This is a genomic window from Candidatus Formimonas warabiya (assembly GCF_002777255.1).
In the GTDB taxonomy this organism is placed as follows: domain Bacteria; phylum Bacillota; class Dehalobacteriia; order Dehalobacteriales; family Dehalobacteriaceae; genus Formimonas; species Formimonas warabiya.
Window position 1 is genome coordinate 230,686 of sequence record NZ_CP017634.1, and the last position, 115,343, is coordinate 346,028.

Below are 115,343 nucleotides of genomic sequence, written 5' to 3' on the forward strand. Positions count from 1 at the left end.
GGCCATTGACGGCATTACATGGCGGGGAAATGATGTGATTCCTTCTGTACACCCAATGGAGCACGAACTTAGCGCCTATTATGATATTACCCATGGTGTGGGTCTTGCTATTTTGACACCCCACTGGATGAAGCACGTTTTAAATGATAAAACAGTAGACCGTTTTGTAGAATATGGGGTTAACGTATGGGGAATCGATCCTTCCCAGGATAAGTTTCAGATCGCTAATCAAGCGATTGAGATGACCGCGAATTTTTATAAAGTGCTGGAAATACCTGTTACGCTGAGAGAAGTCGGTATTGATGATACCCATCTGGAAATTATGGCAGAAAAGGCATCCAGAGGACTTGAGGATGCATTTTATCCGCTGACCGGCAAGGATGTTTTGGACATATTTAAGGCATCCTTATAAGGAAGGTTTTAATTTTTATCCTTTTACAATAGTTCTCCAGGATTGTTTTCAAGCAACAGATGCGTAAACATAAGTTTAAGATTACTCAGGCAGCAGAAAAGGATTTAGTTGTGATATAATAGCTCAATAGTTGTAAAACATATGAAATATTTTTGAGGTGAATAAGATGCTTTGGAATTTTCATGAAATGATGCGGTTATTTGCCAACAGTGACAAGAGCAAGCTGCTGAGAAAAGGAAATTTTGGGTTGGAACTGGAGTCGCAAAGGATTACGCCATCGGGAGACCTTGCTTTGACGCCGCATCCTTTAATATTTGGGGACAAATGTCAGAATCCGCGTATTACCACCGACTTTGCCGAGAGCCAGGTCGAAATGATTACTCCCACGTATGGCTCACTGAGCGAGGTTTATGCGTCTTTACAAGAGATACGTGCTGAAGTGGAATACGGTATTCAGGATGAACTGCTTTGGCCTCTCAGCATGCCGCCAAGGCTTCCCAGTGAAGAGCAAATTCCCATTGCGCGGTTTTCCGATTCCAAGATCGGGCGGCATAAAGAAATATACAGAAGAGGACTGGCGCTGCGTTACGGTAAAAAGATGCAGATGATCTCAGGAATCCATTATAATTTTTCTTTTAGTGACGAACTGCTGGATTATCTCTTCGTACAATATGGATCCGAAAATGAGAAACGTGAATTTATGGACCGGGTCTATTTGGCGCTGAGCAGAAATTTTCTGCGCAACCGCTGGCTGCTGATTTATCTTTTTGGCGCATCTCCTTTTTGTGATCCGACCTACTATTCAGTCATCGAGAAGGAATTAAAAGTGATCAGTCAGTACTGTACGTGCTGCTGTAATGCCAGTAAAGATTTATATCAATACACCACGTCTTTGCGTGTGAGCCGGTTTGGCTACTCTAATACTTCCCAAAACAGTTATAACGTATTTTTCAACAGCTTGGAGGAATACGCAGATAAATTGCGCCAGATGCTGAAAAGAGAGAACCCTCAATATACCAAGTTGGGTTTGTTTGAAAATGGCGTGCCGATTCAATTAAATGGCAATGTACTGCAAAATGAAAGTGAATTTTACTCATCGATTCGCTTAAAAAGGAAAACGGCCGAGGGAGAAACACAGCTGGATGCCCTTACGGAAAGAGGCGTGCAATACATCGAGGTCAGAATGCTGGATCTCAACCCCTTTGAACAGCTGGGGATAAGTCAGGGCCAATTGTATTTCCTGCAGGTATTTATGCTGTACTGTTTATTTGAGCAAAGTGAAAAAATGACTGCCGGTGAACTGGAGCAAATCAATGCCAACCACCATCTGGTCGCCCTGTATGGCAGGAAAAACAGTTTAATGCTCCGTAGTGAGAAAGAGGAAATGATTTCTTTACAGGACTTTGGCGAAATGATATTTCAGAAGCTAAAGCCTGTAGCCCGGTTGATGGATGAGCATACAGGAAATTGCCTTTACCAGCAAAGTGTACAGGCTGAATATAATAAGCTGATGGATATTTCTTTGTTGCCGTCGGCGCGGATGGAGCGGGAAAGGCAGGAGAACAAGGAGAGTTTTTTGGAATTCGGCATCCGGCAGGCTGTCAAGCACTCCCTGAAAGACTCCGCCCTAGCCTATGATCCGGTGATCCAGTTTTCCCGATCTCCCCATGAAGAAACGTGTGGAGGAAATATATGCTGAACATCAGCAACTTGTCGAAGACCTACCTGCCGGAAAAGAAAGAGGCCTTAAAGAATATCCATCTCCAGATCCAAAAAGGGGAATTTACCGCACTGTTAGGACAAAACGGGGCCGGGAAGACGACTTTGATCAATATCCTGGCAGGCAATGTCCTTAAGACAGCAGGTATGGTCACGATCGGCGGATACAATCTGGACACCCACGCCCTGGAGACGAAAAGAATCATCGGCATCGTGCCCCAAGAGACGGGCTATGATTCTACCTTCCCGGTATATGAAACTTTAAAAAAGCAATCCGGTTATTTTGGGATGCGCCATAACGGGGCCACGATCGATGAATTGTTGGAAGCCCTGTATTTAACAGAAAAAAGAAATTCTAATATCCGGGAACTTTCCGGAGGGATGAAAAAAAGATTTTTAATCGCCAAGGCCCTGGTGCACCGGCCTAAAATACTTGTTCTGGATGAACCGACGGCCGGAGTCGACATTGAAATGCGGCACACCTTGTATGACTTTTTACTCAGGCTGCACCAAGAGGGAACGACGATCATCCTCACGACCCATTATATTGAGGAAGCAGAAAAGCTCTGCGACCGGGTCGTGATTATCGACAGCGGCAGGATCATTGCGGACGAACCGAAGACGCAGCTGATGGAGAACTTCTCCCGGGAAGTTACGGTAGAATTTCAATTTGATTTCGAATTGGAACTTGCCGATATGGCGTTTTTAAACATGTACCACCCTCAAATAGAGGAAAAGACAAGGCTTCAGCTTAGAGTACCGAAAAAGGATCTGCCCAAGGTCGTGCACATGATCGCACAGAAAAATATGGCTTTCGTTGATCTCGGTATAGAGAAACCAAAGCTGGAAGATATCTATTTAAGTCTGATTCACCGTTAGGAGACAGAAATGGAAAAATTTTTTTATAACAGAGTTGGTTTTGTCACGCTTTTGAGCAGAGAAATACAGCGCTTTATGAAGGTGCCTGTCCAAACGATTCTTGCGCCGCTGATTTCCAATATCCTGTATCTGGGGATTTTCGGCGGCATGTTAAAAACACAGCAGGCGGGTATTGACGGGGTCAACTATCTGCAGTTCCTGGTGCCGGGCCTGGCTTCCATGGGTGCCATTTTTGCCGCCTTTCAGAATCCGTCCTTCTCCCTCATCTCCCAGAAGTTTCAAAATACCATCCAGGATATCAACAGCTATCCCATGTCCAATATGGAAAAATCGCTGGCCTTTATTCTCGGGGGTACGTTCAGAGGGGTTTTGGTAGGCGTTTTGACCTATGCTTCAACCATTGTCTTTATTGGTTTCCATCTTGAGCACCCTTTCCTTTTCCTGGGCGCGCTAGGAGCAACCTCTTTTCTTTTCGCTTCCTTGGGTTTGATTGCCGGCCTTGTCCTGGACAATTTTGAGAAGATGAATTTTTTGCTGACAATTATTATTACACCGCTTGCCTATTTGGGCGGCGTATTTTTCGAGATCGCCAGACTACCCGGTTTGCTTTCAGCCATCCGTTTCATCAATCCCATTTATCCCCTTGTGACGATCACACGGGCATTTTATTTGGATATTTTTTCAGGAAGTATTTATTGGCTTATGGGCATTGGGGCTGTAATGATTATTGCCTCATTCCTGGTTGCCGTTTTGGTTTTTAAGAACGGTATCGGCATCAAAATCAGATAACGATATCAAAGGGATTTTACCACAAAATTAGGGACGGTAAAGCATTCAACAATACTGCCGATGATGTTTTTTGTTCCTGACCGGGTATATATGCCCTGGAACCTTCCATCATACATATATAAGCCGATAATGTAATTACTATTGATAAATTCTACTTTCTCCTCACTAAAAAACGCCATCGGTATTTGAGGAACCCTGCAGAATTCCTGCATGAGATATTCTTCTTTTGCTTCCCCTAACATAATGTTACGCCATTCCTCCGGGGTATAGTCCCGGCCGACCCGGACACCCCGGGAAGCATATTTATCCATCGGCTTTAGCACCAATTGATCTTTATTTTCCATGGTATAATTCAGCAGATCCGCATGATTAACATCAAAGATGGTCGTAAAGGGGATGTGTTCTTTGACAAACTGTCTTTCTTCCTCCGTCAGAAAAGGGGTTTTTTCCTGATCATGGAGCAGGGCAAAAATGATTTTATTATGGGCGATTTGCGAGCGGAAGGGTCCGATGGTACAAACATCACCATTTAAATACGCATCGATAAAATTCTTAATCGAAGCGGCGTTTTCGATGGCTTCCCAGGTTACGACCCGGCGGTAAATACAATCTATTCTGAAGTCCTGAAGATACAATTTGCCCTCGCGGTATTCCAGTGATCTGGGATCGGCAATCACAGTTTTGCACCCGGCTCTCTCAAAGGCCTTCTGAAATTCTACAAATTCACTGGGAATCTTCCCTTCGATCCAGTCAACAATGGCTACCTGGGGAATTTCCTCGCTGCCGCTAAATTCTGCGTATTTGTTTTGCACGATTTTTACCCAAGAATCAAACAACTCGAAATCATGGAGGTCATAATCTTTCGCCAATTCCTCCATCGCCAAAGAATGTTTAAAAATCCGGGCTAATTCCTGTTGTTCGATCATTCCGGAGGACCCATCCGTATTTAATTCACAAAATTGAAATTTTCCCCTGTCAAAATCATAAAAGATATCAAATCGGCCGATGGGGATATCTGTTTGATAGCCTGGATCCTTGAGAATCAATTCTTCCAAGAGCGGAGAAAATCCAAAATGAGCGCGAAAACTTTTATTTTCCAGATAGTGCTGAATAACTTTCTCCAGAATGCGATACAATTGTTGGGTCAGGTGATCAAAGCGTTGGATGTCGGCCTCCGTTAAGAACATAGGTTGATAAAGAAACTCTACAGGTTTATCCTTATACTGGGCTACAGAATGCTGGACCTCTTGAAATACCTGCTTGTAAGAATCTATATAGCTGCCAGGGTTTGCCAGTACCTGTTCCTGGTACTGATCAAATAATATTTTTGTCAGCATGAAAAATTACCTCCCGTATCCGATGGTTTAAAGTCCTTGAAATTATACTTCATTCTTTACCCTGATTATTTCCAATTTTATACTGATAATGGTATTTGTGCAAGTTTGATCAAATAAGCTTTTTAATGAAGCACCATCTTTCCTGTTACTGATTCTGTTTCTCCTCCTAATTCCGTATGAACCTGTTTGAGCAATTCGGGAATTTTCAGCTCCTGTGGGCAGTGCTGCATGCAAAGCCCGCAGGATACGCACTGATCCGCCCCGAAACCTGAGGGAACAAAAGTTCTCTGGTAGACAACCGGGTCGATCGGATTGTCCTTTGCAAGCTGATAGCTGTTATAAAGCTTGAAAACTTCCGGAATCCTTACACCGCGGGGACATGGCATGCAATACCTGCACCCTGTACAGCCAATGCTTTTTTTCGCTTCAAAGGCTTCCCTAATTTTTACAATCAGGTTTTGCTCTTCCTCTGTCATGACACCAGGCTCAGCATGGTCAAAGATTCTCAGATTATCCTTCAACTGTTCAAGGGTGCTTGTCCCGCTCAAGATGACCGATACTTCCGGCATATTGTAGAGCCAGCGGAAGTACCATTCAGCGAGGGAACGTTTTTCGGGATAGGCGTTGACGAGGTCATAAACTTCTGCTGGAGCATTAGTAATGAGAGACCCTCCGCGCAGGGGCTCCATGATGTTTATCGCCAGGCCCTTCTTGGCTGCGTATTTTAGCCCTTCCACGCCGACCTGCTGGTGTTCGTCCAGAATATTAAGCTGGAGTTGGGCCATCTCCCAGTCAAAGGAATCTACAATTTTCTTGAAGGCCGCAAGCGTGCTGTGGATCGAGAACGCCTTATGCAGGATTTTCCCTTTTTCGATCATTTTGTCGAGGAAGGTCAGCCCGTTATATTTCCGGACCCTCTCCCAGTTGCCGGGGTAAAGATTGTGCAGAAGATAGACATCAATGTGATCGGTTCCAAGACGTATTAATTCCTCATCAAGATATTTTTCAAAATCCTCATGTTTCGTGATATTCCAGATTGGGCTTTTGGTGGCCAAATAGGTTTTATTTCGATAGCCGTCTTTCAGCGCTTTTCCGGTGATAACCTCGCTGTCTTTATAGAGATAGGCGGTATCAAGATAATTGACGCCGTTGTCAATCGCATACCGCACCATCGCCATCGCTTCTTTTTCGTCTGTGGGAAACCTCATGCAGCCAAGTCCGAATTTTGACACTTTTAACCCTGTTTTCCCATATTGTGTATATTCCATGAATCTCACTCCGTTTCTTCACCAAATATAGTATATAAGTTAAAGTTCACTCTAAGTCAAGCAAAAAAAGGATTCTTTAAATGCAAAATGGGAAATATAGACTTATTAATTTTTTACTCTACCGTTAAAATATAATCATCATCATCTGTTGTTATTCTTTGAACGCTCGATTGATATCATCAAATTTATGGGAGGAATACTTGTGGAACCTAAAGAATGCTATCATGCCTTATTAGCGCAGAAGCTAATCGAAGAATTAAAAAAACGGAATATGGAAGGATTTTATTGTGAGACAAAAGAAGATGCCCTAAAAAAAGTTCTTGAGCTGATCCCCAAAGACAGTACGGTTTCTTGCGGAGGTTCTGCAACTCTTCATGAAATTGGCTTGCGGGCCGCGTTAAAAAAGGGAGGGTACAATTTTCTGGATCCGAATGGCGTACAGGGAGGGATCGCAAAGGATAAAGTTGCCCACCAGGCATTAAGCGCAGATTACTATTTAATGAGCTCGAATGCTATATCTGCAACAGGTGAGCTGGTGAATATCGATGGATACGGCAACAGGGTCGCCGCACTGATCTTTGGTCCGAAAAATGTAATAGTAATAGCAGGTCTCAATAAAGTAGCGCCAAATTTAGATGCGGCTATCCTGCGGGCAAAAAACTATGCGGCACCGATTACCATGCTGATATTTAAGCGGGACTACGCTTCTTTTGATGAACTTTCTCAAGCAGCCGAAGGTGCATGCAGCCAGCTTGTCATTACCGGTATGTCCATGACGAAAGGCCGAATTAAAGTAATACTTGTGGGAGAAAGTTTAGGTTTTTAAACTATGCACAGGCGGGTAGACAGAAAGAAGGGTACTTACGCTCTGTCTTGGTTATTCTAGAAATCCATTGACAGGGAAATATCGTCATGGTACAATATGAATGAATAAAAAATGATTCATTCACCATGACGGAGGTAAGTGAATTGAACGATAAAAAAGCAGATATCTTTAATTGTGGGAAAGTGTTATTCAGCTCCAAAGGCTTTAAAGACACCAATGTTTCTGACATTACCAAAATGGCTGGAATTGGGGTAGGTACGTTTTATAACTATTATTCCTCGAAAGAGAAGCTTTTTATGGAGATTTTTTTAGAAGAAAACGTAAAACTTAAAAAAAGCATTATGGAATCTCTCGACCTGAATGAGGAACCATTAAAGACCGTTAAAGAATTAATGCTGCTGAACGTCAATGGCATGAATTCAAATCCCATCCTGAGGGAATGGTATAACAGGGATGTCTTCAGCAAGCTGGAACAGCATTACCGTGAGGAGAACGGCATCAAACATGTTGACTTCTTATATCATAGTTTTCTAGAGTTAATCAAAAAATGGCAGATGGAAGGGAAAATGAGGGACGATATTGATTGTGAGCTGATAATGGCTATTTTTACTGCGCTTATCAATATCGACACTCATAAGGAAGAAATTGGCATTCAATATTTCCCCCAGATTTTAGATTACTTGGCTGAATTTGTCATGAAAGGCCTCACTGATGATCAAAAATAGCATGAACGAGTTCATGTCAAAGGGGATGGGGCAAGTGAAAAAAATAATCATCATCGGTTCAGGAATCGGCGGGCTGATTTTAGGGAACCTTCTGGCAAAGAAGGGGCACCAAGTAACCCTATTTGAAGCCCACAGTATGCCCGGCGGCTATACCGCCGGGTTTTACAGGAAGGGTTACTATTTTGAAAGCGGCACGGTTGCCTTTGAAGCTTCCGCATCGGTATTTCAGGCCATGCAGGACATCGGCGTATTTGAAAAGATAGACTTCATAAAACAGAGATTTCGTTTTGTCTCGGCGGATTTTGACGGCATTCCGGAAAATTACCACGATTATAAAAACATGATTTACCGTGCTTTTCCAGCCGAACAAGAAAAGCTGGATCGGGTTTTTTCAGATTTGGACAAAATAGTTAGCCTGATGGGCCCCATGAATGGACCGATGCCCTTTCTTTACAGCGGGCGTGCCATGTTAACATCAATGCTCCCTTACATCGTTAACGGCCCAAAGCTGATAAAATTATCAAAGCAATATGGCAACATCACATCATCCGAGTTTGCCGCACGATATTTTGAAAAAGACTCCAAACTGTTCCGGCTGTTCAGTGGATTTGGCTATCCGGATATGTCCGCTATGTTGGTTGGGAGCGCTTTGGGGGGGGTATTTACAGAATTATGGACTGTGAAGGATGGGATGCAGTCCTGGGCAGACATTCTGGCAGAAAACTTCAGAAAACTGGGCGGGGACTTGAAGCTGAACTCCTATGTGGACAAGATCATCACAAAAGACGGGGCGGCAGTTGGGGTCTCATGCAAAAATACCGTTTATCACGCAGATGCTGTGATTTCTGCCGGGGATTATAAGAAAACCCTCTTGCGGCTTTTAGACGATAAGAGCCTGATCCCGCAGACGCTCCGGAACCGTATCGACAAGGCTTCCGTTTCGGAGGGTTACTGCACCGTATACCTGGGCCTGAATATGCCCAACGAAGAACTTGGCAAATATATGAAGGTTCCGCATGTATTTTTTCTTAACAGTACACCTGGCTGCGACATTTACAATGCTGAAGACAGAGAGTTTTTCACTAAAACATCTGCAGAACTGTATGCCCCATCAATGGTAAACCCCAAACTGGCTCCTGAAGGGAAATCCTCCTTGATGCTTCAGATCAAGGCGCCTTACCGTTGGATGCACAACTGGGGCGGCGACGATAAGAAGGTGTATGGACAATTGAAGGAAAAAGCGATGGATGCAATGATCGACAATGCATCCAGGCTGATTCCCGGATTGAAGGAATCTATCGCATATCAGGATGCCGCAACGCCACGCACCTATGAAAGATTTACCCATAATACCGATGGAGCAAGCTCTGCATGGAGTTGGAACCCGAAGAAGGGGTTCTATAAAAATACGATGGGTGTGCATATAAAAACACCGGTAAAAAACCTTTACATCGGCTCCTGCTGGGCGATGCAGATCGGCGGTGTGCCCGGTGCCCTTGCCGCAGCTTACCAGTGTGCCAAAAATATAAAGTGAATGACTCATGCGGCAAAAGGATGTTTTGACGATATGAGCGTATAATTGGATGATCATTTTTGGGGAGAATGAACATATGACTGTGTTTAAGAATAAGATTGCCTTGGTGAAAGCACTATTGTCCAACATGCAGATCATCAGGGCCAAACCGGCGCTCAATTGGTTCCTGACGAAATATATGGGAAAGTTCCATTTATTGAATATAGACGGACAGCTGATTATTCATTCCCATCTGCCGGCGATAAACAGCAAAGCCTTTACCCGCTTTATCAATGAGCATCTGCTGGCAAGGAGTTCGGGACCCTCCCACGCGCAAATCAGCTTGACCAATGCCTGTCCCCAGAATTGCCGGTATTGTTACAACAAGAATAGAAGGGGAGAGCTTTTAAATACGGCTGAAATCAAGGCGCTGATCCAGGAATTGAAGAAAATGGGCGTTTTCTGGCTGGGTTTCACCGGGGGGGAGCCCCTTTTAAATAAAGATATTGTTGAGATTATAAAAAGTGTGGGGGATGATTGTGCCATAAAGCTGTTTACCACAGGCGCCAACCTCACGGAACAACTGGCCGCGGATCTAAAGAAAGCCGGTCTTTTGTATGTCTCAATCAGCCTGGACCATTGGGAAGAAGAAAAACATGATAGGATCAGAGGGTGCGTGGGGGCCTTCCGGACCGCGCTTAGGGCGATAGAGATATTTAAAAGCGCAGGCGTCCATGTAGGCGTATCAGCGGTCCTATCCAGAGAGATGCTTCAAGAAAATCAGGTAGAGGAATTTCTAAAGTTCCTGATCAGCCTTAATATCCATGAAGCCTGGTTGAGTGAAACCAAGCCGTCGGTCGAAGCCTTCTGGAACAAGGGTGCCGTCATTACCGAAGAAGAAAGGCTAAGCCTGGTCAGCTTACAGGATCAATACAATAAAGAGGGAAAAATCACGGTCAACTATCTGGGCCATTTTGAGGGAGGAGAGCACTTCGGCTGTAATGCCGGCAATAAAATGATCTATATCGATGCATTTGGAGAGGTAAGCCCCTGTGTATTTGCGCCCATCACCTTTGGAAATGTACGGGATAAGTCGGTGCACGCCGTTTTTTCAGAGATGAAAGCGCATTTTCCCTCGGAAAGCTGCTGCTTTATTAACAAAAACTATGAATTGTTGAAAAAATATTATCAGGGACAGTCTCCCATCAGTAAAGAAGATACCCTGGAGCTGATGAAGGAAGTCCGGTTTAGCCCGCTGTCCCAATTTTCCCGATTGTATCATGAACGATAAAGGTATGGGGGTATCTGTGTGAGATTATATAAACTGTTCAGTCTTAGCGCCGCAGCATTATTTGCCCTTGTCGGCCTGGTTTTTCTGTTTTTCCCTGATGCCGCCCTGATTTTTTTCAACCGCTTTTCGGTTTATTTCGGATTGCCCCGAGCGCCCCTGCCAGGCACCGGCTTTTATCTGATCCTGGCTTCGGCTTATATGTATCTGGTTGCTTTGCTGGCAATCCTGATGTACCGCTACCCGGAGCAGAATATTTATCCGTTTTTATTGGCCCAGGGCAAACTGGCCTCTTCTGTCATTTCGATTTATCTATTCTTGATGCACCAGCCTTACCTGATCTATTTTGTCAACTTTGTTGTGGACGGTCTCATAGGCATTGCCGCACTATATCTGATGAAAATGAAAAAAACAGAGGTTTGAGTATGCTTCTGAAAATCATCCAGTTTTACATGCCTGAATTTATAAAGAAGAAAAAGCTGAATGAATTGTTCCGCTTGACCGCCGATGCCTTTCAAAGTGAGCTGCCGGAGCTCCAGGGGTTTTCTTTTGCCGCGTGCTTGACGAAATACGCTTTATTTACAAAGGAACAGGCTGAGCGTTATGTGCAGAGCGGATGCCCCCTTGAAGAAGTAAAACACCGGTTGTATCAAAATTCTTGGATTTTTGGCCAAAAGCTGAGAAAAAGCCTTCAGATCGGAACCTGGGAAGAGGCTGTTACGGCACTTAAGGCTATCTATAAGGTTATCGGCATCGATTTTCAATATGACAGGCAGGGTGAAATCATCATCAAACAGTGCTTTTTCAGTAAATATTATTCCGGAGAAGTGTGCAGTCTTGTTTCTTCCCTGGATGAAGGACTGGCAGCGGGACTTTCCGGGGGCGGAAGGCTCTGCTTTTATCAAAGGATCACGGAAGGCGGCAGCTGCTGTAAAGGATATTTTAGCGGGGGGCTTTGAGATGAAAAGAGTGATTGTGGTGGGCAGCGGTGCGGGCGGAGCAGCCGCTGCCGAGAAGCTGCAAGGGAAATTTCAAGTGACTGTCCTGGAAGCAGGCCGAGAGTTCAAGCCCTTTTCCTTTAGCTTGTCTGTCTTGGAAAAGCTAAAAAAGACCGGACTGTTCTTTGATGAAAGAGAAATACAACTAATCTTTCCGTCCATGAGGGTGCAGAAAACGGAAAATAAGATGGTGATGGTCAGTGGGACCGGTCTGGGTGGGACTACTACACTTTCCGCAGGGAATGCCCTGCGCATGGACAGTGGGCTGAAGGAACTGGGAATTGATCTGGACGATGAATTCGATGAGCTTTATCGGCAAATTCCCATTACCAATGATCATCAAAATAAATGGAGCGATGCTACAAAGAGATTGTTTGAAATCTGCAGGGAAATGGACCTAAATCCCCAGCCTATTCCCAAGCTGGGAGATTATGAGCGCTGTACTAACTGCGGCAGGTGCGTACTGGGCTGTCCATCCGGTGTGAAATGGGACAGCCGTCAATTTCTTAAGGCTGCCTTTGATAAGGGAGCAAAGCTGGTTACCAAGTGCAAGGTTTTGAAGGTAATTATAGAAAATGGGTCGGTCAAAGGAGTACAGGCGCAAAAAGGATCCAATGTCATCTTCTATCCGGCTGAGCTTGTCATTCTGGCGGCAGGCGGCTTTTCAACCCCTGTCATCCTTCAGAATTCGGATATTGAATGTGAAAGCAGACTGTTTGTTGATCCGGTCCTCTGCGTAGCTGCGAAGCAGAAGGGAAGCCTTCAGAACAAAGAGTTTTCCATGCCCTTCGCCGTACAGAGGGAGCATTATATCTTATCCCCCTATTTTGATTATCTAAGCTTCTTTTTTAATAAAAGCTGGCGGTATCCTGCCCCGGATACCCTGACACTGATGATCAAACTGGCAGATTCCAGTACCGGAAGTGTTGATCACAAAAGTATCAAAAAAACACTTACCGGAATTGATAAAGAAAGACTGCAGGAGGGCGTCGAGCTCTGCAAAGAGATACTGAGCAGGTATGGGATCAGAAAGGACTGTTTTTTTCTGGGCACGATCAATGCCGGTCATCCCGGCGGCATGCTGCCCCTGACAAGAGAGGAAGCGAAAACCCTTCATAATTCTAGGCTCCCTGGAAACTTGTATGTTGCCGATGCAACGCTGTTTCCCAAGTCTTTGGGAAATCCGCCCATCCTCACTATCATGGCTCTGGCCAAGAAAATCAGCAAAATTATCATGGCGTGATGATGAAAGATTATTGGAGATGGTATCGCATGACGATTTATATCGCCCTATTACGAGGCATTAATGTAGGTGGAAAAAACAAGGTTAAGATGCCAGATTTAAAACGCATATTTGAAGCAATGGGTTTTAGTCGGGTGGAAACCTATATTCAAAGCGGCAATGTTCTCTTTGAATCAAATGAAAAAGAAGATACCCTGGGTAAGAAAATTGAAGATGAGATTAAAAAAAATTTTGGATTTTCCGTCGCTGTCGTTTTGAGAACAGCCGCCGAGTTAGAATGGATGATCCGCGCTTGTCCATTTTCGGAAGAAGAAATCAGGGAAGCAGAGTCGTCAAATTCAGAAGGAGAAAGCCTGTATGTCTCCTTGTTGACCCAAGCCCCGACACAAGAAAAAATTGAGTACTTGGATACTTTCAAAAGTGAAAGCGATGAGTACCGGATCATAAATCGGGATATGTATCTTTTATTTCGTCATAGTATTCGAAATTCGAAGCTTGCCAATCATCTTCAGAAGCTGGACGTACCGGCAACTGTGCGTAACTGGAAAACAATTAACAAACTTTATACATTCGTGAAAGATAGGGCAGATAGCTGATTTAGATATTTTGATTCCTAAAAGGCAGATGAAATTTTGCCTCTTGGTGATTTTTAAGAAAAAGTGGAACTTTGATCAGCTGGATAGCCGTAATGACAAGCAAAAGCATAACGGCAACATAGTAAGTACGCATGGCATCCACACTGCTCTTTGCAATAAAGACGGCACTGCCGCCGGCAATAAGGGCGAATGAAAAAAGTTGCATATGTCCATAAAAGCAAAATGCTTTCGTTTTGACAACCCATATGAAAAGAAAAAGAATCGCAAGAACCGCAAGGACACCCAGCATCATTTGGCAGTCCCCAAGCAGCCTGTCCAAAGGTAGTTCCGCCTCCCAGGTACGGTTTTTGAATAAGGCAATTCTCATCATAGTCATATACTTATGGGATAATCTTTCTACAACAAAAATGCATATAAAAAGCAGGATTTGGATCACAGTAAAAAAAGCAAATACGGATTTCTTCATAAAGCACCTCAATCATAAGATAAGTACAGCTTTCATTTATCAATATATCTTAATTATAGCTTTGAATCAAACAGAATCGATGGGATGGGATCATAAATAAACAGGTCTTTTACGAATATAAAATAATTTTTTGAATGATAAGTTTATCATTTAAATTATTGATTGGACAAGATTTATGTTTGGTCGTAAAGTGGAAACGTTATTGGTTTTTACAATTATAAAAAAGAAAGAGGTAAGATGATGTTTAAGAAAAAAGAGATACTATTATTGCTCATTCTGATAGTAGCGGTATTCGTTCTGTCTGGGTGCGGCGAAAAAGCAGAGACTTCAGCCGATCAAACTACTGACCAAACTCAGGATCAAACCGCGGCTCCGGTCCCTGTCAATACCAGCGACTGGGCAAGCGCGCCGAACGGTCGGATCTTGGTTTCCCCTCAATGGCTGAATGCAGTAATAAAAGGTGAACCGGCTGATACTTACCAAAACAACAAATACATGATTTTGGAAGCCTCCTGGGGACCCACTTCGGATGATTATAAAGCAGGTCATATACCTGGTGCTTATCATTTTAATACCGACAACATTGAAACGGAAGAGAATTTCTGGAACATTGGGCCTATTGATCATGTGAAAGCCAGCTTAACCGCTGCGGGTATTACAAGTGATACCACGGTGATTGTTTATGGGAATAATCCTACAGATCTTGCCGGTGCTGCCCGGGTGGTATTTGCTTTGATGTGGGCCGGTGTTCAGGATGTACGTTTATTAGACGGCGGATTAACTACTTGGAAATCTGCAGGTTATCCAACCGAAACGAAGGATAATCAGCCTACCCCGGTAGCTGATTTTGGTGTAGAAATACCGCAACATCCGGAATATATTATTGCCACTCCTAAAGAAGTATTAGAAGCGCAAAAAGATAAGAATTTCCGTTTAATCAGTATTAGAACCTGGGAAGAGTTTATCGGAGAAACCAGTGGTTATGATTACATAAAAGGGGCAGGCGAACCGAAAGGTGCGGTATGGGGCCATTGTGGCAAAGATACTTTTGGCGTGATGACAGATTATGTTCATGACGATGGAACTTTCAAATCCTTTAGCGAAATCGAGCCGATGTGGGCAGACTGGGATATATCTAAGGATACTATCAACAGTTTTTACTGCGGGACAGGTTGGAGGGCTTGTGTACCTTGGTTAATGGCGTATATGCAAGGTTGGGATAATATCACGCTATATGACGGCGGTTGGTATATGTGGGAAATGGATAAGAGCCTGCCCGTACAAAAAGGAGATCCCAGAACAGAATAATTTTTACGCTTATCAAAAGCAGATGCGTTGGACCAGATTCTACGCCTCTGCTTTTTTTAAATTCCATGAAATGCTGCCGGAAGAAGAGGAGTTTTATGCTTTGTGTAGAAATATTGTGGAAATATATTGAAGTTTATCAAGCGCTGAGCAGCTTTAAACGTTTCCTGAATGGGCTTGTGGCAGAGGAGATTGTGGCAGGTTTAGATAAATCGGCACAGGGTAGTCATCTCTAATGGGCACCTTTTGGTCCAGCCTTCAGATCAGGTAGCTGAGGTTTTTGAAAAAATACCAATAATCAGATTTTTTTATTGACCTTGAGTGTATTTTGATAGTAGTATATAAGTAAGAATTATCAATAACTGGAATAAAAATGAGTATGTGAGTATGATGGATGCGGGAGAGTTTTTCGAGACACCGAAGGAGCAAACTGCTGAACAGCCAAATCAGCGGTGAAACTTTCAGGTTTCAGGACCGTATCCGGACTCGACTCTGGAAAGTCGGAAGACACCGAAGGAGCAAACCGGAAACGGTTAATCTCTCAGGTCAGAAGACAGAGGCACGGCGGCGAGTGTATGCTGCTGTGCCTTTTTATTTTATAAATCCAAATATAAAATCAAAAATGTCTGGATGAAGGATTTCGGGAGATACCCTTTGGGGAGCCGAAGAAGCAAGTTGTGAAACCGTCTTTTCACAATGAACCTTTCAGGCAAAAAGACCGGATCTAGACAGGTCTCTGAAAAGCCGGACCACCGGCACCGAAGGAGCAACACTTCACCAGATGGGGTGGAATCTCTCAGGTTAGAAAACAGAGAAATGACGAAATAATGTCATTCTCTGTTTTTTTATTTCAAGAAAACATGGAGATTAGCTGGGGGAAGGGGGAGGATCGGGACCGACAATTGTTTTATTTTTTAAAAATTTTTAAACAGTAGAGCGTTTTTAATGGTAAAATTGGGAGGGAGATTAATGAAAAGAATCCTTATTACAGACGGTTTGGAACAAGACGCAGTGGCACAATTAAGAGACAACGGTTTTGAGGTAGTGGAACAATTTTATCCGGAAGAGGAGTTAAAGGAAGAGATTAAGAAATATGATGCCGTGGTGGTACGATCGGCAACCAAAATTAGAAAACCTGTGATTGACGCTGCCCTGGAAACCGGCCGGCTTCAGTTGATTATTCGAGGCGGCGTAGGGACGGATAATATCGATGTGGCGTACGCCAATGAAAAGGGAATTGCCGTAAAAAACACGCCGAATGCCAGCAGTGCCTCTGTAGCAGAACTTGTGATCGGCCATATGTTTAATATTGCCCGGTTTATCCATGCGTCAAATTATTCCATGAGACTGGGGCAGTGGAATAAAAAGGCTTACGAAGGAATTGAACTGGCCGGCAAGACTCTGGGACTGATCGGCTTTGGACGCATCGCCAAGGAAACGGCAAAAAAAGCGGATGCCCTGGGGATGAAAGTGGTTTATACCGACTTATTGGGGCCTGATCCCAATTATCCCCAGTATCAATATCTGCCCATGGAAGAGCTGATGCAGGTTGCAGACTTTATTTCGGTGCATGTTCCGGGCTCAAAGGATAAAACCCCTCTGATTGGTGAAAAGGAATTTAATAAGATGAAAGACGGGGTTTATGTGATTAATGCGGCTAGAGGCGGGGTCGTATGCGAGGAGGCGCTGCTTTCCGCCTTGGATTCCGGAAAGGTTGCTGCCGCCGCCCTTGATGTCTATCAAGAAGAGCCCACAAAAAATGAGAAGATCTGTACACATGAAAGGATTTCCCTGACCCCTCATTTGGGCGCATCGACCAATGAGGCCCAGCAGAGAGTGGGCAAAGAAGTAGTCCAGATCATCACAAACCATTTTAGCTGCAAATGATGATGTGATCAAAAAAGAAAAGGAGTGACAAAATGGCAGTTCTCAAACCCTTTAGAGCGCTTAGGCCGATCCCTTCCCTGGCAAGCAAGGTGGCCGCTTTACCATATGATGTCATGGACAGCGCCGAGGCTCGTCTGATGGTAAAAGGAAATCCCTATTCCTTTCTTCATGTGGATAAAGCGGAAATAGACCTGGATCCGGCTGTTGACCTGTATGATGGTCAAGTATATGAAAAAGCAAAAAAAAATCTGCACAAGATGGTTGACGCAGGAACCCTGGTTCAGGATGACCAGAGATGTTTCTATATCTATCAGCAAACAATGGATGGCCGGGCGCAAACCGGTTTGGTGGGCTGTACTTCCATTGATGATTATCTGAATAATATCATTAAAAAGCATGAACTTACCCGGGCAGAAAAGGAGCAGGACCGGATCCGTCACGTGGATTGCTGCAACGCCAATACGGGGCCCATCTTTTTGACCTACCGGGCCCAAGGGGAAATCAATCAAATCATCGAAGATTGGATGGGCGGGCACAGCCCGGTTTGCGATTTTGTTTCGGAAGACGAAATTGGTCACCGGGTCTGGGTGATCGACCATGCTTCCACCATTACCCAGCTGATCAGGGCCTTTGAGCAAATAGAAACTTTGTATATTGCGGATGGGCATCACCGGGCTGCTTCCGCTGTGAAAGTGGGTTTGAAAAGAAGAACACAATTTCCGCAATTCCGGGGCGATGAGGAGTTCAACTTTTTCCTGGCAGTGCTCTTTCCCGATGAACAGCTACATATTATGGACTACAACAGGGTGGTCAAAGATCTAAACGGCCATACACCGGATCAGTTTCTGGAAAAGGTAAAGGAGAAGTTCACTGTTTTGGCTTACCAGGGAACCGGGCCATGCCGACCTCCGGAAAAGCATTCCTTTGGCATGTATCTTGGGGGTCAGTGGTATTTATTAAAGGCAAATGAGGGAACATACCAAGAAAATGATCCTATGGACAGGTTGGATGTCTCTATTTTGCAAAACAATATCTTGACTCCCATCTTAGGAATAGAGGATCCCCGGACCGATAAAAGGATCGATTTCGTGGGCGGCATAAGAGGACTGGAGGAATTGGAACGGCGGGTCCAGGCAGGGATGCAGGTGGCTTTCTCCATGTTTCCCACGACCATTGACGATTTAATGGCCATTGCCGATGCCGGGGCAGTAATGCCGCCAAAATCTACCTGGTTTGAGCCCAAATTGAGAAGTGGTTTGTTTATCCATGAATTATCATAAAAAATTTAAAAAAGGAGAATGATCATGAGTAGAGTTTATAATTTTTCCGCAGGTCCCGCCATGCTTCCGGAACCCGTGTTGATGAAAGCGGCGGAAGAGATGCTGGACTACAATGGATCCGGGATGTCCGTAATGGAAATGAGCCACCGGTCAAAAGTTTATCTCTCCATTATTGAAAACGCTGAAGCACTGCTCAGAAAACTGATGCATATTTCGGACGACTATACGGTATTGTTCCTTCAGGGCGGAGCTTCCCAGCAATTTGCCATGATTCCCATGAACCTGCTGGGCGGGAACCGAAAAGTTGATTTTATCCATACCGGGACCTGGACGAAAAAAGCGATGACGGAAGCGAAGCTTGTTGCTAACGTCCATGTGGCGGCTTCCTCAGAAGATAAGAATTTTTCTTATATCCCGGAAAATTATACCTTTTCCCCCGATGCCGATTATGTCCATATCTGTACCAATAATACGATTGAGGGCACGGTATTCACCCACATTCCCGACACGGGAAATATTCCTTTAGTCGCCGACATGTCCAGCAACATAATGTCGGAGGAAATCGACGTAACAAAATTTGGCCTGATCTTCGCCGGCGCTCAGAAAAATTTGGGACCTTCCGGACTGACGGTGGTGATTGTCCGGAATGATCTGGTGGGCAAGCACGGGGAGAATACGCCGGTGTTTTTCCGCTATGAAACCCATGCCAAAGAAAAGTCCATGTACAATACACCCCCCTGCTATAGTATTTATATTGCCGGTTTGGTGTTTGAGTGGATGGATCAATTGGGTGGGGTAAAAGCGATGGAAGAGATAAACAGGGAGAAAGCCCAAATCTTATATGATTTTATTGATGAATCCGAAATGTTCACCTCTCCCGTAGACCCACGCTATCGTTCCCTGATGAATATACCTTTTGCTGCTCCTAATGATGAATTGAATAAAAAGTTTATCTCGGAAGCGGGCAAAGCGGGATTGTTAACTCTGGCCGGACACAGGTCGGTAGGGGGAATGCGGGCCAGCATTTATAATGCCATGCCGGTAGAAGGTGTCCGGAAACTGGTTGCGTTCATGAAAAAATTTGAAATGGAAAATAAATAAAAAGGCTTTATGCGTTGGAACCTTGGTGAAGAGCCAGGGTTCTTTTGCTACCCGAAGATAAAATTTGAACGGACCGGCTGAAATGTGGAACATTTTGATTTTTCAGGGCGTCTAATTTGCAATATAATGCATCATGAGGAGATGGCTTTTTATGAAAAAACGGTTTTGCTTACCCGGCATTTTCATCTTGTTGTTTGCTTTAAGTGTGCAGTGTGCCTTTGCTGATGATACCGGAACGCTTGCCCTAAAATTAAATGCACGCCCCCTTGAGACGAAGGCTGTGATCCATGAAGGCAGTCTTTATCTTCCCCTTCGCCCTGTTAGTGAGTCCTTGGGTTATGAGGTAAAATGGACACAAGGGGATCAGACAGTCATGATCAGTGCAAAAGACAAAGTCATCTTGCTGAATTTCAAAGATGGGAAGATGGCGGTGGATGATCATGATTCTTACATCACAGAGGGTCCCCTTTTTATTAAAGGCAAGACCTATATGCGGGCTGATTTTTTTTCCGATCACCTTTCTTTGCAGGTACAATGGGATCAAACGAAGGGTGAAGTGGCGCTGAATAGCATCAAGGAAAATGCCGTCTCTATTCGAACCGTAAAAGAGTATTCGGAAACCGAAGGGCTGAAATCGACGGTGCAATATCCTGTGCTTGATGGCCTTGAGAATAAATCAGTGCAGGATGAAATGAATGCGCATTTTAAGCAGTTGGCTGATCAGGCGTATCAAGAAGGGGTCGGAAATGCAGCAGAGCTGGCCCCCTATGTCCGCGAATATCCGGATATGCCCGGCCAATGCGAGACATATTTTAATTATCAGATCAAATACAACCGGAATGATGTCATCGGCCTGGTCTTTCAAAATTACCAATATTCTGGCGGTGCCCATGGCGGTACTCTTCAGACCTCCTATACCATCAATTTAAAAACAGGGATTCAGTATGCTTTAAAAGATCTCTTCCAGGAAAATACAGATTATGTTTCCCTCATCAGCGATCAGGTTAAGAAACAGCTGGAGGAAAGAGATCTAGCCGAAGCTTTGTTTGAACCCTTTGATAAAATTGGCGAGAATCAGTCTTATTATCTTTCCAATAACGGAGTCGTGGTCTATTTCCAGCAATATGAGATTTTGCCCTATGCCGCAGGTATTCAGGAATTTACGGTGGATGCTTCTTCGCTGAACTCTTTGTTCCAATAGCCGGATCTGTGCCGTAACGCTTTTTACCCGATAGCATGGACTGGGCAAAAGGGGGAAAGTATGTATCCAATGAATACACCATAAAAAATTTGAAAGGGGAACCATAGTTTGTCTAAGAAAAATTTATCGGGTAAAATTGAGCTCAGTAAAGAAGCAAGAGAGGATATGATACTGGAAATCAAAACATATTTTCTCAAGGAGAAAGACGAAGATTTAGGGGATTTAGCAGCCGGTCTGATCCTGGACTTTTTCCTGGAGAAACTAGCACCCCACGCTTACAATCAAGGCGTTTATGATTCGTACAAATATATGAGTGAGAGAACGGAAGATTTATTAGGGATTCTAAAGTAACGATCAATCTTGACATAGGGCGCAAAGACCAATCAAAAAATGGCCGCCCGGATCCCGGATGCGTGGACCACCCCAAACAAGAGGCGGGAGATAGTTGTAAAGAAGGTCGAGATTACAATGAATCAGCACAAATCACAGGGTGTGATTGAGCTTGATATCCATGGTATGACCAAATATCAGGCAAAGGTTTACATCGATAGTCAATTAAAGCAGGCTAAGTCAGATATCTATATCATTCGTGTTGTCCATGGCTATCATGGGGGAACACAGCTGCGAGAAATGGTCCGCACAGAATATAAAGGCAATCCCAAAGTTAAGAGGGTGGAGCATGGCTTGAATCCGGGGATTACAGAGCTGATCTTGCGGGAGTTATACTAGGCTGGAGGTCAAAACCTGATGCAATTGTATCAGGTTTTATTTTATCATCATTGAGGGACATGCTACCTATGCCTGTGCCAGAAGAGATGAAACGGCGCCGGGAATAAATCGGCTATTGGAGCAATGACAAAGGAACAAAATTTGCCTTTTCCTCGTCTGTTAATCTAAACATAGGATGTTAAACGGACATACGGATTTCTAAAAAAGGAGGTAACCAACATGAAAATAGCATGGAAAACCGGAGTGCTTGCAATGTTGATCCTGCTTACCCTGTCATGGACAGCTCTCGCCAAAGGAAATGATATCCAAGTAAAAATAAATTCCTTTGGTGAGTGGGGTGAGATTGTCCAAAACAGCCTGGAGTTCGGGGATCAGGAAAAACCAAGAATAGAGCAGGGAAGAATATTCATTCCCTTGCGAAAAATTGCGGAGAACTCTGGATATACCGTCTTATTTGATGGAGAAGCCAAGAGAGTTGATCTGCTTGACCGCTATGGGAAGAAGATTGAATTGACTTTGTTCAGTAAAAAAGCGACAGTGAACAACAAAACGGTAGATTTGGATGTGCCTGCTAAAATGATTAACCGGGTAACCTTTGTTCCCCTTCGATTTATCAGTGAGAGTTTTGATCAGGTAGTGAAGTGGGATCCTGCAACGCGTACGGTATTTATTGACAATTTCATCATTTCTACACCGGATTATCTCTTTAATCAAAAAACATTGGAATTAAGCAAGCGGGATGAATCGGGTAAAGGACAGCATCTGGTGCTGGGGAAGATCCCCATGAGTGTGGATTGGGTCAGTATGTACGTAACAAAGACCAAAAACGGAAATGATGTCATTGTCATCAATAATAATTCCGGGGCACCTCATTTGTACTATGATATCCATACCATCTACGTTTCAGGAAACGAGATCATCGATCAAAGTGTGGTAAATGCTTTATTTCCCGGGAAGGCAGTCATTAGTTCAGATGGAGAAAAGGTTGCGATGGGGGATGGAAAAATAGTCCGGGTTTATGACGACAAAACGAAAAAGGTGCAATATGAATATGATCTGCTAGCCCTTTTTGAAGCAGAAAAAGATCCCAATCAGGGTGGCTCCTGGGAAACAACCTATGCGATTTTAGGTTTCGGAGATCATTATATTTTGGTGAAAGATACATATAAAATGCTGACCAAAATGATTTACTTAGATACTAACAAAATTGTAAATGTTTATGAAGCGGTTCTGTCAAAAGAGGAGCAGGAAGAGGCGTTGAAAAATGCAGGCCCCTTCGGAAGTGGAGATCGTTTAGAATTTATTGAAGAAGAGAACGGGAAGTTAATTTTTAGTAAATCCTACTATGAGGCACCTTATATAAAAACAAAAAAAGTAGAGTATAGTCTGGAAAGTTTATAAAAAAGCAGGTCTGGCAATGTCCGAACAGCCTTTAGAGCATGTTTACTATTTTCAAAAGGAGTTGTGGAAAGAATGAAAAAGCTTTTCTCGGGAATTTTTCTTACCGGGATGCTCCTATGTGCAGCGTTGCCTGCCTATGGAGCAAACATTCAAATCAACGTGGACAGTGTTGCTATTACCTCCGATGTGGCGCCTGAAACCGTGAACAATCATACCATGGTGCCTTTACGGGTGATCAGCGAAAATCTGGGTGCTAAGGTTACTTGGGCGAATTCCGAAGTGACTCTCTCTAAAAGCGGCCTGCAGGTGATGTTAAAATTGAGCGACGGCGCGGCGGTGCGAAACGGCGAAACGGTACTGCTTGATGCCAAACCATATTTAAAGAATAGTCGTGTCATGGTTCCCCTGCGCTTTCTGGCAGAAACATTCGGCTGCGCTGTCAATTACAAAGACCGCGTCGTCACCGTGGATACGGAGCCATTGATCATAGATGGGGTACAAGTGAAAGCATTGCAACAAGAATACCACATGACCATGGGCGGCGTAGTGCAGCAGATCAAAGGAAATGCGTATAACAAAGCCATTTATGATCTGGTTTTAGAAAACAAAGGCAGCCAGGCAGAAGCTCCGGCCAAGTATTCCTGGATGGTCGATATCGACACACCTGGCGCTTATTATAAAATTGGCCAATATGATTTTTTGGATCTAAATGGGAACAGCATCCAACGCTTTGATATTTATGGTTTGATTGAAGCGCTTCCCGCGGAAATTTTGGCCGGATATCCCAAGGCTTTGATTTATGACGCTACCGGGAACCAATGGTATTTGTTTAGCGATACGGCCATTCAATCCATCAATCAGTTAATTGATACGGCCACAAAGAACGGCTTCCTAACAGTAATCAGCAATACGGTGGTGTGAGAGAACTCTGTCATGTGAAATAGGGGATAGGGATAATTAATCTTGCAATGAAAAGGAGGCCTTTTAGCAGTGAATAAAAAGTGGCTTGTCGAGATGATGACAGTTGTGCTGATTGTAGCAATTCTCGCAAGTGTAGCTTTTGCAGATCGTGCGCTCAGTCTGGGAAAGACGGCAGAACAGGAAAAGATGCCGGATTCTCTGCCCCAGGTCCTCCCAGACCTTTTCCGGAATCTGGCCGGTAAGTTTGAAGGTATCGATATCCCTATTTACCTGCCTGCTTACCTTCCCGGTACTGGTCCTTACGGTGTAGCCAACTTTATAGCAACAAAGAATAGCTACAGCTTTGAAGTTATAAAAGTAGATAATTCTAACTTATCGGAAACCGCTAAACCTATTTCTATGGCCGATAGCGTAGTTTTCATATCAGCTTCGGGAACTCCTTTTGCTCCCTACCCTACCGAGGAGCAGCTTTTTGCCAAACCTTCCGGAACCGTGCAACTAGACGGGACAGCGGTCAACTCTTATGAAAATGGCATGGAGGTTACCTGGTCTAAGGGGAACTGGGAGTTTTTTGCCGTGGGTCAAGCAGAGCAAGAAGGCTTTCGTGTCGCCAGGGAAATGATGCAGGCTCTCCCCGCTGACGAGGATTTAGTGCCGGGTGGGATTCGGGGTAAGTTACGGGTCAGCCAGTTAGGCAATTCCATCTATGTCACAGCCAGTTGGACTTATGACGGCAAAATCTGGTATATCCTGGATGGAAGGAGTTCTCCCGGTGAGAGGATGAAGATGCTGCAATCCGTAACCAGATTGGCGGAGCAACAAGAAGCAAGGGAGGGGTATTACCCCCGGGTGCCTGAAAAAATTACCACTCCGGAAATGGCTGTGCAGGCCTATTTCGATGCCTTGTATTTTGCCAATAACCTTACCCTTGATCAAATGGCTGCCGTAGGGGGGACTCTGGGAATGGAAAAAGAGCCGTATCCGGCGGCTTACAGCTATTGGAGCAAAGAATGGCAAGGGAAAAACAGTTATGAACAGTTTCTCGCGTCCTGGGCAGGGACTGCCCATGTTGAGCTGTTAAAACTCCTTCCGGCGGGTGAAGAAAAGGCGGAAAAACGTTTTTTTGTGGAATCCAAACACCTTGAGGTGGTGGGTGAAAAGTTGCGCCCGGGTATTTTCTATTATACAGGTTTCTTTACTGTGCGAGAGACACCTGATGGCTGGCGGATCACCGGCGGTGAACTGGAACCGGAAAATCTCGGATGGCAGCTGGGGGGGCATCAACCATGGCGGGGCGATGCCGAGCAGGTAGCCCGTGTTTTAGGATTGGGGGCGAGTATCGATACGCCCCTGGGAGAGGCTGTCACCATAGAGAATCCGGACGGTACGGTAACGGTGAGATTTGTGGATGCCCAAGGAAAAGAAACAGGTGCCGTTACTTTATACAAACCGGAAGATGGTATCTGGCAAGTGATAGATCAATAATGGACACCTCATTGGTTAAATATACCGCAGAAGGAAGCTGACACCTTTGGTATAAAAGCGTAATCAGAGTGGTTTTGAAGAGCCGTGGAGTAAAATCTGCGGTTCTTCTTTATCGTAAGATTATAATATAATTAGTTTAAAAAACTACAGCTTGTTGTGGAATATTTTATGAAGAGTGTATACTAAGCTTATAACGAGACAGAAAGTGGATCAGCTCTAAAGTCATTCTATGAGGTGAAAAATATGCTGATAAAATATCTTGATGCTATTTCCAAAATATTTGATCATGTAGATGCCTTAATTATTATTAATAAGCAGGGGATAGTGGAGTATTCCATTATCTATAATCCGGAAATCCATAGTTTTGTGAATGACGGGTTTGTGGGAAAACATGTTTTTGAAGTTTATCCCTCATTAACTGAAGAGACCAGCAATCACTTTCGGGTGATGAAAAGTGGTCAGCCCATTATCAATGAAACAGAAACCATCACCGATATGAACGGGAAACAAATTACCTTTGTTAATTCTACTTTTCCCATTGAATATAATTCGGAAATTATTGGCACCATCGAAGCATCTGTAATCGCATCGATGGGTGAAAAAATTCCTCATCAGTCTGCGCAGGCAATAAGGGGAGATAAACCATCCCATTCCTTATATACTTTAGACGATATCATTACCATAAATCCGGGTTTGCTGGAAATAAAAGAAAAGATCAGGAGAGTTGCCCATACAGAATCTTCCGTTGTGATATCCGGAGATACAGGGACCGGAAAAGAACTTGTCGCCCAGGCTATCCATAGCCATAGCCAGAGGAGAAGCGAACCTTTTATATCTCTTAATTGTTCAGCTATCCCGGTAACGATTTTGGAAAGTATCTTGTTTGGAACAGTTAAAGGTAGTTTTACCGGGGCAGAAAACAAGAAAGGTTTATTTGAACTGGCGAATAAAGGTACTTTGTTTCTGGATGAACTGAATTCCATGGATATGGCCATCCAATCTAAATTATTAAAAGCGATTGAAGAGAAAAAAATTCGGCGGGTGGGCGGTGAAGAAGAGATTGATATCAATATTCGGTTTATTGGGGCAATGAATGTAAATCCATTTAAAGCCATTGAAAGCGGGTTATTGAGAAAGGACTTGTTTTATCGCCTGAGTGTGATCCAGATCAATATGCCATCCCTTGTAGAAAGGCGGGAGGACATCAATATCTTAGTTGATTTTTTTATGAAAAAATACAATCTGGCCATGAAAAAAAATATTAACCAAATCAGCGATATCGTAAAAGAAACATTTAACAATTATGCTTGGCCAGGAAATGTGAGGGAGTTGAGAAACGCCGTGGAATACGCTTTTAATATGGCCTCCAATAATTTCATTACTTTGAAAGAAATTCCGGAACATATTGTCTATCATAATTATAATAAAATCAAAGATTATCATGTGGGTGCCGGTCAAGAGAAACCTCTCAAGGAAATGGTGGAGTTTTATGAAAAAGAATTGATTACGAATACCTTATCCATAACGAAAAATATCACCCAGGCGGCGAAAAAACTGAAAATAACAAGACAGGCCCTGCAATATAAAATAGAAAAGTATGGGTTATAAAAAATTACTCGCGGAATAAGAAAAACGATGATGTTATTTATCATAAAAGGGAAAAGACAGAAGGCAATAAAACTTGCGAAAATAGGGTAAGTTTTTTTGCCTTTATTTTTGTTGATATCAGTGCTAAGAAGCGGGAAAGGGTAATTTACCGCACTCTTCCTGGGAAATCAACCTTTGAGTTTGCTTTGGCACAATAGTTGCATTAAGATACCGCAATCAGCTGATTTATTATTTAAGTTTTGGAGGTAATTACTCATGCGAGCGTTCAAAGAAATCTCCCTTTGGAAGGATGTATCAGAGGAAAAATGGCATGATTGGCATTGGCAGATCGCTAATCGCATTACAAATCTAACACAATTAAAACAAGTTATCAATCTGACTAAGGAAGAGGAACGGGGTATTCATGATTGTTTAAAAAGTTTACGGATGGCGATCACGCCCTATTATGCAACACTGATGAGTCCTAGTGATCCCAAATGCCCTGTCCGCTTGCAGGCAGTTCCCACAGAACCGGAGCTCGTGCGCAATTCTGACGATTTAGATGATCCGACTTTTGAAGATATTGATTCCCCGGCACCCCATTTAACGCATCGATATCCGGATAGAGTGCTTTTTTTGGCTACCGATCAATGTTCCATGTATTGCAGGCATTGTACACGCAGGCGCCTTGTCGGATCACAGGATGGAGCATATGGACCGGAAGAATTGGAAGCTGCATTTCAATATCTTCAAAAGACACCCCAAGTCAGAGACGTGGTTGTCTCTGGGGGAGACCCATTAACACTCAGTACGGAAAGGCTGGAACAGATTATTAAAAGGCTGCGGGCAATTCCACACATGGAAATAATTCGCATCGGAACCAGGGCCCCGGTTGTTATGCCTCAGAGAATCACGGATGAATTGTGTGACATGCTTCATCAATATCATCCGATCTGGCTGAATACGCATTTTAACAACCCCAAAGAAATAACGGCAGAATCTGAGCAGGCGTTAGCGAAGCTTGCTGATGCAGGAATTCCCCTGGGAAATCAGTCGGTGCTGCTCAAAGGGGTTAATGATTGCCCGAATATAATGAAAAAATTAGTTCAAACACTAGTCAAGAATCGTGTTCGCCCCTATTATTTATACCAGTGTGACCGGTCGGTAGGCATCCAACACTTCTGTACCTCGGTGGGAAAAGGGATAGAAATAATGGAAAGCTTGAGAGGTCATACATCCGGATTAAGCATACCAACTTATGTGATCGAGGCGGTGGGAGGTGGGGGCAAATGTCCGGTTTTGCCTCAGTATCTAATTTCCCGAAATGACCGAAAAGTAATTTTAAGAAATTTCGAGGGTGTGATATCGACCTATACCGAACCCGAGGATAATCGAAGTGTCTGTGATTGCGAAGACTGTCAGGCTGAAAGGGCAAAAAAGGAGTTAAACGGCCTGAGGAACTTTTATACAGATCGAAAAATAATGATGGAGCCAGGTGAGCTGCCAAGAGCAAAGAGAAGAAAAAATGCGGGTCCTGTAGCATAGGGACCCTTTTTTATACTCGGATAGTATTAAACGTCTCGATAATTTCAGGATTATTGGTTACGAGGTCAAAAACCTGTTCTACAGTGAGGGTGGTCACAATACACAGGGCCAGAGCTATATAGTTACGAACATTTCTATTTTTCACTTTCGTCTCCTCCGATGCTAGATACTGTCTGTAATTAATAGTGCCCTGACTAGCCAAAATTAAACTATTAACTTTATGTCACTTTATCCATTTTTTGAGCCGGCGCACGGCCCAATTGATTAGTAAGGCCTGAACATGTCCGAAAGCAGCCAGTATTTTTTCTCTATGAATGTTATACTAAAAGCGAGGTGAAATAGATGGCCAAAAAAGAAATACAACCGATCCTTTTAGACGACAAAGCGTGCTATGCTGCTTTAAGTGCGCATGATACGCGCTTTGACGGCCGTTTTTTTGTTGGTGTTTCTTCTACCGGCATCTATTGTCGTCCGGTCTGCCCGGTAAAGCTGCCTAAGGAAGAAAATTGTTCCTATTTTGTCAGTGCGGCTGCAGCTGAAGCGGCGGGATACAGGCCATGCCTCAGATGCCGTCCGGAATTGGCGCCGGGCCTGGCTCCGGCGGGTGCTGTAGCCCGGATTGCCCGTAAGGCCGCATTCATCATGGAAGAGGATTGTTTGACTGACCATAAGATCTCTGACCTGGCCCATATGCTGGGGATTACGGATCGGCATTTGCGCCGGGCTTTTTCTGCTGAATACGGGGTGTCTCCCGTGCAATATCTGCAGACTTGGAAATTGCTTTTGGCAAAAAATTTGCTTACCGATACCCAACTTTCCGTAACGGAAGTAGCATTGATCGCAGGTTTTGGCAGTATCCGCAGATTTAATGATCTGTTCAAAAAGCATTACCGGTTTACGCCGAGCCAGCTCAGGGGTATAGGCAAAAATGTTCCGGAAAATCAGGAGGGAATTACCCTGCCCCTGGGCTACCGGCCTCCCTATGCATGGGATCAGCTGATTTCCTTTCTTGCCGCTCGTGCCGTGCCGGGTGTGGAAAGTGTGAGAGACGGTGTTTACCGCCGCACAGTAACGATCCAGAACGGGGAAGCCAGTTATCAGGGCTGGGTCTCCGTTGCCAATATGCCGAAGAAAAATTCTCTTTCCGTTACCCTGGCTCCGGTACTTTTACCCGTTTTATCCCGGGTGCTGGCACGGATAAGAGGTCTTTTTGATGTAAATAGCAGTCCCCTGGAAATATCTGAAAAGCTCACAATTATGAATGCGCTTGTGCCGGATATCTGCATGCCGGGGATCCGCTTACCGGGGTGTTTTGATCCCTTTGAAATGTCAGTGCGCGCCGTTTTGGGGCAGCAGGTGACGGTTCAGGCTGCACGTACGCTGGCCATGCGTTTCGCCGCTGCCTTTGGTAAGAAAATCCTGACTCCCTTTGAAGAGCTGAACGTGACCTTTCCCGGTCCGGATCTTATTTATGGCCTTGAAGCTCCCATCGAAAACCATTTGGGTCCTCTAGGCATAACAGGCGCGCGCGCACGTTCCATTTTTGCTTTGGCCGAAGCTTTAGTGACCGGCTCGATTTCATTTTCCCAGCGTGCCGACCCGGAGCAGGAGATGGAAAAGCTGCTCAAACTTCCCGGATTTGGTTTGTGGACCGTCCAATATATTGGCATGCGTGCCCTTAACTGGCCGGATGCTTTTCCTCATACCGATTATGGAGTAAAGAAGGCACTTTTCGGCATGACACCCAAGGAGATTTTGGATGTATCGCAGGCATGGAGACCGTGGCGCTCCTATGCAACCATTACCTTATGGAGTTCACTGGAGAAAAAGATAAAAATTAAGAAGGGGTTGGGAAAATTATGATCTATACTTGTACCGTCGATACGCCTTTAGGGGCGATGACGGCTTCCGCGGAAAAAGGAGCGCTCACCGGATTATGGTTTCTGGGAGAAAAATACTATCCGCCTAAAACAGACACATGGGTGAGTGCGCCTGATGATACTGTTTTTCAGGCATTGCAAGTTTGGTTGTCGGATTATTTTTCCGGTAAGAATTCCAAACCTAACCTGCGGCTTGATCCCCAAGGAACGCCTTTTCAGAAAACTGTTTGGGAGATCCTTTTAAAAATCCCTTATGGGCAAGTTACTACTTACGGCGAGATTGCAAAGAAGATTGCCCTGCTGCGGGGAGTGCCCTCTATGTCTGCCCAAGCTGTAGGCGGTGCCGTGGGGCATAACCCTATTTCTATCCTGATTCCATGCCACAGGGTCATTGGCTCCAATGGAAGCCTCACGGGTTATGCAGGAGGTATTGACAAAAAGAAGGCCTTACTTGAGCTGGAATATGTAGATCTGGACCGTCATTTTGATACGAAAAACCGTGGATAAAATAAGTCCACGGTTCTTTTTCTGATGATTTTCGGGTCAGATACTACTACTTCTTTACCAGTTGATCGATAGCTTTCTGGATGTCTGCCGCCAAGGGAACCTCTAGAATGATTTCTTTTCCACTGCGCGGGTGGATGAAGCATAGCCTGTCGGCGTGCAGCGCCTGCCGGTCTATCCATGGTGAAGGAAACCCGTATAGGAGGTCGCCGCATACCGGGTGGCCGAGAAAGCTCAAATGCACCCGGATCTGATGGGTGCGGCCGGTCTCCAGTTTTAGGGAGAGCAAGGTGTGTCCCGGATATCGATCAAGGACTTTGTAATGGGTGACCGCCGGACTTCCCTCTTGATGGACTACTCTCCGGCGCCTTTCCTCATCGGGCCGGGCAATGGGCTGGTCGACACGACCACAGTCTTTGGCCAGCTCGCCTTCGACCAAGGCGATATATCTTCGCTCAAGGATGCGGCCCTTTCTCTTATTAAATATACTCTGGTGGGCAAACTGGCTTTTCCCGATGAGGACCAATCCAGAAGTGTCCCTATCCAGGCGGTTTATGGGGCGAAAAAGGGTGTTCCGGCCCAATCCCTGCCAGTAATAGGTGACCGCATTAGCTAAGGTACCGGTACCTCCCATTTTGGAGGGGTGCGTGGACATCCCCGGAGGCTTGTTCACCACCAGAAAGTCCTCATCTTCGTAAACGATGTTCAGGGGAATAGGCTCCGGAATGATTCTGTTCTCCTCGGGAAAGTCCATATCAATGATAACCAAATCTCCGGAATGGATGCGGCAGTTCGTGCGGGCCGTGTACCCATTTACCTTTATTTTACTCTGCTGTTTGAGCTTTACCACCAGAGCATGGGATAATGAAAGTTTCCCGTACAGGATATCACGCAGAAAAGTATCCTCATCGAGAGCATCTGCGGTGTATGTTAGCTGTGTATGATTCAATTTTTCCTCACTTTTTACAATTTGTCCTTCTTATTTCCGATTTTAACATAAATACGGGTGACATGAAAGTTTGGAGAAGGGGAAGTTACGATTGACACTGAAGTCATTTTCGTCTATTATATATGGGATTATTTGCAAAAATACATAATGAGAAGAGGTAATTTATGCTCTTACCGCTTAGTCAAATACCTGAACTTAGTCCAAATCTTCAGGCTTTTTCACTGGTTCATGAATTCATGTCCCGATGCGAACAACTGCGCGTCAAAGTTTTCGAGCAGCGTGGTGCTACGGTGATCGACTGCGGCGTTCATGTCGAAGGAGGCCTGGAAGCAGGAATTCTATTTTCTAAAATTTGCCTGGGCGGATTAGCCGACGTTAAATTGAACTGGGCAGATATCAACGGACTGCGCTTCCCCGCGGTGGAAGTATTTACCGATCATCCCATCCGTGCTTGCATGGCTTCCCAATATGCCGGCTGGCCCATTAAAAGTGGGAATCAATTATTCATGGGTTCCGGACCGGCCTGTGCCATTGTTCATCGGGGCAGTCTATTTCGCATGCTGGGCTATGAAGACCGCTCCGAGATTGCCATCCTCTGTTTAGAATCTCATAAACTGCCTACGCATGATGTGATTGAGCACATTATTGAGGCATGCTGCTGCAAGCCGAAGAATCTTTATGTTTTGGTGGCTCCTACCACCTCCCTGGTGGGAACAGTTCAGGTGGCGGCACGGGCCTTGGAAACGGGATTATTTAAACTGAGAAGAATCGGTTATGATTTGGGAAAGATCCTCTCCGGTGGCGGCGTTTGTCCCGTTTCCCCCGTAGCGCACAATACGCTTAGTGGGTTAGGACGAACCAATGATGCCATCTCTTATGGGTCAACGGTACTTTGTAACCTTCGCGATGAGGATGAAACATTAAAGCAGGTAGTGAAGCAAGTTCCGTCCTGTGCTTCGGCAGAATATGGGCGGGCTTACATGGAAATCAGCACAGGCCACGATAATTTTTTTAATCTAAGCCCGGATCAGTTTAATCCTGCTGTCGTGTGGTTATGTAATCTGAACAGCGGGAACTCATTTCATGCCGGAGTTTTACGGCCGGATGTTTTGTCCCGGTCATTTGGTTTAGAATATGCGGATCCGGAGGGGGAGAGAAGTTAAATTAGAAGCTATTGATTAACGGATGGTACCACTTTATAATAATATAGTATAGTGTTTTGTTATTTTATGTAGTACGGATTATTTTTAAATATAAAATACTTCATGTTTGTAGAACGGGAGGATAGATCAATCATGCCTATTACGGAAATATTATCACATAATGCCGAGGCGTATGGACAGGAGATATGCCTGACAGAGATTAATTTGGATCTCCAGGACAGTCACCATGTGATCTGGCGGGAGTATGAACTGATTGAAAACAACCCGGCCGGTGAATACCGGCGGGAAATGACCTGGCGTGTTTTTGACGAGAAGGCAAACCGCATGGCCAACTTATTGCTGAAAAGAGGCATCAAAAAAGGGGACAAGGTAGCGATTCTTTTAATGAATTGCCTGGAGTGGCTGCCCATTTATTTTGGAATCTTAAAATCCGGTGCCATAGCAGTTCCCTTGAATTTTCGTTACACGGCAGAAGAAATAAAATATTGTTTGGATTTATCCGAAACCATTGCCCTGATTTTCGGGCCTGAGTTTATTGGCCGGATCGAAACCATTTATGATCAGATCCCTAAAGTGAAGACACTTTTATTTGCCGGGGAAAACCGTCCTACTTTTGCGGAAAACTATGACCGCCTTACGGCCAATTGTTCCTCCGAAGCCCCCTATATTGAACTGAGAGACGAAGATGATGCAGCCATTTATTTCTCCTCAGGGACGACGGGATTTCCCAAGGCAATTTTGCATACGCACCAAAGCCTGATGTCGGCATGTATGACGGAAAATAAACATCACGGTCAAACCCGGGAAGATAATTTTTTATGCATTCCGCCCCTTTATCATACCGGCGCCAAGATGCATTGGTTCGGTAGTTTGCTCTCCGGGAGCAAAGCCGTATTGCTGCGCGGAATTAAGCCGGAATGGATCCTAAAAACAGTCTCAGAAGAAAAGATTACTATTGTTTGGCTTTTAGTTCCTTGGGCCCAGGACATTCTGGACGCCATTGAAAGAGGAGATGTCAGGCTGGAAGATTATGACCTTTCCCAGTGGAGACTGATGCATATCGGTGCCCAACCGGTTCCCCCCAGCTTAATTCATCGTTGGAAAAAGTATTTTCCCCATCATCTTTATGATACGAACTATGGCCTGAGTGAATCCATCGGTCCCGGGTGTGTCCATTTAGGGATTGAGAATATTCATAAAGTCGGTGCCATCGGCATACCGGGTTACAATTGGGAAGTCAAGGTTGCCGACGAGGACGGATGCCCTGTACCCCAGGGACAGGTGGGAGAATTGGTGGTCAAGGGCCCGGGCGTAATGAAATGTTACTTTAATGATCCGGAAGCGACTGTGGCTGTGCTGAAGGACGGCTGGCTTTTTACCGGGGATATGGCACGTATCGATGAAGATGGTTTTATTTATTTGGTTGACCGCAAAAAAGATGTCATTATCAGCGGGGGCGAAAATATCTACCCGGTGCAAATCGAAGATTTTCTTCATGGGCATGGGGCGATTAAGGATGTAGCAGTGATTGGCCTGCCCGACCCGCGTATTGGTGAAATCGCGGCGGCGATCATTGAACTTAAGCCGGGCTGCCAGTGCACGGAAAAAGAAATCATGGCCTTCTGTTCTTCCCTGCCCAGATATAAACGCCCGCGCCAGATCATATTTGATCGTATTCCGCGCAACCCTACCGGTAAAATTGAAAAGCCGAAGCTTCGGGAAAAATATTGCGGGGGAAGCTTAGTGGCAGCCCAAACCCAGAATTGAAAAGGTAGAAAAGAAGAATTGATGCTATCAGCAAGGAATCCTCAATAATAGCATTGGATATGTTCCCGAATACAGTACACGTTGAGACTGTAGTAAAGTTAGAGAAGTTGTAGAATTGAATAATGACAATAGATTACAGCCCTTGAGTGTCAAAATGATGCTCAGGGGTTTTTGCTTGGGATTTGGCAAGAATTTCAGTAGTTATTTTTTGTTGACATATAGTCTAATTGGACTATAAAATATGGTAGTCTAATTAGACTATACATCAATTTCAAGTCCGTTCGGGGGCTCCAAGTTGATTCTATCTATGGTGAAATGAGGAAAAGAGTGTTTATATATCTGTCAGCAGACTTGAAATACAGTCTGCTTTTAATATCTTGACAATAACGATATTCGATGTTATCATGCAAACAAATTATATCGATATTCGATATTTATAAAGGAATGATTACATGGCCAGAGAAAAATATCAAACATTAACAGAGCAAATGTTTTATATCCTTATTTGCCTAAAAAATGAGGCCTGTGGTGTTGATATTATGAAAATGGTAGCAGAGCTTACAGATGGCAGAGTGCTCATTGGCCCTGGAACCTTATACAGCTTATTGGATAACTTTGTCAAGGAAAAAATGATTATCGAGACTAAGACGGAAAATCGAAAAAAAAGCTATATTATTACAAATCTTGGTAATGAAATGCTTGAAAAGGAATATCGCCGACTAACAAAGCGGAAAAACGATTACGAAGCACTCGTAAAAGGTGGTGGGCAGTGATGAAAAATAAAGTTAAAAAGGTGATAAATTTTAGATTTGACCGTTATAAGGGCACAGAAATCAAATTGGAGAAACTGGCTGCAAAGGGATTATTTCTGGAGGAGTGCGGTGCCTTTTTATGGACATTTCGAAAAGGAGAGCCGAAGAATTTAAAATACACAGTTACATATTTTTCTGAGGGGTCAGTATTTAATCCCGATATTACTGATAATCAGCAAACGTATTTCGATTATGCCAAGGCTGCCGGTTGGAATTTTGTAACCCAATTCAACCAAATGCAAATCTTTTGCAGCGAAGCTGACAACCCCATACCATTTGAGACGGATGAAAAAGAGAAATTTGACAATATCAAAAGATGTATGAAAAAGAGCTTCCTTCCATCGATAATAGTTATGATTCTGGTTTTTATGTTTAATTTGGTTGTGCAGTTCAATTCATTTCAATTGAATCCAATAGATTTTTTGTCAGATCCCAGTCGATTGTTTTCTGTTGCCATGATTTTGGCGGTTGTTATTTATGAAGTGTATTTCTTGCTGGATTACTTCATTTGGTGTAAACGCTCAGAGCGCTCGATTGCCAGTGGTGGAGAATGTGCTGAAAATATCAGCATGGTGCGCAGAATTGTCCATCTCATCTTTATGAGTTTTAGCTTTGTTAGCTTTGGTTACTTTTTGTATTACCTCGTTTTTAAAATTAGCTGGTTCGGGGTATTCCTATGCATCATACAAATGCCCATTCTGCTGATAGTATTTTGGTTGTCAATCAAATATTTGAAAAAGAAAAAAGCATCGGCTACGATAAATAAAGTGATATCCTTTACTGTGCTGATCATTGCTGATTTTGCATATCTCGCATTCATTGTATTGTTCACGATTAAATTTGGCTTTAATGTAGGTGCTGGCTCGGATTATCGCACCGTTGTTTAGCCGATTACCGCAACAACCAGTCATGAGTACAGGCTGTATAGGGATGATATCCCCCTTACCTGTGAAGCTTTATACGGTGATATTGATTATGACTATTATTCGTATGAAAAAGAGATAGATAGCACATTGTTCCTTACCAAACGCAATTATCGGCAAGATTCATTGCCCGCAAAAGACGCACCTCCGCGGCTCGAATACGATATCTTAGAACCGCAATTTAAGTTTGTTTATCATCTCGCCAAGAAGCATCTGCTTGAGATACCCCAGTGGCGAGAGGATATAAGCTTTGAGTCTATCGACAACGAAATTTTCGGCACGGTAGAAGCTTATCAGCAGCATTATGATGATACGCCAACAGGTGAATACATTTTGCTTTTTGAAAATAAAATTATTGCCCTAAATATGGAAGAATCGCCAACCACAAAACAAATTTCCATCATTAAAGAAAAGTTACGAATTTAACTTTAGAAAGCGAGTGAGCCTGAAAGCGCGGTATAATGATTACAGCAGCAGAAAAACAGGAATTTGGCGGGCAGTTTTGAACTGCGGATTATTTATAGTTTAGGGAGAATGTAATATGAGCAATCAAAATATTTATGATAACCAGGATTTTTTTAACGGCTATCATTCATTACGGAGCAGTAAGGATAATAACTACAACGATTTATTGGAACAGCCTGCAATGGCAGATATGTTGCCGGATTTGACAGGTAAAAAAGTTTTAGATTTAGGTTGCGGCTATGGTCATAATTGTCTTGATTTTATACGAAATGGTGCTGACCGAGTTGTGGGGCTGGATATATCAGAAAAAATGCTTGAAGTCGCCAGGAACGAGTCCAATGATGTAAAGATTGAATATATCAATATGAGCATGACTGAAATATCATCTATCACTGAACGATTTGATTTTGTTTACAGTTCCCTTGCGTTTCATTATATAGAGGATTTTTCAAAGCTTATAAAAGATAGTTATCGCTTGTTAAATTCTGGCGGTTATTTGCTGTATTCACAGGAGCATCCTATTATCACAGCTACGATTGATGATAAAGGACATTTCAATCAAGATGAAACCGGGAACTGCGTATCCTATACTTTCTCAAATTACAATCAAGCCGGGAGACGTGAAATCCATTGGTATGTTGACGGAGTTATAAAATATCATCGTCCTATGGGAGAATTGTTGACTACCATTGCAAAAGCGGGCTTTATTCTGGAAGAAGTTTGTGAACCGACGCCAAAAGATTGGGCGGTCCGCAAACTACCAAGTATAAAAAAAGAATTTTTGAAACCTTGTTTTTTGATTGTGAAAGCAAAAAGGCAATAGAAGATTATCAGCTAATGTGACCAATTTAGCAAGGAGGCTTTTCTATGATAGATTATGGATTAAAAAATAAGGTTGTGTTAATTACTGGTGCAAATAACCCACAAGGTATTGGAGCAGCAACAGCGTATGCTTTCGCGGCAGAAGGAGCAAAAATCATACTTGTATATAAAAAGAATTTCACCCAGGCTATCCCAAAAAATGGTGAGAGAATGAGAATTAAGAACGACGGCATTTCAGGTCAATCTATAACACTGCACCCCCCACGCAGGAGGATGTCGATTATCTGGTAAACCTGCCGAGTCAAGCAAACGTCTACATCGAAACGGACCAGAAGGTTATTTCGACTGTGAAGGAGGAAACCGCGGCCTTCCTTACAGGACAGAAGATAGCGGAAACGACTACCCAATTGATTCAGGACAGGGTGAGCAAATACTTAAATGAATAATACAAAAAACAAGGTGTGGCTTTCCGCCAAGGGGATATCAGAGGGGTATGACATCTTTTTTGCCCACTCAAGGCATGTGGAGAGTATAGTTCTGATGACGAATAGTAGTTTCAAGGGCAAATAAGGCGGGCAAACCACTATATGTAGTGGTTTTGGAGCAAAAAACGATTAAAACGGGCTGAAGAAGTGCATTTTCTGGCCCTTTTTATACATGAATCGGTGATTTTTGGTGATGGCACCCTAGAAGCACACTTTTTATAAATCCAATGGCATCGGGTGAGGAATCGTGATGCCGTTGCCTTAAACTCATGAATCAACCTAATTTTAATGTGATTATTTTAACAGCAAAGTACCAGAAATCAACGCTAAACGCGTAATTTCTGGTACTTTTTTGATAATCTATATAGGATTTAGTAATTTGCCAGTGTTCGTTATTCCCTAATAAAATCTTCCTGGATGAAAAATCTGTTCTGAGAATACATATCAAATAAAATTTTTAACATACTATTGACCGAATCGGTTTTTAGTAATACTATATCATCATAAACCGATTCGGTTGACGTTGCGTGAGGTGAGATAATCTTGGAGAAATTTTTCAGTCTACCTGTAGTGAAACAAAATAAAATCATTGATGCGGCGCTTAAAGTCTTCGGCACCAACGGCTATAAAAAGGCCTCCGTGAGCGATATAGCCAATGCCGCGGGGATTTCCAAGGCTATGGTTTTTCATTATTTCGGATCAAAAAAGGCATTATATCTTTATTTGATTGAGTTCTGCGGCAATCTTTTTATGAAAGAAGTCGATGAAAAGCTTGATAATACAGTTACCGACTTCTTTGACAGAATTAAAATGATAACCGGCATTGAGATTTCGCTTATGAAGAGGCACCCTGCAATCTTATCCTTTTTAACAAGTATTTATTTTGAAAACCATGAAGAAGTTCAAGCTGACATCAAAGCTATTTTGGCAAAGGGCGAAGATTTTAGAAATAAAATTGCTTTTGAAGGCATGGATACTTCTAAATTCAGGGCCAATATTGATGTAAAACTGGTTATGAAAATCCTTTCCTGGATTGCTGACGGGTATGCTGCTCAAGCATCAAAAAATCCAGAAGCCGATTATGACGCCTTATTCCAAGAATTAAACAATTGCTTGGTTTTGCTGAAAAACAACTTTTATAAAGATGAATATCTATAATTGTCATTCACGAAATGGAAAGGAAAATATGTATGAATGCTTATGTACTCAGCTTTCAGGAAATCGACAAAACAAAGCTGGCTGTTGTCGGGGGTAAAGGCGCGAACCTCGGTGAATTATCCAGAATTGAAGGGATAACTGTGCCGGAGGGCTTCTGCGTCACTACAGAAGCATATAAAAGAACCATCGAACAAGCACCGGAATTTAATGCTTTGCTGGAGCAGCTATCTCTTCTAAATCCGGAGGACAGAGAAAGAGTTAGTGAAATCAGCGGTAAGATCCGCAGCGCTATCGAAGAGACGCCAATTGCAAAAGAAATTGAAGAGGCGGTAACCCGTCATCTGACGGCGCTGGGAGATCAAAACGCCTATGCCGTACGGTCCAGCGCCACGGCGGAGGATCTGCCGACGGCATCTTTTGCCGGCCAGCAGGATACGTATTTAAACATTATCGGCAGGGAAGCGATCCTGAAGCACATCAGCAAGTGCTGGGCGTCGCTTTTCACGGACCGGGCGGTGATCTATCGCCTGCAGAACAATTTTGACCACAACAAGGTCCATCTAGCAGTTGTCATCCAGAAGATGGTTTTCCCGGACGCGGCGGGGATCATGTTTACGGCCGACCCAGTCACGTCCAACAGGGAGGTTGTGTCCATCGACGCCAGCTTCGGGCTCGGCGAGGCGCTTGTATCCGGTCTGGTGGATGCCGATATTTATAAGGTGCGGGAGGGCAATATCGTCAGCAAAAAGATATCGGCGAAAAAACTGGCGATCTATGGACTCAAAGAAGGCGGCACGAAGGAAGTGCAGCTGGGGCCCGACAAACAGAATGCACAGACGCTGACGGATGCGCAGATTTTGGAGATGGAGAAAACAGGCCGAAAGATCGAGGCGTATTTCGGCCGCCCCCAGGACATCGAATGGTGCATGAGTTGGGGACATTCCTCCGACCCCAGAGATTGGCCCCAAAGAGAGGTGCATCCCCTTTCCTCTAAGGGGAAATTCTATATCGTCCAGAGCCGCCCCATCACCACCTTATATCCTGTGCCGGAGGTGAAGGACGGGAAAAATCACGTCTATATGTCGTTAGGTCACCAGCAGATGATGACAGATGTCGTGAAGCCGTTAGGCCTGTCCTTCTTCCCGATTTGGCTTAAGAAGATTACCAGCGATCCCATGGTCGAGGCCGGCGGGCGGATGTATATGGACGTATCTTATGAGCTTGCTTCTCCGATAGCATCAAAGATTTTTGTCAAAAGCGGTCTCGGTTCGGTAGACACGTTGATACAGAAAGCCCTCACCAATATCCTGAAAAGAAAGGATTATATCAAAACATTGCCCCGCGGGAAGACGACGATGGGCTTGAGCGGTGGCTCGATGGGGCAGTTGATTTCCGGCTTCATGCAAGCGAGAAAAATCGAACGGGAGAATGACGCCCATCTTCTTCACAAAATTATTAACAAGCATGATGCGCATGTTCGTGATCTGGAGCAAAGGATAGACGGCAAAACGGGAGCAGGCCTGTTCGACTTTATTCTGCGGGATATGGATGAGGCCTTTAAGACGATCGTTGTGGACAACTCCGCCGCGGCCATTGCCGGTGTCTTAGCTCCCGGCTGGCTTAAAAAGCACATGGAGAAATGGCTGAATGAAAAGGATGTCGTCGATGTCCTTACCCAATCACTGTCCAATAATGTCACCGCGGAAATGGGGCTTGAGTTACTGGATGTGGCGGATGTGGTCAGGCAATATCCGGCGGTGCTTGAATATTTCCAGTATGCATCCGATGCAACCTTTTTCGAGGAACTGGAAAAGCTTGACGGCGGTAAAACGGTCAGCGATTCCATGCGGGACTACCTGAGTAAATTCGGTGTGCGCTGCCCCGGTGAAATCGATATTACCAGAACCAGATGGGCTGAGAAGCCGACGATGCTGATTCCCCTGATTATAAATAATATCAAGAATTTCGAACCGGGTTCCCATCAAATTATATTTGAACAAAAACGGTTGGAGGCAGAACGGAAGGAACAAGAGCTGGTCGAAAAATTGCAGAAGCTGCCCGGCGGCAAGCAGAAGGCGGAAAAGACAAAAAAGAAGATCAGCGTTATGCGCAATTTTGTCGGCTTCCGGGAGTACCCCAAGTATGCGATGATGCAGCATTTTTATGTGTATAAACAAGCTATAAAGAAAGAGGCCGCCTTGCTGGTTCAAACAGGAGTGATTCAGGAGCCGGAGGATATCTATTATCTGACCTTTGAGGAACTGCGGGAAGTTATCCGCACAAACCAACTGGATTACAGCATCATCACGAAGCGAAAGGCTGATTACGAGGTCTATGAGAAATTGACACCGCCCCGGGTGATGACATCTGACGGTGAAATCATTACCGGCGAGTATGACACCGGCGATATCCCTAAGAGCGCTTTGATTGGAGTCGCTGTTTCATCAGGTGTCATTGAAGGCCAGGCGCGTATCGTTTTAAACCTGGAGGATGCCCACATTGAGGAGGGCGATATACTGGTAACAGCTTTTACTGATCCCAGCTGGACGCCGCTGTTTGTATCGATAAAAGGTCTGGTTACCGAAGTAGGCGGGATGATGACCCATGGCGCTGTTGTTGCCAGGGAGTACGGTATTCCCGCAGTAGTAAGCGTAGAAAACGCTACCAAGCTGATTAAAGATGGGCAAAAGATTCGTGTAAACGGAACGAAAGGATATGTGGAGATCCTTGAGTAGGTGAATCGTTAGGTTAGGCTAAATTCGTTTCTAATGTAATCAATTGTGTAAGAAGATTTATGTAAAAGATATGTAAATTATTACCAATAATAAAAATTAATGGAATGAATTGACTGACCAGTCAAGGTATGATATATTTAAATTGACTGGCTAGTCAATTTAAAATTTCAGGAGGAATCACTCATGAAGGCTATCGAGGTCAAACATTTGACCTTTTCCTATGACGGTAGGGTCAATGCGGTTGACGACATTTCATTTACTGTTGAACAGGGCGAAGTATTCGGTTTTTTGGGCCCTAGCGGCGCAGGGAAATCGACGACCATCAAACTCCTGACGCGCCTTCTTGTGCCGAAGGCAAACAGGGTTTTTGTTCTGGGGCAGGATATGGCGAAGGCTGATTATAGGTTTATGCGCAGGATCGGGATTGCATTTGAGAACGATGTGCTCTACCCTGAATTGACCGGCTTTGAAAATTTATATTATCACGCAAAGTTGTACGGGATCGGGAAACAGGAAATTGAAGAGGTAATGAAAATGCTGGATATCCTCGACGCCCGGGATAAGCCTGCATCGCAGTATTCAAAAGGCATGAAAACCCGTCTTGTGCTGGCAAGGGCGCTGGTTACAAAGCCGCAGATCCTGTTTCTCGACGAGCCCACAAGCGGCATGGACCCGGATATCGCTTCCTATGTGCGCAAGGTGTTAAAAGAGTTAAATAAAAATGGTACGACACTGTTTGTAACTACTCATGACATGCATGAAGCGGAACAGCTTTGCGATAGGATCGCATTTTTCAGCAGTGGAAAGATCGTAGCAGTCGACACCCCTGAATCTTATAAAAAACGCTACGGGGAAAGCCGGATTCTGTTTCAAGTTGGTAGTGATAGCCTACAGATCGACAGAAAAGACAAAGAGGAATTATTAAAGCTGATTAAGCAGGATCAGTGGGACAGCATCCACAGTCAAGAAGCAACCCTTGAGGATATCTTCATTAAGGTTGTGGGCCGCGGACTGAAGGAGGGTGATGAATTATGAGGGAAGAGTTTGTTAAGCTTATGCGTGGCAGCTTGACCAAGCCAATTTTCGGCCAACTGATCCTCTATGTACTCTTGTATAACACAGCCAGTCTGCTAGTCCCCGGCTTCATGCTGAAATGGGGTGGGCTGATCGCGGTTTTTATCGTAACGCTGATGTTGGACATGACATTCTGGATTACCGCTCTGCCGATTGCGAAGGACAAGGAGACGAACATGATTCAGGTCATGCGGACAAGCAGAGGCATATTCGCTTACTTTCGTGGAAAACACCTACTTGTCCTCTCTTCAATGGGTATTATGGCGCTTCTGCTGCGTGCGACAAACCTTCTGAATGTGCAGACGGCCGTATTTATATACCTGACGCTGCTTGTCGTTCTGGTAATGATGGGGCTGGCGCTCATCACTGTGATATTCATAAAGAATCAGTTTTATATCCTTGGCATCGGCAGTTTTTTCAATGTGTTATCCATTATTGTATTATGCCGAATGGCGCTGCCGATGTGGAATATCCCGAAAATTCCTTTTAATCCGTTTAATGAGCTGATACGGGGATACTACGACCTGTTTTATCCGCTTGCCGGAGGGGCTGTGCAGTTTAATCTGATCGCGCTTACCATCATTGCGGTCGGCTTTTACCTTGTATGCACTGCATTGTTTTATGAGTTTACGTATAAAAACGGTTTTTTGCTATAGAAGGGGGCGACGTTTATGTTTTGGTTTTACTGCTTAAAAGAGCTTAAGCTTGCAAAGAGAAACATGTTTTTTCTTCTGCTGATCATCCTGCCTGTTTTAACCTCTCTGGCCGGGGTGGCGCTTACGAACGTCTATTCAGAAACGCCCAAGATCGTATTGCTCGAAGAGGACCAAAGGTCAGTGCCCGAAGGGGTGACGGTAATTCGTGTGTCCGATGACGCGAATATGATAAAAAGAGTGAATGATATCGACTTTGCTATCGGAATCATTGATGATAAAACAATCACGGACGGACGCGAATCGGAAGCCGTGATCTCGTCGGCTGAAAAGATCGCCATGGGAAGCGCCCCTGAAAACATGGGAAAAATGCCGGAGGATACAAAACGCAAAATTTTGAGCTTTGCGCTTTTTTCAGCATTCACGGGAGCTACCGCACTGATTCTGAAGCTTGTGGAGGAGCGGGAACATCATACGGTGGATCTCTATAAAACGGAACCCTCCCCCGACATTTATCCGGTCGGTGCCAAACTGCTTGTGTCTGCAGTGCTCGGCGCTGTCGCGTATGCCATCAGCGTTTGGATCTTGAAAACGCCGGCAAACTTTTTAACGCTGGTCGTACTCTATATTTTGGGGATGGGCCTTGGCTCGGTTCTGACGATATTCATTGCCTATGTTTCCGAGAATCAATCCCAGGCGATCGCCGTATTAAAACCGGTTGCCGTGTTTGTCATGATATTGCCGCCCATCTTAGGTCTTATCTTCGGCGGCGTCCTGCACAAGATCGCACTGATTACCCCCTTCTACTGGCTTTTGCAGTTTATATACAGTATCTATAACGGCGTGGTTTCGTGGCAATATTTGAGTGCACTTGCTGCCGCAGTCATTGTCGGTTTCCTAACCATACTATTTACATGGCACCGGTCGCCGTACGGTAGAAAAAGGAGTAATGCGTAATGTACAACAGTTTTGAAAAACTGCCTGAGGAAAAAAGGAATCTGATCTTAAGAATAAGCATAGAGGAGTTTGTCCAAAATGGGTACTACAAAGCCTCGACCGATACGATAACGAGCCGGGCCGGAATATCCAAAGGAATCCTTTTTCACTATTTCAAGAATAAAAAAGGGCTGTTTCTATATCTCACCGAGCACACAAGAGACATGTTGGAGCAAAAGACACGGCTAGAAATGGAAAAGCTCCGTGAGGACGACTATTTCGAGCGGATCAAAAAGATGATGATAATCAAATACCGGATTGCGATAGATTATCCGCTTGAAACGGAGTTTGCGACGAAAGCACTTCTGATGCCTCCAGTGGAGGCATCAGAAGAAATTGCGGCGCTGAATTCGAAGTATATGGCAAAGTACAGAGAAAAATCGATGCAGGATTTCGTGTACGATAAAAAACTTCTTGAAAAGCTCCCGTTGCGCATGGCTCCGGAGAAGGTGATTGAGGTAAGTGCTTTTATTTTAGAGCAGCTTGGAGCGAAATATTTTGAAAAATATAAATCGCAGGGCGAAAATAAAAACTTTGAGGGATTTATTGAAGAGCTTGACTTTTTAAATAATATTATCAAATATGGTGTGATTGAGAAGAACAGGCCTACTCAATAGCGTTCTTCTTAAAAATAAATTATTCAGGATTGTTTGAGTATTAAGTATAATGAAAGTGGCTGGTTTTCAGCAAAGGCGCGAACACCCGACGGCATCGACTCGGTCGGTACAAACGCCGAGCTGATAAACGGCAGGAAGAGTAACGGATAGGAAAAGGCGCTTGCACCGTCCACCGATTTTGCGGACAGACCGGTAGTTATAGACGACAAAAACAGAAGATAGATAAAAAATGAGGAGCAGATAATTTCTGCTTCTCATTTTCATAAACTATTAATCACTTATTTATGATCTGCGTAACGCCACCATAAAAGGGTTCCCGACATGCCGGCGGCAGAGGCCAGGAGCAAAACCGCATAGCTCGCAAATCCGAGGTTTATTACGCCCGCCGCGCCGGTATACAGTGCCGGAACAGCCCAAGGAAAATAAGCTCCCCATCCCAATGCGCCGGCAACCTGGGCAAGAACGATTGTCAAAACCACAAAGGCCATCGGTGCCATATATCCGCCGCCCGCGGATGCGAAAAACGCCACCGGAAAGCTGACAAGTATCGTCAGGATTCCCGATACCAGCAGGATCAGCAGACCTTGTGCCGCGATCCCGGGCGACCACCCCGGAATGACAATGCAAAAGCCTATCAACAGGCCAAACACGATAATGAGCAGTGTCAGCAGGATACACCACAGAGCTGTTGCGGCAAATTTGGACCACACGACGGTGGGCCGGGGCGCCGGCAGGGCAATGAGATCCTTGAACGTCCGGTCGGAATATTCTCGCCCAAAAATCCAGCTCACGACAAAACCGAAAAGGAACATGCCGCCGATCGAAACGGCCTGCGAAAGAAAATTTAAATAAGTCCGCCAGTCCACCCTGCCGACCAGCTGTGCTTTTGTGCCGATCAACCCCATTTTACGAGCATAGTCTGGGCTTTTGGAGACATACATGAGAAGTCCCATCATCAGAGGAACAAACACGGCGGCAAGCAATGTGATCCAAAAAGTTTTTGAACGTCTCATCTTCAATAATTCAGCCTTGCAGGATGCTGTAAACCACGTCATAGCGCTTTCTCCTCCTTTGCGCCGATCATTCTTAAAAAGTAGGATTCCAGATCCTCCACCTCGGTGTAGAGGCTTTTGGGATAACAATGATGCTCCGCGAGTAGCCGGGCGATCATTTCCGGCTTTTCAACCGCACGTGCATCGCTTGTTTGAAGGCCGCCGTCTTCCGCTGCGGTCACAGCGAAGCCTGCCTCCGCCAGGATCTGATTCATCAGCCCGTTATCTCCGCCCTTTAGCAAAAGGCGCTTGCGGCGGGATTTTTCCATTGTTGCACTGTCAAGCTCCTGCAGGAGCCTGCCGGAATGGATGATCCCGATCCGGGAAGCCAGGCGGGAGATCTCGCTTAAAATATGGCTGGAGATAAAAATGGTGACGCCGTGGTTTTGGGCAAGGTCAAGAAGAAAATCCCGGATTTCCACAATACCTGCCGGGTCAAGGCCGTTTGATGGTTCGTCGAGCAGAAGCACCCTGGGGTTGTGTATGAGAGCTTTTGCAAGCCCCAGCCTTTGCGCATTGCCAAGCGACAGATGCTTTACCTGCCTGTCGGCGTATTCCTGAAGCTTCAGTTTTTCCATGATTCGATCAATAAAGTCCGGTTCCTTCAGTCCCCGCAAACCAAAGACAATTTCGAGATTCTCGCGCACGGAAAGCTCCGGATAGGAATAGGGCATCTCGACAAGATAACCGACATCCCTCCACAGGTCATATGCCCCGGCGTGAATCCTTTTACCAAACAAAAAGGCGTTGCCGGAAGATGGCCGGATCATCCCGAGAAGCATCCGGATGGTAGTCGTCTTGCCTGCTCCGTTGAGCCCTAAAAAACCGTAAATTTCCCCTTCTCCGACATTCAGCGAGAGATCGCTTACGGCAGTAACCTTCCCGTATCGTTTGGTCAGATGCTTCGTGTTGAGTATTTCAGTCATGGGGAGCCTCCTCTCTGCAAAGTCCGTCAACAACGAGATTGACAAGCAGTTCAATCATTTTGGGGTATATGGCTTCTCCAATTTCCTTTTTATGAAAGGCCATAAAAAATATAGACCGAAAAAGTGCGGCGACCATCTCAGGATCTTCGTTAAAACGGATGCCGTTCTCGTGCCATCTTTGAATGAGCGGCAGCAGGGAGTCTGTATCCCGGTTTAGATGGGCCTTCAGTTCCTGTTCCGGCAGCTTGCGAAGCAGTTCCTGCATATTATCATCAAAGGTAACTTGCCGGATAAATGGGTTGGTATCGACCACCTCGTATGCACGCAGAAGGAATTTCTTAACAGAGTCTTTGTCATTTGAAATAGTTTCACTCAGCTTAAGTTTAATCTTAGCCTCTTCCAGTTCCAGAATTTTAAAGTAAAGAGCCTCCTTGGAGGGGTAAAAAATATAGAACGAACCCTGGGAGATGTGAACGGCTTTCGTAATCTCTTCGATACTGGTCTTTTTCAAACCATAAGTGCTAAAGAGGCGCCGTCCCTGCTCGATGATCTCACTGTTGATCCGCTCTTTTTCATGATCCGTAAAACCTTTTGGCATAGTATTCAACCCCTTGCGATTATATGAATGTATAATATTTTTATTCATATAAAATATATACCCCTTTTATGGTACTGTCAAGCGGTGGGTTTACTGGAAAAGAGTCAGGAGATTTCTATAATTCGGGGGTCAACCATGGAAGTATATCCGATTTTAATAAAACACGCCTTATAATGTTTAGCTAACAAGGGCGATACCCGGGCGTGGCTCTCGGCGGTGTTCATTCCAGGATGAAGGATCAGATTTGCACGAACACTGGTGCCATCCGCCGCCGTGGTGAAAACTAAGCCTTGAGACTTTAAAATAGCAGGCGCTTTAGACACGATAAAGTGAGATGATTCTCATATGAGATACTTCTCATATCGAATGATGTATGTTATGATGCTATCAGGAGGTGATCGTGTGCCAAAAGACACTTTTTATAATTTAAGTGACGAGAAGAAAAAGAGAATATTTGACGCTGCCATGCAGGAGTTCTCAAACCGGCGCTTCAGTGACGCATCCCTCAACCAGATTGTGAAGGCTGCCAAAATACCCTGGGGAAGCTTTTATCAGTATTTTAATGATAAAGAGGACATCTATCTTTATATGTTGGAAGAAATTGCAAAGGAAAAGCAGGAGATTCTCAGATGCGCAGAAGACTTAGACCAGGATGCGGACGTTTTTGAAACGATGATTCATAAAGCTAAAGCAGCCCTTGAACTGAGCAAAGTAAAACCGGAATATTCCCGGATCGGGATGCAGATGGAGTTGGATAACAGTGAATTTATTATGAAAATCCGTAGAATATCCGCCGAAAAATATATAAGAATGATTGAGCGTGATAAAAAGCGCGGTCTCATCAAACCGGAAACTGATTCCGAACTTGTGTTAAATATGATTTTCACATTCGGTTTAAATGAGTATTACAGGAACGGATTAGACGAGGAAAGGTATTTAAAGATGCTTAACGATGTTATCAAAATAATCAAGGAAGGAATTGCAGTATTTAAGGAATGATAGATACGATTATCTGATCGGTTTGGCCATCAAAACAATGGAAAGGAGACTAGGCATGAATTCATATGTACTCCGGTTTGAAAAAATCGATAAACAAAAGCTCATGGTGGTTGGCGGTAAAGGGGCCAACCTGGGGGAACTATCCAGGATTGAAGGGATACGGGTACCGGAGGGTTTTTGTGTTACCACCGAAGCGTACAAAAGAATAATCGGGGAAATGTCAGAATTAAACTCATTACTGGATCAATTGTCCCTGCTAAAGGTGGAAGACAGAGAAAGAATCAAGGAAATTAGCAAAAAAGTTCGCCAAGTCATCGAAGGAATAGCCATTGCCAGGGATATCGAGGAAGAGATCGTTCGTGATCTCGCTAAGCTTGGTGAGGATAATGCCTATGCCGTGCGTTCCAGCGCCACGGCAGAGGACTTGCCGAATGCCTCCTTTGCAGGCCAGCAGGATACGTATTTGAACATTAAAGGAAAAGATTCCATTCTGCAGCATATCAGCAAGTGCTGGGCGTCGCTGTTTACCGATCGTGCCGTGACCTACCGCATCCAAAACGGCTTCGACCACCGCAAAGTCTATTTATCTGTTGTCATCCAGCGGATGGTTTTTCCCCAGGCTGCCGGGATTATGTTCACGGCTGATCCCGTCACCTCCAACCGGAAGGTACTGTCCATCGATGCCAGCTTCGGGCTTGGCGAGGCGCTGGTCTCCGGCCTGGTGAATGCTGATATTTACAAAGTACGGGAGGGCAGAATCGTCAATAAGAAAATATCCACCAAGAAACTGGCCATCTACGCTTTAGAAAAAGGTGGTACGCAGGAGCGGGAGATCGAGCCCGGACGTCAGAACATGCAGACGCTGACGGATGAGCAGATTTTACAGCTTGAGAGCATGGGCAGAAAGATCGAGGCTTATTTCAACTGCCCGCAGGATATTGAATGGTGTCTTGTTGATCATGCTTTTTATATTGTCCAGAGTCGCCCCATCACAACGCTATACCCGATTCCCGAAGTGACCGATGGGAAAAATCATGTATTTGTATCGGTGGGACATCAACAGAATATGACGGATGCCATCAGACCACTGGGGATGTCTATGCTCCAACTATTAGGTACTCGCTTTTCCACATTATCAATGCCGCAAGCCGGGGGAAGGTGGTTCCTCGATGTAGCCCATGATCTCACCTCACCCATCGGGCGAAGCATGGTACTGGCTATGGGTAAAAGCGACCCGCTCATAGGGAATGCGATCCGGAGTCTAATAAAGCGAAAAGACTTTATGAAATCATTATCGCATGGAAAGAAAACCATTGGTTTGGGCAGCAGCGGGCTATCCTGGGCGTTTCTCGTTCAGACTATCAAGATCTATCGCAAACCAGATGAAGCGGTTATTCAAAGTCTTATGTCGCGTAACGAAGCGTCTGTCAGAGACCTGCAGAAAAGGATTGCAGGCTTATCGGGAGAGGAACTGTTTACCTTTATACCGGAGGACTTTAAGGAATTGCAAGACATCATGTACAATCCGGGCAGCATGGGAGCGATCTCAGTTTTGTTACTGGCGACGAACTGGCTCAATAAGAACTTGGGAAAATGGTTGGGCGAGAAAAATGTGGCCGACATACTCTCAAAATCGGTAGAAAATAACCCTGCCTCTGAGATGGGGCTTGCGTTGTTGGATGTAGCAGACGTCGTCCGGCAATATCCGGAGGTAATTGAATATTTTCATCATCCCAGTGATGAGGCCTTTTTTGAAGGCCTGACCAAGCTGGAAGGCGGCGAGGCGGTTAGCCGCTCTCTACGGGCGTATCTTGATAAAAACGGCATGCGTTGTTCCGGCGAGCTGGATATAACCAGACCGCGCTGGAGCGAACAGCCGACCACGCTCGCCTCAATGATTCTCGGCAATATCAAGAATTTCGCGCCCCATGCGCACAAAACCATATTTGAGCAGGGCCGTCTGGAGGCTGAACAAAAAGCGCAGGATCTTCTGAGCCGGCTCGAGAAGCTGCCCGGGGGCAAGAAAAAGGCCCAAAAAACAAAGAAGATGATCAATACTCTACGAACCTTAGCTGGCTATCGGGAATATCCCAAATATGCCCTCACACAACGTTTCTTTATCTGTAAACAGGCGTTGCTGAAGGAAGCTGACAACCTTGTACGAAAAGGTATCATCCGTGATAAGGAAGATATCTATTATCTGTATTTTGAGGAGCTGAGAGAGGCGGTTAAAACACACCGGCTGGATTATAGCATTATAACCAAGCGAAAAGCGGAATACGAGGTCTTTGACAAGCTGACGCCGCCTCGGGTGATGACGTCTGAGGGAGAGATTATATCCGGCGAATACAATATGGAAAACATCCCCCAAGGGGCCTTGGCCGGTATAGCCGTTTCATCCGGCGTCGTCGAGGGCCGGGCGCGGGTTGTTTTAAAGATGGAAGACGTCGACATAGAGGAAGATGACATTTTGGTAACCGCATTCACTGACCCCAGCTGGTCTCCTCTGTTCGTATCCATTAAGGGCTTAGTGACGGAAGTAGGCGGAGTGATGACGCATGGCGCAGTTGTCGCGCGGGAATACGGACTTCCGGCAGTCGCAGGCGTGGAGAATGCTACCAAGCTGATCAAAGAGGGGCAGAGGATCCTAGTCAACGGAACGGAAGGATATGTCCAAATCTTGTAACAGGATGACGGTATTTTTTTGCTTTAGAAGGGATAAATGATGTGAACCTATAAAAAGCGACCCAGTCAGGGTCGTTTTTATAGGTGGAAAGAGATTTGAGGTGATTATGCCTCGGTGTATCAAACCAAACGAAAAAAAGTTTCTTGAATATTTTAGACTAATAATATAATATAATTATATAAGAATATTATTATATGATAATAAATATTAGATACATGGGAGGAAGATGGCTTGGAGAAGGTTAATCCATTGAAGACCCAAATAGCTATTTTAGGTGGCGGTCCTGCAGGCTATGTAGCGGCAATGAGAGCAGCTCAACTGGGAGCAGAAGTAGTTTTGGTAGAAGAAAGAGAATTAGGCGGAGTTTGTTTAAATCGTGGATGCATACCGACCAAGGCCTTATTAAAAAATTCTGAGGTAGCGTATTTATGTCATGGTGCAAAGGAATACGGTATCGATGCCCTGGTATCCGATATGGATTGGCAGTCAGCTTGGTTACGTAAAGAACGTGTGGTAAAGAACCTGCGTTTGGGTCTGGAACATTTGATAACCGAACAAAAAATCGTGTTATTAAGAGGACGGGGAGAAATACTGAATCCTCGAGAATTAACTGTATATATGGAAGATGGAAGGGTTAAAGTTTCCTTTAGTAAACTAATTATTACCGTAGGTTCAGATCCGTCTCTTCCTAATATTCCTGGTATTCATTGTCTTGGGGTGATCACCAGTAATGAGGCATTGGAACTGCAGGAGGTTCCAAAATCATTGGTTATTGTGGGAGCCGGTGCCGTAGGATTAGAATTTGCCCATATCTTTAACAATGTGGGCTCTAAAGTAACTGTGATAGAAGCAGAAGATAGCATTTTACCCCAAGAAGATGAGGAAATTACAAAAGAACTGCTGAAAATTCTAAAAAGGCGTGGGATCGGATTTAAGCTTGCGTCTACTGTCAAAGAAATACATGAGAAACACGGTTTATTGGAAATATCAATGACCGATAAAAACAAAGAAATGGTTATAAATACTGACAAAGTGTTAATGGCGGTGGGGAGAAAACTTAGGACAGCTACTCCTGATATAATCAATCTAGGCATTAAAACTGACAGCAAAGGCGCTATTTTGGTAAATGAGAGGATGGAAACAAGTATAGAGGGTATTTATGCTGCCGGAGATGCCATCGGGGGGAAGCTTCTGGCCCATTTAGCCTATTCGGAGGGGTTTGCGGCAGTAGAGAACGCATTGGGTTTCGGAACCAGGGTTCATTATGATGCTGTTCCTTCCTGTGTTTATACTCAACCGGAGGTTGCTGCCGTGGGTATTCATGAAAGGGAAGCCCGGAAGCGCGGTATTCCTGTGAAAGTTGGACGATCCGATTTCCGCCATAATGGCCGTGCTTTGACATTGAATACAAGAGAGGGCTTTGTGAAAGTTGTAATTAGAGCTGATGATCATGTAATCATTGGCGGGCAAATTTTAGGCCCGGAAGCATCGGAAATGATCTCTGAATTAACATTAGCGATTACCTTAGGTGTTAAAGCTGAAGTATTAGCGAGGATGATTCATCCCCATCCTACCTTAAGCGAAGCGATTATGGAGGCATGTGGAGATGCAATTGGCATGGCTATTCATCAGGTAAAATGATTTTTTGTGAACACAATTTTAATAAATAGGAGGGGAAGAAACATGGAAGAGAATGAAAAACAACTACCCGGCTTTATTATGTGTGTGTGTACCGGGAAATGCCCCGGCTTTTCCAAAATGGATATCTGGGATTTTATCAATCAGGTAAGGGTGGAACTTCCGGTGGAGTATGGTTTTATTCATCCCCAGCTTTGTGAAGAGGATGGAGACAGATTTTTGGCGGACTTTTTAAAAGCGCACCGAAAGGTGATAATTGGGGGCTGTGCTCCCAACATGCAGAAAAAGCTGTTCCGGGATGCCTTTTCTCATGCCGGGCTCGATATTCATAGAGATCTGATTCCCCTTGATGTGCGGGATATGACAACAGAAGAAGCAGTGGCCAAGGTCCAACAGGCTTTGGATGAACTGGAGGGTTGAAGATGGGTGAAAATACCTTTATGGGCGTGCCCCGGGATAAGATTGATTGGGCACCGGCCATTGATTATGTCAAGTGCGATTACTGTATGGAATGTGTGAAGTTCTGTCCTCACCAGGTTTTTGAAGTAAGGGAAAACGAAGAGAAACGGCTTATTGTAAAAAATCCGCACAATTGTGTGGTATTCTGCCGGGCCTGCGGAAAAACCTGTGGCCCCGATGCCCTCGCTTTTCCTAATAAAAATGAGACGACAAAAAGAATCAAAGAAATCAGGAAGGAGTTGGGGGGAAGTGAGTAAAACCTATGCCATCCTTCCCTGCAATGGATTAGACAAACCGGCGGGATCTTTAACCAGAGAAATTGCTCTGCGGCTGACGGAGCAGACCGGGAGTGAAATACTTTGTCCGGTCCTGTACCGGGTATCGGATAGCCGGTACAACCAGATAGCGGCAGAAAAACCTCTTGCGGTGATTGACGGATGCGGTACCCGCTGTGCCTCGAAGCTTGCTGCGGAAAAGGGATTGAAAATTGCTGAAAAGATTAATATTACCGAGGAGAGCAAGAAGTACAATATTAAAATTGGCCCTTCTTCAAGAATGGGACCAAACGAGTTGCTCCTATGTGATTTAATCGTAAAGAGCCTATTTGAAGAAAAACCGAAAGAAGAGCAGAAAGCGAAAGAAGCAGTTGTTTTCCCGACGGAATTTGAGTATGAACGATATCAAAAAGACAAATTTATTTTCCGGGTTCCCCAACAAGGTTTCTACTTTAACGAAAATGATTGCTGGGCCTATGTAGTCGGCAATAAAGCCCGGATTGGTGTTACCGACTTTGTGCAAAAGAGCCTCTCGGATATTATGTTTTTTACTCCTCCATCCATTGGCAGTGAAATAGAGCAGTTTGGTGAAGCAGGTTCTATTGAGTCAGGGAAAGCGGTCTTTGAAATTATTTGCCCGGTTTCCGGGATCGTTACCGCAATCAATGATCAACTGTTGGATTATCCTGAATACATTAATGACAACCCCTATGAAAAAGGGTGGATCGTGGAGTTAAAATTAATAGACTTTGAAAGTGACAAAGAGCTTTTATTGGACACCGAAAGTTATTTCAAGATCATGAAAAGGAAGGTCGATGAGTTTCATGTCTAAGAAGGTAAAAGTAATCCCGTGCAGTGGCATCGGTAAGGTCCATGGCCTGTTAGCCCGGGAAATGGCCTTAAAGATTGCTCAGGAGATTTGTATTGAAGAAGCTGAAACAGACTGCCTGGCCCATATTGTCACCGGAGATCAGGAGATTTCAGACCGGATCAAAGATGGGAAATGTATGACCATAGACGGCTGTCCCAAAATGTGTGCTGCCAAAAGTGTAGCCTACATTGGCGGAAATATTGCAGAAAAATTCCGGGTAGTAGACGCTTTGAAAGAATACCGGGGAGCGGCGCCGGGTAGTGCTACTGCTCTTAATGAAGAAGGTTGGAAGATTGTTGATGAGACATCGGAAAAATTAGCAGCCCGAGTGAGGGAAATTTACAGGGAGGAATAGAAATGGAACTGGTTAAAATTGGAGTCATTTCGTGCAGTGGGGAAGACTGTTTTGGAGGAACCGTCTCACGTTTAGCGACAAGAAAAATTCTTGAGAGAATTCGTTTAGGAGAAGCGGTCACCATTTGTTTACCACTATTTATTGCCGGAGGGGAAGAAGAACGGGGATTTGCTCAAGCACACCCTACAATTACCGTTGACGGCTGCGGAAAATGGTGTGCCAAGAGGGCTACGGAAAAACTAAGCGGAAAGGTCAGTGATGTTGTCCAGGTAGCGGATATCATTGGGCAAAAGACTGCCGAAGGTCCGGCGCTTTCTACCCGAAACGTAACCAAGGAACACATGGAAATGGTTGATCAAGTAGTGGAAGACATCCGGATCAAATTTGACCGTATCGCTGACGGCTATTACAAAAAATAGGTTAAGCCGGGGGAAAAACATGATTTATGAGAAACCGAAAACATGCATATACAAATCTGTGTCATCTGATCCGTGGGTAAATCAGGCTTTGGAAGAATACCTTTTGAAACAGTGTTCCCCGGAGAGGATCATACTTTATTTATGGCAAAATGACAAAACGGTGGTCATCGGCAGAAACCAAAATGCCTGGAAAGAGTGCCGCCATCTTGAACTGGAAAAGGACGGGGGAAAACTTGCCCGCCGGTTATCAGGTGGGGGAGCTGTGTATCACGACTTAGGCAACTTAAACTTTACTTTTGCGATGAACAAAAGGCATTATGATTTGTCAAAACAGTTAGGGGTAGTTTTACGGGCCTTAAACAGGCTTGGGTTGAAGGGGGAATTTTGGGGGAGAAACGATCTGGTCATTGAAGGTAAAAAGTTTTCCGGCAACGCATATTATTTTCATCGGGAGAATGCTTTGCATCATGGGACGATCCTGGTTCATTGCGATTTAATGAAACTTAGTCGTTACTTGCAGGTATCCCAGGAAAAAATTATTTCGAAAGGGGTTGATTCTGTCCGGTCAAGAGTAGTTAACCTATCGGAGATTTCTGAATCGATCACCTTAAGTGATGTGGCAAAAAGTATGGAGGAGAGCTTTCATGATATCTACGAGGGGGATGCCCAACCAATAGCAGTTGACCAAGATAGTTTTAATATCGGGCCATTGGTGGAAAAGTATTCCTCTTGGGAATGGCGCTTTGGTAACACTCCTCAATTTGATATTTCCTTAAGCCAACGTTTCAGTTGGGGAGAGATAGAAATCGGATTTTGCCTAAAAAGCGGTTACATTGATGCCGTGAAAGTTTTTTCTGACGCTCTGGAAGAAAGATTAATCAGAGACATCAGGAAAAGTTTAGAAGGCTGTTTATTTAAAAAGGACAGCATGCTTGACCGGATTAAAAATGTGAGGGCTCAATCTGACAAGCAACAAATGGTCCATGATGTTACCCGATGGCTTGAGGCAAAAGAATTATAAGGGATCATAGCTGCCGTTCACTTACTCTCTGATTTGCAGAGGTTGAGATTAAGTTGTAGAATATTCTGGTAATAAGTAAATTAGTATATGATGAAAGAGAGTGAGTCAATTTTGGACAAAAGAATATATAAAGCATTTAAAGCCCTCGGTGAACCTACCCGGTTGAAAATTATTAAGATGCTTTCTGTTCAGGGTATGTGTGTTTGTGAATTAAGCGAAGTACTGGATATGCTTCAGCCCAGGGTTTCTCAACACCTAAAGATTTTGAAAGACGCGGAACTGGTCGTTGAAAACAAGGAAGGGTATTTTATCTGTTATACCTTAAATACTGCGGAATTAGCTAGTTTATGGAAGGAATTTTTTACATTCCTGGGAGCAGATCTGACAGATTTGCCTGGCTATGAGAAAGAAATTGCCCGCATGGGTACCTTGGCATGCAATGAAAAAATCAAGGAAATAAAAGAAAAATTGAAAAAAGAATGCTGACGTTGTGTATATCTTCGTAACAATTAAACGTTCGGAGGTGATGGCAAGAGTCAGAGCATCGGGACTATTCTTTAGAAGTAAAGCGATTAAAAAAGGGAGAGGTGTATGATCAATGAGGATGCTGGCGGAATTGTTTCCGGAATTTGCCCAAAAGTTGGATGAAATTGACGAGTTATACAAAGAGAAACGGCTGATTGATGAAAAAACCTATCAGTTTATTTGTTTTGCCGTATCCATTAAGGCAAGATCCAAACCTTGTGTGATTAAACATTTTAAAGGTGCGCTAGATGCAGGTGCTACTCCCAGGGAATTAGCTTACATATTTGCTCTTGTCATGCGGGAGGCTGCTGGTGCAGATGATTGCTGGACCCATGATGTACTAGGAGATTGGACCGAAATTGTTGCGGGCAACGTGGATTGTGGTTGTCAAAAATAAATTGTTTTTCGCATGCGCAGTGAACGCAAATTCTAATAGGGAAGAACTTTACTCCGGTATAGTTCTTACATAGGCAGGCTCTTTTCCTTTCATGATTTTAGTGTACCAGTACTTGTTTAGGTAGGGGGTATTCTCATGGGAAGATGTATAGATTGTGGAATTTTAATCCGAACGGAGCCGCATAAATGTTATCGATACAATACGGAGCTTTCCGAACAGGAGATTTTAAGAGAAAGAGACTGCCTATTCTTTACCGAACCAGAGTATGATGACGGAGAGCCTGTACCACCCAGTCAGTTGGTCCTATTAAAAGAGTTGGATATCAAAAGCAGAAAAATGCAAGGGCCGGTTTAAGATAGAAGACTTAAAGGAAGTATCGCTCGAGCACCCCTTTTGGGGTGTTTTTAAAATTCGCACAAAGTGAATGACTAAATTTTGTGGCCCCTGGGCCCATTTTTTATAAAACATATTGATATTTTTCTATATGGGGCATAGAATAATGATATAGATATATTTCTATATCATAGAACATTATCTATATCAGTTCACGAGGATGGGGTGAATAATGGTTATTTATCGTGAATACGTTCCCGTTTTTAAAGCTCTTGCCGATGAAACAAGATTGAAAATTATCGACATGCTTTCCTGCGGAGAACTTTGTGCCTGCAAGATATTGGAGAGTTTTCATATTACCCAGCCTACCTTGTCTTATCATATGAAAATCTTGACCGAGAGCGGTATCGTGATAGGACGCAGAGAGGGAGCCTGGATGCATTATTCTTTGGATCAAAAGAGAATGGAAGAAATAAAAACGTTTTTGAGTGATTTAAGTCAAGATGACGAAAACTGTATTTGTAAAAGTATCAATTGGGATGGTGAAAAGTGTAAATAACTTTTACGAGAACAAAAGGAATGGTAGCATCGTATTTTACCACACGATCATCGATAAGATTATTTTTTAAGGAGGAAAAATCGATGGGTGAGCATGTTTCCGCAAAATTAGGTTTTCTGGACCGATTTTTAACATTATGGATTTTTCTTGCCATGGCAATAGGGGTGGGAATTGGCTATGTATTTCCCGGAGTCGCTGATTTACTAAATAAGTTTTCCGTAGGAACGACATCCATTCCCATCGCCGTAGGATTAATCGTGATGATGTATCCCCCTCTGGCCAAGGTAAGATATGAGGAACTGGGAAAAGTATTTAAAAACAGGAAGGTAGTAACCCTTTCGTTGGTTCAAAACTGGATCATTGGTCCGGTGTTCATGTTTATTTTAGCGATCATCTTCCTGCATAATTATCCGGAATATATGGCAGGTTTAATTCTAATTGGCCTGGCGCGCTGCATTGCCATGGTTATTGTTTGGAACAGTCTTGCGAGAGGTGATTCAGAATACGCTGCTGCATTGGTAGCATTAAATTCTATTTTTCAAGTGATTTTCTTTTCCTTTTATGCCTATATTTTTATTACACTGTTGCCTCAATGGATCGGCATGAAGGGAATGGTCGTGCATATTTCCATGGGTGAAGTGGCAAAAAGCGTAGCTGTTTATCTGGGAATTCCCTTCGTTGCAGGTTTCTTAACACGCTATTTTCTTGTGCCGGCCAAAGGAAAAGAATGGTATGAAAAAACATTTGTACCGAAAATCAGCCCGATAGCCCTGATTGCTTTGCTTTTTACGATTGTTGTCATGTTTTCATTAAAAGGAAACTACATTATTAAGTTGCCCATGGATGTAGTAAGAATTGCTATACCTCTGGTGATCTACTTCTTAGTGATGTTTTTAGTCTCCTTTTATATTAGCCATCGGATGGGTGTTAATTATGAGCAGACAACAACTTTATCTTTTACTGCGGCAAGTAATAACTTTGAGTTAGCCATCGCAGTTGCTGTAGCGGTATTTGGCATTGAATCAGGCCAGGCTTTTGCGGCTGTAATAGGTCCCTTAATCGAGGTCCCGGTAATGATTTGGCTTGTCAATGTGGCTCTTGGTTTTAAGAAAAAATATTTTTCGAAAGCATCCATGTAACCTTTTTCAGATGGAAACCAGGATTAAAAAATGGCAAAAATTTTTTATAAGGATATTTGCACAATACTTGCACAATACAAGTAAATGTTCTATACTGTATCTAGAGGTGAAAAAATTGGAAGATGTCAATGAGTTGATTCATCTTTTCGTACGCCGATATGGATTACTCAATGCAAATTGTTGTGAGTCTTGTTGCGGGCAGGATGTATCGCTGGTCCAAAGCCATATATTGTACGAAATAAAAAGAAAGAAGAACCCATCCATGCAAAGTGTGGCCGATGAACTTGGCATCGACATCACTACTTTCAGTCGGCAAATCAAATCATTGGTGACGAAAGGACTGATCGAAAAAGCTTTGGATGAAGAGGATAAAAGAGTAAATGTATTAAGTCTAACTAGTGAAGGAGAAAGGGTATCTCTACTATTGCGTCAATATATGGAGAAACACATAGAACGTGTTTTTTCCTTCATGACGGAATTTGAGAAAGAATCGGTAATCCATTCTTTAAAATTACTGACTTGGGCGTTGACAAAAGCCGGGCCTTGTTGTACAGACTAAATTTTTTAAGAATATACTTGCAAAATGCAAGTAAAGATAAAGAAAAGGGGCGCTGATAATGGATTTTAATGTGAAGGAAACGGTGAAAGAGAAATATGGTAATATTGCCAAAAATGTTACCGGAGTGAAAAAGAGCAGTTGTTGCAGCAGTCCGTGTTGCGGAGAAGATATCTCCGCAGGATTATATGATATGGAAACCATCAAGAATTTGCCTCAAGAAGCTGTTAATGCCTCACTTGGTTGTGCCAATCCATTACTCTTTGCCGGTCTAAAAGAAGGGGAAATAGTTCTTGATTTAGGAAGCGGAGGAGGAATCGATGTATTTCTTGCCTCAAAATATGTAGGAGATGCCGGAAAAGTCTACGGGCTTGACATGACAGATGAAATGTTGGAGCTGGCGAATAGAAATAAAGAAACGGCAGGTATCACCAATGTATCCTTTTTAAAAGGGTACATAGAAGAGATTCCTTTGCCGGATGAGTCGGTTGATGTGATTATGTCAAACTGTGTGATTAATCTGTCCGAAAATAAGGAAAAGGCACTTTCCGAAGCTTACCGGGTACTTAAAAAAGGCGGGAGACTGGCTATTGCAGATATTGTTACTTTGAAAGATATTCCCAGTGAAGCGAAAAAAAATGCTGAAATGTGGGTTGGGTGCCTGGCTGGTGCGTTGAATGCAAATGAGTATAAAAAATTATTAAGTACTGTTGGGTTTGAAGAAATTAAAGTTGACCCTATTCATGTTTATACCAAAGAAATAATTTTAGACTTGGCTAAACCGTTCGGTTTTGATACAAAAAGCATTGGTTTAGACGCCATTGATGGGGCATTTGCCGGGGCAGCGATTAAAGCAAGGAAATAATTGAAAGCTTACCCTTTCGGTTAAATAAGAAGGGTCCCAACAATTGCCGTGGGGCCCTTTTTCCTTTTAAATCGGACTTTACCAAATTTTATTAAATTTCCTTCCTCAGTGTGAAATATTCAGCAATGAAAAGATTAAGTACATTGCCTAGGTCTTGCAATATTTTACAGCTTCCTCATAAATTCTGCGGTACTTTATCCTTTTTGGCACGGCCCAGAGCGCCTCAAAGCCGGAGAGATATTCCCCTTTGTAAAGAGAGAGGATTTTTTGAGCGGTATCGATACAGGGCTGCTGTTCAAAAGCGCTGCAGGCCGCTTCAAACAAATCGATATCGGACGTGATTTCGTCCCGACAGAGGATGTAATGCTTTTGATGGTTCACCACAGAAAGGGAAATGCCAAGGCCGGCAAGGTCTGTTCTGATGTGGGTAATATTGACATCGATCAATTTTTTGATATTCCGGGATTCGGAGTCAAACCAGATGGCTTCATAGATCTGCTCCTTCGTGGCCCCATCGTCGCCCGCGTCAATAAGAAATGCCAGAAGCTCGCGCTCTTTTTTGGAGCGCATTTTTACCGGCCTCTTTCTGTTTTTACAGGCAAAAACGGAGAAACCGCCAAAGGTTTCAATATAGATTTTCTTTTCCCCAAAGCCTGCCAGATCCATCATCTGCCTTGCAAAATCAGGTTCGATGTCATTGGCGAGGGCGTACTGAAGAATAATCCCGTACCGGTCTCGCATTTTAAAATAACTGTATATTCCGTTTCGGGAGCATAGCTGAAGGCAGCGGCTTGCTGGTGAAAAGCGCGTGGTACCGGAACACGGTGCCGCTGGTCCTGATCGTAAAAATATTGCGCGCGGCCAGGCTGTCCAGAATAAGCCTGGCGTTTTGGATGCCCAATACAGCATTCAGCATCGGCGCATCCAGTTCCTCAAAGCAGGCGGTGGTGTGCAGAAAATCCACCACCTCCGGCGCGAGGCGCAGGATGCATTCATGAAGGAGGTATTCATACAGCGTATCATGACCGTGGGATGGGGTCGCCCCAGGTGAAATGCCGTTTTGAAAAAGCACCTTAAAGGAACCGAAGGCCAGAGGCCATCCTTCTGCCAGCGCGTAAAGATGGTCGTCATCAAAGCCAATAAAACGCGCTGCCTCATCCTTGGTAAATTGCATTTCCTTTTGCGTAAGTTCCAGAATTTTCCCTCGCGCCCGCAGGGCCGCCAGTCCCGGCCAGGGAATCTCGCGGCTGCCCAGGCAAAGCCGCACGTTTTCCGGCAGGTATTTCATGATGTAAGCAATAAGCTCTCTTAACCCGGGATCGTTAATGGTATGGAGGTCATCCAGAAGGATGGCAAAGCTGCCGAAAGCTTTTCCAGGCTGTTTAAAAACGCATTGGCAAGGAGCGTGATGAAATTCTCTCTGCCCTCAAAGGGCATAAATTCCGAGGTGGAAAAGCGGTAACCCTGAAACACCCGGCCCACAGCCTCGCTTAATAAGCCGACAAAAGTGAAAATCTCATTTTTCCCGTCAAGCGAAATCCAAACAGCAATCTTATAGGAGCCCGCTATTTGTGCAAGCAGCGTAGTCTTTCCGTAGCCCGCTCCGGCATGAATATAGATAAGTCTTTTGGGACTTTGAAGAATGGTGTCCAAAAGCTCCTGGCGGACAAGTCCCCCCGGAGTCGCTTTCGGGCACGTCAGCCTCACGCCTGCAATGCCGCTCATTTCAGATACCCCCATAAAATTGTTTTGACTCTCTTGCTATATCATAGGTCTGTTAATTAAAAAGGAAATGTTAGAAAAAAGTCGAATTTAATATTTTTGTTAACTATTTTGTTAACCGTTGGTTTTATATAATATATATGGTAATCCCGTGAAATGGAGGTAGTACTGAATAACTGACAGAAACTTTTCCAGTGGAGCCGGAGAGGCGTGCAGATTCACCGTACCAGAGACCCGATTTCCCCGCAGAGGAAAATGCTATGTAAAAAGTAAAGCCCTGTCAGGGGAGGAATGTCATCCGGTCTGTAACTTCTGCACCATATGGACCTCGCTCCCCGACAGTGAAAGTCTTGCGGTGACACATATTTTCAAATGTTCCTTGTGCGGATACGACAAACGGGCAAAGAAAGAGGTCGGGAATAAATGAAGAAACCAATAAAGTTGTCATAAAGGAGAGGGTCGCTTGTGAACATGAAAGAGGTAAAAATGGAAAAAGCAGAGGAAGCCATTAAGAATTTCTAGCTTAAATTTTCGTAAAGGGGAAAAATAATGGGGAATAAAATACTGAGAATAGTGCTTGTCCTTATTCTTGTTTTCTCATTGGCTGGCTGCAGAAACGAGAGCGGACAGACAACCGGAGCCGACGATAACAGCGGCAAGCTAAATACCGTTGATGACCTCAAAGATAAACGGATTGGGGTTTTGTTAGGCGGTATTCACGACGATTACGCAAATAAGACTTATCCTGATGCCACCGTCTTGCAGTATAAAAGCCAATCCGACCTGATTCTTGCCGTAAAGACAGGAAAGGTCGACGCGGCTTTCTATACCCACGAATCACTGCTGACGATGATGCGGGAGGACGATAAGCTGGCTTTTTTAGGGCAGAATCTGTTTAGAGTGCCCATGGGCATGGGCTTTAACCAGAACAATGATGCCTTGCGGGAAGAGTTCAACACATTTTTAGCTGAAATCAAAAATAACGGCGTTTATGACGACATGGTCAAGAGATGGATCACCGACGGAACCACAGAAATGCCGGTGCTAGAAAACCCCAAAAACAACGGCCGTCTCGTCGTGGGTGTCGTCAGCGACAAAGGGATGCCTTTTGCCATTGTGAAAAACAACAAAATAGTTGGTTTTGATATTGAAATGGCAGAAAGATTTGCCGCTTATTTGGGAAAAGAACTTGTTCTGGAGGACATGGAATTCAGCAGCCTGATTTCCGCTGCTGCCGGCAATAAGATTGATATGATCGACAGCACCCTGGTGATCACGGAAGAAAGAAAGAAGCAGATTGATTTTTCCGACCCCTATTATGAATTAGGGGCAAGCGTCTTTGCCCTGAAAAAAAATATCGCCCGCTATGACGACAGTAGTCAAGAAAATGGGGCGATGACGCTGGATGATTTAAAAGATAAGCGGATCGGAGTTTTGACCGGCTCGGCAGGCGACAATGCCGCCCGGCAGAGATTTCCCCAGGCCCAAATATTTGATATGAACAATATTATTGATGCCGCTGGGGCACTGAGTAGCAACAAGATCGATGCAGTTGTCTTTGAGCGCACCACCCTCCAAGATATTGCCAAACAGAATCCGGATTTAGAACTGATCAAGGAGCCGGTACAATTAGTTGATGTGGCTATTGCCCTAAAGAAAGACAATCCCCTTTTATTAAATTCGGTAAACCAGGCCATCACAGATCTGGAGAATCAAGGAACTCTGGATGAGATGAAAAAGCGCTGGTTTACCGAAGGTAATTTGCCGGCCATGCCCCAGTTTGATCCTCCTGCTGCCCAGGAAACCTTGCGCGTGGGCACCGAGGCACTGATGCCTCCCTTTGAATTTGTCACCGGCACCAATGAAGTGAGCGGTTTTGATATCGAGCTGGCAGAGCGTATCGGCCAGGCCCTGGGCAAAAAGGTAGTCGTTGAGAATATGAACTTTTCCGCCCTGATACCGGCCCTGCAATCCGGCAAAATTGATCTGGCTATTTCCTGCTTTAATGTAACCGAGGAACGCAAACAAAAGGTTGATTTCTCCAGGCCCTATCATACCAGTGATACGGCGGCGATGGTAAAAAAAGCGGTAAACGTTTCCCAGTTCCGTAAAATCTTCGGCAATATCAAAACCAGTTTCTACAGCAATATCATCATGGAGCAGCGTTACCTGCTGATCGTTGACGGCTTGAAAATAACTGTCCTCATCTCGTTGCTTTCCGTAATTTTTGGTACGCTGCTGGGGGCCCTCATCTGTTTCATGCGCATGGCGAAAAACCAGGTCCTGAGCAGGATGGCCCGGGTTTACATCTCCATCTTGCGGGGAACTCCGGTGCTGGTCCTGTTGATGCTCGTTTTCTATGTGGTGTTTGCCTCGGTAGATATTAACCCGGTACTGGTGGCGGTGATCGCCTTTGGTATGAACTTTGGCGCCTATGTTTCCGAAATGTTCCGCACCGCCATCGAAAGTGTTGACAAAGGACAAAGGGAGGCCGGGATTGCCGGTGGTTTTACCGCCCTGCAAACCTTCCTCTATATTATCATGCCCCAGGCGGTGAGACAGGTGCTGCCGGTCTATAAGGGGGAGTTTATCTCCCTGGTCAAAATGACTTCTGTTGTTGGGTATATCGCCGTCCAGGACCTGACCAAGGCCAGCGACATCATCAGAAGCCGCACCTTTGACGCCTTCTTCCCCCTGGTAATGGTGGCGGTGCTCTATTTTATCATCTCCGGGCTGTTGGCCCTGGCCCTGGACTATATCGGCCTGAAAACAGACCCGAAAAGAAATCGTAAACAGGTGGTGTAAGCCTATGATTTATGTCTAAAGAAAATGTAAGGTTGTTTGATGAAGAAGGCACTGAGGAAAGCAAGGTTCCCGAATATAAATAAAAATGCCAAGAAGGCATGTCTGATGCCAGAAAGGCTCTGTGTAACGGACACAGATCATCTAAAATAAACATAAATGAGGGAGATGTCAATATGAATATCAATAAGACACTGGATGGAAGTAAATTAACCTTATCTCTTGCAGGCAGGCTGGACAGCAATACCGCCCCCCTGCTGGAGACGGAACTGAAAGCAAGCCTGGAAGACATAACGGAACTGGTAATGGATTTTGCCGAACTGGTCTACCTGTCCAGTGCGGGGCTTCGCGTCATTCTCACCGGACAGAAGCAGATGAATAAGCAGGGCAAAATGGTGCTTGTCAATGTCAATGAAACAGTGATGGAGATTTTTCAGGTAACCGGTTTTGCAGAAATTCTCACCATCGAGTAAGAATGAAAGGGCATGATGAAGGATAATTACTACTTAATCAGTAAAAGTTTTCAAAGATACCTGGTCCCGTCCATATTGGCTATTCTGGGCGGGAATATCAGCTTCATGGCTGACCATATCATCGCCGGAAAAGTACTGGGAAGTAATGCCCTCGCTGCCATGAGTATGGTAAATCCTTTATTTTTCCTGTTCACAACGCTGGGGACCCTGATTTGTGTCGGCTCTTCCACCATGGCATCTATTTGTTTAGGCAAAGAGGATAGGCATACGGCAAATAAACTTTTCACCCTTACTGCGCTGCTGGTTTTGATTTTGGGCGGATTAATCAGCATTACAGGATACCTATTTCTGAATCCTCTCGTAAACCTCATCAGTGATGGAAAAGAACTTCATGCCATGGTTTATGAGTATTGCCGGGGACTGATACCGGGTTCAATCTGCATTATGGCTGTCTACCTTCCCTTGAACTTTTTCCGGATTGAAGGGAGAGGCCATCTGGGCATGATGATGTTTCTCATCATGGCCGTGCTGGACATTGGGCTGGACCTGTATTTTACCCTTGTGCTGGGGATGGGGATGTTTGGCCTGGCCATTGCAACGGTCTTCAGTTCTCTGATTGCAGTGATCGTGATGTTTCCTTTCCTTTTCACCAAGGGAGGATACCGCTTCGTATCCATTGGTAAATCCATACGGCTGGTAAACGGTATCCTCATTGTCGGAAGTCCCCCGGCCCTAAACAACTTTTATTCCGTGATCAGGACATTTATCTTAAATATGCTGATCTTAGCCTTTGGAGGACCCGTTGCGGTAGCCGGCTTTGCCTTTGTCAACAGCGTCAATACGCTGGCCCAGGCAATTGTTTCCGGGATTGCCCAAACAGTATCCCCTTTGGTTGGCGTGTTTTACGGTGAACATGATGTCATCAGCATCCGGAAAGTATTTACCCTTGCCATCAAATTTGGCCTTGCCTCCATGGTGGTATTTAGTATTCTTATCTCCGTATTTGCCCGACAAATCTGTCTCTTGTTCGGACTGACTTCCACCGGGCAGCAGCAGATCGCGATTCCTGCCCTCGTCATATGTTCCCTTAGTCTGACTGGGGTTATGGTGAACCAGATATTAGGCTACTATTACATGACCATAGGCAGAACAAAAATAGCCAACCTGCTTACGCTGTGCAGAGGGCTTTTATTCATCGTCTTGGCGGCTTTGATGCTGTCGCAAGTATGGGGACTTTACGGGATTTGGATTAGTTTTTCCGTGAGCGAGCTTTTAACCCTTGCCATCGTTATGATCACTGCCAGGCAAACGCTCCGCAGGGAGAGGGAGTTGAGCGGAGTGCTTCTGCTGAACCACCGTGACGTCGATGAAGGAAGATTTATTTCTTTTTCCGTGGATACCAATGTGGAGGCGGTCATGGAAAGCTCAGATAAAATAAGCGATTTCTGTGAAAACTGCCGCCTGAATCCCAAACAATCAATGGTGATCAGCTTAGCCATTGAAGAAATACTCCTATTAATGCTGAAACAGGTATTTGAAGGCAAAGATCATGATTCCATTGATGTGAAGATCTTTGTCCGGGATGACAGGGTTATCATGCGGTTCCGGTGCGGGGGCAGAAAATTCAACCCTCTTGAATACTATAAGACAGCCATGGAAAAATCCCATGGGCCTGAGGACCTTGATACGGATGAAAGCATGGGTCTTAAGCTCATTTCTAAGATGGCAAAGAAGGTAGATTATTCCACGAATCTCGGTCTGAACAACATTATTATCAGGCTTTAATAACTACAATTTAGGTACAAGTAAGGAGGTTAATCATGCGCATCGGCAAAAAAATCTTATTATCTCTCTTGGGATTAGCCTTATTGGTCACCATCCTGTTGGGGGCAGTGTCATTTTATGGATTTTCTGATATTAAAGCAACGTTTCAGGAAGAAAACAAGACCGCCATTGATGAACTCTACAAGAAAAATGTGGCGGAAATAACCCAGAGCAGCTCCAAACTGGCTATTTCTCTGGCAAACTACAATGCTCAGACCATTAACATAGATTTTGAGAGAATTATGGGCGAACTCAAAACCATGAAAGGTGATATTGAGACCCTCTATAAAAATGGCGGGACCACCGATTATACCTCCCTCAGCAGATATGAGGAGTATATTATCTCCCAGGCGGCAAACCCCAGCAAGAAGGAAATAGATCAGACACTGAAAACCTTGAGTGCGGCTACACCTATGTTTGACAATATCTTACGCATTGAGCCGAAGATTTCCTTAGCCTACCTGGTACTGGAAAACGGCATGGTTATTTCCAGCTCCGATACCTTTTACGAGGCGGTAGAAAAAGCGGATATGCGCACAAGAGCCTGGTATAAGGATGCCGTAGCGGCAGGTACTGTCCACTGGTCCGATCTTTACTCAGGTACGGATTCCAGAAGTTATGTCACGTGCGCTACTCCGGTTTATGATCAAAAGGGCACCCTCATCGGGGTACTGGCCTTTGATCTTCGCGTCAGTGAAATCTCGGAAAAGGTGCTAAACGTAGAAAACAGTTCTTATATCGCTTCATTTATTATGAACAGGAACGGAACCGTGCTGCTCAGTTCACTGGACCTGGAAGAGACGGCAAACAAACCGTATTTTCAAAAATTGATCAGCAGCATGGATTTAAAAACAGCCAAATCCGATTATTATGCCGACGACAGTTCCATCATCGGTTATGCCCCCATCAAATCCACGGATTGGCTTTTGGTTACGGTGCTGGATTTTAACTTAATGATGGCGCCGGTACAATCTGTGGCCAAGTCCGTATCCGCTACGGGAGCGAAAATGGCACAGGTGATCACAGAAGAGACAACGAAGGTGCTGGTCGTTTTCCTGATGATCATTCTGGCCCTCGTACTCCTGGTATTTATCACCGCCACTCGCCTGAGCAAGTCGATCACCAAGCCCGTGGAAATCTTAGCCAACGGAGCGAAAGTAATTGGAGAAGGCAACCTGGATTATGAATTTGCCGACCTGGGCCGTGATGAGATGGGCATGCTGGCGGCAACCATTAATGGGATGACTGTTCGCCTCAAAGAGTATATGGGACAGGTGGCAAAAGCTGCCGCGGAAAAGCAGCGATTGGAATCCGAGCTTGACGTCGCCAGGAGCATCCAGCTGGGCATGCTGCCCAAAAGGATTGACTGCCCGGGTTATGACGTCTCCGGCATGATGCTTCCGGCCAAAGAGGTAGGAGGAGACTTCTATGATTTCTTCCTGGTCGGTGAGGATAAGCTCTGTTTTGTGGTGGCAGACGTTTCGGGAAAGGGAGTCGGCGCGGCCCTGTTTATGACCATTGCCAAGATGGTCATTAAAACGGCGGCACAGGCAAATAATGTCACGGTAAATGAGCTTTTAGGCATCGCCAATAACCTGCTCTGCCAGGAAAATCCTGCTGAGCTTTTCGTGACGGCTTATGTGGGCATCATGGATATTGATACCGGAGAGGCTTCTTATGCCTGTGCCGGGCATAATCCCCCTGTGATCAGTCACAGAGACGGCACAGTTGAATTTATTCCTGTTAAAAACAAACTTCCTCTTGCGGCAATGGAAGAAACAAAATACCCCATCATGCACATGCGGCTTTTGGAAGGGGAGACCTTAATCTTATATACGGACGGCGTTACAGAGGCAACCAATAGGGAAAATGAACTGTATGGGGATGCCCGTTTGCTGAGTATTGTGAAAGAGCTGCATGGGGCGACCATACATGAAGTGATTCATGGCGTCAAAGCAAATGTGGATCTATTTGTTGCCGAAGCCCCCCAATTTGACGATATTACCATCGTGGCCATTCGAAGAATAGGGAAAGAGGAAGAGAGAATCTCAAGATGAACAACAGAGCTGAAGAATTGATCTATGATCATTTTATAGATAAATTTCTTGGGAAAACAGAACAGTGTGTGGGTGTGGAAATTGAACTGCCTGTGCTGAATCTGGCCAGGCAGCCGGTGGAACCGGAATTTTCCCAAGCCATGGTTGATCTATTGGTACACCGGTTTCAATTCAGGCCGACCGGATTCACTCTGGAGGGTTTTCCTAGCGAAGCAGTCAATGACAAGGGAGATGTCTTTTCCTTTGAAACCAGCTTTAACACCATTGAATTCTCCATGGGAAAAGAAAGAAGTGTTATCGAAATAGCCGATCGTTTCTATCCGTATTTAAGGGCTTTAAAAGAGCTTGAGAAATCACACCATCATCTCATATGCGGAATGGGTACAAATCCTTATGCGGAATATGCGGACAGCAAACCACTGCATACGCCGGCTCTGACGGCCAAATCCCAGTTCTTAAAAAAATTCACCACCCATCATGACGGCGAAATCTTTCATGCATTTTCTGCCGCAACACAGACACATCTTGACGTCAGGCTTCCGGACCTTCCAAACCGGCTGAACCTGCTGGGAAAGTTAGCCTTTGCGGATGGCATACTTTTTGCCAATTCCCTTCCCTTTCCCTATGGACAAACCGGTGCTTGGAAAGCTAAGCTTCCCTTAAGCCTGGTCCAGGAAATGGGAGACCATACCTTGTGTTTCCGGGATACCCTCTGGCGGTTATGTGAAGCACCCAATACCGCTGCTTATGATCAGGACTACCGTTCTATTGAAGATGTGGCAGGTCACTTGATGGATCTGAAGATCTTTTTAGTAAGTGATGGTAACGATGGATTTAGGCCGATCCGGCCCGTTAAATTCTCCGATTATTTCCAGGATCAGGACAAGCCGGAGCAGGACGTCTTATGCTTTCGCTCCCTTGAGCCCATTGCGGTCAGCAAACATGGAACCATTGAAATAAGGCATACTTGCACCCAACCCCTGTCGGAGATTTTTATCCCCACTGCTTTTTACACGGGCATTTCAGAAAATTATGGAGAAGCCGCGGAACTCGTCCAGGAATTTTGGCGGGAAAACAAGATTGCCATGACCAACTCGGAACTACGCTGCCAGGCAGTGCACCAGGGAAGGATTGCCCCCCCGGAAAACATGCATTATTTTATGAAAAACCTGGTCACTATTTCCTGGGAAGGGTTAAAGAAAAGAAATTTTGGCGAAGAAAAATATCTGGCCCACCTGATCCAGGCAGATGATCTCATGGAATGTCCTGCTAAAAGGCAGCTGCGTTTACTGCAAGAGGGCTTAACCTATCAAGAAATTATTTTGGCATACAGCGCAGTAGATACCTGCAAAAATTAAGGGCATCGGAAAACGACGAAAAAAGCGAGGGAAGAATCAAATGGACTATCAATATAAAAAAACCATTGCTGATTTTGATTTAGAGATGCTGAACAGGGAAATTGAAGCACTTTGTGCGGAAAACGAACTATTATCGGCCAAGCTGTGTACCCTTCAATTGATCATCGAAGAGCTTGCTACCAATATTATCAAATACGGCGGCAAAACCGGAAAAGATCACAGCTTAGAAATCAACATCTACACCGAGAAGGAGAAGATCGTGCTCATCATATCCGACAATACCGCTGCCTTTAACCCTCTTGAAGCGGAAGATCCTGATATCACCCAATCTTCAGAAGAGAGGAAGATTGGCGGCCTGGGTCTTTTCCTTGTGCGAAAAAAAGTTCAATCCCTCACCTATGAGAACAAGAATGGCCTGAACATTGTGAAGGCCGTGATCTGATCAGCACCCGGGTAAGAAAACTTGAGCAGATGTTGAGAATATGGCCTAATTCCCCACCAGAGCAGGGGTAGAAAAAGTCCTCTCCAGGATGAAACACATCCTTGGAGAAAAATATCCGGTTAGCAAAAAAGAGGAGGGAAACTTTTTTTGCTCCAGGTCGTCTAAAAGGTATAACTTAAAAAATAGTGAAGGTGAATGGAAATGAATCTTAAATCGAAATTGGTTCCCTTTTCAACTGCTGCGATCCTGACGATAGCATTAGCGGGAAATAGTTTTGCAGCTACCACTCCTTTTAGAGACCTCTCCAATGTAAATGCCCAAGAAAAAATTATTGCCCTGCAAGAAAACGGATATGTCAAGGGTATTTCTGACGGCGTGTTTGCCCCTGATCATACGATTACAGCGGCGGAAGGCATTCAATTTATTGTCAATGCCTTAAAACTGAATATTGATTCGGTAAGATTCCTAAAAGAGCCGAAAGCCACAGATTATTATCCCAATGCGAACAACGACGCCTGGTATGCCAATACGCTGATTGTTGCTGCAGTGAACGGACTGGACCTTCCGGCTGATCTTGATCCGAGTCAGGAATGGACACGTGAAGAGTTTACGTACCATCTGATTCAAGCACTGGAACAAAAGGAAAATCTGCCCATGATCAATCTCGTTCCGGTTGAGATCGCCGATCAGGATCAAATCACAGTTGATTATCAAGGGGCCATTCAACGCGCCCTTGCTTATCATGTTGTTGAACTGGATGCAGGAGGAAACTTTTATCCCAAAGATAAAATCTCCCGTGCCGAAACCGCTGAACAAATCTATCAGGCCCTTGAATATGTCAAGGCCCATCCGGCACCGGCTCCAGATTCGACCGGGACGGAGACAGGTGAAACTTCTCTTGAATAGGTGTCCGGCACCAAAGATTTTCTTAAGGAACTATGGTAAAGACCATGGTTCTTTTTGCAAAAAGGTCTGCCCGTGGGCAGACCTTTCCAAATTCTATGATGGGAAGTTTAAATCTACAACTCCAATATGGTAGAGGATCCTCAGTTAGATAAGCTTTTCTCTTTTGGCACTGTGAAATCAAACCCATCGTATTTTTTGAATCTGAGTAGTCCTTCTAATCCAATCATCTCCGCATATTTGGCGAATTTCATCAGTGCCAAGTTTGTCCAAATATAACCGAAGTTGTTAAAGGACCCGCCGGCGATGAACTGCATATTCATGAACGTGCCGATTAAAGCAGCCCAGAATACTCGAACGCCCAGAATCAGGCATAGACCAACGCCGATTTCAAAAACAACGACCAGGACATCGGTCAATGCCGGCATCCCCAAAAAGACATGCTGGGCGATCCAGGCAAAACCTTGATTAATGGAAAAGGGATCAAAACGAGTCACATCGGGACCGGCAATATTGTTAACAAGGGTGTGAATTTTTTCTGCTGAATTGAGCGTGCCATCGCTGAACCATGCTAATTTGCCCCATCCGGATTTCAGCCAGGACCATCCATAAATGATTCTTCCCACTGTCAAAATGAGTACCAGTACGGAAACTTTCCAATCCTTTAATTCTGTTTTTACGGCCTGAACATAGGCAGCCATTTTGAAAACCTCCTTTGTAGTTTTGTCTTAATGAAAAATAAGAGCGGTAAAACTTCCCGGCGTCATGTTTATCACCCATAATGTCCTGCAAATATCATGCCAAGTCTGAAAGCCCGTTTTGACGGGGTTCTGCGCAGAAGGTGTTAACTAATTTTTCAATAAAGTTTACACGAAGGTGGAGGAGCATAAGTAAATAATATCATATATATTAACTTCGTAGGAATAGTTGACCTGGGAAACCCTCTTTTTGTATGATAGGGGTAAGAATAATCCTTATTTGAGAGGATACCTTTGATATTCTTATTTTATCACAAGGAAAAACGGGGAACAATAGACTGTTAACTGAACTGTTAACTCGGGAATCCAGGTTAACAGGAGAGGAAGGAGCGATGGGATGAGGCCTGAACTACTCAAAGCGTTTCCCAGATTTACCCGGTTAAATGCCCAAAATAAAATAGAGTTTGCCTGGAGAATGGAAGAGAGCATGCGGAACAGGATTGAAAAAGGCCTGCAGAATTTGCCGCAATGTCACGGGGATCCTGTTAAAGACTTTGGGAAGCTTGCCGGGCAGAAAAACATTCTGTCTGAGAAGGGCACCCTGGAACTCTATCAGGTTAACGGGAGTCTCAAGCATTTGGCCCTCCTTAATGAAGTACCGGCAGGAGAGGCCAGTCAAGGTTTTTTGGATGGGCTCTTTCCCGTGGACAATTTGATCGATTATGCAACGGCCCCCCAAACGATTATTAATATCATTGCGGACCGTGTGAAAGAATCTGTCCAGTTTGAGCGATTTGATCTTGTTCGGGTTAATCGTTCCTTACGCCGGTTCAATTACGAATATTCCATCGGGGTTGATATTGAAGGACGGGTTCAGACGGCTTATAAAGAGATTTCAAACTCAGGCCTGGCCTGGGTACTTTATCATGAAAAACCCTATCTTGTAGAGAATTTTCTTCCTGAAACCCACCATTTTAGCGAGGATCCTTGGCTCTATCAGACCGGCTTTCGTTCCATACTCCGGGTACCCATTATCTTTAATCGCGGGGTGATCGGGGCAATTTTGCTGGCCAGTGTGGAACCTGAACGTTTTCAGGTAGAAGATGCTCTGCTCCTTGAGAAGCTTGCCCAAGGGGTCGCTCCGGCTTTTTTTCATGCCGGGGTACAGGAGGAACAGGAATACCATACCTTGGCTGCCGCGACCTTGCTTCAGACCATCGCCGGGATGGGAAAGCTGGGGAGAACGACAGAGTTTTTCGATGCCTATTGCCAGGTATTAAGGCAGTTGGCTAAAACAGACCGGGTGGGCCTGTTTCTGATTGACGAGGAGGCGGACAAATACTGTTGTCTGGCAGAAGCCGGGAAGAAACTGGCGGTTTCCGGGGAGTGGCTTCCCATACGTAAGCTGCCCTTTCGGGAGATGCTTCAGTCCAAAAGCATTGTGGCCTTTAACCTTGCCGACCAGCGGCACATGTCTGTGGGTGAATTGCTTGGCCGGGGATTTACCGCTGTTCTCTATGCCCCCATTACAGACGCCAAAGGAAAGATTAGAGCCTGTCTGGGGACGGCTACCTCTGATGAAAGTGCCACCTCAAAGGAGATGGCGGGTTTGTTCAAAGTGGCCTGTGAACAATTGGCTTTCATTATGGCTCAGAGTATCTTGAATTTAGGAAATGACTCCAAAATGACCCGGGATGTTGCCGTCAAACCGCCCGGGTTTGAAGAAGTTATCGGCTCTTCGCAAACCATTCAGGAGACCATTCAAAAAGCGGCGGCAGTTTCTCAGTATGAATTCCCGATTCTTCTTTTAGGAGAGACGGGAACCGGGAAAGAGCTGTTTGCCAAAGCCATCCATCGTTCCAGTCCCCGGGCTAAGGGTCCTTTTATTGTGGTAAACTCTGCCGCGATTCCTGATAACTTGCTGGAATCGGAACTTTTCGGCTACAAAGAGGGCGCTTTCACAGGCGGGCTGAAAGGAGGAAAAAAAGGAAAAATCCTGCTCGCCCATGGGGGAACTCTCTTTCTCGATGAGATCGGGGAACTGTCCCTGGAATTACAGGCGAAGCTTCTGCGCGTGATTCAGGAAAAAGAGGTCGAACCGCTAGGTGCGGAAAAACCTGTCTCTATCGAGGTAAGGGTGATTTCGGCCACCCACAGAAATCTCAAGGAAATGGTAAAAAGGCAGGAATTTAGAGAGGACCTGTATTACCGGTTGAATAGCATTGAAATAAAAATTCCCCCGCTGCGGGAGCGGGGAGAAGATATTATTGAACTTGCGGAAAGCATGTTAGAAGAGCTGGCCAGGCGGAATAGCAAGCGCATGAAAAAGTTATCCCATGAAGCAGTCCAGGCGCTGCTGGAATATGATTTTCCAGGAAACATTCGGCAGTTGCAAAATGTTATGAACTGGGCCTTTGTGTTTGCCGATGATGATCTGATCAAAATGGAAGATCTGCCCGCTGAGATTAAAAAGAATATCAGAGAAAATGTAGCGGTGTCGGAGAAAGAAGAACTGGCCAGACTTTTAAAAGCCTTTCATGGGAACAAAACAGAACTGGCCAACTATCTGGGCATCACACGGACCGGTTTGTGGAAGAAACTGAAGCGTTTAGGCCTGCAAAAATAATAAAGTTGTTACGGACTGGGGATTTATAGCCCTTAAAATAATGCTTGACAAATAGCCTAAGATTTGATAGCATATCAAAAAATCGATTAAATGCGATGACAGGGATAACACTTTGCGGTATGTCGCTACAGAGAGCTGTTAGATGCTGAGAAACAGTGCGCAGAGTAATAGTGGACTCACCCTTGAGCAGTTAGGTGAAAGCTGCGGAATCTATGATGACGACTGCAGCAAGTAAGTGGGAACGGGTTTCTCGCCGTTATCACGAGAGAGCATTCGTCATTCTGACTGATGCTTAGAGGGGGTATGTTTCATACCAAAAGGAGTGGTACCGCGGGAGCGTAAGGCTTTCGTCTCTGGCAGAAATGCTGAGGGACGAAGGCCTTTTTTATACTTTCAGGAATTTATCCGTTTCAAAGGGCTGAAAGTATAAGTATCACCAAAGCTTCCGAGGGACATGGAGGACTAGGGGCACTGAAGCATCCATTTTTCTTTATCTCTAGTTAAAGAATCACAAGCGGCCGGACTAAACGGACCCAGAAACGTTAGGAGGAATTATAATGAAACTTGCGTTTTCCACACTTGGTTGTCCCGACTTCAGCTGGATCGACATCTATTCTATGGCCAAGGATCTTGGCTTTAACGGCATCGAAATCCGTGGACTGGGCAATGAAATATTTGCCGTCCAGGCCCAGCCTTTCACCGAATCCCAACTTCCCCAAACTGTAAAAAAGCTTTCTGAGTTGCGCCTCGAAATCCCTTGCCTCTCTTCCGGCTGCTGCTTGAAGTTTGCTGAAAACGCGGAAAAAAACCATGCTGAAATTATAGAATATATCCAGTTGGCCTCCAAGCTTGGCACCCCATACATCCGCATTCTTGCCGACTCGGAACCCCAGCCTAACGGCGAGGTGGATGATGGGGTTATTCTTGCCGCCCTGGAGAAATTAATCCCCATTGCCGAAGAGAAGGGCGTGACTTTGCTGGTGGAAACGAATGGTGTTTATACCGACACGTCCCGTCTATGTAGACTGCTTGATCATGCGGCCAGTGATGCGGTGGCCGCCCTGTGGGATGTCCACCATCCCTACCGGTTTGCAGGGGAAAGACCTGAAAAGACGGTACAGAATCTGGGCGCCTATATTAAATATGTGCATATAAAAGATTCTGTTGTAGAGAATGGCACAACCCGGTATCGGATGATGGGGGAGGGAGATCTGCCCATTGACGACATGATGCGGGCCCTGCGTTCCATCAACTATGACGGCTATGTGTCCCTGGAATGGGTGAAGCGCTGGGCAGCGGACCTTGATGATGCGGGTGTTGTCTTTCCCAATTTTGCAAACTATATGAGCCGTTACATGGAAAAGAGTACGGCGAACGGACATCTTTTCGACAATAACGCCAAGACAGGGAAATATATCTGGCAGAAGGATACCTTAATTGACCTGACCTTTTCTCAGGTGCTTGACCGCATGGTGGAGGAGTTTCCCAACCAGTACGCTTTTCGCTATACTACAATGGACTATACCAGAACCTATACCGAGTTTCGGGATGATGTAGATACCTTTGCCAGATCGCTAATTGCCATGGGGGTGAGGCCGGGTGATCATGTGTCCATCTGGGCCACCAATGTTCCTCAGTGGTTTATCACCTTCTGGGCAGCTACCAAGATCGGTGCGGTTCTTGTTACGGTAAACACGGCCTATAAAATCTATGAAGCGGAGTATCTGCTCCGCCAGTCGGATACCCATACACTGGTGATGATAGACGGCTATAAGGACTCCGACTATGTCGGTATTATAAAGGAACTTTGCCCCGAACTGGAGACTGCGGAGGCAGGGAAACCCCTGCATATCAAACGGCTGCCCTTCCTCAGGAATATCGTCACCGTTGATTCCAGGCAGAAGGGCTGTCTGACCTGGGAGGATGCTGTGGCCCTGTCCTGTAAAGTGCCAATTGAGGAGGTATACCGGCGGGCACTATCCATCAACAGACATGACGTGTGCAACATGCAGTATACTTCGGGAACTACAGGCTTTCCCAAGGGGGTCATGCTCACCCACTATAATGTGGTGAATAACGGCAAAAATATCGGCGACTGCATGGATCTTTCTACTGCTGACCGCATGATGGTTCATGTGCCGATGTTCCACTGCTTTGGCATGGTGCTTGCCATGACGGCCGCAATGACCCATGGGGTTACCCTCTCTCCCATACCCTATTTTTCACCGAAGCAATCCCTTGACTGTATCAACAAGGAGAGGATCACCTGCTTCCATGGCGTTCCTACCATGTTTATCGCCATGCTGGAACATGAGGATTTCCCCGCAACGGACTTCTCCTATATGAGGACCGGCATTATGGCAGGCAGTCCCTGTCCTGTCAAAGTGATGCAGGATGTGGTGGACAAGATGAACATGACCGAAATTACCATTGTGTTCGGCCAGACAGAGGCTTCGCCCGGATGCACCCAGAGCCGGGTAGATGATTCCCTTGAGTTGCGTGTCAATACTGTAGGAAGAGTCTTGCCCGGTGTGGAATGCAAGATCGTCGATCCGGAGACCGGCAAGGATTTGCCCGATCATGTGGATGGTGAATTTGTAGCGCGGGGCTACAACATCATGAAAGGCTACTATAAGATGCCTGAGGCGACGAGAGCTGCCATTGATGAAAATGGCTGGCTGCATACCGGCGATTTGGCCAGGCGCGATGAGAATGGGTACTACAAAATTACCGGACGCATCAAGGATATGATTATTCGGGGGGGAGAGAATATTTATCCCAAGGAAATTGAGGACTTTATCTATACCCATCCAAAAGTCAAGGATGTGCAAGTGATCGGGGTACCCGACAAACAGTACGGCGAGGAGATTATGGCATGTGTGATCCTCAAGGACGGCGTCACCCTGACTGCCGATGAGCTCAAGGATTATATCCGTTCCCACATGGCGAAGCACAAAACACCTCGCTACATCGATTTCGTCACAGAATTCCCCATGAATGCCGCCGGAAAGATTATGAAATATAAGATGCGGGAGCATGCAGTGGAGAAATTAGGTTTACAGGCAGAAAGCCGCATTGTGACTGCATGACAAACAGGGAAAGTTGGATTCAATAACGGTGCATAACCCAGGAGACAGTCAACGTTCAAAAAATGTTGACTGTCTCCTGTTTTCCTGCTTTATATGAGATTCTTTTTTCAGGGTCAAAAATAAATAATTGAATGGTATAGTATACAAATAGATACTATTGCACAAAATTGTGCGTACTTGCAATAAAGTAAAGTAATATTTATGATTAGATCATAGTACTTTTTGGAGAGTTCCTTTTTATAAGACTTTCCGAAACCCGTCTAATGTGAGAGTAATCATCTCTCTGAAAAAAGGAGGAACAGGGGAATGAAAGTTTTAGCGATTCAGGGAAGCCCGAGAAAAAACGGAAATACAGCCGCTCTTTTGAAATGTTATTTACAGGGGCTAGTAAAAAATCATCAAGCAGAGGTCAAAACGATTGAAGTTGCGGAAAAAAACATTCAGTCATGCAAAGGATGTCAAGGGTGCAAAAGCTCTCCCGGAGACTGTGTGATCAAGGACGATATGGCGGAAATATATCCGGGTATTTTAGAGGCGGACGTCTTGGTGCTGGCGTCGCCCATTTACTGGTGGAATATTACGTCCCAAGCCAAGCAGTTTGTTGATCGGTTTTATGCCCTTAATTCCGGTGATAATTTTAAGGGGAAAAAGTTTGTCTTATTAATGACGTATGGCGGTGAAGAACCCAACTCGGGTGCGGAAATCATCAAAAACATGTTTCATGATATCTGTGATTATTTGAAAATGGATTTTGCCCAGGCATACGGCGTATGTACCGGGGAAGTTTCTGTCCAGGATAATCCTCATGTGCAGGATGATGTTCATAATTTGGGAGCAGCCTTCAAATTATGAAAAAGAAATATTCGGTCAGCTGTTGGCTTTTTCATAGGCCATAGGAATTTTTAATCCTTTGGCGATGGTTTCGTCAAGAGAAAAAAGATCATCTTTATTAACTTCAGAAATAGATGTTTTGCCTAAAGATTTAATAGCGACCTCTAATTCAGCCTTGCAGGATAAGAAATACTTTGCCAGGGAATCGGCCCCCTTTTTTTTATTAAACTGGCCGGCATCTTTGCCTTTGTACCAAACAACCTGCGTGGGAGGCTCGAAGGGCAAGGACTTTAAAACCTGATCATGGGCCATCGCAAAGAGAGCCATTGAACCTAAATAACATGCGTCGGCCCCCAGTGCTACTGCTTTTAACACCTCCCCTGGTGTGCGAATTTTACCGCTGGCAATCAGGGAAACACTTTTATGGAACCCCGTCTTATCTAGCCAGTCCGCCCCTCGTGCCAGGGCAAAAACCGTGGGAACGCCAAAATCGTCTTCCAGAATGGGCGGGCCGCCATAGGTGGCGGCTTCTGCCCCATCCAGCACGATATAATCGGCCCCCGCATTACAGGCAATTTCCATATCCTGCTCCAGCCATTTTCCTGCCGCCAATTTCGTGCCGACCGGTACGCCCCCACTCTTCTCTTGAAGATTCTGAATGAATTTCGGCAAATCGGTAATTTCCTGTACGCGCAACTGCCGGGAATGGGCAACGGCATCTTTCCCTTTGGGATACTTAAAATCTTTGCGCAATTTTCGGTCGATATTTTTGGCATGAATGACATGGCCGGCTCCTCCCAGGGCCCCCTGCCCAAACTGAATTTCGACGGCAGAGCAGTTCTGAAGAATATGGTCAACATCGTTCCAATCCCCCCGGTTATATTGATAAATATAAGTATCTGCCGTCTCTCGTTCGGAAACTAAGTAGGGACCTTCCCCGGAGCAAATAGCTGTTTTTGCCTTAGATGCTCCCTTGGCTAAGGCCCATTTGGCGTCGGCACTCAGTGCTTCCCCATAAGCCATGGCTGAAACCATCATAGGAAGACCGATTTTAAAGGGCTTTTTGGCCTTTTTGCCAATGATTACCGAAGTGTCCACCGGTGTTTCAATGGGGGTGGGCAAATCCTTTAACTGGGCAAAGTTAAACATGAGGCTTTCCAGAGAAGGAAATTTTTTAGGCGAACCTAAGGGTCGATTAATTAACTCTCCTCGCTGGGCTCTTAAATTGGTTTCCAGAATGACCTGGGGACTGACCCGGGCGGTGGCGGAAATAAGCTCCCAAAGGTTTTCGTCATAAGGATCGGTCATAATTGTCTTTACAGCGGAATCTAAAGTTCTATTCACGATAAACCGGCTCCCCCATTTTATACCTAAGATTCCCAGTGCTGCTCCTGCGATTCCCATCATGATATTGTTTTTCATATTCATCCACAACAATCCTTAATCAATCTTTTTTGCTCAAATCGTGGGATAGAAACATTTTTAAAAGTTGTCTTTGAGAAGTTTTTCAATCGTATTCACATCATGATGGATGTTTAACGGCCTGACAGCCGGACCCTCAATGACATTGCCTTCATAGGAAAACCTTGAGCCATGACAGGGGCAATCCCAGGATTTTTCCGCGGAATTCCAATTCAGTTCACAGCCCATATGGGTACAAGTGGTATCTACAACATGCAGGGTCCCTTGTTCATCCTTATATGCCCCTGCCCTTTGGCCATTTGCCTCAATTATTTTTCCCTCGCCCGGTTTGAGAGTTACTTCGGTGGGCAGGGAAGAGATTTTACCATCAATAAGCTGTTCCGCCACATTAAGATTTTCCACAAGAAAGTTTTTGGCAGACGCTATTATCGTTTGACGGGAGGGGTTATACACGTCCTGCCACGGGTTCTCCCCATGAACGATTAAATCTTTTATGATCATGGCGGAAACCATGCTATTGGTCATACCCCATTTTCCATATCCGGTCGCAATATACAGGTTAGGAGTGTCTGACGTAAAATGGCCTATATAAGGCAAATCATCTAAAGTCATACAGTCCTGGGTTGACCAACGATAGGGAATGTCCTCAACGTTAAAGGTTTCATTGGCAAAATCTATCAGGGCCTGATAATGTTGGATGGTATCCTTACCCTGGCCGGTTTTGTGGTGCTCTCCTCCTACAATGATTAATTCTCCCCCAGGAAAGGCCTGGTTGCGCAGGGAACGGGCAGGATTCTCGGCGGTGATATACATACCGCCCGGATATTTTTCTTTGGCTTGAATGGCTACGACATAGGATCGTTCCGAGGATAATCTGGCGAAATAGAGGCCGTTTTTGTTGTAGCAGGGATAATGGGAAGCAATAATCACCTTTTTGGCGGATACTCTTTTCCCTTGATGGGTGGTCAAAAGATAGTGTTGATCCTTCTCTTCCATGTCAACAATCCGAGTTTGCTCAAAGATTTGACTGCCTCTATGGGCAACTTCCCGAGCCAGTGCAAGCAAAAATTTTCGGGGATGAAACTGGGCCTGATGATCAAAACGGACCGCCGCTTTTACAGGAATGGGCAAAGGGATCTCCTCAAGATAACTGGCTTTTATTCCTATTGAGGAGGCAACATTTGCCTCTTCGCTTATTTTTTTGACATACTTATCCTGCAAGGTATAAACATAGGCAGATTGATGGATGTAATCACATGCAATGTGATTTTCCTGGGCGATTTTTTCAATTAATTTAATAGCCGATTCGTTTGCATCCGCGTATTGTTGGGCAAATTCTGCGCTAATTTGACTCTTTATTTTGCTGTAGATCAGCCCATGCTGAGAGGTAATCTTTGCCGTGGTATGTCCCGTTGTGCCTTGGAGGATGTGGTCGGCCTCCAGAATACATGTTTTGATCCCTTCTTTGATCAGCATATAACCGCATGCGATCCCGCTAAAACCGCCGCCGATAATGGCAATATCTACTTTTAAATCCTCATTTAATACGGGATAGCCGGGTTGGGGGGTGGAAGCCATCCAATACGACTGGGGCGGTTTGGTAAACCTCTTTTGCTCATCCATATTCATGTGTACCTCCTGTGCCTGATATTTCGTATCCTAAGAAATTGACCTGCAAGTATTTGTTTATTTATCGCCAGGTTTTTATTTTGTGCAGTTGGAAGTATTTTATTTCATTTTGCGGAAAAAAGGCGGAAGATGGTTGAAATATATTCTCCACCGCATCCTAGCGAAAAGTATTCTTGCGGTTCTAAGGTTTTACCCATGGGAGGCTCAGGGGTACATGAAAAATAGGATGTTATAATTAAACTTAAATGTTATAATAAGGAAAATAATGAGCAAGGGGTGATGAGATGATTTGGCAAGAATATGCGAGACAATTGGCAGAAGTATTGGCATTAGACAGCAGTCCTGTAGGAGTAGCATTTAGTGATACTCCTGCGCAGAACGGAAAAGAAAGCCGGATTATGCCCTGCACCGCTATTTACCAGGCAGCGCGAAAAGGAGCCACTTTCAGCATTTGCGCGGAAAATTGCACTTGCCCCGGCGGACTGACCTCATTGGGTTTATCTACTCCTTCTCCGGAAAGGGCTGCTTTAACGAAAAGATTTCTCATTGAAGGAGAAAAGTTTTGTTCCGGTAATGCATCCTTTTTTCGCATGCGCTCCCTGAGCCAAGGCCAGCCCCCCTATGGTGTCTCAAAATATGTCATCATTGGACCCTTGCAGGTATGCGCGTTAAAACCGGATTTAGTCTTATTCTTGTGTAACCCCGGTCAAGCTAGCCGTCTTGTTCTATTATCAACTTTTGAAACCGGAATCCCCCTCAAGGTGCAATTATCGGGATCTACTTGTTCCGGGGCAATTACCCAACCTCTTTCCACAGGACGCATAAACGTTACCTTTATTGACCCCTCTAGCCGGCATCTTGTGAAAGGGTTTAAGGAGTCGGACCTGATTTTTAGCGTTCCCTTTTTTACCATTCGAAGCATCGTGGAAAGCATTCCTTTCAGTACAGCCGGTACGGCTCAACCAGGCATGGGTTATGAGGATATCCTGCGCGGGTAAGATGGAGAAGAAATAATTAAAAATAAGTTGCCCGGGAGCCTATGAGAAGGGCGGGCAAGCTTACAAAAAAACCTCCTAAGAAGGAGGAAAAAGAAAGAGAATCTTTTAATGGACTAAGCACATTATAATATGCAAATTAATAAAATACAAGTGAAATACCTATAAAAAACAAATAAAAAATTTAAAGTATTATACTGATAAAAAGTACGCTGTTGCGATGAAGAATTTTGCCGAAAATACTACTATTTTCGGGAAATCTTTTGGGCTTGCCCAAGGAAATTTTGTGGTAGAACATGTTTAAGGGTAATAATGTAAGATTGATTGGTATTAGTGCATCTGAGAAAAAGGACTGTTTCAAGCGAAGTCCTTTTTCTCATTTCGCAGGGAAAATGATGAGCCGGTTTGAATAGATGGCAGAGGCTTTTTTAAGTTTTTTTGACGCAGATCAGCGTTAAGATTGATGCCATTGTTCGATTAATTCCATGCCCATTTGATATCCATATCTGTAATCCTGTTTCAAAATGGAAAGGTTTGTGGTTAACCTTTTGGTCTGAAAGTTTTCCGGCGGATTCACTTCAAAAATCCTGATCCCTTTGGGTGGATGACGCATAAAATCTAATGATTTTTGATATATTTTTGGCCGATTCATCACAGTATTGATCAACCCCGGATAATTCCTCAAATACACTTTACTTAATAACTGAAAGAAGCTTTTTCTCATTTGGTAGGAATAGGGGCGCGAGCGTATCACCACAATACTTGTTGCATCCCGTCTATATGCCTCTATCACGGGGATGGGGTCTGCCATCCCTCCATCCGCAAAATCGATACCATCTATTTTCGTAAAATGGCGATAAAAAATGGGAATGGAGCTGGAAGCTTTCAAAACCTTTTCCAGGGTATTTTTTTCTGGTTTTAAGTAAACTGCTTTACCGGTGTTTACTTCCGTTACGCCAATGTAGTATTCCTTCGCTGGTTGAAATATTTTATCTAGATCCAATCTAATTTCTTTTACCGTCAGTTGCCAAAGCCAATCCAAATCAATTAAATGTCCGCCCCGAATAAACTTTTTCCAACTGATGAAGTCAGGACGGATGGAATAATCGGTGTATACTTTTAAATTTCTCTGGTACATTTCTGCTAAATAGGATGCAATATTCGTTGCCCCTGCAGAGACCCCGATGAAAAGATCAAAGGGATTAAAGCTTTTCTCCAAAAAAGCGTCCAGTACTCCCGTCGAGAAAATGCCTCTCATGGCCCCCCCTTCAACTACTAAAGCATGGTGTTTGCCTCTGTTACTTTCCCTTCCCATGTCCATTTGACCACCCAATTAGCAAAATTTTATCCATATGATATTATACAATAAATGGTTATAATATCCTACGGAAAAGATACTGAGGAGTCTGACGTTTGGGGGAAAAGAAAAGCCGTATCCTTATACCCGATACATGGGAGGGACGATTTCATACCCTTTTATTTTTCCGTATTCAACAAATTTGTCATAAAGCTTCATCTCTTCAATTAAAAATGACATAAACAATTCTCTGATTGCCGGAGAAGTACTGTGCACAAAAGCCATGGTGTGCGTAGGAAGAAATGATTGAATTCCTCTGAGAACCCGTCTAAAGATATATCTATCCGAAATCTGCTCTGCATGAGACGTCGTTTGCGTATGCTTGGGCGGTCTAATTGGCAAAGGGATTCCATATGCGATCATCTCTTTTTCCAAGGTCCCGATATGCCCCACAAGAGTCTTTTTTCCTGTATTAAGAATGATCTTTAGATCTTCATCCCGAGCAAAAGTGACTAAAGTATCCGTAATATAAATGACATTATATCGTTGCACCAAATGATTCCAGAGATGAAATACTTCACTGACATTAACATTTCGCTGCTTTTCTTTAGTCGACATGCCTAATTCGCTTATTTTATGGATTTTCCGAAAAATCTTCATGATGCCACCCTCAATATTTTTTAAAAATTGCTTTTGGAGGCTTGCGCTAAGCGGAATTTATGGCCGATAAACCGGGGGTTCGTTTAAAAACCCTTTTAACTTGCCATATTCTACAATTAACTCCTGTAATTCCATAGTTAAAAGCAAATGCTCTTTAAAGGCTTTTCTCACTTTAGGGGAGGTACTATTCATAAAACCGCTGGAAAGAATAGGAAAGAAGGATTGAATTCCTTCAAATATGCTTATATAGATGTACCTGTCCGAATAACCTTCCCAATTGACGGCCAAATTGCTGCCGGCCGGTGGCTGGATCGGAAAAGGGATATTGTAATTCTTCATTAATTTTTCCATCTCATCAATACCTGACCGAAGCACCTTTACTAATTGGCCTGTGATAAATTTTAAATCGATATCCTCAATAAAATTTTCCATAATCCCTATGGTCTCCATGATATCTAGCTTGGTTACTAAAATATCCCACACATAGAAGACTTCATTGACATTAATCAATCTCTGTTTTTCCCTGGGCGACTTGCCAATTTCCCCGATCTTCTGCAATTTATCCATGATATCTACCATATTTCAGATCCCCTTTATTTCTTACCTTGTGATAATTTGCCCAAGCCTATACGACGTTCGTAAATCAGTCAATCGGCGCCATAAGAAAAATATTTTTTCTCATGGGCAGGAATACACCCCATCAGCCGATTCTGTTTCGCGGGGATGCAAAAAATAGGGTTGGGGAGGGAGGGGAAGAATATAAAAATGAAATGAAATTGATAGGGGCGGGTGAAGCTTCACCCGCCCGTAACTACCTGATTACAGTTATTTTTTCCTGAATCACCGACCAGATGGCCGGATCTTCCATACCTAAACGCCAAAGAGCTACTCCTCCGAGATCATATTGCCTGATTAGCTCCAGCTTGCGTTTCAGGCTGAGGGCATTTTCGTACCATACTTCATGACGTTGATTGTTTTGGGGATCAACGTACCTTAATACTCCGGACCGGCTATTTACATCAAAGGAAGATACTGTACTAAAATCCTCAAAGCGCTCCATGGCTTGCTCATGGGAAAGATAAGCATATTTGCCTGTATCTAGGTTAAAATCGAAACCAAATACAGGTTCGGCCAGAATAATTTTGTACGCGGGTATTGTTTTGACCGCGTAATCAACAACCGCATGATTAAATCCCATGGAGGATACAGGGCCGGGTCCGCTGCCTGGGAAGCCATGCTCGTTGTACATCATCAGCATCACTTGATCGGCCGCCTTGCCGATCGCTTCATAGTCATAGGGGGCCGACCAGGGATTGGTGATGCTGTCCTGGGATTTCGCCGGCACAGCAACCGTGAAAATGTAGCCCCGGGCTTTTAGTTGTTCTCCTAGTTCCTGGTAAAAGATGGAGAGACGATCCCGGTCGCTGCTTCTAAGCCCTTCAAAGTCCATGTTTACTCCGTCAAACTGGTAGTACTGAATCAATTGGATAATATTAGAGATACATTTCTGGCGATTCTCTTCACTGGATAGCATCTGATTGACCAGCTTCGAAGGGAATGACCGCTCCGGATATAAAAAGTTGTGAATCACCGGAATCACGGGTACACCTTGTGCGTGAGCGGTTGCCACCACTTTGCGCGCCTCTGTTTCATCAAAGGTATCCATGGTTTCCAGTTGCGTAGGGTCATACCGATTTAACCGGAACCAAAAGGGAGCTAATCGGGACATGCTGTTCATATGAGCCGATGCTGACCAGGCAGAAGATCCTAAATTGGGCTCTTCGTCCGTATAGTAACCGATGATCATTGCCTCTGGTCGTTGATAACCCAAAGCATTTACTTTCAGGCGTTGCCCGGCATAGATGGTATCGTCGGATAGGTTGTTGATCTGCTCAAGTATGGTAGGGGACACGCCGTACAATTTGCTGATGCGATAGAGACTTTCCCCCTGAACCACAATATGCGTCTGTAATTTCTCAGGGATCACCAGGGCTTGTCCCGTATAAATGGTGTCACTTTGAAGATGATTGGACTGCAGGAGCTCATCAACCGAGACCTGATATTTGGGGGCAATCCGATAAAGGGTGTCGCCGGGTGCCACAATATGCCTGTCTAAGGCTGAAGCTGGAACCGGTACGTAAAAAAGACTAGCTAGCACAAAAGACACCAGCAGTATGAGGAAGGAAACCTTCTTGGGCAGGCTTTCGTGCAACTCTCCACCTCCTTGTTTTTGGCTAGACCACGGTTAACAAAATTATACCTTATCTGCGTGATGAAGACAGTATTGAATAACTGGGTCATTTTCTACTATTAGGAATTAAGTGATCAGGAACTCAAAAAGATGGAAAGTTGCCTAAATATAAAGTAGAATAAGAAAAATTTTACAGCCTATGCCTCCCATAAATCTAAGATTTTTTCCAGCTTCATCCCTCTGGAGCCTTTAATCAAAACCACATCTCCTTCTTTAGCAAATTCTTTCATGTAGCGCACGACTTCTTCATGGCTGTCAAATATTTTATATTTACTAGGATCACCGATCCCCCGGGCCACATCCGGCGCGTTCGCGCCGATAATGGCCGTAAAGGCCACCTGGAATTTGCTGCACAGCCTGCCTACTTCAAAATGGGCTGCCGAAGCGATTTCTCCCAGCTCAAATATATTGCCGATGATGGCAAGAGCACGTTTGCCGGATGCCAGATGATGCAAAATTTCCAAAGCCGCTTTAAAAGAATCCGGGCTTGCGTTATAACAATCATTGAGAAATGTAATACCATTTTTCTCAATCAGGGTACATCTCATCTTTTCAGGCGTATAATTTTTGATCCCGGAGATAATTTGTTCCGGACTCAAGCCCAGACGCCTGGCGCAAGCAATACCGAACAAGGCATTTGAAACATTATGTTCGCCAACTGCCGGTATCTGGATATCATATTCCTGTCCCCCTAAATTAAGTTTAAAAGAAATACCTTCTTCCCCCCTGTTTCTCACATCATAAGCGGTATAATGGGCCGGGGTATTCACGCCAACGTAAACAATGTTTTTCGCTACGTTTGGATCAACCTTGCACAGCAAGGGATCGTTGGCATTTAGAATTAAAACTCCGTTGTCTTCCAGACCGGCCAGGATTTCCAGTTTGGCCTTTAAAATATTCTCTTGGGTACCCAGCCTTTCCAGATGAGAGACACCGATGTTGGTAATCACCGCGAGGGAAGGTTTGGCGATACGGGTCAGTTCGCTGATTTCTCCTAATCCTCTCATGCCCATTTCGACTACCATGGCATCATGTTTTGCTTCCAGTTGGAAAATGGTTAAAGGTAAGCCGATATTGTTATTATAATTTCCTTTGGATTTATGCACATTCAATTTGGCGGAAAGAATAGACGCGATCATATCCTTTGTGCTGGTTTTTCCCACACTGCCGGTAACCGCAATCACGGGGATGGGAAACTTCTGCCTGTAAAAGGCAGCCAAATCCAGGAGTGCTTTGGAGGTATCGGCAACCAGAATCACCGGTACCTGCTTCACGGTCACGGGCTTTGAGGCCAGGACAGCTTGAGCCCCTTTGTGCACGGCATCTTTTATGAAGTCATGCCCGTCAAAGAATTCTCCTTCCAAGGCAATAAATAAATCACCCGGTTTAACCTTTCTGCTGTCGGTACTTACATCATGAATCAGGATATTTTTTGTCGTGCCGGCATATTTTCCCCCGGTGGCCTGAATAATTTCGTCTAAATAGATGCTCTCCATACCAACCTCCGTAAATACAGGGACAGGAATCACCCCTGCTATTTTTTTTACCATTCCCATTATAATCTAAATGCTTAGATTTGATCCAAAAACTTATTTGATTCTTTTTCACCTAAAAGGAGCAACCCCTTTTATTTTATCTTTGAAGCCATGACTTGTTTAAAAGTATACCCAGGGAATGCTGTGGTGTTATAACCTGAGAAATGGGGAATAATAGTTTAGATTTCGAAGACGGGATGGTTTGTTAGATGGATAAAAGATTTAGCTATGGCTTCAGATCAGGGCTGTTTGGCGGTATCGCCATGAATGCTTTCAGTCTTATCGACTATTATATTTTTCATGGTACCAAGTTGCGATACTTGGACTGGAGCGCCGTGATGCTGTATGGGGTAAGGCCCGATTCTTTTTTTGCCGCTGCATTTGCTCTCATTGCCCAATTAGTATTTACAAGCTTTCTGGGCATCCTCTATGCCTATCTGGTCACTCAGATTGCAGATGGTCATTATCTCTTTAAAGGGTGGTTATTTGGTATCGTTACCTGGTTTTTTATCAACGCCCTGGATATTTTAATGAAGCTACAGCCCTTGGAAAAGATTCCTACCTTGACCATTTTTTCCAGTTTTATCGGCGCATCTATATACGGACTTGTTTTAGGTTATTTTTTCTATTTTTTAAATCTTAAGCATCAGGGCAAAGGAAAATAAGATAATCGGCAAAGATCAAATGGTAAACAGGTAGGAGGTCACAGACCGCAGGGGGAAAACGACCGCTGAATGCCGGGGTCCAGAAAATAAGATCCTCGCGAGTAGAACAAAAGAACAAAGGTTTTAGCTATGAACCTTTGTTCTTTTGTTACTAAATGGAAACTTAAAAGTTTTTGCTGCTTGAAATCCTTACGTTTCAAGGGGTTCCCCGGAGAAGAGTCGGGTATTATCTGGTCAGTAATACGGAACAATGGGCATGGGCAACCACTTTGGAGCTGACACTTCCCATGAGAAAGCGGGTAATGCCGGTTTTACCGAGGGTTCCCATAATAATCAAGCTAATATGTTCCTCCTCGGCGATTAAACAAATCTGTTCTGCCGGATCGCCGATGACCACTTTGGACTTGTATGGAATATGCAGTTCATCAAATTTTTTCGCCGAATTTGCAATGGTTTCCCGGGCTTCAGCGATCATCTTCTCATCTCGTTCATGAATCGTGTGTTCCAGAGCTTTCTTATATGTACCAAAGGCAGGAATGGGAGGAACCACTTCTAAGAACATAATTTCGGAGTCTACCTTTTGAGCCAGTTCCAGAGCAGAATCTACAGCCTTTAAGGATTGTTCCGAGCCGTCAATAGCGACCAATATTTTTTTAAACATTTGTGCATCACTCCTTCAATTAATTTAAGTTGGAAGAATTCGTTGCCCGCCCCTTTTTTTCCTGCAAAATTTGCGGTGATATTTGATTCTCCCGGGCGGCGAAAATTATGATATTGATTGTGCGCAAACCTTTTGCTAAAATGAGAGGTAATTTGAAATGGAACAAAGCTAAAAACGATATCGTTTGCGGCTTTAGAGGAGAAGTGGATTCGGTGCATAAGAGCATTAAGTCTTGGTTATTAGGTGAAAAACTTGCTTCAAACCAGATACATGAAGAAAAATTTACCGTTTTTTGGGGACTTCCGGTACTGGCCAGCGATGCCATATCGTCCGTCGCCTATGCGGCGGAGGAAATCTTATGGGCTTTTGTGCCTGTTATCGGTGTAGCTTCCTATTTCTGGCTGCCTAAAGTAGCGGGTGCCATTGTGATTTTGCTGGTGCTTTTAACCATTTCCTACCGTCAAATTGTGGAGGCTTATCCCAACGGAGGAGGCGCCTATATTGTTGCCAAGGATAATCTGAAGACGATCTTTGGCCTGATTGTAGGGGCATCCCTTTCTGTCGATTATACTTTGACGGTTGCGGTAAGTATTTCAGCAGCTACCGCAGCAATCACTTCCGCAATTCCCTTTTTATTCACCCATAAAGTTGCCATTGCCATTATGCTTATTTTGTTGATTGCTTTTGGTAATTTGCGCGGGGTGAAAGACTCATCAAAAATATTCAGCATTCCCACATATGCCTTTATGATGGCCATTATTATTTTGATCTTCATGGGATTAGTGAAAACTTTTCAAGGGTCCTTTGCCCCTCATCCAGATCTCATGAGTCCGGATCTAAGTTTTGGGACCCAGGCGATCTCTTTATTTCTGATTTTGAAAGCCTTTTCTTCCGGTTGTGCGGCGGTCACAGGAGTGGAAGCCATCTGTGATGCGGTACCGAATTTTAAGGAACCTGCTCCCCAAAACGCCAAAAATGCTTATATTCTGTTAGCGATCGCCGTATTTATTACTTTTGCCGGCACCTCTTACCTGGCCCAAGTCTTTCAGGCGGTGCCCAATGAGAAGCAGACGGTGATTGCTCAACTTGCTATTCAAGTATTTGGCAAAGGTTTTATGTTCTACCTGATTCAGGCAACCACGGCAATTATTTTAGCGATGGCGGCCAATACGGCTTTTGTGGGATTTCCCACCTTAATCTCGGTGATATCGCGGGATGGCTATGCCCCTAGACAACTGGCCAGCAGAGGGCACCGTTTAAATTATTCCAATGGAATCTTGTTGTTAGCTTTAGCAGCCGCATTATTGGTGATTATCTTTCAAGGCGATACCCATGCCTTGATCCCTTTGTATGCCGTGGGCGTATTTACTTCCTTTACTCTGGCTCAGGCAGGCATGTGTAGGCGCTGGTGGCGTCTCAAACCGAAAGGCTGGCACTATAAAGCTTTTATCAACGGCTTGGGCTGCCTGGTTACTTTTGTCGCTGTGCTCGTGATCGGCGTCACGAAATTTATCAGTGGGGCCTGGATTGTTTTTATTATTATTCCTATTTTGATCTATGGCATGTATCGAATTAAGAATCATTATAAAACCGTAGCCGGACAATTGGATATTCCCAATGCGGTCCTCCAACAATTAAAGTTAAAGGCAAGGCAAGTGCCCTATGTCATTATTCCCATTGACAGTCTAAACAAAATGGTGATTAAGTCATTAAATTATGCCCAAAGCATCTCACCCAATGTAGAAGTTTTTCATGTGGAGACCTATGAAGGGGAAGCCGATAAGCTCAGAAAAAAATGGAGAATGCTCGATACGGATATCCCCTTGGTCATTAAACAATCACCTTACCGGGAAGTGATTAAATCTCTGGTGGAACATATCGAATCTGAAGAACATTCTTCTCAACCGGGAGACATCATCACGATTCTCTTACCTCAATTTGTCGTGTCCAAACCTTGGCAGATGGCTTTACACAATAATACCAGCTTGTTTATTACCAATGCCCTGTTGAAGGAAAGAGATATTGTGGTCTCCATCTTGCCTTTTCAGGTAGAAGACGATTCGGAGCCGGATGGTCCGGTCCAAAATGGGGAGACAAAACAATGATGGCTTCCGGAGTGATCTTAGCGGGGGGAAAAAGCACCCGGATGGGAATGGATAAGACCCTGATCACCATCAATAATGAGCCGATTATACACCGGATTGTCGGAGAACTGAAATCTGTCCTAGACGAACTTATTATCGTCAGCAATGAAGTAAATAAATTCGGCTTAGCAGGTACCCGGGAAATCATGGGCGCTTTCCCGGAAAAGGGTCCTTTAGGGGGCATTCATGCGGGCTTAACGGCTGCCGCCCATGAATACTCTTTTGTCGTCGCCGGTGATATGCCCTGGTGCGACAAAAATTTGGCTCAATTGTTATTGGATTATGCTCCGGGCTATGATGTTGCGGTTCCCCGGATCGGAAAATATTTAGAACCGTTGTTTGCGGTATATTCCAAGAGGTGTTTACCCTATGTGGAATTTATCTTAAAGCATGATACTCCTAAAATTACGGCTTTTTACGATAAGGTTAAAGTGAATTATGTGGGAGAAGCAATAATAAGGTCTGTGGCAGATCCGGACAAGGTGTTTTTTAATATCAACACGCCGGATGATTACAGCAGCATCTAGTCTCGAAGCGGGGACCCCATCATGAAGCTGATAGAAACAAACCATGTGTCCCAAAATAAAAAAATTTTATCAAAATGAAAACATAAAGGAAGGTTCTCAACCATAAATAACTTCATAAAGCAAGGTATACGGCAAGTTTTGTACCAGCCTTATTGCTGGCATGAAACTTGCTAATTTTATTTAATGCTCCGATTAAATAAAGGTTTTACGCAAAAATGAAAGGGGGATCAGGGACTGGGAGAAATGAACATGACGAGGGGGGCACAAATCTTATTTGCCGTACAGAATGACGAAGAGGAATTGAGAGAAATTCTTTGGGCGTATGAGATGGATATTTCCGGAGAGATTGAAGATCATCTCATCATAAAAGAAGATGGTAAGGTATTGGCGGGGGGAAAGATGATCGAGTACGAGCATAATCGCTATTTTTTAGCAGTACTTGGCGTGAAACAGGAGAGATGTGACCAGGGACTGGGCGGGGCCCTCCTGGGAGAAATCATCCGCAACCCCGGGGCATTTTGTAAAAACCCGATACCAGAATTAAATAGTGGAGCGGCATCTCAAATTACCACAGTATCCAGAGGAGAAGCCGCGGGTTTCTATCAAAAGTATGGTTTTGAACCATGTGATTTTGCCGAAATTCCCGAACCATACCGGGAGCAATGCAGAGATTGTCCGGAAAAAGAAAACTGTAAACCTGTTCCTATGCGGTTTATGATTGGTTTTGGAAAGGAATGAATTTCAAATGAAAACAGCAGTATTGGTATTTACCAAAGTACCAAAGGCGGGAGATATTAAGACCCGCTTGACGGAAGCCAGGGGTGGAATTTTGACACCTGAAGAAGCCCAGGGTTTATACGAAGCATGTCTGCTCGATGTGATTGATGTGGCTTTGTCTGTTGAACAGACCGGACAGACGGATGTGTGGATTTGTCATAACAAGGACGGCGATCGGCTGTACCTTGATACATTATTAACTGAGGTGAACGATCCCCAAAAGATTGCCGGTATTTTTTCCGATCAAGGAGGAAGCTTTGACGCCTGCATGCAATATGCTACAGACTTTATCCTCAAGTCCGGGAGAGAGGACAGATTAGCGGATGGATTGGTCATTATTGGAGGTGATTTACCTACGCTTCAACCAGCTATACTCAAAAACGCTTTAGCCAAATTAGAGAAATTAAGCATGAGTGAACCCGGGCAAAAAGTTGCCCGAAGGGAAATCGAAAATAAAGATTCCCTGACCGGGGCGGCCCTGGTGGAGGGAGCGTGCCAGGAAGGGGGTTTTTCTCTTGTGGGGCTGACCTGTACGACGCCTTTTAATTTCCATGAAGTATTTTACAACCTGGACGGGATTACCGCTCTGGATATGCTGGTCAATAAGGCGGAAAGGGAGGACATTCCTTTTTCCCTGGTAGAAGCGATTCCGGATCTGGATATCCCTGTGGACCTGGCTGGCCTTGTGCCGGTTCTCCGGTCCTTAGAACTTTCCGCCAAGTATGATTTGTCTATTTTGCTTCCCCAAAGGACCATCACCTTTTTGAAAGAAATGGGCCTGTCATCCGTCGCTTTACCGCCGGCAAGAGAAGCAGTCTAGCAGTTACTCAGGAGTCGGAAAACAGAAGTCGAGAAGGTGGAGAGATGATGTGGGAATCGTAAATAATTGTACAGGTTGTCATCAATGTGTATCTGAATGTCCCCTCCTAAAACAAATAGGTGAAGATCCCATTCGTATCGCAGATAGAGGGCCCTCAGTGGAAGAAGCATACTCATGTACGATGTGCGGATTGTGCGAGGCGGTATGCCCTGCTTCATTGAGCATGAAAGAACTGTTTGCCGCCACCAGGGTAAAGGCGGTCGACAGTGGCGGCATCAATATCAATGATTACCGGTATCTGTTTCCCGATCGCCAAATGAATGTCATGCGTCTTTACCGTGAGCTGAATGGTATCGCCTATGATGATTTATATCCTGATCAGGCAGCTTCTGCAGCCTTTTTTCCCGGATGTACCCTGTTAACCTACGCGCCTGAATTAATTAGAGCAAGCTTCCATCATCTGAGTCGCGCGTATAAAGAGCTTACGCTGATTACCGATTGCTGCGGAATGCCTTTGCATCAATTAGGTTTACGGAGCAGGGGCGATGCCTATATCTATTCTGTCACCACAAAGCTTCAGCATCTCAAGGTTAAATCGTTAATTACAGCCTGTCCTAATTGCTATTATCAGTTGCGTCCGGTCCTGAAAGATTCTGAAATCAAACTGATGACCATCTATGAAACTTTGAATAGGAGCAAATTATGCGGTCTTCCAGAGAAAAACACCGGGAAGCCGCTGGTGACAATGCATGATTCCTGTCCGGATCGTTTTGACGGCATATTTGCCGGCCAAACAAGAAAAGCGCTGACCCAAAAAGGTTTTGCCCTGGTGGAGATGGAGCATAAGCGCAGGACGACGCTCTGCTGCGGCAGCGGCGGCCAGGTAACCCATTTTCAGCCGGAACTGGCGGAAGAACTGGTGAAATCTCGGGTGCAGGAAGCGGAAAGATCCGGGGCCCAAATACTTGCCAGCTATTGTCTGGGCTGTGTTCTGAACTTTACCAAAATACCCGGTAAACCAAAAATCCGGCATGTATTAAACCTGTTGCTGGATTTGGAACAAGACTTTGCCGGTCTTAAAGCAAAAGCAAACCAGATGTTTGAAGGCCCTCAGGGCATAGAGCGCTGGGAAAAAATTATGGCAGAGGAAGGGGGATCAAGAAATTGAACTATCCGGAAATGACCAAAATTCTGAAAGATACCCTGTCCCTCCGCTGGGTTCCGGTTGCGGTGAGAATGATGCGTCCCGGGGAAGAAAGGCCTCCCCACACGATTGAGCCGGCTATGCCTTTAAGGCACTGTCAATCGATTATCGTCGCCCGGCGGGGAAACTGCCTGTACCTGCCTCCCCGCAGCCATGCTTGTCCGGACGGTTCCGGTATTTTGGGCCTGGTGGAAATGTCACCTAAGCTGAAATCGGGGGATCTCTACCTGCTTTTTAAAAAGCTGCCCACCTTGGAAATCGCCCAAAAAATGATTGGCTCCCGGCCTCATTTCAGCCCGGGAAGTTTTCAGGCGACCCTTGTGGCCCCCTTGGATCAAGCCAGCTTTGAACCGGATGTGGTGATCTTTACCTTGTGGCCGGAACAGGCGATGTGGCTCTGCTGCGCCCAGACTTATCACAGTGGGGAACGGCAGTCCTTCCTGACATCAGGCTTTAATTCCACCTGTGCCGATCTGGTCATCCAACCCATGAAAACAGGAGAAATGAATATTTCTTTTGGCTGTTACGGAGCCCGGGCTTCCAGTGAAATCGATGATTTTGAGCTTTATTTATCCGTACCGGCTCCATTGCTGGAACCAATCGTTCATTCCCTGGTCAAACTGGGACAAAAGAGCATTCCGGAAGAAAGGAAGAAAGTGTACTTACCGCCTGTGCTGGATAAGGTGGGATCCCGACGGGGGGATGCCCCAAAAGGAACAGATACTCATGGGGTACAGGTTTTTATCGATGAAAAACAATGTCTGGGGGATGGACTTTGTGCAGCATTCTGTCCCTCGGGAGTCATTGAAATAAAGGAAGAGAGCGGGATGAGAAAGGCTGTCGCTATGCACCCTGAATTGTGCAGCATGTGCTATACATGTGCCGGCCAATGCCCGCAAAAAGCGATTCAAATATCCAATACTTGATCATTCGAATTTGAAAGGAATGACTTAGCGCATGACAGTGGAGTTTAAGCTTTTGGGAACAGGAGCGGGACCGGGAGTGCCCTCATACTTTTGTGACTGTCCCGCATGTAAAGAAGCCCGAGAAAACCCTTGCTTAGCCCGAACCCGTAGTGGGGCGGTCATTGATACGGGGAAGGAAAAAATTCTCATCGACGCCTCACCTGACTTAAGAAGCCAACTGGTGAGAGAGCAGATTACATCCCTTGATTACGTATTTCTTACCCACTGGCACTACGACCATTTTGGAGGACTGGGCGACCTGGAATTCTATGTGAAACTGAGCAGGCGCCAGCCCCTTAAATTATTTTTACCACCGGAGGCTCTTGAGGCATTTCACTCAGCATATCCGTTTTTGCCTGAGGTTTTTGATCTGATCACCTGGCAGTTCGAACAGGTTTATTGCTTCGAAAATCTCACGCTTACTCCCCTGCCGGCCAGACATGGGATTCAGACGGCAGGCCTTGTGCTGGAATCAAAAAGAAAACTGGCCTATTTCACCGATACTTCCGGATTGCCTGATTCCACTGCCCGGATCATTGAAGGAACGGATTTTCTCGTTTGTGATGCCACATTTTATGGAGAGAACTGGTATCCTCATCGTCATATGTCACTAGAAGAAGCGATTCAATTAGGAAAAAAGGTAAAAGCCGGAAATACGGTCCTTACCCATCTGGCCATGCATTATAGTACCCCGGTGACCGTTGCTCAATTGGCGGAGGAAATCAGTGCCCATCCCGGAGTCTCCTTGGCCTACGACGGGATGGTAATCACATTATAATCAATAATTCGGTGAGAAAATGAACGGGATAGAAGGGTGAAGGTGGGCCATGCTGAATGAACGATTACTTGGTCCTATCAAAGCATACGTAAACAGCCACCAATTTCGCTGTGGCATGGATCTAAACCCAGGGAAGATTGAGGTCCGGTTCCTGGCCCAAGGGGAATATAATCTTAATTATCTTCTGGAAACGACCGGGGGTAAGTATGTTTTAAGGGTCAACACGGCAAGCCAGATGAAACTGGAAAACCAAATCGCTTATGAATATCAGGTCCTGCAATTACTCAACAAGTCCGGCGTTACCCCCAGGCCTTTTTATCTGGATGATCGCAAACAAACAGTGCCCTATGGACTTCTGGTCATGGAGTATCTTCCCGGGGAGCCTCTGGATTACCGTTACGACTTGCCTAAGGCCGCCCGGACTTTTGCCCGCATCCATAGCCTGGAATTCGGTGCAGGTGCGGCCGGTTTTCTGATGAAGCAGACAGGTCCTTTTACCGGTGTTTATCAGGAAGCCGTAACTTTATTGGAAAGCTTTTTCAATTGCCCGGACGCCGATGTGCAAATCAAATGGATTTTAGAAAGAGCACTGCTAAAGGCAGAAGAAAAGAAGAAAGATGAAGACTTTCTTCTGCACGAACCCTGGCTGGCCGTAATCAATACCGAAGTTAATTCACATAATTTTATCGTCAATCAGGAGCGCCTCACCTGCCATCTGATTGATTGGGAAAAGCCCATCTATGGAGAGCCGGCGCAAGACTTAAGCATGTTTCTCATTGCCACGACCACGATGTGGAAGCGCAATTATGTGTTGAGCGTAAAGGAAGAGGAAGAATTTTTGGCGGTTTATCTCAACTGCTTAGCTACGACTTGTCCCTACAAGAATACACTTCGGGACCGGGTCCAAATGTTCAAGCTTTTCAATTACCTGCGGGCCATATCCTGGTGTGCCATGGCCTGGACGGAATACACAAAGCCCGGTCGTCCCCTGGTAAACAGGGATACCTTTGAAAAAATAAAAGCTTATCTGGAGCCGGAGTTTATCAGAACCAGTTTGCTAAATTTAATTTAACGCCAATTTGTGTTTAGGATGGAGAAAGAGATGCCGGAAAAAATTATATTCGATTGCGATAATACCATGGGTGTTGACGGTTGTGACGTCGATGACGGCCTTGCCTTGTTATATTTATCAGGTAAAGAAACGGTAGAAATCTGGGGCATTACAACTACATACGGCAATAGTGATCTGGAAACTGTTCATGCGAATACCGCTACCATGCTGAAAGAGATGGGCAGAACCGATATCCCGCTTCTTAAAGGCTGCCCCCATAAAGATACTTTACAAAGTGAGGCAGCGGAGTTTCTGGTGGAAACGATCAACAGGCATCCGGGAGATATTTCTATCCTGGGTACGGGATCTTTAACCAATCTTTATGGGGCCTATCTGATGGATCAGAGCATCTTCCATAAAGTCAAAAGAATGGTGCTGATGGGCGGCATTACCCAGCCCCTGGTCATAAACGGCAAGGTCCTGAATGAGATGAATTTTTCCTGCGATCCGGCTGCCACACAATGTGTTTTACAGAACGGGGAAAATGTAGCGGTGATTACAGGCAATAACTGTCTGGCTGCTTATTTTGGGCACAGGGAGTTTTGCCAAAGACTTTTAAATCATAACGGGCCGGCAGCCCAATATATCAACCGGAAGTGCCGGCACTGGTTTAACCATATGATGGCGGCTTTTCATCTGGACGGCTTTTACAACTGGGACGTGGTAGCCGCTGCTTATCTAGTGAACAGCGGGCTTTTTCGGAATCATTACCGAAGGATATTACCTGATCATATTGGCTTGGAAAGAGGGCTTTTATGCCTTAACGCACAAGAGAAAAATTCATTACTCATAAACTTTCCGGACATTGGTGATCTGAATGATTTCAAGGAAGACGTTTATCAGGCCTGGTTCACTGCGTTTTTGAGAACGGGTTAGTTTAAAAATAATAAAATCAGTCTCAAAATGAAAAATCTATTCAGTGAATATTGAGAGCCGTGGCAAGGAAAAGCCTTGATATATTTGACCTTTCAGAGTGATCAATGAAATTTTCCCCATGGCATACTTTTTGCAAAAAAAGTAACCGACCGAACGCATAAATTGAGAGAGGAGTTTGGTGATGACGGAAATACGAAAGGTAGCGTGCCACTACTGCCATATGAATTGCGGTATGCTGGCTTACGTGGAGGATGGCGTAGTCACAAAAGTAGCTGGTGACCCGGAACACCCCTATAATCTGGGCGCCCAATGTCCCCGGGGAGTGTCCACACTGGAGCATTTGAACCATCCGAACCGGATTAATTATCCCCTGAAAAGGATTGGGGAAAGAGGTTCCGGCCAATTTAAAAGAGTGGGCTGGGAAGAAGCTTTAGAGGACATTGCCGCTCGAATCACCGAATTAAAAAATAAATACGGGGCGGAAACCATATCCACCATCGGGGGCACAAACCGGACCGACGATTTTGCCCGGAGGAGATTCTTTAACTTATTGGGCAGCCCCAATGTGATCCATACTGCTCCGGTATGCTGGATTCCCAACTTTTTAACGGAGGCATCTTCCTTTGGCTGGGGGGCATTTGACGCCGAAATCATGGGCGGGTCTAAGTGTTGTGTGGTCTGGGGGCATAATCCGGGAGCATCCTACCTGCCTGAGATGAGAACCATGCTTATGGCCCGGGAAATGTTTGGCACCAAAATCATCGTCATTGATCCGGTCTTTTCCGAAACTGCCGCTAAGGCCGATATTTGGCTGCCCATCAGGCCCAATAGCGATAATGCCTTGGCTTTAGCCTGGCTTAATGTCATTATCAATGAGGGGCTATATGATTTTGAATTTGTGGAAAATTGGACCGTAGGCTTTGCGGAACTTGTAGACCGGGTGCAGGCATTTTCGCCGGAATGGGCGGGGGAAAAAACCGGTGTTTCCCCGGAGAAGATCGCGGAAACGGCCCGGCTTTATGCCATGTCTAAACCGGCCTGTATCGCCTGGGGGGTTGCTACCGACCAATTAGGACGGGGCAGTACCAAAGGGGCCCAGGCGCGCATTGCTTTGCGGGCGATTACAGGAAACATTGATGTCCCTGGTGGGGACGTGATCCCTGGCCCTCATCCCACTTTTATCACGGACTGGGAGATGGAGCTTAACGATCTGTTGCCCGAGGAACAAAGAGGGAAACAGATTGGATGCGACAGGTTTAAATTAAACAGTTGGCCGGGTTATGCCCGCTTAACGGAGAATCTGGTCCGGGTCTGGGGGAAGAGCCTGCCCGCAGAATGGTTCTGTGAAGCGCATCCACCTTCCCTGTTCAGGACAATGATTACCGGCACACCTTATCCGGTCAAGGCTTCTATTATCTTAGCCGATAACCCGCTGATTTCCTATGCAAATTCCAGGCTGGTTTATCAGGCCTTGAAGAGCCTGGACTTGTTGGTTGCCATGGAATACTGGATGACACCATCTGCTCTGCTGGCCGATTATGTGCTTCCTGCCGCTTCATGGATAGAAAGGCCGGTTTTGACCACCACCTACGGTGTTTCAGACTTTTTGATCGCCTCCCAGAGAGGAATCCAGCCTTTATACGAACGCAAGACAGATATTGATTTTTGGAGTGAGCTTGGTCACAGACTCGGCCAGGGAGCGTACTGGCCGTGGCAAAGCGACGAGGAAATTTTTCACTATCGTTTGGAACAGATGGGCTACGGAACATCCGGTTTTGATGAATTTGTGGAATATTTCCGCATGGATTTCGCTCCCCGGGAATATAAAAAATATGAAACCAAAGGATTTGCCACCCCTTCCGGAAAAGTGGAATTGAAAAACTCCCTGTTGGAAGAACTGGGCTACGATCCCCTTCCCAATTATGTGGTACCGCCCTTTACCCATGAGGCCAATCCGGAGCTGGCGGAAAAATATCCCGTTATCTTGATTGCCGGGGGCGGATTCATGCCCTTCTTCCATTCCGAGCACCGGGAGATCACCAGGTTGCGGCTCCTCCGGCCGGACCCCCGGGTGGCCATGAATCCGAAGCTGGCTGACCAGTATGGAATTAAGGAAGGAGACTGGGTCTGGATTGAAACACCGACCGGGAAGATTAAGCAAAGAGCATTCTTGAGCGAAGGGATCCCATACGGTTATGTGCAGGGGGAAAGAGGCTGGTGGTTCCCGGAAAAAGATACCCGTGATCCTGTGCTCATGGGCGTATTTGAGTCCAACGTCAATGTGCTTCTCAATGATGATCCGGAATTTTGCGATGAAGCGACAGGAGCCTGGTGTACCCGGACCGCGCAATGCCGGATTGGAAAAGTAGAGGGGGGAGAATCATGCATTGGGGAATGTTGATGGATCTGAGAAAATGTGTCGGTTGTTATGCCTGTACCATTGCCTGCCAAAATGAACATAACCTGCCTTTCACAGTGCGCTGGAATAAGATCATGAAGATGGGACCGGTGGGTAATTACCCCAACCTGACCTCCTACAGCGTTCCCGTACCGTGTATGCATTGCCAGGACGCTCCTTGCGCGAACGGATGTCCCACCGGGGCCAGTATGGTCCGGAAAGATGGGGTCGTACTTGTGGACCGGGATAAATGCGTCGGGTGCAAGTTTTGTCTGGTCCTTTGCCCCTACGGCGTGCGCCATTATAACGAAGAAAAAGGAATTGTGGAAAAGTGCACGTTCTGCATGGAAAGACTGGAAGAGGGCAGGGTGACAAGATGTGTGGAGACCTGTCAGTTGAAAGCCCGTTATTGCGGGGATCTGGACGATCCGGACAGTGAAATTGTCCAATTGATGCGTAAGCATAATGCCAAACCCCTTTATGAAGAATTGGGGACCAAACCATCCGTATACTATATTATGCCATAGCAGGAGGTGACGGAAAGTGTGGGAAAAAAAACAGCCCTATTGGGAGGGTTTAGCAGTGGGATATTTTTTCCTGGCGGCCTTGGGAGCAATGACATTTGTCGTGGCCGCACTACTTGACTTGTCAGGAGTGGGAGTAACCAGTGCGATTAACGGTTGGATTAGCCTGGCGGCTGTCGTTGTTACCGGAATCGGCTCATTATGCCTCATGTTGGAGCTGGGCAATAAATTCAAGTTTTTTTTGGTATTTACCAATCCCTCGTCCATTATGAGCATCGGCGCATACTTTCTTTCCCTTTTTATGGTGATGGCTTTCATCTATGCCACCTTTTTCTTTGATTTTATTCCCTGGTATGATACAGGAACCAGTGGTTTAAGGACTTTTATAGCTGTGATAGGGATGATCGCAGCGCTTGTTCTCGTGACCTATCCTGGTTTGGAACTGGGAGAAGCCCGGGGGAGGACATTCTGGAATGGCAGTGCTTTAGTACCGTTATTTTTCATCTCCGGCAGCACTACCGGATTAGCAGGCGTGATGCTGGGGGCGGTAATGCTTGGCCAAGGAGACGCTCCGGCGATATTGGTGCTGGATAAAATCCTCTTGGGATTCCTCATGGCCCTTCTTGTTTTCATATTAGGGTACCTAATAGACATGAAACATTCCGGCAGGGAAGCTTCCGTAAGAGCGGTGCAGATTATTCTTCATGGCCTCTATAAGAATACATTTTATGGGGGTATGATCCTCATCGGCATCATCCTTCCGTTGGCAATGTATCTTCTGGGAGTAAATCCCGGAGTCCTTGCCGTGAAGGCCTTATTCGTTATTATTGGAGCGGCCTGCTTCAGAAGTGTCTTTATCCAAGCAGCAGTAAGGATCGGTTTGCCTGGCGAGGATCGGGAGTGGTATGAGGAGAAAGAACTGCTGGCTTTCGCCGACCGGTTGGAAAAACGCTGGCAGGAAAAGAAGACCTGGCTCTATCCGGAATAGAAAAAGCTTATTGTTTTTATAAATCCAGTGTAAATTCAGGGACGGTTCTTGAATTGAATGGCATTCAATTCAAGAACCGTCCCTGAATTTACTTATATATTGGATAAAAAATGGGAAAAATAGGAACAGTAAATATGGTCGCACGCGCGGTGCTGCACTTAATGGCACCAGCCTGGATCAAGGGAGGTGCAAAACAATATGTCGACGATTTGTGCTCTTTCAATTGCCATTCAGGCTGGAGTCCCGATCCTGACCTGGGGCCCCCCGGGTGTAGGAAAAACGGCAACCATCACGATGCTTACGGATGTACTGGCTCTCCCGCTCGAAGTTGTTCTGGCGTCCATTCGGGAACCTTCGGATTTTTCTGGTCTTCCGGTCATTAGGAAGGAAGGTGTGCGCATGGAACCTCCTGCCTGGGCCCATCGCTTGGCACAGGCAGGAAAAGGGGTGCTTTTTCTCGATGAAATCTCCACAGCTCCCCCTGCGGTCCAGTCTGCCTTATTAAGAGTGGTTTTAGAAAGAGTAGTGGGAGACTTAGCTTTACCAGCCGGTGTATCTGTTGTGGCATCAGCCAACCCGCCTGAACAGGCCGTTGGTGGGTGGGATCTTTCCGCTCCTTTAGCGAACAGATTTTGCCATCTGTTTTGGTCCCTGGATGTCCAGTACTGGGTAGAGGGGATGATTGGGGGCTGGTCTATCTCAGATTTACCGCATCTCCCTCCGGTATGGGAGAATTCTCTAGCGAAAAAACAGGCACTGGTTGCCTCCTTTATCCGGCACAGGCCCCATTTATTGCTGCAGGTGCCTAAAGATGAAGCTCAAGCCGGCAAAGCTTGGCCATCTCCCAGGTCCTGGGACATGGCAGCCAGGTTATTGGCTGCGGCGGAAAGTGTGCAAGCGGAAGAGGATGTGGTGGCTTCTCTTGTCACAGGATGCATCGGCGAAGGAACCTGCCTGGAATTTTTAGCCTGGTGCAGGGATTTGGATTTACCGGATCCGGAAGAAGTGCTGGCAAATCCTTCCCGCCTTCGCCTGCCGGACAGGGGAGACCAGGCCTTTGCCATACTGACGGCAATCACCGCTGCCGCTATCGGCCGGCTGACAAAGGAACGCTGGTCTGCTGCCTGGTGTGTACTTGCTCAAGCAGCAGAGCAAGGGAAAAAAGATATCGCGGCGGTTGCAGCCCGAAAATTAGCTGCAGCTAGGAAACCTGAATTGCCTTTACCCCTGAAAGAATTACAAGAATTCATCCCGCTGCTGCAAAAAGGGGGATTAATGTGAACTCTTTTTATGAGTATAGGAATCTGCCTTGGATGGAACTTGGCACGAATCAATCCGGTCAGGTTTTAGTGCGTATGGAAGGTACCGGGGAATCCAGACTGGACTTATATAGTTACCAAGGTACGAAACTGCCGGCTTATCTTATTTATGTTGTGCTCAAAACCTTACTGGCTGAAGGATGGGTGGAAAAACTAGAAAGTTTGCATCAAAGTCGAAAAAATATGTGGAAGGTTGAAGTGTGTTTTAGCCCTAAAGGGACAAAAGAGTATCGGCTTTATACAATTGAACAGCATCAGCCTGTCTGTTCGTCAACAATTGCCATTTCTCAGGGCCAAATCGAGACCTTTTCCATTTGGTCAGAAGACGCAGCACCTCTCCTGAAGAAAGTTTTCGAGGATTATCCCCCGGTCTTTTTGCCAAGGTATCGAAATTACCGGCATTTCTATTTTTTTCCCACTCACTTTCCCTTGTTTGCGAAAAATATCAAATTTAAAGAGATTCCGGAGCCAATAAAAACACGGAGAGAGGAACCACAAAGGATAAAGGTTAATCATGAAATCTTTTTGACCGATACCTTTCCCGCCGGTGTTACTTCCGGAATCATGGAAACGATTGAAGCATTAAAATGTCTGGAGGTGTTAATGGCGTGACTCTTCCCCCAGAGCTACAGGCAGCCCGTCTCCTTCTCGCGAAAGAACGTCCTTATTTGGCTTCTGCTTCATGGGCTCTCCAGCCGGTTCCCAAACCCGGTTTGGGAACACTGGCAGTCGATATGTATTGGAGAATTTACTACGATCCTGACATTTTGGCCCGGTGGCCAGTGGAAGTTATCGAAGGGGTTCTTTATCATGAAATTTGTCATCTTCTCCGCAATCACGCTGAAAGAATGAAGGATTTTCATCCCCGTTTGAGCAATATCGCTGTGGATGCGGAAATTAATGACGACCTTGTCCGTGAAGGTGTTAAATTTCCCACTCCACCGCTGACTCCCGAATTGATCGGACAACCCGAAAACCTCCTGGCAGAGGAATATTATGCTGCCTTGGAGAGACTGGAGCAGCAGCCTTCAGCCGGAGAAACACAGGATCAGGGTCATACCCTGTCTGCTTCACCAGATGAAAACAAAACTGGCAAATCATTTCAAGCCAAGGACGGTTTTCCGAATAGTCAAGATGGAGACAGCAAAAATTCTCAAAGCATTCAAGGTGGAGACGGAAACGGTTCTGATTCACTCCCTTCGCCCGGTTCCGGCCAGTGCGGCTCTTGTGCAACCGGTCAAATAGCCCCCTGGGAGGATGGACCACCAAGCAAAGAATCTTCAGCCGGTCTCAGTCAAACGGAAGGGGAGTTAATCCGACGGGATGTTGCGAAACAAATCAGAGAACATGCAAACGGTCAAGGGAGTTTACCAGGTCATTTGGTTCGATGGGCAGAAGAAAAACTTAATCCGAAAGTGGACTGGCGTAAAAAGCTTGCTGCTGTGATTCGATATGCCGTAGCCGATACGAATGGGGCAACGGATTATTCCTATCGCCGTCCCTCACGCCGCCACAGTCAAGTGGGAAAGGGAGATGTTATTTTTCCATCCATGCGGTGTCCTCTGCCTTCAGTGGCTGTTGTTGCTGACACCAGTGCCAGTATATCAGAGAACATGCTTGCCCAGACCCTCGCCGAAATATCCGGAATATTTAAGTCCTTAGGACATAGGGAAGGGATCCATGTCTTAGCTGTAGATCGGACTGTTCAGTTTTGCCGTTTGGTATTTCGCCCGGAACAAATCCAACTCACCGGCGGCGGCGGTACAGATATGAGGGCTGGTTTGGATGCGGCGGCCAGATTACAGCCGTTGCCTCAATTAGTAATCGTTATTACGGACGGGCACACACCATGGCCCGAGCATCCGCCGAAGGGGATGAAAGTTATTGTGGTTTTGTCCGGAGACGGGCCAGTGCCGAATTGGGCCAATGTAATACACAGTAAATCCGGGGACGGTTCTTGAATTGAATTTCATTCAATTCAAGAACCGTCCCCGGATTTACTGTTGATTTTTTTTGTAAAATATGGAATAATTGAGACAAATTGATTAGCTATTTTAATCTGATAGATTTCTCGCAATAAATGAAGGTCCCCGTTCCATGTCCTACCTAAGAAACACGATTTTTCATCATATCCCCGGGGGAAAAGCAAAGAGTGGGGTATTGCGGGCACTTCTTTTTTTCTGCACGGAAGCGCTTTCTCATGAACAATGGATAAATTACTTTGAACCTATCGCGCAGGACGTAGCTGCGAATACTGCTGTCGAGATCCAGAAAGTACAAATCGATAATGTAGGGATATTATTTCCGGATTTCTGTTGTAACATTGTGATTTGTCTGAATAGTGGGCTGAAAACTATTTTGTGAGGTGATTTGTCACCATGCAACCGTTAACCCAAGTAATAAGCCCCGCGATTATTAGCAGAGAAAGAGCTACGCAAAACAATACTAAACAGGCGATGGGGTTGTTTGATCAAATCAACCAGATTAAACTTGATATTATTGATAAAGGCTCCATTACCTGTCTTTCCGAATGCATTCGTCCCGAGGTTGCCGAATCGTGGGTGCGTTCAAGAAATTATGGGGTTAATCAATACCAGCTCCAATATCCCATGCTGGGGAAAAGCGAATTTAACAAATTCGTTATGAAGAAACAAAATCTAATTAAAGCAGCAGAGCCATATTTGAGTCAACTGGACAGCATTTTAACCTGCACCAGCTGTTATGCCATGCTCACCGATGAGCAGGGTGTAGTTTTACATTTGATTTTTCGAAATGACGCGATTAGCGAATATTACCATATTGGAACCGGCTGCGTGGTCAATGAAGAAACAATTGGCACTTGTTCCCATGCTTTAAGCATCCTGTATAAAGTACCATACCAGATGTGGGGCCCAGAACATTATTGTCAGTCGTTGTACCGGACTACCGGTTCATCTGCTCCGGTTTTTGATTCCTTAGGCAATCTGGCAGGTACGCTGACGATTGTCAGCGATGAGGACTACCGTCAGAATGTACATACCCTGGGCTTGGTTTTATCTATGGCCTGGGTGATTCAGGATCAATTTCAGTTGACCTCGCATAACGAACTTCTCAACTCAATCTTGGAATTTGAGGACCATGGTTTGATTACGGTTAATAATAGCAGTGTAATCACCGAAGCCAATGTTAAAGCCCAAAAACTATTTGATTTACCCAAATTAAAGGGGAAGCCAATGGAAGCTGTTCTGGGGGATCAACCCCTGATCAGGAACGTTTTGCACTCAGGCAGGCCTATTGATGATGCCGAAATGCAAATTATCAAAGATAGCGTGCCCAAAGTCTATCAATGTTCCATCTATCCGATTAAGGACAGCCTGGAAAATATTTATGGCTGCATCCTCAGGTTTAAAATATCTAACCGGGCTCAAAGACTGATCCAGCCTGCAAAAGGAAAGGATGCCCAATATACCTTTAAAGAGATTATCGCTAGCTGCGATGTGATGAAAAAAAGTTTAGTGCAGGCGAAGCACATGGCTAATTCAGATGTCAACATTCTGATCCAGGGTGAAAGCGGTACCGGTAAAGATATTTTCGCTCAGGCCATTCATAATAGCAGCCGTTCCGCGGGGCCCTTTGTCGCCGTGAATTGTGCAGCTATTCCCAGAAGTTTGATCGAAAGCGAGCTTTTTGGTTATGAGGGCGGTGCTTTTACCGGCGCGGAGAGAGGCGGTAAGCGGGGAAAGATAGAATTGGCCAATGGCGGTACCCTGTTTTTGGATGAAATTGGCGATATGCCTTTGGAAGTTCAGCCGGTTCTTTTGCGTGTTCTCGAAGAGAAGAAAGTAATGCGGCTGGGCAGCAACCAGTATATCCCGGTAGATTTCAGATTAATTACTGCAACCAATCAAAATCTTTTGGATTTGGTGAACAAATCATTATTCCGTCAGGATCTATACTATCGTTTGTCTGTTTTTAGAATCAACATTCCGCCCTTGAGAGAACGAAACGAAGATATTATTCAATTAGCCCAGCACTTTATCCATTCAGCCGCCCAACGGTTAAAAATAAAGGAACCCGTTTTAAGCGATCCGGTAAAACTGCTCATCTTGCAGTATCTCTGGCCGGGAAATGTCAGACAATTGGAAAATGCCATGTTGTATGCCGTTCATCTGTGTAAAGGGGGAGTTATTTGGCCGGAAGACTTGCCGGATGATATTCACTTACACTCTGCCGATATATTCCAGAAAAAAAGCTACGAAACAAAACCAATCATGCCAAATTCGAAGATGAATCTTCAAATAAAAGAGATAGAGATTATTTCAATCAAACAGGCATTACAAAATACCGGCAACAATATTCGGGAAACCGCTGAAATATTGGGATTGAGCAAGTCCACGCTGTACAGGAAAATCAGGGAATATAAGCTGATGGATGTTTAATCAGATTATCCGCGTCACTTATTTGTATAATTTGGCGGTAAAAACGTCTCGCGCATCTCGGTCAAGATAACCTGTCGGGCAAACAGACCGGCAGGCTTTGCATACGCCGCAAGTGTTGTTCATGTTTTCGCTTTTTTCTTGAACAAAACCGATGCGCAGGGTTTTTCCCCTGCCCAGAAAGGTCAATCGTTTTCTGCCGATTTTTGTGCAAATCCTGACACAAAGACCGCAAAGGATACAACCGGCCATTAAGGTACATCGCTGATCCGGTATGGCATTCCATGTATTTTCGTATCCCTCCCGGATCAGGGCTAATAACCTATGCTCAATTTCCCCAGTGGGGAAGGGACCTCGTTTTAAGAGAAGGCGGGCTGAGACAGCCCGCAGTTTTTTTATTTGATCGGAATTTGTGCGGATTTGCAGTCCGGTTTCAGCCTGCAGGAGGCAAGCCTGCTTAGTTTGCCAGGCAGTGCCGGTCGATGCTTCAATGATGCAAAGTCCGCAGCTGCCGGTACTCTCCAAAGCCGGGTGAAAGCATAAAGAGGGGATGGATACGCCCTGGTTGCGCAGGGCTTTAAGCAAGCAATCCTGACTGGGAACGGTGATCCTTTTCCCATCAACGGTAATTTCTACGAATGATCCCATATGTACTCCTCCGAAGTGATTCTGATAAAGTTAAAGGGACAGGTTTCATAACAAGCCCAGCATTTAACGCATAATTTCCGGTCTACGATCAGGCGTTCTTTGCCGGCCCGTTGGGTAACTGCGCCGCTGGGACAAACAATATAACAAGCCTGACACATTCTGCAGGGCAGAATAATCTCGAAATCGATTAAAGGCTTACAATTTACGGCGGGGCACCTGCCCTTGATATGGGCTTCATATTCGCTGCGAAAATCTTTTAATGAGGTGAGAATTGGTTTGGCCGCGGTCTGTCCCAGGCCGCATAGAGAGACTTCTGCAATAGCTCTGCCCAGGTCTTCGATTTCGCTCAGAACATCTTTCTGAGCCTGACCGACGGTGAGGGACAGTAATTTTTCCTCCAGTTCCCCAAGCCCTTCTCGGCAGATGGTGCATTTACCGCAGGATTCTCCGGCCATAAAGTTGACAAGATGTCTTGCCAGGTCTACCATGCACCTGTTTTTTCCCAGAATTACCAATCCGCCGGAACCCATCATGGCACCAGTTTCCGCAACAGTTTCGTAGTCAAGGGCAAAATTTCGATAGGAGATAATGCCGCCGGAAGGTCCGCCAATCTGTAGGGCTTTCACAGACTTTTCCGGGATACCGCCGATTTTTTCTACAATTGTCTGCGTACTGATACCTAAAGGGACCTCAATAAATCCCATGCGCCGGACATCACCGGCGAGACAAAATATCTTTGTTCCCGGACTTTTTTCCGTGCCAAATTCCCTGAAGCCTGCCGCACCATTTAACACAATCCAGGGGATATTGGCCAGGGTTTCCACATTATTAATGACGGTTGGATGATGATACAATCCGTGCAGGGAAGGGTAAGGGGGACGGGGATACGGTTCTCCCCGTTTGTTTTGCATGACCTGCAGCATGGAGGTTTCCTCGCCGCAGACAAAGGACCCTGCACTTTCCACCACCTGGATCTTGAGACTGAAGCCGGATCCCATCATGTTTTCCCCAAAAATTCCTGCTTCCACGGCATCGGAAATTGCCTTCTTTACTATTTTTACTGCCAGGGGATATTCATGGCGCATAAAAATATAAGCCTGAGAGGCACGGATGGCATAACAGGCCAAGATCAAACCTTCCAGAATGCTGTGCGGGTCACTTTCCAGAAGAGCCCGATCCATATAGGCACCCGGGTCCCCCTCATCCCCATTGGCAATCATGATACGTACCGGATCAGAGCTCCTGGAAGCAATCAGGAGCTTTTGTCCGGTGCAAAAACCGGCTCCGCCACGTCCCCGCAAGCCGGCATTGATGATCAAATTGATAAGATCCTCAGGCTGCAGGTTAAAGAGTGCTCTTTCCAATGCCAAATAGCCATCCATGGCAGCATATTCTGCAAGATTCTCCGGGTCGATCAACCCGCAGCGGGCACTTACCCGCCTGACCTGAGGCCGAAAAAATTCCCCAAAACCGGAATTGTTAAGCTTGATAAATTCTAAATCCTGTACCCCTTTCAGTGTTCCCCTTTCCCGTTCCCGCGCCACAGCCCATAAATACTCATTCGGGGGTTTGCCCTGGGCGGCTCTGATCAGATGCCAGATTACCTTTTTATCCAGCTTCCCATAGAAATAGTGAGTCCCGTCCTTTGTCCGCACGTCAGCCAGAGGTTCGGCATAGCAGGACCCCAGACAGCCAACGCTAGCAATATTGGCAATGCCATCCCAATCCTGACGTGACGTTAGTATGCGCTGTATCGTAGTAGCACCGGCAATCTGACCGCATGTCGCCATGCCAATGCTGATTCTAGAGACATCCGGGCACAGGGTGCGCCTGCCTTTTTCCGCCAGTTCCAAACGCATCTGGCGTGCTTTTGAGGGACCTGTGTTCACTTCATTTTTCAGGTTCATCTTGGTCCCTCAGTTCCTGAAGTATTAAGGGTACCTGATAGGACTTTAATTTTCCTTTTATTTCATGATCAACAACGAGGAGCGGAGCACGGCTGCAGGCACCGATGCAATATACTTGTTCCACGGTAGCAAAACCGTCGGCCGAGGTATCGCTTTCATCCAATTTGAGTTCTCCAATCAAACGGTCATGGATTAACGGGGCCCCCCGGGCATAACAGGCCGTACCGTAACAGACCGAGATCCGGTGCTTTCCCGTTGGCTGTGTCCGGAAAGACTTAAAAAAGCTGACCAAACCGCATAATTGGGATTCGGATATGCCTGACCGGTGGGCTAGCTCTTGCAGGAATGACTGGGGTATATAGCCTAGTTTTTCTTGTACCAGATTTAGAATATTGATGATCTGGCTGTCGCTCTGGTCAAGCTGGTTCCATAAGTCCTCTAAATCCAGAGGCATACATGGTCACTCCTTTGGTTGATCCGAAACAGGATTTTTATCTGCTTTAACGGCGATTTCTGTGCCGCAATGAGGGCATTTCTTTTGTACAATGGCACCTCCCATGAGGGTAAATTCTTTTCCACAGCTGGGGCACTTTTCTTTTTTCGCCACGGATGATGGTCTAAAGCACATTGTTTTTGCCTCCTTTATTGGTTAGGGGACACACCTCGATATCAGGCATTCCTCTCCTGCTGAGGAATGTCCCCAATTATGTTAGGGGACACACCTCATCCAAGAGGCAAGATGCAAGAAGCCAGAAGCAAGAATGGGAAGCTAGAGGACGAAGGGTAAACATCTTGTTTCTTGCCTCTTACCTCTTGCTTCTTGTACCGAGGAATGTCCCCATATTCGATTTTGATTATAGCGTTGGCCCCCCCGGAACCGAGAGGGCCAAGAGGCTATTCTTGATCCTAGGGAATATACATCATTACTTTCTTGCCCTTGGCGGCCATTTTTTCTGCCAGTTCTTCCGCCGGGCCATAATCCATGCATGCCCCTAGACAGTGATGGACGCAGGCCGGTTTTTCGCCCTTGGCAACCAGGTCCCCGCACATATCGCACAGCGAAGTGGGGACCGGGATAAAGTTCCATTCGAACTTATCGGGTGCCTCCAATAAGAAGGGACCAATCTCACTAACCTTGATGCCGTATTTGCCCACGGGCAGTCTGAGCCTGTTTTTGCAGGCAACCTCGCAGCTGTGACACCCTGTGCAATATTCATAGTCAATCATCAAACCGTTTTTCGACATTTATTTCACCCCATTCAATTATTTTTCTTTTTGCATCAATAAAAATTTGTTATTTATTAAGCCTCTGCTTTATAAACCTTGCAGATCATGCATTTGTATGGGGCGCCGAAACCGAGTTTCCCAATATGCTTATGCGGTACCAGGTTGTTGATGTTTGCATCATAAACTCCTGACGGATTTGGGCCTTCCGCTTTCTTTTCCGGGAACCACCATGCATGTTCTGAATGAACAACCCTGGGGTCAATACCGAGCGTAAGTTTTGCCTTCTGTTTGGCTTTGCCGAACATATTTTCAATATAAACCCAGTCGCCATTCTTAATCCCGAGTCTTTCTGCAGCATCAGGATGAATTTCTGTGATGGGATCCGGGTGAATTTCACGCAGAGATTTCACCATTCTTTGCTCGGAATGGAAGTAAACCCATGATCTTGCTCCGGTTGTAAGGATGAAAGGATATTCTTTGGCAAGTTCTGGTGTACTGTAGGGGCTGTAAGGCGGTTCTTCATAGTAAGGCAGCGGGTCTTCACCCCATTGTTCAAAGAGGGTGGAGGAAAGCTCCAGCTTCCCGGTGGGTGTGATAAAACCGGGCTTTTGGTCAAAGGTCTGGGTGCCTTTTTCATATTTTTTATATTGCCAGGGGGGAAGTGCCCAGCCTTTTTCCCTCAGTTCGGCAAATTTCATCCCCGGGATATATTGATCAAGCTCCCAGTCCAGGAATTCTTCGATGTTATTCCATGGGAACACCGATGGATTCAGCCGTTTGCCCAGTTCAAGCAGGATTTCGTCATCGGATTTGCATTCGCCGACCTGAATCGCTTTATTGATGGCGCCAAGGAACATGGTGATGGAGCCGTAATGGGTGGCAACAATCCCATCTTTTTCGGGGAAGGCGGCAACCGGCAGAAAGAGATCGCCAAAGGAGGCTGCCGAGGGAGTCATGAAGAGGTCACAGACCACGTTAAAGTCTAGATTTTTAAACGCTTTATCCCATCTTTGCGGAGCAGCCGTGGGACAGGCGATGGGATTGCTGCTCATAACCCAGGACATTTTCAGGGGATAGGGTTTGCCTGTCTCCATAGCGTCGAGGGGCAGATCAGGCTGAACGGTGGAAATGGCTGTAGATACGGCAGGGTATTCTTTTGCTCCCAGCCTTTTCTCCTGAAGCTCCGGCGGGAGGGAATCCCATCCCCACCACATGGGGGCGGCAAAAGAGGGCGCGCCCAAAAGCACACCTCCGGGGACATCGATATTGCCGCAGATCGCCATTAAAGCACATAAAGCGTGGGCATGCTGGACACCATTTGGCTTTTGATCTGTGGCCAGACCCCAGCTAATGGAAGCGGGTTTTGCGTTTGCATAAAATCTCGCGGCGGCAATGATTTTTTCTTTGGGCACCCAGGTTATTTCGGCAACTTTTTCCGGCGGGTACTCCTGGACCCGTTTCTTCAAATCTTCGAATCCATGGCACCACTTGGTGGCGAACTCGTGATCATAGAGATCTTCATTAATGATCACATTAAGCATGCCCAGAGCCAGGGCAGCGTCGGTACCCGGTCTTAACTGGAGCCAGTATTCCGCCCG

At 45.2% G+C, this 115,343-nt stretch carries 109 protein-coding genes, 2 pseudogenes and 2 riboswitches (2 of these 113 only partly in view); of the genes and pseudogenes, 85 read left to right on the forward strand and 26 right to left on the reverse strand.

The features are described 5' to 3' along the window. The 4 genes from DCMF_RS01025 to DCMF_RS01040 all read left to right on the forward strand — a co-directional run. Window positions 1–412: the 3' end of an iron-containing alcohol dehydrogenase gene (locus DCMF_RS01025; RefSeq protein WP_148132707.1), read on the forward strand. The gene continues 749 nt to the left of window position 1, outside the view; the window shows 412 of its 1,161 coding nt (coding positions 750–1,161); its start codon lies off the left edge, out of view; it ends in the stop codon at window positions 410–412. 166 nt (window positions 413–578) lie between these two features. After that, complete coding sequence (gshA, locus tag DCMF_RS01030) at window positions 579–2,111, forward strand: glutamate--cysteine ligase (protein ID WP_148132708.1); 1,533 nt, start codon at window positions 579–581, stop codon at window positions 2,109–2,111. Continuing rightward, on the forward strand, window positions 2,105–3,010 hold the full coding sequence (locus DCMF_RS01035) for an ABC transporter ATP-binding protein (RefSeq protein ID WP_148132709.1): 906 nt from the start codon (window positions 2,105–2,107) through the stop codon (window positions 3,008–3,010). The genes gshA and DCMF_RS01035 overlap by 7 nt, the downstream gene beginning before the upstream one ends. Before the next feature lie 9 nt (window positions 3,011–3,019). After that, a complete protein-coding gene (locus DCMF_RS01040) occupies window positions 3,020–3,799 on the forward strand; it encodes an ABC transporter permease (RefSeq protein WP_148132710.1) in 780 nt (259 codons plus the stop codon). Between the two features lie 5 nt (window positions 3,800–3,804). Here DCMF_RS01040 and DCMF_RS01045 read toward each other — a convergent pair whose 3' ends face one another. Then, a complete protein-coding gene (locus DCMF_RS01045) occupies window positions 3,805–5,136 on the reverse strand; it encodes a glutathionylspermidine synthase family protein (protein WP_148132711.1) in 1,332 nt (443 codons plus the stop codon). A gap of 122 nt (window positions 5,137–5,258) precedes the next feature. Next, window positions 5,259–6,404 carry an aldo/keto reductase gene (locus DCMF_RS01050; RefSeq protein WP_148132712.1) on the reverse strand — a complete coding sequence of 382 codons (1,146 nt, stop codon included), beginning with the start codon at window positions 6,402–6,404 and terminating at the stop codon, window positions 5,259–5,261. Between the two features lie 202 nt (window positions 6,405–6,606). Between DCMF_RS01050 and DCMF_RS01055 the strand changes: the two genes are divergently transcribed. The 8 genes from DCMF_RS01055 to DCMF_RS01090 all read left to right on the forward strand — a co-directional run bounded on the left by DCMF_RS01055 (window position 6,607) and on the right by DCMF_RS01090 (window position 13,593). Further along, a complete protein-coding gene (locus tag DCMF_RS01055; RefSeq protein ID WP_148132713.1) occupies window positions 6,607–7,230 on the forward strand; it encodes a lactate utilization protein in 624 nt (207 codons plus the stop codon). Window positions 7,231–7,373: 143 nt separating this feature from the next. Then, the gene (locus DCMF_RS01060; RefSeq protein ID WP_148132714.1) at window positions 7,374–7,955 is read left to right on the forward strand and encodes a TetR/AcrR family transcriptional regulator; all 582 of its coding nucleotides are present in this window, start codon (window positions 7,374–7,376) and stop codon (window positions 7,953–7,955) included. A 34-nt stretch (window positions 7,956–7,989) separates the two neighbouring features. Continuing rightward, window positions 7,990–9,489 carry a phytoene desaturase family protein gene (locus tag DCMF_RS01065; RefSeq protein WP_214659006.1) on the forward strand — a complete coding sequence of 500 codons (1,500 nt, stop codon included), beginning with the start codon at window positions 7,990–7,992 and terminating at the stop codon, window positions 9,487–9,489. A 76-nt stretch (window positions 9,490–9,565) separates the two neighbouring features. After that, window positions 9,566–10,759 (forward strand): radical SAM/SPASM domain-containing protein, encoded by a 1,194-nt coding sequence (locus DCMF_RS01070; RefSeq protein ID WP_148132716.1) that lies wholly within the window; start codon window positions 9,566–9,568, stop codon window positions 10,757–10,759. 18 nt (window positions 10,760–10,777) lie between these two features. Next, entirely contained in the window at window positions 10,778–11,179 is a 402-nt protein-coding gene (locus DCMF_RS01075) for a hypothetical protein (protein ID WP_148132717.1), read from the forward strand. A 2-nt stretch (window positions 11,180–11,181) separates the two neighbouring features. Beyond that, window positions 11,182–11,715, forward strand: coding sequence for a hypothetical protein (locus DCMF_RS01080; protein WP_148132718.1), 534 nt, complete (start codon window positions 11,182–11,184; stop codon window positions 11,713–11,715). A gap of 1 nt (window position 11,716) precedes the next feature. Next, a complete protein-coding gene (locus DCMF_RS01085; RefSeq protein WP_148132719.1) occupies window positions 11,717–12,997 on the forward strand; it encodes a GMC family oxidoreductase N-terminal domain-containing protein in 1,281 nt (426 codons plus the stop codon). Between the two features lie 29 nt (window positions 12,998–13,026). After that, entirely contained in the window at window positions 13,027–13,593 is a 567-nt protein-coding gene (locus DCMF_RS01090) for a DUF1697 domain-containing protein (RefSeq protein WP_148137684.1), read from the forward strand. Between the two features lies 1 nt (window position 13,594). Here the strand turns inward: DCMF_RS01090 and DCMF_RS01095 are convergent, their stop codons facing one another. Next, on the reverse strand, window positions 13,595–13,885 hold the full coding sequence (locus DCMF_RS01095) for a hypothetical protein (protein WP_148132720.1): 291 nt from the start codon (window positions 13,883–13,885) through the stop codon (window positions 13,595–13,597). Between the two features lie 411 nt (window positions 13,886–14,296). On the opposite strand from DCMF_RS01095, the gene DCMF_RS01100 reads away from it, so the two are divergent. The 15 genes from DCMF_RS01100 to DCMF_RS01165 all read left to right on the forward strand — a co-directional run bounded on the left by DCMF_RS01100 (window position 14,297) and on the right by DCMF_RS01165 (window position 30,888). Beyond that, window positions 14,297–15,367: a sulfurtransferase gene (locus DCMF_RS01100; protein WP_236860153.1), complete on the forward strand. Its 1,071-nt coding sequence runs from the start codon at window positions 14,297–14,299 to the stop codon at window positions 15,365–15,367. Window positions 15,368–15,462: 95 nt separating this feature from the next. Beyond that, a complete protein-coding gene (locus DCMF_RS29010; RefSeq protein ID WP_214659007.1) occupies window positions 15,463–15,600 on the forward strand; it encodes a hypothetical protein in 138 nt (45 codons plus the stop codon). A 151-nt stretch (window positions 15,601–15,751) separates the two neighbouring features. Then, window positions 15,752–15,851: riboswitch (glycine riboswitch) on the forward strand. A 239-nt stretch (window positions 15,852–16,090) separates the two neighbouring features. Continuing rightward, window positions 16,091–16,186, forward strand: a riboswitch (glycine riboswitch). Between the two features lie 147 nt (window positions 16,187–16,333). Then, the gene (locus tag DCMF_RS01105; protein WP_148132721.1) at window positions 16,334–17,251 is read left to right on the forward strand and encodes a D-2-hydroxyacid dehydrogenase; all 918 of its coding nucleotides are present in this window, start codon (window positions 16,334–16,336) and stop codon (window positions 17,249–17,251) included. 32 nt (window positions 17,252–17,283) lie between these two features. Next, complete coding sequence (locus DCMF_RS01110) at window positions 17,284–18,531, forward strand: DUF1015 domain-containing protein (RefSeq protein ID WP_148132722.1); 1,248 nt, start codon at window positions 17,284–17,286, stop codon at window positions 18,529–18,531. A gap of 24 nt (window positions 18,532–18,555) precedes the next feature. Next, window positions 18,556–19,632 carry a 3-phosphoserine/phosphohydroxythreonine transaminase gene (serC, locus tag DCMF_RS01115; RefSeq protein ID WP_148132723.1) on the forward strand — a complete coding sequence of 359 codons (1,077 nt, stop codon included), beginning with the start codon at window positions 18,556–18,558 and terminating at the stop codon, window positions 19,630–19,632. Between the two features lie 151 nt (window positions 19,633–19,783). After that, on the forward strand, window positions 19,784–20,833 hold the full coding sequence (locus DCMF_RS01120) for a stalk domain-containing protein (RefSeq protein WP_214659008.1): 1,050 nt from the start codon (window positions 19,784–19,786) through the stop codon (window positions 20,831–20,833). A 108-nt stretch (window positions 20,834–20,941) separates the two neighbouring features. Beyond that, window positions 20,942–21,184, forward strand: a complete 243-nt coding sequence (locus DCMF_RS01125; protein WP_148132725.1) for a DUF2164 domain-containing protein — start codon at window positions 20,942–20,944, stop codon at window positions 21,182–21,184. Window positions 21,185–21,301: 117 nt separating this feature from the next. Then, entirely contained in the window at window positions 21,302–21,562 is a 261-nt protein-coding gene (locus tag DCMF_RS01130) for a Smr/MutS family protein (protein WP_148132726.1), read from the forward strand. A 219-nt stretch (window positions 21,563–21,781) separates the two neighbouring features. Beyond that, a complete protein-coding gene (locus DCMF_RS01135) occupies window positions 21,782–22,963 on the forward strand; it encodes a stalk domain-containing protein (RefSeq protein ID WP_148132727.1) in 1,182 nt (393 codons plus the stop codon). Between the two features lie 72 nt (window positions 22,964–23,035). Further along, a complete protein-coding gene (locus DCMF_RS01140) occupies window positions 23,036–23,884 on the forward strand; it encodes a copper amine oxidase N-terminal domain-containing protein (RefSeq protein ID WP_148132728.1) in 849 nt (282 codons plus the stop codon). A 69-nt stretch (window positions 23,885–23,953) separates the two neighbouring features. Then, window positions 23,954–25,369: a hypothetical protein gene (locus tag DCMF_RS01145; protein WP_148132729.1), complete on the forward strand. Its 1,416-nt coding sequence runs from the start codon at window positions 23,954–23,956 to the stop codon at window positions 25,367–25,369. Between the two features lie 243 nt (window positions 25,370–25,612). After that, window positions 25,613–26,977 (forward strand): sigma-54 interaction domain-containing protein, encoded by a 1,365-nt coding sequence (locus tag DCMF_RS01150; protein WP_148132730.1) that lies wholly within the window; start codon window positions 25,613–25,615, stop codon window positions 26,975–26,977. Between the two features lie 255 nt (window positions 26,978–27,232). Next, on the forward strand, window positions 27,233–28,501 hold the full coding sequence (gene kamA / locus DCMF_RS01155) for a lysine 2,3-aminomutase (protein ID WP_148132731.1): 1,269 nt from the start codon (window positions 27,233–27,235) through the stop codon (window positions 28,499–28,501). Between the two features lie 342 nt (window positions 28,502–28,843). Continuing rightward, complete coding sequence (locus DCMF_RS01160) at window positions 28,844–30,364, forward strand: DNA-3-methyladenine glycosylase 2 family protein (RefSeq protein WP_148132732.1); 1,521 nt, start codon at window positions 28,844–28,846, stop codon at window positions 30,362–30,364. Next, complete coding sequence (locus DCMF_RS01165) at window positions 30,361–30,888, forward strand: methylated-DNA--[protein]-cysteine S-methyltransferase (RefSeq protein WP_148132733.1); 528 nt, start codon at window positions 30,361–30,363, stop codon at window positions 30,886–30,888. Before DCMF_RS01160 ends, DCMF_RS01165 begins: the two co-directional genes overlap by 4 nt. 46 nt (window positions 30,889–30,934) lie before the next feature. Here DCMF_RS01165 and DCMF_RS01170 read toward each other — a convergent pair whose 3' ends face one another. Next, window positions 30,935–31,834, reverse strand: a complete 900-nt coding sequence (locus DCMF_RS01170) for an RluA family pseudouridine synthase (RefSeq protein WP_214659009.1) — start codon at window positions 31,832–31,834, stop codon at window positions 30,935–30,937. Between the two features lie 164 nt (window positions 31,835–31,998). Between DCMF_RS01170 and mch the strand changes: the two genes are divergently transcribed. The 14 genes and pseudogenes from mch (at window position 31,999) to DCMF_RS29510 (ending at window position 45,504) form a co-directional block, all read left to right on the forward strand. Further along, a complete protein-coding gene (gene mch, locus DCMF_RS01175; RefSeq protein WP_148132735.1) occupies window positions 31,999–32,997 on the forward strand; it encodes a methenyltetrahydromethanopterin cyclohydrolase in 999 nt (332 codons plus the stop codon). Window positions 32,998–33,129: 132 nt separating this feature from the next. Then, the gene (locus tag DCMF_RS01180; RefSeq protein WP_148132736.1) at window positions 33,130–34,764 is read left to right on the forward strand and encodes a class I adenylate-forming enzyme family protein; all 1,635 of its coding nucleotides are present in this window, start codon (window positions 33,130–33,132) and stop codon (window positions 34,762–34,764) included. 452 nt (window positions 34,765–35,216) lie between these two features. Continuing rightward, entirely contained in the window at window positions 35,217–35,537 is a 321-nt protein-coding gene (locus tag DCMF_RS01185) for a PadR family transcriptional regulator (protein WP_148132737.1), read from the forward strand. Continuing rightward, window positions 35,537–36,463 carry a DUF2812 domain-containing protein gene (locus tag DCMF_RS01190; protein WP_236860154.1) on the forward strand — a complete coding sequence of 309 codons (927 nt, stop codon included), beginning with the start codon at window positions 35,537–35,539 and terminating at the stop codon, window positions 36,461–36,463. The genes DCMF_RS01185 and DCMF_RS01190 overlap by 1 nt, the downstream gene beginning before the upstream one ends. A gap of 126 nt (window positions 36,464–36,589) precedes the next feature. Beyond that, on the forward strand, window positions 36,590–36,925 hold the full coding sequence (locus DCMF_RS29495) for a hypothetical protein (RefSeq protein WP_236860155.1): 336 nt from the start codon (window positions 36,590–36,592) through the stop codon (window positions 36,923–36,925). A gap of 115 nt (window positions 36,926–37,040) precedes the next feature. Next, window positions 37,041–37,787 carry a class I SAM-dependent methyltransferase gene (locus DCMF_RS01195; RefSeq protein ID WP_148132738.1) on the forward strand — a complete coding sequence of 249 codons (747 nt, stop codon included), beginning with the start codon at window positions 37,041–37,043 and terminating at the stop codon, window positions 37,785–37,787. Window positions 37,788–37,831: 44 nt separating this feature from the next. Further along, the gene (locus DCMF_RS30205) at window positions 37,832–38,077 is read left to right on the forward strand and encodes a hypothetical protein (protein WP_269467155.1); all 246 of its coding nucleotides are present in this window, start codon (window positions 37,832–37,834) and stop codon (window positions 38,075–38,077) included. Window positions 38,078–38,814: 737 nt separating this feature from the next. After that, on the forward strand, window positions 38,815–39,429 hold the full coding sequence (locus DCMF_RS01205) for a TetR/AcrR family transcriptional regulator (protein ID WP_148132739.1): 615 nt from the start codon (window positions 38,815–38,817) through the stop codon (window positions 39,427–39,429). Between the two features lie 32 nt (window positions 39,430–39,461). Next, complete coding sequence (gene ppsA / locus DCMF_RS01210; RefSeq protein ID WP_148132740.1) at window positions 39,462–42,164, forward strand: phosphoenolpyruvate synthase; 2,703 nt, start codon at window positions 39,462–39,464, stop codon at window positions 42,162–42,164. Window positions 42,165–42,347: 183 nt separating this feature from the next. Further along, window positions 42,348–43,199, forward strand: a complete 852-nt coding sequence (locus DCMF_RS01215) for an ABC transporter ATP-binding protein (RefSeq protein ID WP_148132741.1) — start codon at window positions 42,348–42,350, stop codon at window positions 43,197–43,199. Continuing rightward, window positions 43,196–43,894 (forward strand): hypothetical protein, encoded by a 699-nt coding sequence (locus DCMF_RS01220; protein WP_148132742.1) that lies wholly within the window; start codon window positions 43,196–43,198, stop codon window positions 43,892–43,894. Before DCMF_RS01215 ends, DCMF_RS01220 begins: the two co-directional genes overlap by 4 nt. A 15-nt stretch (window positions 43,895–43,909) precedes the next feature. Next, window positions 43,910–44,848, forward strand: coding sequence for an ABC transporter permease (locus tag DCMF_RS01225; protein WP_148132743.1), 939 nt, complete (start codon window positions 43,910–43,912; stop codon window positions 44,846–44,848). Further along, window positions 44,848–45,018 (forward strand): annotated as a pseudogene (locus DCMF_RS29505) (TetR/AcrR family transcriptional regulator); the annotation flags it as partial. The gene DCMF_RS01225 and the pseudogene DCMF_RS29505, both read left to right, overlap by 1 nt. Before the next feature lie 105 nt (window positions 45,019–45,123). Continuing rightward, a complete protein-coding gene (locus DCMF_RS29510; RefSeq protein WP_236860375.1) occupies window positions 45,124–45,504 on the forward strand; it encodes a hypothetical protein in 381 nt (126 codons plus the stop codon). Between the two features lie 50 nt (window positions 45,505–45,554). Here the strand turns inward: DCMF_RS29510 and DCMF_RS30305 are convergent. The 4 genes and pseudogenes from DCMF_RS30305 to DCMF_RS01250 all read right to left on the reverse strand — a co-directional run. Beyond that, window positions 45,555–45,698, reverse strand: a pseudogene (locus tag DCMF_RS30305) (ABC transporter permease); the annotation flags it as partial. An 84-nt stretch (window positions 45,699–45,782) separates the two neighbouring features. Beyond that, window positions 45,783–46,559, reverse strand: coding sequence for an ABC transporter permease (locus DCMF_RS01240; RefSeq protein WP_148132745.1), 777 nt, complete (start codon window positions 46,557–46,559; stop codon window positions 45,783–45,785). Next, window positions 46,556–47,482, reverse strand: coding sequence for an ABC transporter ATP-binding protein (locus DCMF_RS01245; protein WP_148132746.1), 927 nt, complete (start codon window positions 47,480–47,482; stop codon window positions 46,556–46,558). Before DCMF_RS01245 ends, DCMF_RS01240 begins: the two co-directional genes overlap by 4 nt. Further along, a complete protein-coding gene (locus DCMF_RS01250; protein WP_214659010.1) occupies window positions 47,475–48,080 on the reverse strand; it encodes a TetR/AcrR family transcriptional regulator in 606 nt (201 codons plus the stop codon). Before DCMF_RS01250 ends, DCMF_RS01245 begins: the two co-directional genes overlap by 8 nt. Before the next feature lie 402 nt (window positions 48,081–48,482). Here DCMF_RS01250 and DCMF_RS01255 point away from each other — a divergent pair, with 402 nt between their 5' ends. The 16 genes from DCMF_RS01255 (at window position 48,483) to arsM (ending at window position 61,177) form a co-directional block, all read left to right on the forward strand. After that, window positions 48,483–49,079, forward strand: a complete 597-nt coding sequence (locus DCMF_RS01255; protein WP_148132748.1) for a TetR/AcrR family transcriptional regulator — start codon at window positions 48,483–48,485, stop codon at window positions 49,077–49,079. Window positions 49,080–49,134: 55 nt separating this feature from the next. After that, window positions 49,135–51,765 carry a phosphoenolpyruvate synthase gene (gene ppsA, locus DCMF_RS01260; RefSeq protein WP_148132749.1) on the forward strand — a complete coding sequence of 877 codons (2,631 nt, stop codon included), beginning with the start codon at window positions 49,135–49,137 and terminating at the stop codon, window positions 51,763–51,765. A gap of 231 nt (window positions 51,766–51,996) precedes the next feature. Further along, on the forward strand, window positions 51,997–53,406 hold the full coding sequence (gene lpdA / locus DCMF_RS01265; protein ID WP_236860156.1) for a dihydrolipoyl dehydrogenase: 1,410 nt from the start codon (window positions 51,997–51,999) through the stop codon (window positions 53,404–53,406). 42 nt (window positions 53,407–53,448) lie between these two features. Further along, window positions 53,449–53,823, forward strand: coding sequence for a hypothetical protein (locus DCMF_RS01270; protein WP_148132750.1), 375 nt, complete (start codon window positions 53,449–53,451; stop codon window positions 53,821–53,823). A gap of 2 nt (window positions 53,824–53,825) precedes the next feature. Then, on the forward strand, window positions 53,826–54,119 hold the full coding sequence (locus tag DCMF_RS01275; protein WP_148132751.1) for a 4Fe-4S dicluster domain-containing protein: 294 nt from the start codon (window positions 53,826–53,828) through the stop codon (window positions 54,117–54,119). Continuing rightward, window positions 54,112–54,969 carry a putative zinc-binding protein gene (locus tag DCMF_RS01280; RefSeq protein ID WP_148132752.1) on the forward strand — a complete coding sequence of 286 codons (858 nt, stop codon included), beginning with the start codon at window positions 54,112–54,114 and terminating at the stop codon, window positions 54,967–54,969. The genes DCMF_RS01275 and DCMF_RS01280 overlap by 8 nt, the downstream gene beginning before the upstream one ends. After that, window positions 54,962–55,363 carry a putative zinc-binding protein gene (locus DCMF_RS01285; protein ID WP_335582379.1) on the forward strand — a complete coding sequence of 134 codons (402 nt, stop codon included), beginning with the start codon at window positions 54,962–54,964 and terminating at the stop codon, window positions 55,361–55,363. Before DCMF_RS01280 ends, DCMF_RS01285 begins: the two co-directional genes overlap by 8 nt. A gap of 2 nt (window positions 55,364–55,365) precedes the next feature. Beyond that, window positions 55,366–55,782 carry a putative zinc-binding protein gene (locus DCMF_RS01290; protein WP_148132754.1) on the forward strand — a complete coding sequence of 139 codons (417 nt, stop codon included), beginning with the start codon at window positions 55,366–55,368 and terminating at the stop codon, window positions 55,780–55,782. Between the two features lie 19 nt (window positions 55,783–55,801). Next, entirely contained in the window at window positions 55,802–56,803 is a 1,002-nt protein-coding gene (locus DCMF_RS01295) for a lipoate--protein ligase (protein WP_148132755.1), read from the forward strand. Between the two features lie 111 nt (window positions 56,804–56,914). Beyond that, a complete protein-coding gene (locus DCMF_RS01300; RefSeq protein WP_236860157.1) occupies window positions 56,915–57,289 on the forward strand; it encodes an ArsR/SmtB family transcription factor in 375 nt (124 codons plus the stop codon). A gap of 112 nt (window positions 57,290–57,401) precedes the next feature. After that, the gene (locus tag DCMF_RS01305) at window positions 57,402–57,725 is read left to right on the forward strand and encodes a carboxymuconolactone decarboxylase family protein (protein WP_148132756.1); all 324 of its coding nucleotides are present in this window, start codon (window positions 57,402–57,404) and stop codon (window positions 57,723–57,725) included. Between the two features lie 135 nt (window positions 57,726–57,860). After that, window positions 57,861–58,079, forward strand: a complete 219-nt coding sequence (locus DCMF_RS01310) for a hypothetical protein (protein WP_148132757.1) — start codon at window positions 57,861–57,863, stop codon at window positions 58,077–58,079. Between the two features lie 211 nt (window positions 58,080–58,290). Further along, window positions 58,291–58,617 (forward strand): ArsR/SmtB family transcription factor, encoded by a 327-nt coding sequence (locus DCMF_RS01315; RefSeq protein ID WP_214659011.1) that lies wholly within the window; start codon window positions 58,291–58,293, stop codon window positions 58,615–58,617. A gap of 83 nt (window positions 58,618–58,700) precedes the next feature. Next, window positions 58,701–59,756, forward strand: a complete 1,056-nt coding sequence (gene arsB, locus DCMF_RS01320; RefSeq protein ID WP_148132759.1) for an ACR3 family arsenite efflux transporter — start codon at window positions 58,701–58,703, stop codon at window positions 59,754–59,756. A 10-nt stretch (window positions 59,757–59,766) separates the two neighbouring features. After that, on the forward strand, window positions 59,767–60,315 hold the full coding sequence (locus DCMF_RS29990) for a MarR family winged helix-turn-helix transcriptional regulator (RefSeq protein WP_214659012.1): 549 nt from the start codon (window positions 59,767–59,769) through the stop codon (window positions 60,313–60,315). 58 nt (window positions 60,316–60,373) lie between these two features. After that, complete coding sequence (arsM, locus tag DCMF_RS01330) at window positions 60,374–61,177, forward strand: arsenite methyltransferase (protein WP_148132760.1); 804 nt, start codon at window positions 60,374–60,376, stop codon at window positions 61,175–61,177. A gap of 147 nt (window positions 61,178–61,324) precedes the next feature. Here arsM and DCMF_RS01335 read toward each other — a convergent pair whose 3' ends face one another. The 3 genes from DCMF_RS01335 to DCMF_RS01345 are packed head-to-tail and all read right to left on the reverse strand — an operon-like array spanning window position 61,325 to window position 62,902. Then, the gene (locus tag DCMF_RS01335; protein ID WP_214659014.1) at window positions 61,325–61,918 is read right to left on the reverse strand and encodes an AfsR/SARP family transcriptional regulator; all 594 of its coding nucleotides are present in this window, start codon (window positions 61,916–61,918) and stop codon (window positions 61,325–61,327) included. Window position 61,919: 1 nt separating this feature from the next. Then, window positions 61,920–62,465: a winged helix-turn-helix domain-containing protein gene (locus DCMF_RS29015; protein ID WP_214659015.1), complete on the reverse strand. Its 546-nt coding sequence runs from the start codon at window positions 62,463–62,465 to the stop codon at window positions 61,920–61,922. A gap of 20 nt (window positions 62,466–62,485) precedes the next feature. Further along, complete coding sequence (locus tag DCMF_RS01345; RefSeq protein WP_148132763.1) at window positions 62,486–62,902, reverse strand: hypothetical protein; 417 nt, start codon at window positions 62,900–62,902, stop codon at window positions 62,486–62,488. A 546-nt stretch (window positions 62,903–63,448) separates the two neighbouring features. Between DCMF_RS01345 and DCMF_RS01350 the strand changes: the two genes are divergently transcribed. From DCMF_RS01350 to DCMF_RS01380, 7 genes are all read left to right on the forward strand, one after another. Beyond that, complete coding sequence (locus DCMF_RS01350; protein ID WP_148132764.1) at window positions 63,449–65,704, forward strand: ABC transporter permease subunit; 2,256 nt, start codon at window positions 63,449–63,451, stop codon at window positions 65,702–65,704. 173 nt (window positions 65,705–65,877) lie between these two features. Next, the gene (locus DCMF_RS01355) at window positions 65,878–66,174 is read left to right on the forward strand and encodes an STAS domain-containing protein (protein ID WP_148132765.1); all 297 of its coding nucleotides are present in this window, start codon (window positions 65,878–65,880) and stop codon (window positions 66,172–66,174) included. A gap of 12 nt (window positions 66,175–66,186) precedes the next feature. Further along, window positions 66,187–67,959, forward strand: a complete 1,773-nt coding sequence (locus DCMF_RS01360) for an MATE family efflux transporter (protein WP_148132766.1) — start codon at window positions 66,187–66,189, stop codon at window positions 67,957–67,959. A gap of 35 nt (window positions 67,960–67,994) precedes the next feature. After that, complete coding sequence (locus tag DCMF_RS01365) at window positions 67,995–70,055, forward strand: SpoIIE family protein phosphatase (RefSeq protein WP_148132767.1); 2,061 nt, start codon at window positions 67,995–67,997, stop codon at window positions 70,053–70,055. Then, on the forward strand, window positions 70,052–71,413 hold the full coding sequence (locus tag DCMF_RS01370) for a hypothetical protein (protein ID WP_148132768.1): 1,362 nt from the start codon (window positions 70,052–70,054) through the stop codon (window positions 71,411–71,413). Before DCMF_RS01365 ends, DCMF_RS01370 begins: the two co-directional genes overlap by 4 nt. Before the next feature lie 40 nt (window positions 71,414–71,453). Beyond that, complete coding sequence (locus tag DCMF_RS01375; RefSeq protein WP_148132769.1) at window positions 71,454–71,855, forward strand: ATP-binding protein; 402 nt, start codon at window positions 71,454–71,456, stop codon at window positions 71,853–71,855. Between the two features lie 201 nt (window positions 71,856–72,056). Then, the gene (locus DCMF_RS01380) at window positions 72,057–72,761 is read left to right on the forward strand and encodes an S-layer homology domain-containing protein (RefSeq protein ID WP_148132770.1); all 705 of its coding nucleotides are present in this window, start codon (window positions 72,057–72,059) and stop codon (window positions 72,759–72,761) included. Window positions 72,762–72,901: 140 nt separating this feature from the next. Here the strand turns inward: DCMF_RS01380 and DCMF_RS01385 are convergent, their stop codons facing one another. Continuing rightward, entirely contained in the window at window positions 72,902–73,459 is a 558-nt protein-coding gene (locus DCMF_RS01385; protein WP_148132771.1) for a DoxX family membrane protein, read from the reverse strand. A gap of 394 nt (window positions 73,460–73,853) precedes the next feature. On the opposite strand from DCMF_RS01385, the gene DCMF_RS01390 reads away from it, so the two are divergent. The 3 genes from DCMF_RS01390 to DCMF_RS01400 all read left to right on the forward strand — a co-directional run bounded on the left by DCMF_RS01390 (window position 73,854) and on the right by DCMF_RS01400 (window position 80,023). Further along, on the forward strand, window positions 73,854–76,082 hold the full coding sequence (locus tag DCMF_RS01390) for a sigma 54-interacting transcriptional regulator (RefSeq protein WP_148132772.1): 2,229 nt from the start codon (window positions 73,854–73,856) through the stop codon (window positions 76,080–76,082). Window positions 76,083–76,639: 557 nt separating this feature from the next. Beyond that, complete coding sequence (locus DCMF_RS01395; protein WP_148132773.1) at window positions 76,640–79,171, forward strand: AMP-binding protein; 2,532 nt, start codon at window positions 76,640–76,642, stop codon at window positions 79,169–79,171. 306 nt (window positions 79,172–79,477) lie between these two features. Next, complete coding sequence (locus tag DCMF_RS01400) at window positions 79,478–80,023, forward strand: flavodoxin family protein (protein WP_148132774.1); 546 nt, start codon at window positions 79,478–79,480, stop codon at window positions 80,021–80,023. Window positions 80,024–80,038: 15 nt separating this feature from the next. Here DCMF_RS01400 and DCMF_RS01405 read toward each other — a convergent pair whose 3' ends face one another. Next, window positions 80,039–81,430, reverse strand: a complete 1,392-nt coding sequence (locus DCMF_RS01405) for an FMN-binding glutamate synthase family protein (protein ID WP_148132775.1) — start codon at window positions 81,428–81,430, stop codon at window positions 80,039–80,041. Window positions 81,431–81,484: 54 nt separating this feature from the next. Beyond that, window positions 81,485–83,053 carry an FAD-dependent oxidoreductase gene (locus tag DCMF_RS01410; RefSeq protein ID WP_148132776.1) on the reverse strand — a complete coding sequence of 523 codons (1,569 nt, stop codon included), beginning with the start codon at window positions 83,051–83,053 and terminating at the stop codon, window positions 81,485–81,487. A 284-nt stretch (window positions 83,054–83,337) separates the two neighbouring features. On the opposite strand from DCMF_RS01410, the gene DCMF_RS01415 reads away from it, so the two are divergent. After that, complete coding sequence (locus DCMF_RS01415; RefSeq protein WP_148132777.1) at window positions 83,338–84,051, forward strand: DUF169 domain-containing protein; 714 nt, start codon at window positions 83,338–83,340, stop codon at window positions 84,049–84,051. A 451-nt stretch (window positions 84,052–84,502) separates the two neighbouring features. On the opposite strand, the gene DCMF_RS01420 is transcribed toward DCMF_RS01415, so the two are convergent. The 5 genes from DCMF_RS01420 to DCMF_RS01440 all read right to left on the reverse strand — a co-directional run bounded on the left by DCMF_RS01420 (window position 84,503) and on the right by DCMF_RS01440 (window position 89,752). Further along, complete coding sequence (locus DCMF_RS01420) at window positions 84,503–85,363, reverse strand: patatin-like phospholipase family protein (protein WP_214659016.1); 861 nt, start codon at window positions 85,361–85,363, stop codon at window positions 84,503–84,505. 123 nt (window positions 85,364–85,486) lie between these two features. Next, complete coding sequence (locus DCMF_RS01425) at window positions 85,487–86,005, reverse strand: DUF3231 family protein (protein WP_148132779.1); 519 nt, start codon at window positions 86,003–86,005, stop codon at window positions 85,487–85,489. A 57-nt stretch (window positions 86,006–86,062) separates the two neighbouring features. After that, window positions 86,063–86,584 (reverse strand): hypothetical protein, encoded by a 522-nt coding sequence (locus DCMF_RS01430; RefSeq protein WP_148132780.1) that lies wholly within the window; start codon window positions 86,582–86,584, stop codon window positions 86,063–86,065. Between the two features lie 232 nt (window positions 86,585–86,816). After that, on the reverse strand, window positions 86,817–88,217 hold the full coding sequence (locus tag DCMF_RS01435; protein ID WP_148132781.1) for a glycosyl hydrolase family 18 protein: 1,401 nt from the start codon (window positions 88,215–88,217) through the stop codon (window positions 86,817–86,819). A 176-nt stretch (window positions 88,218–88,393) separates the two neighbouring features. Further along, window positions 88,394–89,752, reverse strand: coding sequence for a UDP-N-acetylmuramoyl-tripeptide--D-alanyl-D-alanine ligase (locus tag DCMF_RS01440; RefSeq protein ID WP_214659017.1), 1,359 nt, complete (start codon window positions 89,750–89,752; stop codon window positions 88,394–88,396). A 248-nt stretch (window positions 89,753–90,000) separates the two neighbouring features. On the opposite strand from DCMF_RS01440, the gene DCMF_RS01445 reads away from it, so the two are divergent. Continuing rightward, window positions 90,001–90,456, forward strand: a complete 456-nt coding sequence (locus DCMF_RS01445; RefSeq protein ID WP_148132783.1) for a hypothetical protein — start codon at window positions 90,001–90,003, stop codon at window positions 90,454–90,456. 226 nt (window positions 90,457–90,682) lie between these two features. Here DCMF_RS01445 and DCMF_RS01450 read toward each other — a convergent pair whose 3' ends face one another. Then, complete coding sequence (locus tag DCMF_RS01450; protein ID WP_148132784.1) at window positions 90,683–91,117, reverse strand: universal stress protein; 435 nt, start codon at window positions 91,115–91,117, stop codon at window positions 90,683–90,685. Between the two features lie 107 nt (window positions 91,118–91,224). On the opposite strand from DCMF_RS01450, the gene DCMF_RS01455 reads away from it, so the two are divergent. The 16 genes from DCMF_RS01455 to DCMF_RS01530 all read left to right on the forward strand — a co-directional run bounded on the left by DCMF_RS01455 (window position 91,225) and on the right by DCMF_RS01530 (window position 109,966). After that, window positions 91,225–93,222 (forward strand): APC family permease, encoded by a 1,998-nt coding sequence (locus DCMF_RS01455; RefSeq protein WP_236860159.1) that lies wholly within the window; start codon window positions 91,225–91,227, stop codon window positions 93,220–93,222. Further along, on the forward strand, window positions 93,219–93,788 hold the full coding sequence (mobA, locus tag DCMF_RS01460) for a molybdenum cofactor guanylyltransferase (RefSeq protein WP_148132786.1): 570 nt from the start codon (window positions 93,219–93,221) through the stop codon (window positions 93,786–93,788). Before DCMF_RS01455 ends, mobA begins: the two co-directional genes overlap by 4 nt. A 249-nt stretch (window positions 93,789–94,037) precedes the next feature. Continuing rightward, the gene (locus DCMF_RS01465; protein WP_214659018.1) at window positions 94,038–94,526 is read left to right on the forward strand and encodes a GNAT family N-acetyltransferase; all 489 of its coding nucleotides are present in this window, start codon (window positions 94,038–94,040) and stop codon (window positions 94,524–94,526) included. Between the two features lie 7 nt (window positions 94,527–94,533). Then, window positions 94,534–95,385, forward strand: a complete 852-nt coding sequence (locus DCMF_RS01470) for a TIGR04282 family arsenosugar biosynthesis glycosyltransferase (RefSeq protein WP_148132788.1) — start codon at window positions 94,534–94,536, stop codon at window positions 95,383–95,385. Window positions 95,386–95,434: 49 nt separating this feature from the next. After that, window positions 95,435–96,553, forward strand: a complete 1,119-nt coding sequence (locus DCMF_RS01475) for a (Fe-S)-binding protein (RefSeq protein ID WP_148132789.1) — start codon at window positions 95,435–95,437, stop codon at window positions 96,551–96,553. After that, complete coding sequence (locus DCMF_RS01480; protein WP_148132790.1) at window positions 96,550–97,515, forward strand: DUF169 domain-containing protein; 966 nt, start codon at window positions 96,550–96,552, stop codon at window positions 97,513–97,515. Before DCMF_RS01475 ends, DCMF_RS01480 begins: the two co-directional genes overlap by 4 nt. Before the next feature lie 31 nt (window positions 97,516–97,546). Next, window positions 97,547–98,332, forward strand: coding sequence for an MBL fold metallo-hydrolase (locus DCMF_RS01485; RefSeq protein WP_148132791.1), 786 nt, complete (start codon window positions 97,547–97,549; stop codon window positions 98,330–98,332). A gap of 49 nt (window positions 98,333–98,381) precedes the next feature. Then, the gene (locus DCMF_RS01490) at window positions 98,382–99,404 is read left to right on the forward strand and encodes a phosphotransferase family protein (protein ID WP_148132792.1); all 1,023 of its coding nucleotides are present in this window, start codon (window positions 98,382–98,384) and stop codon (window positions 99,402–99,404) included. Between the two features lie 30 nt (window positions 99,405–99,434). Next, window positions 99,435–100,319, forward strand: a complete 885-nt coding sequence (locus DCMF_RS01495; protein WP_148132793.1) for a nucleoside hydrolase — start codon at window positions 99,435–99,437, stop codon at window positions 100,317–100,319. Window positions 100,320–100,500: 181 nt separating this feature from the next. After that, window positions 100,501–102,720, forward strand: a complete 2,220-nt coding sequence (locus DCMF_RS01500) for a molybdopterin-containing oxidoreductase family protein (RefSeq protein WP_148132794.1) — start codon at window positions 100,501–100,503, stop codon at window positions 102,718–102,720. Continuing rightward, on the forward strand, window positions 102,702–103,244 hold the full coding sequence (locus tag DCMF_RS01505; protein ID WP_148132795.1) for a 4Fe-4S dicluster domain-containing protein: 543 nt from the start codon (window positions 102,702–102,704) through the stop codon (window positions 103,242–103,244). Before DCMF_RS01500 ends, DCMF_RS01505 begins: the two co-directional genes overlap by 19 nt. A 16-nt stretch (window positions 103,245–103,260) precedes the next feature. After that, window positions 103,261–104,229, forward strand: a complete 969-nt coding sequence (nrfD, locus tag DCMF_RS01510; protein ID WP_148132796.1) for an NrfD/PsrC family molybdoenzyme membrane anchor subunit — start codon at window positions 103,261–103,263, stop codon at window positions 104,227–104,229. A 198-nt stretch (window positions 104,230–104,427) separates the two neighbouring features. Continuing rightward, window positions 104,428–105,510 carry an AAA family ATPase gene (locus DCMF_RS01515; RefSeq protein WP_148132797.1) on the forward strand — a complete coding sequence of 361 codons (1,083 nt, stop codon included), beginning with the start codon at window positions 104,428–104,430 and terminating at the stop codon, window positions 105,508–105,510. Next, window positions 105,507–106,160 (forward strand): hypothetical protein, encoded by a 654-nt coding sequence (locus DCMF_RS01520; protein ID WP_148132798.1) that lies wholly within the window; start codon window positions 105,507–105,509, stop codon window positions 106,158–106,160. The genes DCMF_RS01515 and DCMF_RS01520 overlap by 4 nt, the downstream gene beginning before the upstream one ends. Then, a complete protein-coding gene (locus DCMF_RS01525; RefSeq protein ID WP_148132799.1) occupies window positions 106,136–107,509 on the forward strand; it encodes a vWA domain-containing protein in 1,374 nt (457 codons plus the stop codon). The genes DCMF_RS01520 and DCMF_RS01525 overlap by 25 nt, the downstream gene beginning before the upstream one ends. Before the next feature lie 417 nt (window positions 107,510–107,926). After that, window positions 107,927–109,966 (forward strand): sigma-54-dependent Fis family transcriptional regulator, encoded by a 2,040-nt coding sequence (locus DCMF_RS01530; RefSeq protein ID WP_236860160.1) that lies wholly within the window; start codon window positions 107,927–107,929, stop codon window positions 109,964–109,966. A gap of 18 nt (window positions 109,967–109,984) precedes the next feature. Here DCMF_RS01530 and DCMF_RS01535 read toward each other — a convergent pair whose 3' ends face one another. From DCMF_RS01535 to DCMF_RS01555, 6 genes are all read right to left on the reverse strand, one after another. Next, window positions 109,985–110,611 (reverse strand): 2Fe-2S iron-sulfur cluster-binding protein, encoded by a 627-nt coding sequence (locus DCMF_RS01535; protein WP_148132800.1) that lies wholly within the window; start codon window positions 110,609–110,611, stop codon window positions 109,985–109,987. Further along, on the reverse strand, window positions 110,596–112,518 hold the full coding sequence (locus tag DCMF_RS01540; RefSeq protein WP_148132801.1) for an NADH-ubiquinone oxidoreductase-F iron-sulfur binding region domain-containing protein: 1,923 nt from the start codon (window positions 112,516–112,518) through the stop codon (window positions 110,596–110,598). Before DCMF_RS01540 ends, DCMF_RS01535 begins: the two co-directional genes overlap by 16 nt. Beyond that, window positions 112,502–112,972, reverse strand: coding sequence for an NADH-quinone oxidoreductase subunit NuoE family protein (locus tag DCMF_RS01545; RefSeq protein WP_148132802.1), 471 nt, complete (start codon window positions 112,970–112,972; stop codon window positions 112,502–112,504). The genes DCMF_RS01540 and DCMF_RS01545 overlap by 17 nt, the downstream gene beginning before the upstream one ends. Window positions 112,973–112,978: 6 nt before the next feature. Next, the gene (locus DCMF_RS29020; protein WP_214659020.1) at window positions 112,979–113,146 is read right to left on the reverse strand and encodes a DUF2089 domain-containing protein; all 168 of its coding nucleotides are present in this window, start codon (window positions 113,144–113,146) and stop codon (window positions 112,979–112,981) included. A 278-nt stretch (window positions 113,147–113,424) separates the two neighbouring features. Continuing rightward, window positions 113,425–113,763, reverse strand: coding sequence for a 4Fe-4S dicluster domain-containing protein (locus tag DCMF_RS01550; RefSeq protein ID WP_148132803.1), 339 nt, complete (start codon window positions 113,761–113,763; stop codon window positions 113,425–113,427). Window positions 113,764–113,819: 56 nt separating this feature from the next. Next, a protein-coding gene (locus DCMF_RS01555; protein ID WP_148132804.1) for a molybdopterin-dependent oxidoreductase crosses the window boundary here: on the reverse strand, window positions 113,820–115,343 show its 3' portion. Its footprint extends 777 nt past the window's final position; only the last 1,524 of its 2,301 coding nucleotides appear in the window; the start codon falls outside the window, past its right edge; the stop codon is at window positions 113,820–113,822.

Excerpts from the sequence above, each read along its gene's own strand:
- gshA (WP_148132708.1), top strand. The coding sequence starts at position 579 with ATGCTTTGGAATTTTCATGAAATGATGCGGTTATTTGCCAACAGTGAC.
- DCMF_RS01035 (WP_148132709.1), top strand. The coding sequence starts at position 2,105 with ATGCTGAACATCAGCAACTTGTCGAAGACCTACCTGCCGGAAAAGAAA.
- DCMF_RS01040 (WP_148132710.1), top strand. The coding sequence starts at position 3,020 with ATGGAAAAATTTTTTTATAACAGAGTTGGTTTTGTCACGCTTTTGAGC.
- DCMF_RS01045 (WP_148132711.1), bottom strand. The coding sequence starts at position 5,136 with ATGCTGACAAAAATATTATTTGATCAGTACCAGGAACAGGTACTGGCA.
- DCMF_RS01050 (WP_148132712.1), bottom strand. The coding sequence starts at position 6,404 with ATGGAATATACACAATATGGGAAAACAGGGTTAAAAGTGTCAAAATTC.
- DCMF_RS01070 (WP_148132716.1), top strand. The coding sequence starts at position 9,566 with ATGACTGTGTTTAAGAATAAGATTGCCTTGGTGAAAGCACTATTGTCC.
- DCMF_RS01080 (WP_148132718.1), top strand. The coding sequence starts at position 11,182 with ATGCTTCTGAAAATCATCCAGTTTTACATGCCTGAATTTATAAAGAAG.
- DCMF_RS01085 (WP_148132719.1), top strand. The coding sequence starts at position 11,717 with ATGAAAAGAGTGATTGTGGTGGGCAGCGGTGCGGGCGGAGCAGCCGCT.
- DCMF_RS01090 (WP_148137684.1), top strand. The coding sequence starts at position 13,027 with ATGACGATTTATATCGCCCTATTACGAGGCATTAATGTAGGTGGAAAA.
- DCMF_RS01095 (WP_148132720.1), bottom strand. The coding sequence starts at position 13,885 with ATGATGCTGGGTGTCCTTGCGGTTCTTGCGATTCTTTTTCTTTTCATA.
- DCMF_RS01100 (WP_236860153.1), top strand. The coding sequence starts at position 14,297 with ATGATGTTTAAGAAAAAAGAGATACTATTATTGCTCATTCTGATAGTA.
- DCMF_RS29010 (WP_214659007.1), top strand. The coding sequence starts at position 15,463 with ATGCTTTGTGTAGAAATATTGTGGAAATATATTGAAGTTTATCAAGCG.
- DCMF_RS01105 (WP_148132721.1), top strand. The coding sequence starts at position 16,334 with ATGAAAAGAATCCTTATTACAGACGGTTTGGAACAAGACGCAGTGGCA.
- DCMF_RS01110 (WP_148132722.1), top strand. The coding sequence starts at position 17,284 with ATGGCAGTTCTCAAACCCTTTAGAGCGCTTAGGCCGATCCCTTCCCTG.
- serC (WP_148132723.1), top strand. The coding sequence starts at position 18,556 with ATGAGTAGAGTTTATAATTTTTCCGCAGGTCCCGCCATGCTTCCGGAA.
- DCMF_RS01120 (WP_214659008.1), top strand. The coding sequence starts at position 19,784 with ATGAAAAAACGGTTTTGCTTACCCGGCATTTTCATCTTGTTGTTTGCT.
- DCMF_RS01130 (WP_148132726.1), top strand. The coding sequence starts at position 21,302 with ATGAATCAGCACAAATCACAGGGTGTGATTGAGCTTGATATCCATGGT.
- DCMF_RS01135 (WP_148132727.1), top strand. The coding sequence starts at position 21,782 with ATGAAAATAGCATGGAAAACCGGAGTGCTTGCAATGTTGATCCTGCTT.
- DCMF_RS01140 (WP_148132728.1), top strand. The coding sequence starts at position 23,036 with ATGAAAAAGCTTTTCTCGGGAATTTTTCTTACCGGGATGCTCCTATGT.
- DCMF_RS01150 (WP_148132730.1), top strand. The coding sequence starts at position 25,613 with ATGCTGATAAAATATCTTGATGCTATTTCCAAAATATTTGATCATGTA.
- kamA (WP_148132731.1), top strand. The coding sequence starts at position 27,233 with ATGCGAGCGTTCAAAGAAATCTCCCTTTGGAAGGATGTATCAGAGGAA.
- DCMF_RS01160 (WP_148132732.1), top strand. The coding sequence starts at position 28,844 with ATGGCCAAAAAAGAAATACAACCGATCCTTTTAGACGACAAAGCGTGC.
- DCMF_RS01165 (WP_148132733.1), top strand. The coding sequence starts at position 30,361 with ATGATCTATACTTGTACCGTCGATACGCCTTTAGGGGCGATGACGGCT.
- mch (WP_148132735.1), top strand. The coding sequence starts at position 31,999 with ATGCTCTTACCGCTTAGTCAAATACCTGAACTTAGTCCAAATCTTCAG.
- DCMF_RS01180 (WP_148132736.1), top strand. The coding sequence starts at position 33,130 with ATGCCTATTACGGAAATATTATCACATAATGCCGAGGCGTATGGACAG.
- DCMF_RS01185 (WP_148132737.1), top strand. The coding sequence starts at position 35,217 with ATGGCCAGAGAAAAATATCAAACATTAACAGAGCAAATGTTTTATATC.
- DCMF_RS01190 (WP_236860154.1), top strand. The coding sequence starts at position 35,537 with ATGAAAAATAAAGTTAAAAAGGTGATAAATTTTAGATTTGACCGTTAT.
- DCMF_RS01195 (WP_148132738.1), top strand. The coding sequence starts at position 37,041 with ATGAGCAATCAAAATATTTATGATAACCAGGATTTTTTTAACGGCTAT.
- DCMF_RS30205 (WP_269467155.1), top strand. The coding sequence starts at position 37,832 with ATGATAGATTATGGATTAAAAAATAAGGTTGTGTTAATTACTGGTGCA.
- ppsA (WP_148132740.1), top strand. The coding sequence starts at position 39,462 with ATGAATGCTTATGTACTCAGCTTTCAGGAAATCGACAAAACAAAGCTG.
- DCMF_RS01215 (WP_148132741.1), top strand. The coding sequence starts at position 42,348 with ATGAAGGCTATCGAGGTCAAACATTTGACCTTTTCCTATGACGGTAGG.
- DCMF_RS01220 (WP_148132742.1), top strand. The coding sequence starts at position 43,196 with ATGAGGGAAGAGTTTGTTAAGCTTATGCGTGGCAGCTTGACCAAGCCA.
- DCMF_RS01225 (WP_148132743.1), top strand. The coding sequence starts at position 43,910 with ATGTTTTGGTTTTACTGCTTAAAAGAGCTTAAGCTTGCAAAGAGAAAC.
- DCMF_RS29510 (WP_236860375.1), top strand. The coding sequence starts at position 45,124 with ATGATGATAATCAAATACCGGATTGCGATAGATTATCCGCTTGAAACG.
- DCMF_RS01240 (WP_148132745.1), bottom strand. The coding sequence starts at position 46,559 with ATGACGTGGTTTACAGCATCCTGCAAGGCTGAATTATTGAAGATGAGA.
- DCMF_RS01245 (WP_148132746.1), bottom strand. The coding sequence starts at position 47,482 with ATGACTGAAATACTCAACACGAAGCATCTGACCAAACGATACGGGAAG.
- DCMF_RS01250 (WP_214659010.1), bottom strand. The coding sequence starts at position 48,080 with ATGCCAAAAGGTTTTACGGATCATGAAAAAGAGCGGATCAACAGTGAG.
- ppsA (WP_148132749.1), top strand. The coding sequence starts at position 49,135 with ATGAATTCATATGTACTCCGGTTTGAAAAAATCGATAAACAAAAGCTC.
- DCMF_RS01270 (WP_148132750.1), top strand. The coding sequence starts at position 53,449 with ATGGAAGAGAATGAAAAACAACTACCCGGCTTTATTATGTGTGTGTGT.
- DCMF_RS01275 (WP_148132751.1), top strand. The coding sequence starts at position 53,826 with ATGGGTGAAAATACCTTTATGGGCGTGCCCCGGGATAAGATTGATTGG.
- DCMF_RS01285 (WP_335582379.1), top strand. The coding sequence starts at position 54,962 with ATGTCTAAGAAGGTAAAAGTAATCCCGTGCAGTGGCATCGGTAAGGTC.
- DCMF_RS01290 (WP_148132754.1), top strand. The coding sequence starts at position 55,366 with ATGGAACTGGTTAAAATTGGAGTCATTTCGTGCAGTGGGGAAGACTGT.
- DCMF_RS01295 (WP_148132755.1), top strand. The coding sequence starts at position 55,802 with ATGATTTATGAGAAACCGAAAACATGCATATACAAATCTGTGTCATCT.
- DCMF_RS01305 (WP_148132756.1), top strand. The coding sequence starts at position 57,402 with ATGAGGATGCTGGCGGAATTGTTTCCGGAATTTGCCCAAAAGTTGGAT.
- DCMF_RS01310 (WP_148132757.1), top strand. The coding sequence starts at position 57,861 with ATGGGAAGATGTATAGATTGTGGAATTTTAATCCGAACGGAGCCGCAT.
- DCMF_RS01315 (WP_214659011.1), top strand. The coding sequence starts at position 58,291 with ATGGTTATTTATCGTGAATACGTTCCCGTTTTTAAAGCTCTTGCCGAT.
- arsB (WP_148132759.1), top strand. The coding sequence starts at position 58,701 with ATGGGTGAGCATGTTTCCGCAAAATTAGGTTTTCTGGACCGATTTTTA.
- DCMF_RS29990 (WP_214659012.1), top strand. The coding sequence starts at position 59,767 with ATGGAAACCAGGATTAAAAAATGGCAAAAATTTTTTATAAGGATATTT.
- arsM (WP_148132760.1), top strand. The coding sequence starts at position 60,374 with ATGGATTTTAATGTGAAGGAAACGGTGAAAGAGAAATATGGTAATATT.
- DCMF_RS01335 (WP_214659014.1), bottom strand. The coding sequence starts at position 61,918 with ATGCGAGACCGGTACGGGATTATTCTTCAGTACGCCCTCGCCAATGAC.
- DCMF_RS29015 (WP_214659015.1), bottom strand. The coding sequence starts at position 62,465 with ATGAAATACCTGCCGGAAAACGTGCGGCTTTGCCTGGGCAGCCGCGAG.
- DCMF_RS01345 (WP_148132763.1), bottom strand. The coding sequence starts at position 62,902 with ATGAGCGGCATTGCAGGCGTGAGGCTGACGTGCCCGAAAGCGACTCCG.
- DCMF_RS01350 (WP_148132764.1), top strand. The coding sequence starts at position 63,449 with ATGGGGAATAAAATACTGAGAATAGTGCTTGTCCTTATTCTTGTTTTC.
- DCMF_RS01355 (WP_148132765.1), top strand. The coding sequence starts at position 65,878 with ATGAATATCAATAAGACACTGGATGGAAGTAAATTAACCTTATCTCTT.
- DCMF_RS01360 (WP_148132766.1), top strand. The coding sequence starts at position 66,187 with ATGATGAAGGATAATTACTACTTAATCAGTAAAAGTTTTCAAAGATAC.
- DCMF_RS01365 (WP_148132767.1), top strand. The coding sequence starts at position 67,995 with ATGCGCATCGGCAAAAAAATCTTATTATCTCTCTTGGGATTAGCCTTA.
- DCMF_RS01370 (WP_148132768.1), top strand. The coding sequence starts at position 70,052 with ATGAACAACAGAGCTGAAGAATTGATCTATGATCATTTTATAGATAAA.
- DCMF_RS01375 (WP_148132769.1), top strand. The coding sequence starts at position 71,454 with ATGGACTATCAATATAAAAAAACCATTGCTGATTTTGATTTAGAGATG.
- DCMF_RS01380 (WP_148132770.1), top strand. The coding sequence starts at position 72,057 with ATGAATCTTAAATCGAAATTGGTTCCCTTTTCAACTGCTGCGATCCTG.
- DCMF_RS01385 (WP_148132771.1), bottom strand. The coding sequence starts at position 73,459 with ATGGCTGCCTATGTTCAGGCCGTAAAAACAGAATTAAAGGATTGGAAA.
- DCMF_RS01390 (WP_148132772.1), top strand. The coding sequence starts at position 73,854 with ATGAGGCCTGAACTACTCAAAGCGTTTCCCAGATTTACCCGGTTAAAT.
- DCMF_RS01395 (WP_148132773.1), top strand. The coding sequence starts at position 76,640 with ATGAAACTTGCGTTTTCCACACTTGGTTGTCCCGACTTCAGCTGGATC.
- DCMF_RS01400 (WP_148132774.1), top strand. The coding sequence starts at position 79,478 with ATGAAAGTTTTAGCGATTCAGGGAAGCCCGAGAAAAAACGGAAATACA.
- DCMF_RS01405 (WP_148132775.1), bottom strand. The coding sequence starts at position 81,430 with ATGAATATGAAAAACAATATCATGATGGGAATCGCAGGAGCAGCACTG.
- DCMF_RS01410 (WP_148132776.1), bottom strand. The coding sequence starts at position 83,053 with ATGAATATGGATGAGCAAAAGAGGTTTACCAAACCGCCCCAGTCGTAT.
- DCMF_RS01415 (WP_148132777.1), top strand. The coding sequence starts at position 83,338 with ATGATTTGGCAAGAATATGCGAGACAATTGGCAGAAGTATTGGCATTA.
- DCMF_RS01420 (WP_214659016.1), bottom strand. The coding sequence starts at position 85,363 with ATGGGAAGGGAAAGTAACAGAGGCAAACACCATGCTTTAGTAGTTGAA.
- DCMF_RS01425 (WP_148132779.1), bottom strand. The coding sequence starts at position 86,005 with ATGAAGATTTTTCGGAAAATCCATAAAATAAGCGAATTAGGCATGTCG.
- DCMF_RS01430 (WP_148132780.1), bottom strand. The coding sequence starts at position 86,584 with ATGGTAGATATCATGGATAAATTGCAGAAGATCGGGGAAATTGGCAAG.
- DCMF_RS01440 (WP_214659017.1), bottom strand. The coding sequence starts at position 89,752 with ATGGAGAGCATCTATTTAGACGAAATTATTCAGGCCACCGGGGGAAAA.
- DCMF_RS01445 (WP_148132783.1), top strand. The coding sequence starts at position 90,001 with ATGGATAAAAGATTTAGCTATGGCTTCAGATCAGGGCTGTTTGGCGGT.
- DCMF_RS01450 (WP_148132784.1), bottom strand. The coding sequence starts at position 91,117 with ATGTTTAAAAAAATATTGGTCGCTATTGACGGCTCGGAACAATCCTTA.
- DCMF_RS01455 (WP_236860159.1), top strand. The coding sequence starts at position 91,225 with ATGATATTGATTGTGCGCAAACCTTTTGCTAAAATGAGAGGTAATTTG.
- mobA (WP_148132786.1), top strand. The coding sequence starts at position 93,219 with ATGATGGCTTCCGGAGTGATCTTAGCGGGGGGAAAAAGCACCCGGATG.
- DCMF_RS01465 (WP_214659018.1), top strand. The coding sequence starts at position 94,038 with ATGACGAGGGGGGCACAAATCTTATTTGCCGTACAGAATGACGAAGAG.
- DCMF_RS01470 (WP_148132788.1), top strand. The coding sequence starts at position 94,534 with ATGAAAACAGCAGTATTGGTATTTACCAAAGTACCAAAGGCGGGAGAT.
- DCMF_RS01485 (WP_148132791.1), top strand. The coding sequence starts at position 97,547 with ATGACAGTGGAGTTTAAGCTTTTGGGAACAGGAGCGGGACCGGGAGTG.
- DCMF_RS01490 (WP_148132792.1), top strand. The coding sequence starts at position 98,382 with ATGCTGAATGAACGATTACTTGGTCCTATCAAAGCATACGTAAACAGC.
- DCMF_RS01495 (WP_148132793.1), top strand. The coding sequence starts at position 99,435 with ATGCCGGAAAAAATTATATTCGATTGCGATAATACCATGGGTGTTGAC.
- DCMF_RS01500 (WP_148132794.1), top strand. The coding sequence starts at position 100,501 with ATGACGGAAATACGAAAGGTAGCGTGCCACTACTGCCATATGAATTGC.
- DCMF_RS01505 (WP_148132795.1), top strand. The coding sequence starts at position 102,702 with ATGCATTGGGGAATGTTGATGGATCTGAGAAAATGTGTCGGTTGTTAT.
- DCMF_RS01515 (WP_148132797.1), top strand. The coding sequence starts at position 104,428 with ATGTCGACGATTTGTGCTCTTTCAATTGCCATTCAGGCTGGAGTCCCG.
- DCMF_RS01525 (WP_148132799.1), top strand. The coding sequence starts at position 106,136 with ATGTCTGGAGGTGTTAATGGCGTGACTCTTCCCCCAGAGCTACAGGCA.
- DCMF_RS01530 (WP_236860160.1), top strand. The coding sequence starts at position 107,927 with ATGCAACCGTTAACCCAAGTAATAAGCCCCGCGATTATTAGCAGAGAA.
- DCMF_RS01535 (WP_148132800.1), bottom strand. The coding sequence starts at position 110,611 with ATGGGATCATTCGTAGAAATTACCGTTGATGGGAAAAGGATCACCGTT.
- DCMF_RS01540 (WP_148132801.1), bottom strand. The coding sequence starts at position 112,518 with ATGAACCTGAAAAATGAAGTGAACACAGGTCCCTCAAAAGCACGCCAG.
- DCMF_RS01545 (WP_148132802.1), bottom strand. The coding sequence starts at position 112,972 with ATGCCTCTGGATTTAGAGGACTTATGGAACCAGCTTGACCAGAGCGAC.
- DCMF_RS29020 (WP_214659020.1), bottom strand. The coding sequence starts at position 113,146 with ATGTGCTTTAGACCATCATCCGTGGCGAAAAAAGAAAAGTGCCCCAGC.
- DCMF_RS01550 (WP_148132803.1), bottom strand. The coding sequence starts at position 113,763 with ATGTCGAAAAACGGTTTGATGATTGACTATGAATATTGCACAGGGTGT.